This is a genomic window from Lactobacillus sp. MRS-253-APC-2B (assembly GCF_012843675.1).
GTDB classification, from domain to species: Bacteria; Bacillota; Bacilli; order Lactobacillales; family Lactobacillaceae; genus Limosilactobacillus; species Limosilactobacillus pulli.
Window position 1 is genome coordinate 1 of the sequence record NZ_JABAFO010000004.1, and the last position, 115,343, is coordinate 115,343.

Sequence of the window (115,343 nt, forward strand, 5' to 3'; positions counted from 1 at the left end):
ACGAACTTTTCGCTCAGTTGGTGATGGATATGCTTTAAGCAAGGCTTTCTGTTTTGTGGCTTTGGCAATCCGTCTTGCTTCATACATCTCATTCCACAAAGCAAGTCCTTGGTTAAAGCAGTAGCGGCGATAGTCGCACGCCTCATCCAAAGCCTGTCTCATAACCTTGTTAGGATGCAGCTCATAGACTCTCGTCTGGATTACCGTAGTAGGTTCTTCCGTTTCTTCTAGTTTCACTTCTTCTGCTTTCGCCGTCATTTGCTATCACCGCCTTTCAGATTAGGATCTTTCTCAATCTTGGTTTTGTATCTTCTCAAGCCGTATAAGCGGCAAGAGAAGACATGAATTATGCTTACTAGATCGTCAACCAGTTCTTTGTCGGGACTGGTCTTAGGGTTATTGACGACAACAATCTCGCTTCCATGGCGCTTGCAGAAATTAGCAAACCAATCAAAACCAAACCGCACAAAACGATCTTTGTATGTGACGTAAATTTTGTCAATCTTGCGGTCTTCAACGTCCTGCAGAAGCTGGTTCCACTACTAGTCTTTAGCTCTTGATTTTTTCGACCAGAGCAGTTGGCTGTAAAATCCTGACTTGCGAACCTGCACTGAGCAACCAGATCATGGCTCCTTGAATATTGGCCACGTGGGTTTCGATTATCACGCAATCCTCATCATCGGCCAGCTGCTTAAAGTCAAATGATTCTTGTTTTCTGGCATCATAGATTGGCTTAGTGAGATCAGATTCATGATAGACTTTGGCAGCATAGGGAAACTTATCCAAGGCCGGCTCGATGATGCGACGTGCACAACGAAAAACAATCTTTTCAACCGTACCATTTTGGCTGCCGAACATATTGGCCAGACTATTGATATTGGCACTGCGACTGGTTTCGATGGCATCAGGATCACAGTCAATTGGCTGGTTGGTCAAGCAGGCCTGCTGAATGCGATCATGCTCGTCAAACGGTTGGACGGTGATCTCCATTGGCGCTAGCCATTGCTTAATCTTGGTAAAATTCTTGCTGACGGCATCTGCCTTGACACTGGCTGCTGCTTCGATTTCGCTGCTAGTAACCGCACCTTCAGTTAAGAGTTTAATCAGCATAAAGCGTGCGGCTTTGCCCTTGGTATCGGCCATTGAAAACTCCCCCTTTGATAAAACAAAAATATTATACCAGATTCAAGGTTGGCTGGTGGTGGAACCGGTTTGAGTGAGATGAGATCAAATGAAAAACAGATTAATAATTAAATAAAAGCCTGCTTGCAGTCTGATCGGTAAAAATAATCTGCTTTAAGATGGACTGCAATCGCAAACATAGCGTACTAAACTTATTTTAATGAATTTTGTTAGGTAATTTTAATTTAAATTAGAAAATATATTGACATTCTAATTTAACTATCATAAACTAACACCATCAAATCTTGACACGAGCTAAAGCGGAAAGGAGTCGTTTTAAATGGAATCTCAATTCAATGTTCAATTTAATCATCAAACGGCTCTTAAATATCAAGCCCTGCTGATGCTGTCAATCAAGGACCCGATTATTATTCAGTACTGACTGAAAATAATTTGGCCCTTCTTTGACGTGAGGGCCTTAAAAAAGCTCTCATTCCAAACGAATGGGAGCTTTTGTTTTACCGTTCAGGATTTTGCAAGCTACGCGATATTAGATACATGAAAGAGGGAATCGACCATGATGTTTTCACAATGTGGACCACAACGTTTTATTTCAACCAATGACGCCTACGACTATCTGCCAACTTATTTTGAAGAAGGCGGCGTAAAAAAGGTACTGTTGCTGCATGGTGAAAAGTCATGGGCTGCTGCTAAGCCATATATGCCAGAAATGCCAGCCAGCGTTGAGATTGTCGATGTACCATTCAACGGCGAGTGTTCTTATGAAGAAATCGCCCGCGTTAAAGACATCGCAACGCAAAATCAAGTTGATATGGTAATCGGTCTGGGCGGTGGCAAGTGCCTGGATACCGTTAAGAGCGTTACTCAAGGTACTCATTTTAAGCTTGGGCTGATTCCAACTTTGGCCAGCAACTGTGCACCATGGTCGGCTTTAAGCGTGCACTATCATGAAAACGGCGAGCACATCAATCATGAGATCTATCAAGAAACGGCTGACCTCGTGCTGCTTAACCCACAGGTGATCGTGAACTCGCCAATCAACTACTTTGTTGCCGGCATTGGCGATACGCTGGCCAAGTACTATGAATCCGAAATGATTTTTGAAAATATGAAGCCCGAACAGTTCAACACACAGCTGACCATCTCGCGGGCCATGGCGCAAGCATGCCGCGATGACCTGCTGGAAAACTCTGAGCAGGCGATTGCCGACATGAAGAAGGGCGAGGTAACGCCAGTCTTTCGCAAGGTTGTTGAAACCGTGATTGTTACGTCTGGTCTGGTAGGTGGTTGGGGGGACTACTTTGCCCGTGCCACTGGTGCCCATTCAGTTCATGACGCTTTGACCGCGTTTTCAGAAACCAGCGATTCTTTGCATGGTGAACGGGTTGCCTATGGGATTTTGGTTCTATTGGCGCTTGAGAATCGCGAAGACGAACTGGCTGAACTCTTGCCGCTTTATCGCAGTATGGGTCTGCCGGTCAACTTGGAAGATTTGAATCTTGATGGTACCGATCAGGAAGTCGTTGCTCAGATTGCTCGTGACACTTCAGCAGAAGGCACGCAGATTCATTTCTTGCCAATCGATACGGGCGCTTCAGCCGTTGAAAAGGCCATTATTCGTGTCGAAGAAATTACGACAGGTGAAGCGGTTGCCTAATCAAATAAAATTTAAACAGCCTCGATCTTGGCATGATGCCGTAGCGAGGCTGTTTTTTTGATGGCTTATTTAAGATAGTCCATGGCGATCTGTTTATAAATATCGATCATTTTCAAATACAGATCTAGATCAATATATTCATCGATCTTGTGCGCCGTCGCATTCCCGGGACCAAACACCAAAACATCCATATCGCTATTGGCCTTGCTCATTTCAGAGGCATCCGTACCAAATGCAATACCACGGACGCTAAAGTCCCTCCCCAGCAGTTGGTCGGCAGCGTGTTGGGCAATATTGACGATCTCGGCATTGCGATCGGTGGTAACAGCCATCTTGTTGCCTAAAATCTCAAGTGAAAGCTGAGCATGATCCTGATCGTTGACATAATCGATAATGCGCTTTAAGTGAGCGATGATGTCATCATTGTCGGTTTCGGGGATGGTACGCAGTTTAACAAATAGTTCGGCGTGATCCGGCACGGCATTTAACTGCTCACCGCCATTAATTTTGGTAACGACCGGGACAGCTTTGCCCAACACTGGATTTTCATATTGGGTGACCAACTCATGAAAATATTGTTCTTGTTCTTGGTAAAAATGGATCAGGGGCGTAATGGCATTAAAGCCCAGGTCCGGTCGTGAGCTGTGGGCCGCCTTGCCAATCGAGTCAATACGATAGGTGATCGATCCTTTATGCGCATAGGCGATATCGGCGTTAGTTGGTTCAGCAAAAATCGCGGCCGTGATGTTGTCGACATAGCCGTCTTTGGCAAACTGCTGGGCACCTTGCATGTGATTGATCTTAGAGCTTTCTTCGGCAACGGTGCCTAAAAGTTCGAGCTTGCCGTTTAAGGTAACCCCCGCATCCTTTAGCTCAGCCAATGCAATCGCCATGGCCGCTAAGCCGCCTTTCATATCAGCCGTACCACGTCCATACATGCGGCCGTTTTCAATGTGAGCACTAAATGGTGGGAAATGCCACATGGCGGGATCTTCAGTTTTTACCACGTCTTGATGACCACAAAATGCGAGTACCTTGCCATTTTTACCCGTGCCAAGCTGGGCGTAAAAGTTACTGCGGCCTGGCATGACCGGCAACAGACGACAGCTGATATCATGCTGCTTCATAAACGACTGCAAAACGGTAGCAACGCGGTCCTCAAAACCGCCGGCAGTATCGATTTGAATCAGCTGGCTTAAAAAGTCGATGCGTGCCTGGTTATCCATAGAAATGACCCCTTTAAATCCATTTTAGAAACCATCTTAGCGCGCAATCAAGGTCCTGTCTAAAAAATTTTTAAAAAGCAAAAGGCAACGGCGCCAAGGCATTTCGGTTTATCGATTTCCCAAATTCCCATGGAAGCGTTGACAAAATGTGAAAGCGCATTTATTATACTAGGTGTATCGATAACCTAAAGCGTTTTCAAAAAGAGTTAAAGATAAGGGAGAGTTGAAAATGAACTATTTGATTGGCGTAGACGTCGGCACGACCAGCACCAAAGCAGTCCTGTTCGACGAAAAAGCACAAGTCATTGATTCATACAAAGAACTGTATCAGCTATATCGTGATGGCAATGGGATGGCCGAACAAAATCCGGATGATCTGGTGGCCGCCGTTGAAAAAGTGATTCATGACGCGACTGATCGGGCAGCGGCTTTGAATGGCAAAGTATTGGCAGTTTCATTTTCCAATGCCAACCAAAGCGTGATTCTACTGGACGAAAATCATCAACGGCTGACTCGGGCCATGACCTGGGCTGATACGCGGGCACGCGATATCGCTGTGCGTTTAAAGGCAACACCGGATGGAGCTAAAATCTATGCTCAGACTGGGACACCGATTCATCCAATGTCGCCATTGACCAAACTGATGTGGCTTAAGCAGACTGAACCAGAAAAGATTGCTGCTACAGCTTATGTCGCCGATATCAAGTCATACTTGTTCTGGAAGCTGTTTGGCACGTTTAAAGTCGACATCTCAACCGCCAGCTGCACGGGACTGTTCAACATGCACACACAAGACTGGGACGATGAGATCCTTAAACTTGCCGGTATTACGCGGACGCAGCTGCCAGAAATCGTGGATGGTACGACCCAAGCACGTGGTCTGACCCCTAAAGCAAAGCAGGCAACCGGGTTAACCGATGAGACGCCATTTGTTTACGGTGCTTTTGATGGAGCACTTTCCAATCTCGGTGTGGGGGCAACGCGGCAAGATACGGTTGCGATTACAATTGGTACTTCGGCAGCCGTGCGGGTTGCGACCGATCATCCAGTTGTCGATCCTGAACAGCGGTTGTTTTGCTACTCGATTGATCGACAGCGCTGGGTAGTTGGCGGACCACTGAACAACGGTGGCGATGTCTTTCAATGGGCAGCCAATCACTTGGTTGACAGCTCAGCGGCCAAAAGCGAGGACAAATCAGTCTATGATATTGCCAATGACGTAATTGCCAGCGTACCAGCGGGGGCTCACGGACTGTTGTTCCATCCATTTTTAGGTGGCGAACGCGCGCCACTGTGGGATGCCAACGCGCGCGGCAGCTTCTTTGGTCTGAATCCGCTACATACCCGAGCCGACATGCTGCGGGCGGTGATGGAAGGCATCTGCATGAACATTGCCACGGTCTATGACGCGGTTTGTGATCTGGTTGGCCGTCCAGCCAGCGTCACGGCAACAGGTGGTTTTGCCAGGTCTGAAGTTTGGAAACAGATGCTGGCTGATGTCTTAGACGTCGCAGTTAACATTCCTGAATCCTATGAATCGGGTTGCTTAGGTGCGATCACCATGGCGATGAAGAGTCTGGGCATGGTTGATGATCTGGATGCGGTGCAAGACTTCATTGGCAGCGTTGGCGCCTATCAGCCAGATACAGCCACGGTCCAGGTATATCAAAAGTATCTGCCATTGTTTAAACAGGTTGAAGGATTGCTCAAGCCGGCCTACTCAACGATTGCTCGGCTGCAGCAGGAAAATTAATCTCAAGGGGGAAGTATTATGCCACTGCTTATTGTCTTACTAGGGGTTTTGATTCTGATCTTTTTGATCGTTAAATTGAAGCTCAATACGTTCGTTTCACTGGTCGTTACCTCATTTATCATTGCACTGTGTCTGCAGATTCCGGTTGCCAAGATACCAACGGCAATTGAAACCGGGATCGGCGGTCAGCTGGGCCACTTAGCAATTATTTTCGGATTTGGTTCCATGCTAGGTCAGCTAGTCTCTGATGCTGGTGGTGGCTACCGAATCGCTACGACATTGATCAACAAGTTTGGTCGGCGCTGGATTCAAGTGGCCGTAATCCTGGCTTCGTTTATCATTGGGCTGGCTCTGTTCTTTGAAGTTGGTCTGGTTGTTGTCTTGCCAATCATCTTCATTATTGCCCGTGAACTGGACATGCCATTGATGTACCTGGGGATTCCAATGGCCGCTACGCTGAACGTCTGCCACGCCTTCTTGCCACCACACCCGGCACCCACGGCGATTACCGAAATGCTCGGTGCCAACCTTGGTCACGTGCTGCTTTTGGGGATCGTGGTTGCCATTCCAACGATCATTATCTCTGGTCCAGTCTTCAACTACTTCCTGCACAAGCTTTACCCATCTGTTTACCGCAAAGACGTTGATATCTCCGTCTTAGGCGAATACAAGGAATTTAATCTGGAAGAAACGCCTGGCTTTGGCATTTCCGTTTTGACGGCCATGATGCCAGTTATTCTGATTGCCGTTGCTACGATCTGCTCATTTGTCCTTCCCAAGACCAATCCAGTCAACGAATTTATTCAATTTGTCGGTGCTCCTGACGCTGCCATGCTGCTGTCATTGCTGTTTGCAGTCTGGACGATGGGGCTGGCTCGCAAGGCAAAGATGAGCGAAATCTCCAATTCAATGAGCACTTCCGTTAAGCAGATTGCCATGATGCTTTTGATCATCGGTGGTGGTGGTGCCTTTAAGGAAGTTCTGGTTGAAGGTGGCATTTCCAAGTACGTTTCAACGCTGTTCTCAGGTACCAATATCTCACCAATTCTGGCAGCCTGGCTGATTACGGCACTGCTGCGGGTATCGCTTGGTTCCTCAACCGTTTCCTCAATGACGGCAGCCGGCCTGATTGCACCAATGACGGCCCACATGTCACCAACGATGAGTGCCTTGATGGTTCTTTCGATCGGTGCCGGTTCAGTCTTTTGTGATCACGTCAACGATGCTGGTTTCTGGATGATCAAGGAATACTTCGGCCTTTCCTTAAAAGAAACGCTGCTTTCCTGGTCGACTTTGACTTCAGTACTTTCGGTTGCCGGCTTGGCCAGTGTTTGGGTACTGTCCTTGATTATCGCCTAGAAAATCTCCTTAGTTAAAGATTCACTCGTAAAAAGCATGCGCCGATTTTGGTCGCGTGCTTTTTTAATTGGTGCGTGGTTATGGTAAAATAAACGTTACTAAGCAAACAGTCTAAAAGGAAGAATATTATGTCACAGCATGTAACAATCAGCGATGTTGCCAAGGCAGCGGGGGTTTCGGTAACCACGGTATCGCGCTATTTGAATGGTCGCTATCAAAAAATGAGTGCGCAAACCAGAGAGCGGATCGATGCTACAATCAAAGAGCTTCACTATGTACCGGCAGCCTCGGCCAGACGACTGCGACAGACGCAGAGCCATCTGGTTGGCGTCTTGGTTGGGGATATTTCAAACCATTTCTCGTCGCTGCTCAGTAAGGGAATCTACGACGTCTTGCAACCAGCTGGCTATGACGTACTCCTGATGAACACCAACAACTCGCAGGAAATGGAGAAAAAAGCCTTAAACGATCTTTATCAGCAGCGTGTTGACGGCATCATCGTTCAGCCAAACTCACGCAGCTTTGCTCAATATCAATCAGTTCTGCGCAATCAGATTCCACTGGTGCTGGTTGACCGGGAAGTCGATGATCAGCCATTGACGGTGGGGAAGGTAACCAGTGCTAACTTTGATGCCAGCTATCGGTTGGGACGCAAGCTGGGATCGCGCGGGTATCAAAACGTAATCACCGTTAGTTCACGCTTTGCCGAGGCGTCCGGTCAGCATCCACGAATCAAGGGCTTTCAGCTGGCGGCTGCCGAAACTGGCTTGACCTACCGTAACATCGAAATCAAAGGGCATGATGATGATTGGCTGGCAAGGGAATTGACGCGCGTGATGGGACAGCTTAGCAGCAGAACGGTCGTCATTTCTTTGATGGGGCCGACTCTGTTTACATTGCTCAAGATCTTCAAGCATGAAAAAGTGACCTTCCCCAAAGATCTGGGCTTGATCAGCTTTGATGATTGGAGCTGGTCGCAATATGTTGGTGAGGATGGCATCTTCTTGCTGCGCCAGGATATGGAACTGATGGGCAATCTAGCGGCGCAAAAACTGCTAAACCAGATTGAGAGTCACTCTATGATCAGCGATACGTCGATTTTACCGGTAACCATTGATGAGCATGCCTCGATTTAAAAATATATAAGCAACGGCTGACCAGACTGGTTGGCTGTTTTTTAATTAAGCGGTAATATTTCTTGATAAATCCCTTAAAATATAAGAAAAGCTTTCTGATAGGGGATGATCAAATGGCACTGATCGAGGTTTCAAACAATACCAAGATTTATCAAACCGGCAGCAACAAGCTCTATGCCAATCGCGACATTAGCTTTTCCATTGAAAAAGGCGAGCTCGTGATTATTTTGGGGGCATCAGGGGCAGGCAAGTCAACCCTGCTCAACATTTTGGGCGGAATGGACACCAATACCAGCGGTTCGGTAATTGTGGCCGGCCACGACATTGCTCAATACGATCGGCGGCAGTTGACTACGTATCGACGCTTGAATGTAGGCTTTGTCTTCCAGTTTTACAACTTGATCCCTAATTTAACGGCCAAAGAAAACGTTGAGCTGGCCTCTGAAATCGTACCCGATGCTCTGGATGCCGCTGAAGCCTTGCGTGCGGTCGGCTTGGCTGAACATGTTGATAAATTTCCGGCTCAGCTGTCAGGTGGTGAACAGCAGCGAGTGGCGATTGCCCGGGCCGTAGCTAAAAATCCCAAGCTTTTACTCTGTGATGAGCCAACGGGAGCCTTAGACTACGAAACTGGCAAGCAGGTGCTTAAGATTTTACAGGATATGAGCAAAAAACATGGCTCAACGGTCATCATTGTGACGCATAATGCTGCATTGGCGCCAATTGGTAATCAAGTACTGCACATTCATGATGGTCGGTTGGTCAAACAAGAACGCAATGCGCATCCAGCTGATATCGCAACGATTGAATGGTAGGTGAGCGTCTTGAGCAAGCGGATTTTATGGAAAGATGCCTGGCAAGCCATTACGCGTTCATTTGGTCGCTTCGTGGCGATTTTTCTTTTGATGGCCGTCAGTGCACTGGCTTTGATTGGTCTTAAGATTACTGGACCAGACATGCGGCAGAGTGCCACCAGCTTTTTTGCCCAGCATCAGTTGGCTGATACCACCATCACTTCAAATTATGGCTTGGACAAACAGGATCAAAAAATCATTCGCCAGCAAAACGGCGTTAAAAAAGTTGATTTTGGCTATCTACAGGACAGTACGATCAAGCAGACCAATCAGACGCTGCGCATTTTTTCTAAAACCAATGGTATCTCAAGCTGGCAACTGGTCGGTGGTCATTTACCACGACACGATAATGAGATTACCATTAGCTATCTGTTAAAAGGCAGGTATCATCGTGGACAATGGATTACGCTTAAGCAGTCGGGATCTCTGAGTCATCGTCGGTTTAAGATTGTAGGCTTTGTGCGTTCCAGCGAGTATCTGGATCGCACCGACATTGGACAGGCGACCGTGGGAACCGGCCAGTTAAACGGGGTAGCCGTGGTAAAGGAATCAGCGTTTAAAACCGGTACTGCTTATACGATTGCGCGCATCACGTATCGTAGGACAGCAAAGATGAATCCTTATTCAACCAGCTACCGTGATGATGTTGAAACTAAGCAAAATCAGCTTAAAAAGGTTCTGGATCGGCATGGTAGGGTGAAATATCAATCAATGAAACAACAGCTTGCCTTGGCTGATCAACAGCTGCAAACGGCTAAAAATCAGCTCTCAGCCGCTCAACAAATGGGTTTGGCCACTGATGCCGATGCTGGACAGCTTGAGCAACAAACTACCGGATTGGCTCAAAAGCACCGCCAACTCAAGCAGCTTGGTCAGCCTTCATATACCGTTAATGACCGTACCAGCAATCCAGGCTATGCAATTTACCAATCCAATGCCGAACGAGTCGACATCTTGGCCAACGTTTTTCCGGTCCTGCTGTTTGCAATTGCGGCATTGGTTAGTCTGACGACGATGACACGGTTTGTTGAAGAAGAGCGTATCAAAATCGGGACCTTAAAGGCGCTTGGCTATTCCAACCTGGATACGGCCAAAAAATTTACGCTGTTCAGCCTTTTGTCCAGTTCACTGGGAGTCATTGTCGGCGCAGCAGGGGGCTTTTTCGTATTGCCCAAGATTATTTTTCAAGCTTATGCTGCCAACTCAACGCTCAGCAGCTTTTACGAGCAATTTTCCTGGCCATTGTTGCTGACGACCTGGCTGATTGCAATTCTTTGTACGACTGGGGCGGCACTGTGGGCATTGCATCGTGACTTAAAGGCTCAGCCGGCTGCCTTGCTATTACCCAAGCCGCCCAAGGGAGGTTCGCGGATTTTATTGGAACATTGGCACTGGCTTTGGAGTCAACTCAGCTTCAACTGCAAGGTCACGATGCGCAATCTGTTTCGATATAAGAGTCGCGCTTTGATGACGATCTTTGGCGTGGCAGGCTGTACTGGGCTGTTGGTGATGGGCTTTGGCATTCGCGACTCACTCAGTGGTATCAGCAATATTGAATACAGCCGCATCATCAAGTATGATCTGGTTGCTGTACAAAACAATGCCGCAGCTGCCCAATCAAAGCAGCGGCTGCAGACCGTTTTGAATGATAAGAACGTCAAGGGACATACCGGCGTCTATTATCAGCAGCTGACCAAAAAGGCGGGTGAAGACCATGCCGTTCAGCAGATCTCAATGATTGTGCCGCAAAATAAAAAGTCATTCAGTAGGTATTTTGCCATTAAGAATCGGCAGACGCAAAAGTCACTGCCGTTAAACGATCATGGCGTTGTCATCTCAGAAAAGCTGGCGCGGCTCTTAAACGCAAAAGTTGGCAGTACCATCAGACTCAAAGACGATGCTGGAAACTGGCACTCAATGAAGGTATCCGGCATCATGGAAATGTATATTGGTCATTATGTCGTCATGAGTCCACAAGCCTATCAGCATATCTTTGGTCAAAAATATCAAGTCAATGCCCAGCTGATTACGCTTAAAAAGACCAATGATCTGCAGCAAATATCGCGCCAATTGATCCAGACCGGGGCAGTTTTGGGAATCAATCAAAACGTCAATAACCAGCGGACAATCGACAATACCATGGGCAGTCTCAACCGTGTCATGATCATCTTAATTGGAATGGCGGCACTGCTGGCACTGGTGGTCATCTATAATCTTTCCAACATCAACGTTGAAGAGCGTATGCGCGAACTCTCGACGATCAAGGTGCTGGGTTTTTATGATCAAGAAGTTACGCTCTATATCTACCGAGAAACGGTGATTCTGTCATTAATCGGCATTTTATTTGGCTATCTGGTTGGTATTGGGCTGCATCGTTTCATTATCTTAAGTCTGCCGCCAGCCAACGCAATGTTTGACCCAACGATGACGCTGGCTAACTTTATTGCCTTGGCTTTGATTCCAGCAGTTATTACCGCGGGCGTGGCAATGATGATGCACCGTAAGATCAGAAACGTTGATATGCTGGATGCGTTAAGCTCGGTTGACTAGTAGTTGAACCGTAAAGTCTGTCTCATTTGAGATGGACTTTTTTAAATGACTAAATGAAAAAATCAATTTGCATTGAAGAGAAAATATCCGGATGCAGCCGTGATTTTAAATTTGCAAATCCATTTGACAGCCTTATTTAGCGAATCCAGCGTTTGATAAAAACATAAAAGTTAATGGTTTAGACCACAGATGATTAATAAATTGCACAATTATTAGAATATTATTAAACAATCGCCGTGCAGCTGTTATGATTGTCAGCACCAACTAAAAAAGGGGCTGATGAATTTGTTGAGTACATTGATTTTTGCTTTGATTCCAATTTTTGTAACGATTGGGCTTGGCTATCTGGCGGCCAGACGTGGGATTTTTAACGACCAGGACAGTAAAAAGTTCGTCAAGCTGGTTTTGACGTTCATGCTGCCACTGCACGTGTTTGGCGGTTTATGGGGGACCTCGCGCCAGATTCTGGTTGAAAATGTGCCTTTGATGGGCTGGTTGGTGCTTTCTATGACGGTCTGCTACCTGGTTATGATTCTGGTTTATCGATTTGGGTTTAAAAACTCGCGCCAACTGGTTACGCTGCGCGCCATGTCGATTGCCAATCCGTCCGTGCCGTTTATTGGTTCGGCTGTTTTGCCATTATTATTCAGTGCCAGCAATAGTGCCATTACGATTGGGATCTGCTCTTTAACGGTCAATATCATCATGCTGCCAATTGCTTTTGATTCATTGAGCAGTGATCATTCAGCGATTAAACGACTAACCGATACGTTTAAAAAGCCATTGGTGATTGCAGCTGTTTTGGGATTTTTGCTGACGCTGTGTGGATCTCAGATGCCAACTCAATTAACCAGTACGTTTGATTTGCTGGGTAAAGGAGCTGGTGGGGTGGCGATCTTTGCTGCCGGTATTGTTTTAGGGACGCGTCATCTGTCATTTGACAAAACGATTCTGACCACCGTGATGATGAAAAACATCGTCTTCCCGTTGGTTGTCTTGCTGATCATGATGGCTGCTGGCGTATCGCATGACCTTATTCGGTTGGTAGTGATTGCCCTGGCCATTCCAACCGCAACAATGCCATCGACTTTGGCCATCCAATTCAACGTTAACGAAAAAGAGCTGGCCTCAACCCAGTTCTGGAGCACGGCTTGTTCATTGATCACGCTGTCGGCATTTGTTTTGGCACTGGCTTAGCAAAAATTTACAAAAGAGAAACATGCATGTGATCTATTTCTTTACAATTATTGACTATGCTTAATCATGGAAACAGAAAAACACCTCGGCTTGATACGCTGACCAATCGGGATTTCATTCGTGTGATTCCTCGCCTATTTTGAGTCGCCTTAGGGGTCTGGCTGACTCAGATCATAAATTTCGATTGTTGATCATGCGTCAATTCGAAATCTGTTCGTTTTGCTGTTTCCAAGGCAAGTCAAGAAAGTTCCTAGAATTAGACAAAAACGTACCATATTCTTAACCTGAGCACGCATGCTTCTCCCAGCAGATGCGTGCTTTTATTTTTTAAATCGACCGATGAATACGTTTGTTTAAAAGACGATTTAAGCTGGTTGTGTATTGTTGATGAATCAGGGTCATGATAAGCTTGAGCCAAACCATCACAGTATATTTTAATGAAATCAAGGAAGGCGAAAGCATGGTTTGGGAAAATACACAAGGCGATCAGCTGGTGGCCAAGAATCGACACAATATTGCCAAAACGCAGTTAGTTCCTTATTTTAATCTGGTTGTGAAGTCAGCGCGAGGATCGATCGTAACCGATGTTGAAGGCAAGCGCTATATTGATCTATTGGCAACTGATTCGGCAATGAACGTTGGGCACAATCATCCCCGTGTGATTACAGCAATGAAAAGACAGATTGATGAGTTTATCAGCTACGATACAGGATACTTTACCAATCCCACCACGATCAGATTAGGTGAACGGCTGGCAAAACTAGCGCCCAATCCAGGTCATAATAAGGTTGCATTTGGCACGTCTGGATCTGATGCGACTGAAGCGATGATTAAATTTGCTCGCGCCTATACGCACCGTCAGTATATCGTTTCGTTTGAAGGTGCCTATCATGGAACGACGTATGGGTCGCTGAGTATGAGTGCCTGCAATGTGGATATGGCTCGCGGAATTGGCCCAATGCTGCCGGGGATCGTTCATGTACCGTTTCCCAATACCTACCATTGTCGACCTGGTGAAACTGAACATGAAACAGCGCAGCGTGCATTTGCTGACTTTAAGCGTCCGTTTGCCGAATTTTTACCGCCTGAAGAAACGGCTACCGTGATTTTGGAGCCGATTCAAGGGGATGCCGGCATTATTGTACCGCCGCGTGAGTATATGGAGGCAGTCGATCGATTTTGTCATCGCCATGGCATTCTGATTGGGGTCGATGAGGTCAATCAAGGATTGGGCAGAACGGGCAAACTATGGTCATATCAGCACTTTGGTCTGCATCCGGATCTGATTGCCACGGCCAAGTCCTTGGCATCAGGTCTGCCACTCAGCGCGGTGATTGGCTCAGCCACGATTATGGATGCACCTGGAACCTCAGCCTATTGCTTTACTGGTGGGGGCAACCCAGTCAATGCTGCGGCGGCTCTGGCGACGCTGGACGTTTTGCATGATGAGCATTTGATCGAAAAATCGGCCGTTGATGGCGAATATGCCAAAGAAAAATTCATACAGCTGGCGCAAAAACATCCATGCATCGGTGACGTACGCATGCTGGGACTCAATGGCGGCATTGAGATTGTTAAGAATCGCCAGACCAAAGAGCGTGACTCACTGACGGCGGCTAAGATCATCTATCATGCTTTTCAAAAAGGTCTGATCATGGCCAAGTTGGGAGGCAACGTTTTGCGTTTTCAGCCACCATTGACGATCTCACGCAATCTGATTGATGAGGCACTGCTGATATTGGACCAGGTAATCAAAGATGTTGAAGAAAATCAAGTTGAGCTGCCAGACGAATTACGGCACGATGGCTGGTAGAACTAACAAGGAGTGATTTTTTTGAGTGAACTGATAAAAATGAAAAATGGGCAGCTGCGGGTTCCGGATAATCCAGAAATTCCCTACCTGCAAGGTGACGGAATCGGTCCAGAGATCTGGCAGACTGCTCAGCCGGTCTTTGATGCGGCTGTTTTGCACGCCTACCATGGCCGGCGTGAGATTGAATGGCTGCCGTTGCTGGCTGGTGAACGAGCCTATGAGCTGACTGGAGAATGGCTGCCAGAAGAAACACTGGCAGAATTGAAAAGACATCTGGTTGCTATTAAGGGACCCACGACGACACCGGTTGGTCAAGGACACCGCTCGATTAACGTTGCCTTGCGTCAGACACTGGATTTGTATGCGTGCTGGCGACCTGTTCGCTATTTTAAAGGAGCCCCTTCACCGGTCAGACATCCGGAACGAGTGAACATCGATGTTTTTCGAGAGAATACCGAGGACATCTATGCGGGTATTGAGGCACCAGCTGGATCAGATATGGCCAAGGCATTGGAGAATCTGCTGCAAGAAACTGGTCAGCTGAGTCGCGTTCGTTTTCCAGCTACTTCGGCATTTGGCATTAAGCCGATTTCAAAAGAGGGCTCACAGCGTTTGGTTCAAGCTGCGGTTGAGTATGCCTTGAAGAATCATCGCCATACCTTAACACTGGTTCACAAGGGCAACATCATGAAAGAAACTGAAGGCGGCTTCAAGCGCTGGGGATATGAGCTGATCGAACAGAATTATGCTGAGCAGGCCTTTACGATGGCACAGTTTGCCAGGATCAAAAAAGAGCATGGTCAAAAGCTGGCTGAGCAATCATTGAATCAGGCTCGTAAACAAGGAATGCTGATCGTTAATGATGTCATCTGTGATAATTTCTTTCAACAGATCCTGCTTTTTCCTGAGCACTTTGAGGTTGTGGCTACGATGAACCTAAATGGTGACTATCTGTCAGACGCCCTGGCGGCTCAGGTTGGTGGTTTGGGAATTGCGCCAGGAAGCAATATCAACTACCAAACGGGGCATGCGATCTTTGAAGCCACGCATGGGACGGCACCGCAGTTGGCAGGTAAAAATCTGGCTAATCCAACCTCTCTGATTCTATCGGGAGCCATGATGATGGAGTATCTAGGTTGGCAGCAAGCCGCGGAGATAATTTTCAAGGCAGTTGGTCAGGCGATTGCCAATCAAAAGGCGACGCCAGATCTGGCACCATCAAAAACTGCGCTGTCAACCAGTGAATATGGTCGCTTATTGGTCGCTCTTATCAATTCTTAATCCAAATTCCAGTTGGTAAAAGCTGCGATAATTGAGGATCAAGAGAAGAACAGAAATTGTAAATGAGTGAAAACCCGAACAATGATTAGAGCATTTTCGATAAGTTTCTTGATAAAAATAAATAATTTTAAAAAATTAAAAAAACTGCGGATTATTTTATCTATTTTAAATTTGAAAATAAATTCGCAAATTTAAAAATGTGGTTGACATCAATCAAACAGAGGATTATTATAATAGTCGTAAATTAAAAGTTGATAAGAAACAAAGCATCCTTAACGGAAAAGATTCGCTTAAAACTGCAATCCTGTAGGCATTAAGGGTCCATCTTATCAGGTCTTAATTCTTCGTTAAAACTGCGCATAATCTTAACGATCGCGTACGAAAAAACGCCAGTGGCTTTTGGGTCACTGGCATTTTTGTTTGGTCGCAAATAGAGATGTGAGTACCGCTTTATTAAAGATTTAAAATATATTAAAAGAACTACTCAAAATTTAATAATTTTAAATTTGAAAATGAATTTACAAATTTAAAAATATGGTTGACATCAATCAAACAGAGGATTATTATAATAATCGTAAATTAAAAGTTGATAAGAAACAAAGCATCCTTAACGGAAAAGATTCGCTTAAAATTGCAATCCTGTAGGCATTAAGGGTCCATCTTATCAGGTCTTAATCTTCCACAAAAAACTGCGCATAATCTTTAACGATCGCGTACGAAAAAACGTCAGTGGCTTTTGGGTCACTGGCGCTTTTGTTTTTCATCAATATTTGAATGCAAAAAAATCCCCACCTTATAGATTGGGGATTTGATCAGTTATGCTTGATTAATAGCGAATCTCGTTGCGGGAACGGCCGCCATTGGCAATCGTGATGGCATCGTTGGAGGCGATTTGAACCATATTGCGAGCCGCCGTTTCGGTAAAGAAGGCAACGTGGGGAGTAATTACCACGTTTGGCATGGTCGCCAGTTCCTTGTAGTCGCTTGGAACGTCTTGTGCAGCAACGTTGGTTTGGCCAAAGAAGGTGGTTTCATCAGCCAGCGTATCCAGACCGGCCCCGGCAATCTCGCCATCCTTTAAGGCTTTAATCAATGCCGGCGTGTCAATCAAGGCACCACGCGCTACATTGATCAAGTAGGCGGTGTTCTTCATCTTTTTGAACTCTTTTTCACCAATCATACCGCGCGTACTTGGCAAAAGCGGTGTGTGCAGTGAGATGATGTCAGATTCCTTAAAGATGGTCTCACGATCAACATATTCGGCAAATGGCTCCAGAGCAGGATCGTAGGCAATATCGTTGACCAAAACGCGGGCACCCAAAGCTTTGTAGATCTGGGCGGTAGCTGTACCAATGTGACCAGCACCGATCAGGCCAACCGTGCAGTTGTAGATTTCATTACTGATGAGGGTTTCATTCCAGCTAAAGTCGTGATCTTGATTCATCCGGGCGTCAAAAATGCCGATCCGCCGCAGCAGGTACATTGCTTGGGCGACTCCCATTTCGGCAATGGCGCGTGGTGAGTAGCTGGCAACATTGGTAACGATCAGGTGGTTGGCTTTGGCGGCGTCTAAGTCAACCATGTCAACCCCAACCATGCGACAGCTGATCTGCTTGATACCGAAGCTGGCTAATTTTTCATAGACTTTGGCACTGCCCATTGAACCCGTCTGTAAAACGGTGATGGCATCAAAGTCTTTTGCCAGATCAACCGTATCATCGTTGAGTGGTTCTTCAATCATCTTGAGTTCAGTTTGTGTCTGTTCGGCCCATTTTTCAGCATAAGGCTTTTCATATGGGTGCGTACTGTACATTAGTACTTTCATTTTAGTAATTCCCTCCTGAAATTATCCATAAAACGACTAATATTATCATATCACGAGTTAAAGCGAATAATTAAAATGAATTGAAAAAGGTAATGAAAATAAGCGGTTTACGTGATTTGATTAACAAAAACATGAGGGAAATTAACAAACATCAAATTTTAATTGCCCGACCTAATTTTATTAAAATTAAGCCGATATTTACATAGTGATGAAGATGATTTATTTAATTTTGCAAAGAACCAATTTAAATGATTGACATTTTATAATGAGTAAATTAATATAATGGCAATTAAATTAGAAAATCATTAAAGAAATGGAGGCATTCATTATGGATTTAGTCGTTGTAAATTTCATGGAAGATAACCAAGCAGGTGTCAGCCGACTGATTAGCGAATTTCTGCATCGTCCCGTCACGGATCTGAATCAAGAAATCGTCAATTTAAGTGGGCAGACGATGGATCAACTGACGATGAGCCGTGGTGAAGCCGACCTCCGTCAAATCGAGCACGATGTCTTTGGTGCCAAGTTGGCTGAACATAACGTGGTACTGACTGCGCCAAGCCATGTCCTGACCCGTTTTGAAAATCTCAAGATGCTGCAGGAAACCGGTGCGTTTGTGGTCGTCTTAAAAGATCAAAAAGCTGCGGACAAACCGTTTGAAGCGATGCTGGAACAAAGCTTTGGGCATGATCGGATGATTGACGCGGCTAATCTTTCAACTAGAGAAGCTGTTCGACGTGTTGCTGCTTGTTGGAGTACTCAAAAGGCTGCCTAGCGAAATAACTCGATTTCTAAAAAAGACTGATCAGTAAAAAGCTGGTCAGTCTTTTTCTTTAGTATTCATCGTTATTGATTTCCAAGACTTCTGGGAAAAGCGAGAGCAGGTATTCGCGCGGCCCAATCTGGTAGTCAAACGTAACATGGATGGGGAAGATCTCTTCATGATCCTTAAGTTTCAAATGCAAGTGGCGTTGGTCAAGCCGTACTTTGATGCCCAGCTCCACGGCTTCACGCAACAAAGACTGCAGACTGGTAGAGCATTTGCCTTTCAGTGCTGCCAACGGCTCGGTATATTCAGCAATCCGTTTGCGATCGGCCATAGCGGTTGCTAAGCCAAATTCTAAAAGATCGCCTTGCGGACTGATGTGATCAAGTAATTGGCCACTTAGCGTCAATAGAGGATTTTCCAAACGTTGTTCAGCCAGTTTAAGACTCTTGGTGTATTTATCCGGCAAGGCTAGTTCGGAAGCAGTAGCGTGCATCTGCTCAAGCAGCGGGGTGGCCAACGTTTTGACCCAGGCAAACATTTCGGCGGGATGCTGCAAGGCGATTTGTTCATTGCGCTGGTCAGCAAGTCTTAATTGTTCAGAAAGTTTTTCAGGAAGCGGCTGCAACAGAGCATTGATTAAAAAGAGTTCCAAGAAATTCAATGCCGCTGGACTGACGCGGGCGGGGGAAAATGGATCCAGGTCAAACGAGCGGAATTCCAATCGTTCGGCACCATTTTTTCGCAGGTCGTCCAAACTGTCGCCACGTCCCTTTAAGCGAACGGGACCATAAAATTCATGCGGTGAGAAAAATTGATGGTGATCGATGCGTTCCTCTAGCTGAGCAAGCTGTTCTTCAAACGAGTCATACGTGATCGTTTCGTCTTTTTGATTGGCATAGCCATATGAGCTGCTGCGAAGGCTGCGGACGGGGAACAGCAGATCTTGCGGCAGATTGCTTGGCAGATTGCCAGCAACCGGACTGGCCCCAAAAAAGTAGGTAAACAGCCAGCGCCACAACACAAAACTCTGGGCCAGCTTGAAGTTTAAAGCATTCTTAAAGTCGGCCAACGTGGCGAAGTCCTCATTAAAACCATGGTCCCACAGTGATTGCACCAGGGTTTGGTTGATGCTGTAGTTGACGTGGACACCGGTAAAAATCTCACGGGCCGTCCCATATTTTTGCTGCAGATAGTCGTGGTATTCAGCCATCCAAAAACGGGTGTTGAATGAACCGGCAAAGTCTAGGTCATCTTTAGAAAAGACAGGCGCAATGCTTAGTGGCCAGATAATCTCGTCTGCTTGGAGATGATCAGTGACCAGCTGCTGGAGCATTTCAAGATTGGCTAGATTCTCATTGGTGCCCTGTGTTGGTGTTCCAGCGAGCTCCAGCATGTTGTCGGCAAAATCAGTTTTTAAATATGGATTATGTCGCCTTGACAAAAAATCGGCTGGGTAAGGGTAGCGGCTGATGCGACCGTCCTTTAGCAGGCGATGTTCTTCCAGCTCTAATCCCATGTAGTTTTTCGCTAACAGACTGCTTAGCTCGTTTTCGGCGATGATTTGACTTAACTTGCTCATAATGCTTCCCCCATATCAATAAATGGATGTTCGGAGATATTATAACGAAAAAACCGATTCTGTCTAATTATTTATTCATCATATTTTAAATAAATTGGTTGGCTGCGATGAACGACAAACTAAGCTGTCTTGCCATTACAGATCGTGACAGGCAACACGACGGATTTAACGTCTTGACCATTGATGCGCGCCTGCAGCAGCTGAACCGCCAGATCAGCCATTTCATCGATCGGTTGCTGAATCGTGGTCAGTCCCGGTAAAAGCAGGCGCGTAACGTTGCCGCCATCGTAGCCGACAATCTTTAGGTCTTCAGGGATTCGCTTACCGTATTCACTTGCCAGATTAATGATGGTGCTGGCATCCGTATCGTTAGCGGCAAAAATACCATCGACTTCGGGATGCTCTTCAAAGATGCGGCGGAAAACCCGTTCCTTATCAATGGTACTGATATTAAAGTCCAAATGGTAGGTAATAGCCGGCAGATTGTTTTTGGCCATCAGATGCTCATATGCTTCGCGTCGTTTTTGTGTTGGCGTGTCCAATCCAAGCGGGCCATTGGTGTGGATGATATGGCGACAGCCGTCATCCAATAGGCGCTGGGTAGCAAGCAGACCGCCCTGGTAGTTGTCTGAAGAAACCACTGGAATATTTTTGCCGACGACCTGATCAATGGCCACGACTGGCAGATCGGCATGCTGATAGCCGATCAGGCCACGATTTTGAGTTCCAACGATCAGACCATCGACTTGGTGCGTCAATAACTGTTGGAGATAGTTTTCTTCTTTAGCGGGGTCGTTTTGACTGTTGCCGATCAAAACCTTATAGCCATTGCGATAAAGCTGACGTTCCATTTCCGCTTCCAGCTGACTGAAAAAAGGATTGTCAACGGTAGGAAAAATCATGCCGACCAGATCCGTTCGCTGCTTATATAGCTGACGAGCGATGATATTGGGACGATAATCCAATTCATGCATCGCTTTTTGGACCTTGGCAATTGTTTTTTCGCTTAAGTAGCCGCGATGATTCAAGACGCGCGAGACAGTGGTCTTGGAAACGCCCGCCGCGGCAGCTACGTCTTCTAATTTAGGCCGATGATTGGTTTCCATATTAGGCATTCCTCCATTATTCGTAAAATCGCTTAATGTTCATGTTACACGTTTTCATGAATAAAAGCCATTCGCGAGCGGATATTTGCGATCGGCCAATTAAATAATTACTGACAACCGGTTGACAGTAGTAACGGTAAGCGTTAACATGATAAAGAACAAAAGGGTGAAAACGCTTAAAAATAACATTCAACAAGGATTCAGAGGTGACCATTTATGTTGTTGGGAAGCATTGAGGCTGGCGGGACAAAGTTTGTATGTGCAGTGGGGAACGAAGACTATCGCATCGTGGACAGTACCAAGTTTCCGACGACGACGCCCGCGAAAACCCTGCAAAAATGTATTGACTACTTTAAGCAATTTGATGATCTGCAGGCGATTTCGATTGCTTCGTTTGGCCCTATCGAGATTCGGCGCAATTCGCCAAAGTACGGCTATATTACCAACACGCCCAAATCAGGCTGGGCCAATACTGATTTTGTTGGGACGCTGAAAAAAGTCTTTAACGTACCAATTGCCTGGACGACTGACGTCAACGGATCAGCATATGGCGAATACGTCCTATCAACGCTTTTTAACCAGCGGCTGCGTTCTTTAGTCTACTTTACGATTGGAACCGGTGTTGGCGGCGGGGCAGTTGTGGATGGTCATTTTCTTGGCGATCTTGGACATCCAGAAATGGGGCACATTCGCGTCAAACGCCATCCTGATGATCTTGATTTTAAGGGCATCTGTCCGTTCCATGGCGACTGTCTGGAAGGTCTGGTCAGTGGGCCGACCTTTGAGGCACGAACTGGAAAAAAGGGTCAAGACGTGCCGCTTGATGACCATGTCTGGGACATTATGGCATATTACGTGGCGCAGGCTGCTCTTGATACGACTTTGATGATGCGGCCAGGTAAGATCATTTTTGGTGGTGGTGTGGTCAGTGAGCCATTCCTGGGAAAGGTGCGGGATCAATTCGCCAAGCTTTTGGATAATTACGTTGAAGTAGGCGATCTAAAGGACTACATCACGATGCCATTAGCAAAGAACAATGGCTCAGCGACGATTGGCAACTTTGCGCTGGCATTGAAGGCCATTCTTGAATAAATAAACATAACGTTTCGTAAAGATACTCCAGCAACCCTGAATGTTGGAGTATTTTTGTTTTTTCGAAAATCCAATAATGATATTATTACTCATTAGAAAGGTTGAAAAGGTTTAAAGGACGGAGGAAACGTTGAATGAAAAAAATAATTGTTCGTGCTGACGATCTAGGATACTCATGTGCCGTCAACTACGGAATCTATGAGGCAACGCATCGTGGCATCGTTAATAACGTCTCGCTGATGGTCAATCTACCATTCAGCGAGCATGGCTGGGAGCTGTTAAAAAACGAACCAGACACTGATGTTGGCCTCCATGTCGTAATCTGTGCGGGGAAACCGTTGAGCGATCCAAAACTGGTATCGAGTCTGGTGCAGGAAGATGGGAGCTTTAAGCGTTCGCAGGTCTATCACGATGCTTTTGAACAGGGAAAAGATATTGTTGATTACGAAGACGCGGTCAGAGAAGTCGAGGCTCAATACGAATGTTTCGTGGAAATGACCAAGCGTGAGCCGGACTATCTGGCAGGTCACACGGTACTAAGCCTTAATTTTATTCGAGCGCTGCGTGACGTGGCCAGTGAGCATCAGATTCCATATTTAAGCTTTGACGTTGAGCATGAGGTTGAATTTCAAGGCCAGAAACTGACGCCGTTTATGGAAGATTTCAGTTTGGACTATGATCCAGTGGCAACGCTGGCGCACGTGCTTTCGGCAGCTGATAAGCGTCCACATGTGATCCCTGAACTGATTTTGCACCCTGGTTTTTTGGATCAGTTTATTCTGCAGCATTCACATCTGGTCTATCCAAGAACGCTGGATGTTGAGATGGCAACCAGTGGTCAGGCAATCGAAATGATCGAGCGCCATGACGTGCAATTGGTACGTTATTCCGAGTTGGCAGACTCAGCCAAGCATGATTAGGCCAAAAATGATATTAAAAGGCCAGCAGGCAAATCAGCTTGCTGGCCTTTGTTATTTGAAATCAAAAAATCCCGACCCTAAAATCGGATCAAGATTGACTCAATTATCTAGAACTTGAATTCAGGGAACCAGATCCCGATTTCGCGAGTAGCACCTTCAACAGTGTCAGACGTGTGAATGACGTTACGTAAAACGCCATCAGGCCATTCGCGACCAAAGTCACCACGAATCGTTCCCCATTCGGCTTGCCCAGGGTTGGTAGCCCCAGCCATGTTGTGGATAGCCTCAACGACATTGGTTCCGGAAACCACCATACCAACGATTGGTCCTTCCATCATGTAGGTCAGGATTTCAGGCCAGAATGGCTTATCGGTCTTGTCGTAATAGTGACGCTCCAACTCGTCTTTAGTAGCATTGATCATCTTCAACGCTTCAATCCGGTAGCCTTTGCGTTCAATTCGCGTGATGATGTCGCCAATGTGACGCGTCTTGACGCCATCGGGTTTTACTAAAACCAAAGTGTATTCATCTTCGACCATGTTAGCGGCCTCCCTTTAACAATGTATGCTATTAGGATATCATATTGACTATTTTTGTCAAGAAATCGTTTTCAAAACAAATAATTGGCGATAATTCATAAAATGATGATAACTATTTGATATAAAGAACCCGATTTCATAAAGCCAAGCCTAAATCCTTGCAAAAAACAATGGAATCAGTAAAATTAAACCGACATAGTTAGTTAGAGAAGCTTAACCAATTCGGCAAATTGGTTATTAAATGATTAGATGATTGGTACAAGAGAGTTAAGATAAGGCGCTAGCGGCAGTATGATTGCCGACGTATTGAGGATCCGACGTTCAAAAGCAGAGCGTGGGATCCTTTTATTTTGTAGTTCAGTAAATCGTAAAAAACATTATCGCTAAATAATTTGCCAGCCTAAAAATCTGATTGGAGCTGATCAAATATTCATCATTAGCTTGGCATGCTTAACGGCTAACTGTTTGAATTCTTAAGCAGGAATGAGCAAGCAGCTGTTTTTTTGCAGATTTTTGGCAGAATTGATATGATCCGCAACCAATGTTATCAACTATAATAAAAGTAAACCATGCGGAAGGTGAGACTATGACAAATATATTGATGATGTCTGACGGCTGGGGGCTGTTTTGCCTTTTAGTCCTGGGATTATTTTTAATGCTGACGGTTGGCTTTATGTGGGGCGATTTTTGTCGGCGCATGCGTCGTCATCGTCTTGACGTACTGTCACAGCGCCATCCGATTTCTTGGCGGATTCTGCCTTTGGATTCACCCGAAGCGCTGCGGGGTCTGCGAATCTTCAATGGCTTTCATAAAACGCTTGAGTCGGCTAGCGAGTATCTGGCCCATAACAACCGCGATGCTGCTAAAGGGGTGATGGATCAGTACATGACGCCGCTGGAAGCAAAGGCCTTTTTGCAAGAATGCGAACAGCGTGTGTATGAAAGTCGGCGTGAATTGGATATGCAATTGGACCTGATTCGCTGTCGTGAGGTTAAGCTGGAAGGACAGCGGACGATTTTTGAGCTGACCACGCGCCAAAACGGTCATGAGCAGCGTCCTGATGGCAAGCCGGTCGCAGTTAGCTATGAACGAGTTGATACGTTCGTTTGGGATGAGACACATGAAAAAATGCTGCGAATCTGGCGTGGGGGAGCGACTGGTCAGGAGCTGGAAGTCTGGATTTCGCAATTCGTCTATCCATATGGCAAGTACTGGCGGAATATGCGCAATGCAGCGCTGGCTGTTGCCGTACTGCTGATCGTAGCAGCGTTTGCGATTGGCGTATGCTTTGGCAGCTGGCCGATCAAGAGCTGGGAGCCGATTGTCTGGGCGTGCATCATGCTTTACGTTGGCTTAGGCTTGCTGTTCTCGCCACTGATCAGCTCTGATCGTGATGCCGCAGCCGAAGAGTATGTACGTTACCTAAAACGATAGTAATAAATAACTATACAATTTGTTAGGTAATGTTAAATAAATAGATGATTGGTTTCGATTTGTCCTTAAATATCGTATAATTGTCAAAACTGGTAGTCAGTTGACAATGTCAAAAAAGAGGCTGGGAATTAACCCAACCTCTTAACTATTTTATGGATAATAATGCCTCAGCGCAGTAGCTGGCTGGCAGGTTAAATGCTGATAAATCAGTATTTGACCGACCTAGCCATCCTTGCGGAGGTTCGAAGACAAACTCCGAAAATCGGTCGCAAGCTGATTTTCGGAGTTTTTTCTCACTCTCTTTTTACTTGGTTTCATTTTCCTGTGCCAGACGATCAATCAGCTGCAGATCATCAGAAAAGAAGCGCTGATAAGCGATATAGCATGAGCAGACTGATCCCAGACTGGTTGCTGATAGTAGCATGAAAACAACCATAATCTGATATTTAATGGCATAGACTGGATCGACCCCAGCAAAAATCAGTCCTGACATCATCCCTGGCAGACTGACGATGCCATAAGTCTTGGCTGAGTCGATGGTTGGCTGCATACCGGTTTTGATACAGGCCCTAACGATATCGCCGCTGGCTTGAAATGCCGTTGCCCCTAAGGCAAGACGCTCCTCAACAGCTTGGTGCATGTCGTGAAACTTGGTCTTCATTTGGCGGTAGCAAAGCCCGATGGCAACCATTGAATTGGAGGCAATCATTCCAGAAATTGGCACAATCTGTGAAGGGATAAACTTAATGGCACCTGACCAGACTAGTCCACCCATGGTAACGCCGGTACTGATCAAAATTGCCAAAAACGAAGGCCAGAATAGATTGGGGATGCCACTGCCACGTCCAGCAGCGTTACGGGCAGCATTGAAAATAATGATTAAAACCATGGCGCCGGTAACCCAGACGTTATCCAGGGCAAAGATGTACTTTAGAATATAGCCGACAATCGTTAGCTGTACGATTGCCCGGACAACGCTGATGATCATGTCACGATTCAATCCCAGCTTTTGGCGATACGAGATAAGCAGGGCGATTAACACCAGTCCGGCTGCATAAAGCAGGCTGACGTTATTGACGTGAACGCTATTCATGAATTTGACCTCCCTTGATCGTAACGATTTTTTCAGCTTGTGCCAGTTCTTCTTGATCGTGCGTGATCGCCAGAATAGTTCCTTTTTGGCGATAATTATCAATTAATCGATGGACGATCTGCTTGTTTTCGGCATCCAAGCCAGTTGTTACCTCATCCAAAAGCAAGACGTCTGGTTCAAACATCAAATTGCGAATCAAGGCAATCCGCTGTTTTTCACCGCCAGACAGGCTGGCTATATTTTTTGAAAGGTAGTCGGCAGGCAGGTTGACCTGATCTAAAAGTGCGTGTTGCCTTTCTTGATCAGGTACTTGATTGCGAATCTGGAAAGGAAAATTCAAATTATCAGCAACCGTTTCGCCAAATAAGACCGGTTGCTGAAAACAATAGGAAACGTGGCGTCGATAATCCTGGGGTGGAATTAAAAAGGCATCGCGTTCGTTGTATAAGAGCTTGCCGCTGCTGGGCGTCAAAAGGCGAGCACAGATTTTAAGAATAGTACTTTTCCCTGCACCAGATGGTCCGGCCAAAGTGATGAAGGATCCCTTAGGAATGCTGAGATTAATATCCTTTAACAGTGTTTTTCCCCGGATGATCAGACTGATCTGATGCAGCGTTAAAACATCGGTCATTATAGTTCACCTCAACTGTTAATTAAGTATGGTTTCATTTTAACGGTTCGCACTTAGCCGCTCAATAAATTGAACCTGTAGGCGCTGTCAGTTTTCTGATATAATGAAAGACAAACGACAGATAAAGCTTTGGGGGAGAATCATGCGAAAAACAATCAATAAGAGTACCGGCGAAATGCCGATCAGTCTCAATCAAAAGCCTTTGGGACCATTGCAGGAGCTGGACCATGATCCTAGCGGCTATGATCATGTCTACGTGCGGGCATTTTCTGGTATCGAATTTGTTATTTTAATCAGCGTCATTATCTTATGCCTGTTTTATCGCTTTGGGCTGGCGCTGGCCGTATTGCTTGGTGGCTTGCTGTTTTATCAAAAGGTCGGCATTCGCGATCCCAAAACCGGTCAGTCATGGGTGGTTTCGCGTCGGCAGTGGCACCAGTACTGTCAATATAATGGCATCGACTGGAAAAGATGGCGTGAACAGAGCCAGGCTGCGTCGGTTGCCAAACATATTAAGCAACGTCAATCAGAGCAGCAATAGTGAGATGAGGTGTTAGAATGCTGCAGTCAATGAACGTAATGGTTTATGTTGATGATGTCGAAAAAGTAGCGGCCTTTTTTGAACAAGCTGCTGGGACACCACGGGCTGATGAAAAAACGCTGATTGATGGTTCAAAGACGATCACGGTCCCAATTCTGCCGGAAGCCAGCCTCCAGTTTTACAGTCGCGCCTTCATTCAAAAATACTCGCCAGAAGTGATGCTCAATTCGCCTTCTATCATGTTTTATGTTGATGATCTGGCCTCAGCCCATGCAAGGTTGCTGCAGATGGGGGCTACGGTCAATGAAATCGTTTTGGTCGGTAATCAGCAAACGTTTAATTTTGCTGATCCAGAAGGCAACTGGTATGCTGTCGCCGAAAAAAACGTCTAGTGGGCTGTCGAAAAATTGATGGCAGTTTTTCAGAAAGCGGACTTTGCTAGACAGAATTGATGGTCAGCAGATTTAATCAAGCAATGCAGTTTCATTTTTTAAAACAATTCATCCGTACAAATATTTATCCGCTGCGTTATAATTAAAGTACTAATTAATATAGGGGATGGAGACATGGGAAAAAATAAGCTGCCGCTGCAAAGCGAGGCTACAATGGAATATGATCGAGTATTTGAACGCTTGATACCAGTTGGGTAGTTCTTCTTTTTAATGCTGGCGATTGCATTTGCACTGTTCATGCAGTTTGCATTAGCCGCCGTACTGTTGGTGCTGGGATTATTATGTGGCATTCGCATTTCAATTCGCGATCCTAAGACAGGCAGATCATGGAGCGTACCGCGCCAAAATTGGCAGCATTATTGTGAATATAATCAAATCGGTCACAGTCTCAAACAACAAATGAATATATCGGCAATTGCTGCAGCGATTAAGCAGCGTCAAACACGTTAAGTAAAAAATCGCATCGACTAATAGCCGGTGCGATTTTATTTTATCCGTATCTATTTAATCAAGAATGCCTATGGGACTGCTTTTTGGGTGGCAGCAGCCAGCAGATCAGATTCATCACGACAATGATTGCTAATACGATAATCAGACCAATCCAAAATGCCTTGGCCGGGTGAAATGCACTTAACAGAATCGTCAGCATGATAATCACCTTCCTTAAAGCAGCTCGCCAAAGTGACGAATATAAGCTTTTTTAATACTGGTAGCCAGAATCATATAGCACAGCACGCATGGAATCAGATACCAGAAATAGCTGCCTGGTAAAGCAACAAATCCCAATGCCCGACCAATCGCAGTAAATGGAATCAAGGTAGCTAAGGCGATGCCGATCGTAGAGAGCAAAATCAGCTCAGCTGAGGCGCGACTCTGAATAAATGGAATCTTGGGTGTCCGAATCATATGGATAACCATGGTCTGACTCCACATCGATTCAACGAACCAGCCGGCCTGAAACATTCCCACGTATTTAAGCTGCATGGCTGCCAGAGCCGCACCGGTAAAGTGGGCGGGCAGATCGGTATATAAAATGCCATGTGAAACAAATAATGGACAAAAGACAAAGTACATAAACAGATAAGTCGTCAAGTCAAAGACAGAGCTGGTTGGTCCCATCCAGATCATGAAGCTGCCGATTGAAGAAGCATCCCATTCACGCGGTACTTTTAGATAGTCGGCATCAACATTGTCCCATGGGATCGCCGTGCAGCAGCAGATGAATGCTTTTCATCGGTAAGAATGGCAGGAGGGCTGCAGCAATTAAAACGGAGAAGATGTTCCCAAAGTTGGAAGAAGCAGTCATCTTGATGTATTTAATCATGTTGGCATACGTCTTGCGACCTTCTACGATTCCGCGTTCCAAAATCATCAAGTCTTTTTGCAGCAAGATGACATCAGCTGATTCCTTGGCCACGTCAACGGCATTGTCGACCGAGATACCAATATCGGCGGCTTTCATGGCTTCAGCGTCATTGATACCATCGCCCATGTAGGCAACAGTATGCCCCTTAGCACGTAAAGTAGAAACAATGCGCGACTTCTGATCGGGAGTCAGCTTGGCAAAAACCTGTGTTTGTTCAACTTGATCAGCCAGTTCTTGATCCGACATTTTGACTAAATCCTCGCCCAACAATAGGTGTGATACGGACATGCCGACTTCTTGACAGACCGTGGCCGTAACCTTGTCGTTGTCACCAGTTAGAATTTTGGTTGTTACGCCATGTTCCAAAAGGGCTTTTAAGGCACGACCCGTTGATTCCTTAGGTGGATCGAGAAAGGCCAGATAGCCCATCAGTACCATGTCTTTTTCATCCTTGGCGCTCAAGACGTCGACCGGTGCCGGATCAGTCTTTTGGGCCAGAATCAAAACACGAAAGCCCTTGTTGTTCAGTCGATCTACCATGTCCATGACTTGTTTTTGCAACGCTGGCGTCAGTGGCTGAATACCGGCTTTGGTTTCGGCATAGCTGCAGATAGAAAGCATTTCTTCAACCGCGCCTTTGGTTACCATCTGGCGCTTGCCATTGGGATCTTTGACAACGATGCTGAGTCGGCGCCGCTTAAAATCAAACGGAATCTCATCGACCTTAACGTAGTCATCTTCCAGATCCTGCAGCTCGGGATGTGATTCGGTATCCTCAGCCTTGGCGATGATGGCTTTGTCCATGACGTTTTTATAACCGGTTTGAAAATAGCTGTTTAAAAAAGCATGTCTTAAAATACGATCATCGGATTGACCATCGATATTCCAGTAACAGTCCAAAACGATCTTATCCTGCGTCAACGTCCCAGTTTTATCGGTACAAAGAATATCGGCAGCCCCGAAATCTTGAATCGAATTGAGATTCTTGACGATCGTCTTCTTTTGGCTCATGGCAATTGCGCCCTTGGCCAGGCAGGTGGTAACGATCATTGGCAGCATTTCCGGCGTTAGACCGACTGCTGTCGAGATCCCAAACAAGAAAGCCTCCAGCCAGTCATGCTTGGTTAGACCGTTGATGAAAAATACCAATGGCACCATGACCAGCATGAAACGAATCAGTACCCAGCTGACGGAATTAACGCCTTTGGTAAAGTTGGTTTCGATCTTTTCTTTAGAAACGGCGCCAGCCATTGAGCCAAACATGGTATTAGAGCCGACCTCAATTACCAGCCCAAGACCGCTGCCGGAAATGACATTGCTGCCCATCAAGGCGATATTTTCATAATCGGTAATCTGCGGTTTTTTCACCTCATCGGCCGCGCTTTTTTCTACGGGACGACTCTCGCCAGTCAGCTCAGATCGATTAACGAATAAGTCGGTATTTTCCAAGATTCTTAAATCAGCCGGAATCATGTTGCCCGCGGAAAGATGGACGATATCGCCAACCACGACGTCATTGAGATCGATGTCTTTTTCTTGACCATTGCGCGTTACGGTGCAGGTAGTCTTGATCATTGCCAAAAGCTTGGCCGTTGCATTGCCGCTGCGGTATTCCTGAACAAAGCGCAGTATACCGGAGATCATGATCATCGTAACGATAATAACGACCGTCGCACAGCTGAAGTTGGCCGGCTTGCTCCCAAATAATGAAAAATAGGGAAAGATCATGTCGGTAAACGTTGAGACAATGGCCAAAATCAAGAGAATGGCCGTAAATGGATTGACAAAGGCGCTGATCAGCCGCTTGCCGATTGACTGCTGCTTTTGCTGCTGGACTTTGTTGGCACCAAATTGCTTACGGCTTTGGGTTACCTGTGAGTCGCTCAAGCCTTGCCTACTGGTGTTGAAATGTTTTAAAAGCTCAGCTGCCGAGTGCGTGGCGGCGTAGTCAACGCGGACCTGGCGAGCTTTTTGTGCCGCAGCTTGCTGTTGGTCAGCTACAGTCTGCTGTTTTTGACTGCTCATCATTAAAACCCCCTTGTTTAATGAAGATCCTGCACATCCCATTTCGTCTTCATTTTAGCGCAATTTTAGCAAGCGGTTTCAATCGAAAATGAATAAATAGACAGTTATGCCAGATTGTATCGCTTTATTCATGACTGCTGGTTGCTAGATAATTTGATTTTGTCAATCATGATCAAAAAAGCACAGCTGATGAATTTATGGCAGCGCTATATTTGCCAGTATGGGTCTGGTAAAATTAAAGAAAATCTTAAGAAAGCAGGGGAAGTCAATGAAAAAGCAGCTGACTTGGCTGATGGGAGTCATGGCCTTGATGATCATGATTTTGATACCGATCCAGGGGCTTGCGGACGGTGATTTTAACATTAAGCAGTATCAGGTCAACGTCGATGTGCTAAAAAATGGGGATGTGGATCTGACGCAAAAGATCACCTATGAGTTTAATGGCGACTTTCATGGTGTATATTACAACCAGGATCTAAAAGGAATCGGCAAGGCTGATCAGATTGCGGCTGCCGTTGAGCAAAACGGCCATTTAACCAAGCTGCCAATCAGTCAATCGGGGCAAAATGATACTGTAAAAACCACCCAAACCAATGATTGGCTCAAGCTTAAGGTCTATCATCAAATTAGTGATGCGGAGGCTACGTTTATTTATCATTATCGACTGCATAACGTGATTACCAGCTATCAAGATACGGCCGAATTAAATTGGAAAATTATTGGCACCGGCTGGGATGAGCCACTGCACAACGTTTCAATTGTGATCCAGCTGCCCGGCAAAAACGTTGACTCGCTCAAGGCCTTTACGCATGGTCCGCTGAATGGCAAGACGGTAGTTTTAAAAAAGCAGGGTCGCGTCAGGATGACAGTTGACCGCGTTTCTGCGCATCAGTTTGTTGAAAGTCATCTATTGTTTGACAATGCCGTTGTCCCCAATAATACCAATCACGTAGATAAAAAGGTATTGGCTGCTAAGCTTAAAGAGGAACAAGAACTGGCGAAAAAAGCCAATGCCAAACGGGCGCAACAACGGCATCGCTTGCGAATCATCAAGCTTGGCTACAGTGCCGTAAGTATTTTGGGGATCTTGGCATATGGCTGGTGGTTTATCAAAAAGCAGCCAACAATGTCTAAACAGCGCCCCTTGGTTCATTCATTTGAGATTCCGCCTTATCCCGTCGAGCAGGCCTTTGCAATCGATAAAAATCAGCAGCCCAATGCCCGCGTACTCAGCGGTTATTTGATGCAGCTAGCGGGTGAGTACAAGATCGAGATTCAAAAAACAACAGCTGATGATTATCGTTTTACCGTTAAAAAACCAGCCGTCCTGGCAGAAAATTCACTGCTGTCGATGATGTTTGAAAAATGTGGCGATGGTCAAAGTTTTACGCTCAGTCAGCTTAAAAAATGGAGCAAAAAGCGCCAGCATGCCAAAAAACTTGCTCAAGCCTTTGATCAATGGGCTCAGGACAGTCTTGAACAAGCGCGCCAGACCGGTTATTACGATGAAAATGCAGATCACTTTAAGCAGCTCAATGTTTTCTTGCTGATTATGGTGGCATTGCTGATTTTTGGGATGATCTTTGTTGTCGATGGTTTGATATTAAAGATCGTAATCGGCGTGCTGTTTGTACTGACACTGGGATGGGGCGCATGGTACAGCCATCGTCTTTTGCCGTACACACCTAAAGGACAGCAGATGAAATACGATCTGGACTGTTTTATTTTGATGCTCAAAGACATTGGCGACTTCAAGCTTAAAGAAGTCGGCGACATTATCTTATGGGAGCAGATTTTGCCTTATGCAACGGCATTTGGACTGGCCAAAAAAGTCATCAATGAACTACGGCTATCGTTTACTGATGCTGAGCTCAATGACAGCATTTTAATCAGCTATCCGTGGATCTTTGCCAGCGATCCTTGGACGGGGACGTTTGAGAGTACTTTTGAAAAAGCTCTTGATCTCGGTAATTCGTCTTCAACATCTGGCGGCTCAGGTGGCTTTTCAGCCGGCAGTTCAGGTGGTTTTGGCGGTGGCTCGGGCGGTGGCGCCTTTTAAGCGATATACAATTGGATGCATCAAAAAAGGTCCGTTTCAAACCTGTGGATCAGATCAAGTAATGTGCGACCGATAATAATTTGAGCCAACGAAACGATCTAAAGGTGCTAAAATGTAGCCATCGTAAAGTGGATTGACTAAGGAAGAAGGAATCATTTTGAAAAAGATCGAAGGACACATCCATTTGATTCGTGCCATGGCCGGTTCAAAGGGGCAGGGACGCTTGAGTCCGCTGGGTAACGGCTATGGCATCTGGGATGACGGCGAGATCATTCATTTGTTGCCAAAAGGTTGGGGCGATGATGATTTTTTGGCAGAGAAGTACCTACCGATCATGGATGCTGAAAATATTGAAAAAGCCGTTTTATTGCAGGGAACCCTGAATGGCTATCAAAACTACTATACGTATCAGGTCGTCAAAAAATATCCGGATCGCTTTATCGGTGCCTTTGCCGTTGATCCATACGTTGATCGGGCCATGGCAATCGTCAAGCGTCACGTTGAGCAGCTGGGTTTTCGTGCCATTAAGTTTGAAATCAGCCAAGGTGGCGGGCTGCATGGCTTCCATACGCCGTTTCGACTGGATGAGGATGCCAAAGTCAGCCAGATCATGCATTACCTGGCTGATTATCCCGGATTTGTCGTGACGGTAGACTATGGGGATTATACGCAGACCAGTTATCAGCCAGAGGCCATCGTAAACTTGGCGCAGCGTTATCCAACAATGGATTTTGTAGTCTGCCATCTATCATTTCCCAACGCTGATCACCTAGCTCGCCTTGACAACGTGCTGCAACAGTTTGCGCCGTTTGAAAATATTTATCTGGATATTTCGGCGATCCAGGATATTGATGGAGAAGGGACCCATGATTTTCCATATCCCCGCTGTCAAAAAACGGTTGCGCTGGCCAAGAAGATTGTGGGCGCCCAGCGCTTGATCTGGGGAACCGATTCGCCGTGGTCGGCTACATTCAATACCTATCATCAGCTGGCGACCTGGTTGGAGCATACCGATTTGTTTACGCCTGATGAATTGGCAGACGTCATGTACAATAATGCCAACCGCGTTTACTTTAAACCAGCCAACGTAGCCGCCGCTAAAGCTGCGGAAGATCCAGTCGTTGCTCGATTTAAAGAATCACACTAAAATAAAAACGCGTTATCAGGCTGTTAAGCTGATGGCGCGTTTCTTTTAGTTATGGATAATAAGCAGATTGCTGATTTTTGATTGTCAATTATTTAGTCAATGCTCTGGCTGATTGACGTTCCACTGCGGCTTTTGGCCATTCAGTACCCGCACGACTTCGCTGGCGGCGTCTACAGCCATGCGATCCATACATTCCTTAGTATTGCCAGCAAAATGCGGCGTCAATAAGACATTTGGCGTGCTCAGCCAAGGATCGTCTTTAGGTAGGGGTTCATCGTCAAAAACATCCACGGCGGCCGCAGCAATTGAGCCGGTCTTAAGAGCAGTTTGCATTGCTTCTTGATCAACCAGGGCAGCGCGCCCAAAATTAAGCAGGACGGCCGAATTTTTCATCATGTCGAATTCACGCTTGCCAACGCTTCTGGTGGTTTCAGGCGTTACCAGCATGTTCAATGAAATAATGTCGGCTTCTTTAAAGACGGTGTCACGATCGACCATCTCGGCATTGCCATCGGAACGATTTGATGGCGTATAGGCAATGATTTTCATATCAAATGCACTGGCCTTTTTGGCAATCATACGACCGATTCGTCCATAGCCGATGATGCCAAGTGTCTTGCCAGCTAAATCAAAGCCTGGGTGCGCAAACGTCCAGCCCCAGTCACCTTGACGCATATGTTCAGTAGCCGGCACTAGATTTTTAGAAATTGCCATCATGGCTGCTAGCGTGGTTTCGGCGACCGTTGAGGCATTGGCGTTTTTGGCAATGGTGACCCAGACGCCCTGCTTAGCCCAAAATTCAGTGTCAACGTTGTCATAGCCAACGCCATGACGAGCAATCACCTTTAGCTTAGGCAGCTGCTTGGCCAGACGGTTGGGAAATGGCTCAGTCATCAAGATGATGCCGTCTGCATCGGCTGCTTCTTTAGCCAAGACATCGGCACGCTGGCTCTTGGTTTCGATTAATTCAAAGCCGCGGCTGGTCAGATAATCCTTGCCAGCTTGCGACATAATGCTTGGTACGGCAACTTTCATAGTTTTTCACTCTTTTCGTGGTTTTAGGGCAATTGACGACCGTAAAAGACGATCAATGCTTGCGTAAATCTTAAGTAAGATCAAGTAAAAAGTCAATTGGTGGATTTTAGACAAACGGGTCGTTTAATAGCGAAAAACTTGGAAAAATTTACGTAAATGATACCAAAAAATGAGTGAACCTTTACAAAACATTGTTAATCTAAATAACGTTGAGAAAGCTTTTAGCGGTCTTAAAATCCATTCAGGTTCTCTCTAAACTGCAAAGTCTCGCCTTGGTCAGCGGGACTTTTTTAGTATCGATAATACAAAATCGTCGCTGTTTGGGCTGCAGCGGCGATTTTTTGATAGAGACATGGATTTATAGTGCAAGTGGCATGGCACTGTCTAATGCCATCACCGCATCATAAATTTTATCGCGATCGGATTTAGTGTAAGAGTGATTTTTCAGCTTTTCATCGACTAATTGGCGAAACAGCTTGGCTTGTTCTAAAAACTTTACGTACTGAGCGGCGTTTTCAACCTCACTGGTATGATACATAAATTCATTCATCGTATTGACGTTGCGCTGAAAAGCATCCAGATGAGCCCAGAGCCGTTCCTTAACGCCGGTTGACTTCATGGCATCAACGAACAGCCGCTGCACGTTGACGGCTTCTTGATAGGCCAAGCGCATGTAGTCGCGAATATAGTTTTCAGTCATGATCTGCCTCCGATAGATGATCTTATTTTTTATGATAGCAGTTTTTGGCGAATAATGGTCTAAATCGGATGGAAAAATGATTCAATTAGGCTCAAGATAGCTGCATTACAAGGTGAGCTTACGTTTGAACGTCAATTTGAATAGATTTTATCCGAGATATTTGCCGTCAACTATGTCAAGCCTGGCAGATTTCAGTTAAAATTGGTATATGTATATTTATTTTTAGTAAAAGGTCGGATCGGTTTGATGTATCAGAAAAGATATGTAGATAAAGCAATCTTAATGGCACTGCAAGATCTGGGAGGTTCAGCCAGTCGCGAGATGATTCGCAAAACGATTGCTGAAAATCAGTATGACGGGCTGCGCTATGAGGATGTTTACGCAGGTAAAGATGAGCATCGCCATACACCGTTTATGGAGGATTTTACCGCTGCAATTCAAGACCTGTATGAGTTTGGGTATATTGAGCAGCCCCGAGTCGGTGAAGATATCGTCACAACGGATCTGGGTAGACGTCAAAATCTGGCTGACTATGAAGCTAAGCATGATTTGAAACGGCATCCTCATCAGCAGCCGAAACAAATAACGATTACGCGAGCTTCTGAGGCACAGGACCTGCGAAACGCGGATTGGAAAGCGGATCTGCTTAAGTGTTTGATGCAATTTAGTCCAGCCAAGTTTGAAAGCTTTTCGCGACTGCTGATTTCTAAGATGGGCGTCAAACTGGATAAAGAGCGCGGCATCAAGCTAACTGGCGATCATGGTATTGACGGATTTGGCTATTTCATGGCGGATGATTTTCGTACCAGCCGTGTCGCTATCCAATGTAAACGCTATGGCAAACAGCCGGTTTCAGAACCAGAAATCGATAAGTTCAAAGGCGTGATGGCAAGTTTTAACGCGGATTACGGCATCTTTATCACGACCAGTCATTTTACCGCTCAGGCCGAGTTCAAAGCTTATCAAGGCAGTAATACGGTTACCTTGATTGATGGACAGCAGCTGGCAGAATTGGTCGAAAAATACCAACTGCATATTAAGCCGGTTAAGACATACGTACTTGACGATTACTATTATCAATTCAAATAAAAAAGGCACCTCATCGCTGAGACGCCTTGAAAAAATGATCCTTGCAGCCGGTTTAAACGCCGCCGTTAAAATCAGTCAACAAGAAAATTGAATAATAAAACTTGCTGACGCCTTGATTATAGCATTGCAAAAACAGTCTGGCTAAATCAGCTGCAATAAAAAGAATCGAGGGAATGAGTATGGGATTATTTTCTAGTCATAATCAACCAAAAATGAATCCTGATCAATGGTACTTCCCATATGGTCAAGATCTGCAGATGGAATCAGGATCCAATGCGTCTTTGGAAATGTTTCGCGACCAACCATTGGATTCATTGGCTCGCGAGATATGTCAAAACTCGCTTGATGCAGCAGCCGGCCAGGAGCCGGTAAAAGTTGCATTTCAATATTTCGATCTGCCTACTGAACAGCTGCCAAACGTTAAGCAACTACGTGACGATATCCTGCCAGCCGCGCAAAAAGAGTGGACTCAAGAGAAAAAGACGCAACAGATGCTTAAACGGATGGCAGAAACACTGAGTCAGCCAACGATTCCGGTATTAAAAATCAGTGACTACCAAACGACGGGGCTGTTGAATAAAAACTGGCAATCGCTGATTGAACAGGCGGGGTCGTCAATCAAAAAAGACGATTCTTCGGCTGGTTCATTTGGAATCGGTAAGGGAGCACCATTTGCCGTCAGTGATCTGCGAATGGTTGGCTATAACTCATTGGCAGCTGATGGGCATCGTTCAATCTGTGTGATGAAATTCGTTTCCTATAAGCTGCGGGAGGCCAAACAAAATATTACTCAGGGTACGGGTTATTTTGGCGCGTGCGGTAAACAGCCTTTTGATACCGATCTGCCATTTGATCAAAAACACCCTCGTCAAGAAACCGGTACGGACATCTACGTTCTTGGCTTTAACCGCAGTCTGCTGAGTGACTGGCAGACACAGATCAAGCGTTCGATCGTCGACAACTTCTTATTCTCGCTCTATAAGAATCGGCTGGTGGTTGAAGTTGATGGCGAAACGATTGACTATCCGGCTGCTAAGATGATTCTGGATGATCTGCAGCAAGATAAACGACTGGCTAAGAAGTATCGAGATGCCTTCTGTTATTTAAATGTTTTGGAAGATCCCGACCACTGTGAGTTTTCGCTTCAAGGATTGACAGACTACGGGGTACCGGATGGCGATGCGGTGCTGCTGACTTCGAACTGCTCGCAGGCTAACAATCGTCGAGTCTTGATGACGCGTGAAGTTGGGATGAAAATATATGAACAGAATCGAATCAGTTCCACGCTTCAATTTTCAGGTATATTTTGGGCCAATGGCGAAAAAATCAATCAGCTGTTGAAGGAATTGGAAAATCCTAATCACGACAAATGGTCCGAAAAGCGAGCCGCGGATCCAAAGAAAATGGGTAAGTTTTTAAGAAGTATTCGTCGTTTTATCAGTACCACGATTAAAAATCAATATGAGCAAAAGATCGAAGAACAGGTTGATGCGTTTGGTGTCAGCAGCTTTTTGCCGGATGATCTAAATGCTTTTAAAGGTGCCAAGGCGCAGCTGAAACAAAAAGGCAGCAATCGTCCCAAAGTTAAACTAGAAGCCCAGCCACAGACAAGCGATCAAAGTCCAGTGCGGGCCAGCGAGACTGAGTTTAGTGATGATCTGGATGAATTTGGTGCTACTGGCGTTCAGGATGGTGAAACCAGCGGCTCAGGATATGATGGCGGTGAAGGAGGCGGCATTGGCGGTTCAAACGATACCGCATTTGGCAATCGGCCCGGCAGTCATGCTCCTGATAAAGACAATGATCAGTATGCTAAAATCAATGTAAAACGGCAGCTGATCGGCAATGTTACCTATCGCTGTATTGAAGCAGACTATCATCAAGGTCGCTATAATCTGCTGATTAATCCTGGCCAGTCACTTGACCAGGTACGGATTGGGATCAATGTGGTGGGCGATTCAGGCAATAAAGACATTGTACGTGTAAAAGCCGCCACCTTAGCAGATGGCACACCGCTAGGAACCAGCTTTAACAGTGTTTATCTTGATCAGCTGGCAAAAGGGCAGTGGCACCGGATTGAAATGATTTTGAATCGGAATTCGCGCTTGAAACTGGAGGTGGAAGTCTATGCGCATTGTGAATAGCATCTATCCTTACCCAGTCTTGTCAATCAACGATCCAGACTACCAGGCTGATTCAAGCTTTATCGTGCACTACCGTCTTGAGGATGCAACACCTTTTAAAAATGCAGTCTTATATGCGGATTTTGAGCTGCATGATCAGGTGCTGAATGAGCAGATTGAACTGGATAAAGCCGGTTTTTATCTGCATATTGAAAATTCACGTGCGGCTTTTCGGCGGCTGATTCCGGTTGAGCCTGGCAAAACACAGATTGCATTTGAGATTGATCCGCGTTATTTGCGTCAAAAAGTGGAAATTACCGGATTTTTATTGGCTAAGGATACAATCATCGGCTTGCGGAATGCCAGCGTAAATCCTGATTTGTACGGGCCGGGCTATGTTTTTCCGGATTTGGAGCCGGGCGACCCATTGGCGGTATCATTTACGATCAACTTGGACGTATCTGATATTGACAGTTTCCAAAACATCTCTTCAATCATGAAGGTAACCTCGCATAAAGATAAAGAAATGAAAGTCAATAATGACGGGGATGTCGTTTATATCTATCTGCCAGAAAAGATCTACCAACAGTATGTTCGGGATCAGGATCTTCCCAATACCTCGCTGAGTATCGTGATTATGCCGGCATTGCTGCAGCTGCTGAACTTTATGGCCCAGCCGGGAGCTGAGGAATTGTCTGACAAGCGCTGGTATCAGGTGATTGAAAAAAAGATGCAGGCTAATGATTTTGAAGTCGAGGATCTGTACAAAGATCCCAGTCTATCGCTAAAAGTTGCGCAGGTGCTACTCGAAATGCCGTTGGATCGTGCGTTTGACGAAATAGAAAGGTTGACGACGGATGAAGACTAAGCTGCGAATGTGTACGAACGAATTTTTAGAAGCATTCAAACGCGATTTTGATGAAAAATACCTAGACCTTTATCGCAATTTTGATCGAGCAGCAATTCAAAAGCTGTTTGAAAATGATGAAGTATACGAGATCAACCATGAATTTGAATACCAGTTGTTAAAGCCAGGCGACGAGGTCCATAATACCATTGCCGTCTATAGTGCGCTGAATTGGCTGACGCCGGTTCAGGCCACCCAGGAAGAAATGTGGTTTACGATGCTTAACACGGTCTACCTTGATTACTTATTGGCCAGTCTTAAGCAGGTGGCCAATCATCAAAATTTTGATCAGCACATCAAAAATTATCTATTCTTTTATGGCAGTACCATTCGGGCGCAGCTTACACAACGACTTTCAAAATACTGGTGGGTAGGCAAGCGACTGTATGATGAGCAGAATGTGGATACTGATCCTTACTGGCTGATTCGTTTCTTTTGCGAGTTGGATATATCAGGCAAGGCAATTAGTTTCTTTGCCAGCAAGTTGACTAACAATCAAGATATCGCGTTGGGAATCGTGGAAGGCATCTATGCCCGACGCGATAGGGTAAAAAACGTTAAGGAGACCTATTCCTATATCAATAAGCACTTTAACATGATCGGCGGTGTCAAGGTGTTGGACATCATGACGCGTGCTCAAGTCAAGCAGGAGACGATGGACTTTATTGATTACTTCACTGCTAACCCTCACACTCTGCCGGCCAAGAATCGCCATATCCTAATTTAAGCTTTTTTGGTCTGTGATAACAGAGAGACATCGATACTGGAACCAGTAAACAGTCCAGTTTATGCTGCTGACAAATAAAACCCGTTGCCAAGCATTTTGCTTAGCAACGGGTTTTTGATTAGCGTGCCTTGGCCAGGCTTTGGCAAACCGTGGTCGTTTCTTTTTCAACCAGCGGCAGAATATCCATGGCCATGCAGTCGTCAATATGCAGCTTGACTTGGTAGTCGCGGTCGTTAGGGAAGAAAGCATGATCTTGAACGTAGACGATCGCGCTTTGTACGGAATCCAAATGCCGCCGCTCGATTACTTCCGACAGTTCAACTGCCAGACGTTCGATCATTTTTTGATTATGGTGATATTTGAAAAAGCTGCGCAAAGTCACGTTTCATGCCTCCTAAAATTTATTAAAGCGAAAGAAGCTTTTTTCGATTACTCACGAGATAGTATTTTATCTGAATAGATCTAAAAATCAAGCCTTTTAACACGAAAAAATTATTATATTTTGATGGGAAATCGAACTGTTGAAAAGCCTTGTTAAATCAAGGATTCTTTGACTTTCAAAGCAAATTTTAAAAATTAAATTGGGGATTTGAAGTCATTAGGTAAAATGTTATACTAGTTTTATTGATGAAAACGCTTTATTGGATATGGAAAGGCAGGAAAATTTATGACGAAAAAAATCATCCTTGATTGCGATCCTGGTCATGATGATGCTTTGGCAATGATGCTGGCGGTGGCCTCGCCTAAAATTGAGCTGCTGGCCGTTACTACCTCAGCTGGCAATCAAACGCCTGATAAGACACTCAATAACGCCATGCGGATGCTTAAGCTGTTAGGTCGAGAAGACATTCCGATTGCTGGCGGGAATCGGACGCCGTTGGTCAAGCCACTGGAAACTGCCGGTGAGGTGCATGGTGAAAGCGGTCTGGACGGCTATCCGCTGCCTGAGCCGGATTTTCAGCCAGTTGATCTAACTGCAATTGAATTGATTGCCAAAACGCTTAATGAAAGTTCAATGCCGGTGACACTGGTAGTCACGGGTCCAATGACCAACGCGGCGCTTTTTTTGCGAGTGTATCCTGAGTTGGCCAAGGCAAAGATTGATCAGATCGTCTACATGGGTGGAGCCATGGGGCTTGGAAACTGGCAGCCCAGCGTAGAATTCAACATTTTTGTTGATCCTGAGGCGGCCAAGATTGTCATGAATTTCGGGATTCCATTGGTGATGGCACCATTAAACGTTACGCACCAGGCACAGATTCTAAAACCAGAAATCGAGGCATTAAAACAGATTAAGAATCCGGTTGGCCAGGCATTTTATGGGCTGCTGAGCTTTTTTGAGCGCTATCATGAAAATCCGAAGTGGGGCTTTCAAGGCGCGCCGCTGCATGATCCTTGCACGATTGCCTGGTTGATTGAACCAGAAATGTTCCAAACCGAAAAAATGAACGTTGACGTTGAAACGACCGGTGAACTGACGCGCGGCGAAACGGTCTGCGACTACTATCAGCTGACCAGCAAACCGCAAAATACCGAGGTTATGCTGGGCATCAATCGACAGCGTTTTATTGAAATGATTATGGAAGCATTGCATAGTTTTGACTAATTAATAAAACTGACATCGGTTTTTGCCAATGTCAGTTTTATTTTTGGTTTTTTGGTTGACAACTTATTTTTAGTAAGTTATCATACAATTACTAACTTTTTCAAAGGAGAAATTGGCAATGGCAAATTTTAATTCACTGACCAACCATCTGTGTTGCAGCGGACCGCGCTTAGGCTGTCCGCTCTTTGTCGTTGCTCAGTTAATCGACTGAATGCGACTGGACCAGCATTTGCGCAGCCAGGAAAATCCCGACTGCGCTTTTTTAATAGACTGGTAGCAACATTTTTAAAATAATGACTCAAGGAGGAATAATATGTGGCATACGATTCAAGGTTCGCTGCCAGAACTATTGGCAGCTGGCTTTAAATATACGATTCCGTTGGCACTGGTGTCGTTTTTCTTTGGCTTGATCATCGCACTGCTGGTGGCATTGATTCGTCTATCCAGGCAAAAAGGCGCGTTTAAGATTCTCAAAGGGATCGCAGTCTTCTATGTCTGGCTGTTTCGCTCGACGCCTTTATTGGTGCAGTTGTTCATTGTTTTCTTCGGCTTGCCGCACCTGGTCATTCCAGGAGCCTTTCCAGATGGTATCCAGCTCAAGCCATTCACGGCCGGCGTAATTACGTTTTCGCTTAATACTGGTGCCTACGCATCTGAAACGATTCGGGCAGCGATTGCCTCCGTTCCCCAGGGTCAATGGGAGGCAGCGGAATCAATCGGCATGACACGCGTGCAGGTACTGTGGCGCATCATCTTGCCACAGGCATTACGGGTTGCCTTACCGCCACTGGCCAACTCGTTTATCAGTCTGGTTAAGGATACGTCGTTGGCTGCTTCAATCACGATTGCCGAAATGTTTTCCGTGGCGCAGCAGATTACGGCCGAAAACTATGAGCCACTTTTGATGTACATCATTGTGGCCCTGATCTATGCACTGTTTACGACCGTACTGTCTCAACTACAGGCCTGGATGGAAAAAACGCTGGCCAAAACGACCCCAGATCAATAGGAGGCATGTATGAAAATTGAAAAGATCAACAAGTGGTTTGGCGACAAGCATGTTTTAAAAGACATTGATCTGGAATTTCCGGCTGGACAGACAACGGTTTTGGTTGGCCCTTCTGGATCAGGCAAGTCAACGATTCTGCGCTCGCTGAATTTACTAGAGCAGCCTAACAGCGGAACCTATGATTTTGACGAGCTGCATCTTGATTTTGAAAGAAATGTCAGTCGCAAGCAAAAACTGGCGCTGCGGCAAAAAACGGGAATGGTCTTTCAAGACTACAATCTATTTCCGCACTTGACGGTTCTACAAAATATAACGGAAGGTCCTAGACAAGTATTAAAGCTGCCTAAAGAAACAGCTGAGCAGACAGCCATGGAATTATTGGCAAAAGTCGGCCTTAAAGATTTTGCCAATGCCTATCCAGCACAGCTCTCTGGCGGTCAGGCCCAGCGAGTCGCAATCGCTCGTGCCTTGGCAATGAAGCCGGCCTACGTTTTGTTGGATGAGCCAACCTCAGCACTTGACCCGGAACTGGAGCTGGAGGTTTTGCGGGTCTTGCTTAAGCTGGCACAAGAGAATCAGTCGCTGATCATCGTAACGCATAATATGGTCTTTGCCAGACGCGTTGCCGATAAGATTGTTTTTGTTGAAGATGGCACGATTAAATACGACGGTGATCCAGCAGGCTTTTTTGCGCCGAATAATCCAGATGAGCGGATCCGCCACTTTATTGCGGCGATGACGATGGAAGAATTGGAAGAATAACAAAAAGAAAGAGTAGGGATTTAATATGAAAATTTTGAAAAAGATTGCCTTAATGGCAGCTACTTTGGTATTCGGAACTGCAGTTGGAGCAACGATTGGCCATGCTGATTCAGTAAAATCAGAATTAAAAACGCCTGATACGCTGACGATTGGTCTGGAAGGTACCTATGCGCCGTTTTCATATCGTAAGGACGGCAAGCTGCAAGGATTTGAAGTAGAGATTGGCAAAGCCGTTGCCAAAGAAATGGGCTTAAAGGCCAAGTTCGTGCCAACCAAGTGGGATTCTTTGATTGCCGGTTTGGGGGCCAAGAAGTTTGACGTTGTAATGAACAACATTGCGCAAACGCCAGAACGTCAAAAGAAGTACCTTTTCTCGGATCCATATATCTCATCGCATTTTGTACTGATTGTAAAAAAAGACAGCTCACTTAAAAACCTCAAGTCAATCAAGGGCCACAAAATGGCTGCCGGGGTCGGTACCAACAACGCTACACTGGTTAAAAAGTTTGGCGGGACTACGGTTGACAGCAGCGACTTTACCAGCAGTCTGGATATGGTTAAACAAGGTCGTGTTGATGGAATGATCAACAGTCGTGAAGCTTGGTACGTCTACGCTAAAAAGCACAGCACCAAGGGATTGAAGATGATTGATGTGTCTGATGAGGCTAAGCCGGTTAAGGTTTCAGCCATGTTCAATAAGAAGTCAACGGCACTGCAGAAGCAATATAATAAGGCCTTAGAAAAGCTGCAAAAGGATGGCACGGTCAAGAAGCTTTCGCAAAAGTACTTTGGTGCTGACATTACCAAATAAACAACGCAAAAAGCATGATCTGGAATGTTCCGGGTCATGCTTTTTAGTTGGCAAATACTTTGAATGCCATCATAATTTAGACAGGACCGTTTAAAAATATCAATATTATGCGGATTTGAATTGGTTTAATCAAGCATAGATACATAGTAATAACAAATTCTTGTTAAGTCTATCACTAAGGATGTGGTATATTAAGTTACTGGATGAGCAAGATTTAAGGAGTGAATTTATGGGAGAACTAGCTTTTCTAACGGCTGAGCGTGTGGGACTGATTGTTCTGCTGGCCTTCATCCTGGTCAATATACGTCCCTTCCGCAAATTGCTGTTGGAATCGACACCCGCCGATCGCTTCAAGCTGACCTTGATCTTTTCGGCGTTTGCAATTATCTCAAACATGCTGGGTATCCAAATTGATCCCAATAATCATATTATGCGCGAAACCATTCTCTGGCACGTGATTCCAGGTTACTCAGTGGTCAACGTCCGTATTCTGGCGGTTACAGTCGCCGGTATCGTTGGTGGGCCAAGCGTTGGCGGCATCACGGGTCTGGTTGCGGGTGCGCACCGGACGATGATGGAAGGCTGGGCAAGTGATGCATGGTTTTACATTATCAGCTCGACTCTGATCGGGGTTTTGTCAGGGATGCTTTATCGCAAGGATCGGCGGCATTTTGTCGTGATGCCGCCTTGGCAAGGTTTCTTGATCAGTTTAATAATGGAGTCAATTCAGATGGTGTTTGTTGGTTTGTTTAGTCCAACACACTTGAAGCTGGTTAGTTTTATCGCCTTGCCAATGATCGTGATCAGCTCTGTTGGGACGGCATTTTTCTTGATGATCTTATCACTTTATTTTCGTCAAGAAGTCGACACGCGGGCTGTTCAGACACGTTCGGTGATGAAACTGGCCGTTAGAACCTTACCGGCATTTCGTCACGGTTTGCAGCCAGAGTCGGCCAAACAAGTGGCTAGATTAATTTTGGCATATACTGATTTTGATGCGGTCGGTATCGGCAACGGTGAAAAAACGCTCGCCTTTGCAGGAGCCGGCAGCGACCATCATCGCCAAGACATGCCGAAAGATAACGTACCGAATTTCGTTAAGCGAGCTTTACGAGAAAAACAGACGCAGCTGGTTTATAATACCGCTCAGATCGGCTGTCAAAATTTGCGCTGCCCATTACAGGCAGGAATGGCGATTCCGATGATGCTTGGTGGTCGAGTCTTAGGTGTTTTGACCTTGTACTTTACGGAAAACTGGAAATTAACGCCGGTTGAGATTCAAACCGGTGAGGGCCTGGGTGAAATTTTGGCCACTCAGATCGTTTTGGGCGAAAAAGAGCGCCAAGCCGGTTTGCTTAGGGATGCCGAGCTTAAATCATTACAAGCTCAGATCAGTCCACACTTTTTTTTCAATTCGATCAATACGATTATTGCAATTTCTCGGTTTGATAGTGAAAAGGCGCGCTTTTTGCTGCGTGAGCTGAGTACGTTTTTCCGCTCCAATCTGTTGGGTGCCAATCAGTCCAAAATTCCGCTCAAGCAAGAAGAAGCTCATGTTAAGGCCTATTTAAACCTGGAACAGACGCGCTTTCCCGATAAGTATGACGTGGAATTCTTTAGCAGCGTTGATGATCAGGTATTGGTACCGCCATTTGCAATTCAAGTACTGGTTGAAAATGCAATTCACCATGCATTCGGCAACCGCAAGACCGGTAACATCATCAATATTTGGATTACCAGGTCAGGCAGATATCTAGAGATTCGGGTGACCGATAATGGTGAGGGTATCGATCCTAACGTGATTGATAAGCTGGGTAAAGAAAAAATTAATTCCAAGCACGGCAGCGGTACGGCCTTGCAGAACCTAAACGCGCGGCTAAAAGGTCTGTATGGCGATAGTGCCAAAGTGCAGATCATTACCGGAAAAACGGGTACTTCAATCTCGCTTTTGATCCCTTATGCACAAACTGAACAAAAACCCAATCTGAAAGGAGTGGCGACCGATGAAAGTACTGATTGTTGACGATGAGCCGTTAGCCAGAAATGAACTGCATTATTTATTGAAGGAAAATGTGCTGATCAATGAGATTGACGAGGCCAATGGGGTAATGATGGCAGATCAAAAGGTCAATGCCAATCAGCCTGATCTGGTATTTTTGGATATCAAGCTGGATGACGGCAATGGGATGGCGCTGGCTAGACGTTGGAAAAAGCTGCCGCAGCCGCCAGCAATCGTTTTTGCAACCGCCTATGACAATTATGCGGTCGATGCCTTTAATGAGGCTGCCGTTGACTATATTCTCAAGCCGTTTGACCCCGAGCGCATCAACGAGGCCGTTGCCCGGGTTGCCAAGATTCGAGGAATCGCCGACCAAGCAGAAAATGTTGCTGAACAGGCAGCCTGGCAAAATCCAAGACTGTCGATCACGATTGATGACAAAACAATGGTGATCCAAAAACGTGACATCATGTACATCGAAACCCAGGGAGGCTATACGCATCTGCATCTTAGAAACGACAAGCTGTTGATCAGCCGCCAGACCTTGACGAGTATCGCCCAATTGCTGAATCCAAGGCATTTTATGCGGATACACCGGGGATTTATCGTCAATTTGGATGAAATTGATGAGATGCAGCCAAGTTTTAATCACACCTACGAATTAACGTTAAAAGACGGCAGCAAAATTCCAGTCAGTAGGTCATATGTGGCTAAAACCAAGAAGGCAATCGGACTGCAGTAACTCGAATTGTCTAATATTTGCACAAGCATTGAATGTTAAGATAATGCATTCAGTGCTTTTTATTTTGTCAAAAAAGAATCCTCAGGGCATCTCAGCGGCTGATAAAGGCATTTCACGGTGAAATTGGGTCAATCAATGTGAAATTTAACACAAAATCACCAAAGTTAACTACAATACATTGTGTAATCGATATCAAAGGTGGCCATCTTAAATAAGATTAACTGCAATTATTTTTTATGATATTTTCGGATTGATTTGAGGGAAGGAAAAGTAACATGGATAAGAAAGCAAAGCAGACTGCGACCAAGCAAGAAGAAAAAAAGGCCGCACCAATTTTGGTTCAAATGGGTATCTTTGGTACCATCCTGTTTGTGTCACAATTCATTTCGGATCTGTTTCCAGCCAGCTTCGTAGTACCAACGCCACTGATTGGGATGGTATTGCTCTACATTCTGTTGGCAGCTCATATCGTTAAACTGGAGCAGGTTGAAAAATTTGGTGACTTTATGATCAGCTTGATCGCATTCCTGTTCGTTCCATCTGGCGTTCAGCTGGCAGGCAGTCTGGGTCTGATGAGAAAAGAAGGTCTGCAAGACATCTGCGTGATCATCATCTCAACGATCATTTTGCTGGTCGTAATTGCTTACGTTGGTAACTTCTTCGTTAAGCTGCATGGACGCTTGAGTAAGAAATCAGATGCGCCAGTAAAAAACGCCTCACAAAAATTAGCTCACTAAACGCTATAAAATAGGAAAGGAAATGTTTTAAGCATGTTCACTCAATCACTAATGCTACCATATACTGGTATCTTTATTTCGCTTGTTGGCTATCTGCTGGGAATGTGGCTGTTTAAGATCAGTCATGGGTTCTTCTTGTTCACGCCGCTTTTGGTCGGCATGGTCTTTGGGATTGCGGTTTTGGCAATCTGGGCCAAGGGAATCGGTTCTACGACGGCTGCCGTTTACACGAAGTACTACCTGCCGGGTGGGAATATCATCTTCTGGTTCTTAAATCCTGCTACGGTGGCATTTGCCATTCCACTTTACCGGCGTAACGATATCTTTAAGAAGTACTGGCTCGATATCGTTTTGACGCTGTTTGTCGGTGGCTTCATCTCACTGTTTGGGATTCAAATGGTTTCCAAGCTGTTTGGTCTGTCACGAGTTTCAACGGCTGCAATGATGCCACAAGCTGCTACGACCGCCGTTGCCATGCCAATTGCTAAAGGTGTCGGTGGTGATCCTGCCATCACGGCCATGGCATGTATCATCAACGCCGTTATCATTTACGCTTTGGCCAACTTCTTAATCAAGGTCTTCCGCCTTAACAAGACGTCACGGGTCGGCAATGGTCTGGCACTGGGTTCAGCCGGTCACGCGGTTGGTACTGCCAAGGCTTTGCAACTGGGTTCGATTGAAGGTGCCATGGCTTCAGTTGCCGTCGTTGTCGTATCACTGGCAATGGACATCTTAGTGCCACTGTATGTCAACCTGTTCATGAAATAAGCAAAGGAGAATCACATTATGTCTTATCGACAACAAAAAGTCGTGCTGATTGGTGATGGCGCAGTCGGCTCTGCCTACGCGTTTGCCATGGTTCAACAAGGACTGGCTGAAGAGTTTGCCATTATCAACCACACCAAGAGCAAGGGTGAGGGTGACACGCTTGACCTTGAGGATGCCACGGTCTTTACATCGCCAAAAAAGGTTGAGTCAGCGGACTACTCGGTCTGCCGCGATGCTGATCTGGTTGTAATCTGTGCTGGGGCTGCCCAAAAACCTGGCGAAACCCGGCTGCAATTGATCAACAAGAACCTTAAGATCATGGCTGATGTTACGCAAAACGTGGTTAAGTCCGGCTTTAACGGCATCTTTTTAGTAGCTGCCAACCCAGTCGACATTCTGACCTATGCCGTCCAAAAGATCTCAGGATTCCCAACCAGTCGGGTTATCAGCTCCGGTACGCTGCTGGACACGGCACGGCTGCGGGTAGCATTGGCTAAGGAATTTAACGTCAGCCCAGCTGATGTATCCGCCAATGTTTTGGGCGAACATGGTGATTCTGAATTTGCGGCCTATTCTTCAGCCTCAATCGGTGGCAAGAATCTGCTTAAGATTGCCGAAGAGCAAAATATCTCTATTGAGCGGCTATTGGAAATCGAAAATGAAACTCGTCACAAAGCCTACGAAATTATCAATCGCAAAGGTGCAACCTACTATGGCGTTGCCACCGCTTTGATGCGGATTACCAAAGCTATCTTGCGCAATGAAAATGCGGTCTTACCAGTTGGTGCCTATGTCAATGGCGAATATGGCGTCCATGATCTTTACCTGGGTACGCCAGCCGTAATCAATGCGCATGGGGTTGAACAGGTGATTGACGTCCAATTGAATGAACGTGAGCAAAAAGCAATGGCTCATTCTGCTGCAGTCCTGCGTGAAGCTGTCGATCGCGGCATGAACGAAACCGGTCTGAACAAGGAGATCGTCTCGTTGGTAGCTGATGCATAATGTTTCACGAATTAATGAGCATTATTGCATAATGTTTCACAAAATCAACGAGGAAAACGTTTCCAGAAATGGAGAAAGTTTCCCTCGTTTTTTTCGAAAAAAGACTTGATTTTTAAATAAAATGGTTTAAAACTATATTTGTAAGCGTTTCATTGTTTATTAAAGGAGGTTGTTCTAGATGAAAAAGTTGGATTTTGAGGAATTGAAACACAATCCCGAAATCAAGCCGCTTCAAGTTCTGGACGAGGATGGCAAAGTTGTCAATTCTAATTTGATGCCTGACCTGAGTGATGATGAATTGGTTGAATTGTTTGAGCAAATGGTTTGGTCACGAGTTTTAGGCGACCGGACCATGAAGCTTTGTCGGCAAGGTCGGCTGGGCTTCTTTGCCCCAACTGCCGGTGAGGAAGCCAGTCAAATGGGCTCCAACTTTGCGATGAGCAAGGATGACTTTCTGCTGGGCGGCTATCGTGACGTGCCACAATTGGTTAAGCACGGTCTGCCAATGTGGAAAGGCTTCTTGTGGAGCAAGGGACATGTCAACGGCAACAAATACCCCGAAGAATTAAACGCGGTTCCACCTCAGATCATTATCGGTGCTCAATATGCGCAAACAGCTGGGGTTGCGCTCGGAATCAAGAAGAAGGGTGAAAAGAACGTTGCCTACACCTACACTGGTGATGGTGGTACTTCACAGGGTGACTTTTATGAAGGCGTCAACTTTGCCAGTGCCTTTAAAGCACCAGCCCTGTTCTTCGTACAAAACAATCTGTATGCTATTTCAGTTCCAAGAAAGGCGCAGACGGCGGCCCCAACCTTGGCACAAAAAGCCGTTGCCTGTGGGATTCCTGGACTGCAGGTTGATGGGATGGACGCCTTGGCAGTCTACAGCGTTGCCAAGCAGGCTCGTGACTGGATCACGGCCGGTAATGGTCCAGTGCTGATTGAAACGCTGTGCTACCGTTACGGACCACACACCACGGCCGGTGACGTACCTCGTCGTTACCGTTCTGAAGAAGAAGAAGATGTCTGGCTGAAGAAGGACCCACTGATTCGGATGCGTAAGTTCCTAGAGAGCAAGGGCCTTTGGGATGAAGACAAGGAAAAGGCTTGTGTTGAAGCAGCCAACAAAGAAGTCGATGACGCAATGCAGGAAGTTGAATCACAACCAACGCAGACCGTTACCGAACTGATGCAAAACGAATATGTGGTTACACCACCAGCTATTCAAAAAGAGTTGGATGCATATCAAGCAAAGGAGGCTAAGTAATCATGGCTAAGATGACAATGATCAAAGCAATTACAGCTGCCATGGACGAAGAGCTTGCTCATGACGATAAGGTAATGATCTTTGGTGAAGACGTTGGTAAAAACGGTGGGGTCTTTCGGGCAACTGATGGCCTGCAAGAAAAATTCGGTGAAGATCGAGTATTTGACACGCCACTGGCTGAATCAGGCATTATCGGCTTGGCCAATGGGATGGCGCTGAAAGGATTCCGTCCGGTACCTGAACTGCAGTTTATGGGCTTTATCTATGAAGCCTTTGATGAACTGGCCGGTCAAATGGCACGTTACCGCTTCCGGATGGGTGGCTCGCGCAAATTCCCAATTACGGTGCGTGCTCCGTTTGGTGGCGGTGTTCACACGCCAGAACTGCACTCGGACAGCTTTGAGGGCCTGCTGACTCAAGTTCCTGGCCTGCGCGTGGTTGCGCCAAGTGGTCCATATGATGCCAAGGGACTTTTGATCTCTGCTATTCGCTCCGACGATCCGGTCTTCTACTGTGAACACATGAAACTGTACCGTTCCATCAAGGAAGAAGTGCCTGATGAAGCCTACACCATTCCTTTGGACAAAGCGGCCGTCAAGCGTGAAGGCACTGATGTATCGATTATTACGTACGGCTACATGGTTCAAGAAAGTCTGGCTGCTGCTGAAGAACTGGCAAAAGACGGTATCAATGCGGAAGTCGTTGATCTACGGACGTTGGCACCGCTTGACGAAGACACGATTTTGGCATCCGTTAAGAAGACGGGTCGCGTTGTTTTAGTTCAAGAAGCCCAAAAACAAGCCGGCGTTGGTGGTCAAGTCGCCTCATTGATTGGTGAGAAGGGTGTTTTATACCTGGATGCGCCAATTGCACGGGTAGCTGCTCCTGACACGCCATACCCATTCAGTGATGCCGAAGAAGTATGGTTGCCTAACAAGCAAGATATCGTTGACAAAGTTAAGGAAACTGTCAACTTTTAATCGCGAGGTGGAAGATCAATGAGCAAATATGAATTCAAAATGCCAGAACTTGGTGAAGGGATGGCAGAAGGCACGATTGGTGAATGGCATGTTAAGGTTGGCGACACCATTCAAAAAGACGCCGATATGGTTGAAATCGAGAATGACAAGTCAACCTCTGAAATTCCATCACCAGTTGACGGCAAGGTAACTAAGATCAATTTTGAAAAGGGCGACGATGTTACCGTTGGCCAAGTCTTGATCGAATTTGAAGTTGCTGAAGGGCAAGGCAATGTTGATGGCAGTGCCGAAGCGAAAAACGACGCCAGTGATGCGTCAGAGGAAAGTTCCGCCCCTGAGACCAGTGCTGCTCCTGCTGCATCAAATCCTGCCCCAGCTGCTCCGGCTGGCGGTGCTGAAATCTATCAGTTCAAGATGCCAGAACTGGGCGAAGGGATGGCAGAAGGTACGATTGGCGAATGGCACGTCAAGGTCGGCGATACGATTGCCAAGGATGCTGACATGGTTGAAATTGAAAACGACAAATCAACTTCAGAAATTCCTTCTCCAGTTGACGGTACGGTTACTAAGATCAACTTTGAAAAGGGCGATGACGTCAAGGTTGGCCAAGTTCTGGTTGAACTGCAGGTTGCAGCCGGTCAAGGCAACGTTGAAGGCGACACGGCGCCTGCTCCTGCACAAGAACCTGTTCCGGCTCCTGCTAAAGCCGCTCCAGTTGCTACCGCTCCAGTTCCAGCAGCTGCAGACCATTCACTGCCAGTACTGGCAATGCCAGCCGTACGTCGTTATGCTCGTGAAAAGGGTGCTGACTTGACCAAGATTGCTGGTACCGGTCACCATGGCCAGATTCTTAAGGCGGACGTTGATGCCTTCTTGGCTGGTGGTGCCAAAGCTGCTCCAGCTGCTAGTGTTGCACCTGCCGCAGCCGCTGCTTCTGAAACGCCAAAGGCTAAACCAGCCGTTGCAGTTTCCGTAGAACAGCCGGCACTGCCTAAGGCTACGCCAGCATGGCCAGAGCATGAAGAAAAGATGACGCCGGTACGTCGTGCTACGGCTAAGGCCATGATTCGCTCCGTACAACAAGCCCCAATGATCACGGTCTTTGAAGACGTTGTAGTTGACAAGCTCTGGGATCACCGCAAGAAGTACAAGGAACTGGCTAAGGACCATGGTGTTCATCTGACGTTCATGGCTTACATGACCAAGGCACTGGCGGTTATCTTAAAGGAATTCCCAATCTTTAACTCTATGGTTGACATGGCTGATGAAAAGATCGTCTACCGTGACTACATCAACGTTGGGATTGCTACCGACACTGATCGCGGCCTGTTCGTACCAAACATCAAGCATGCTGATTCCATGAGCCTGTTTGACATTGCCAAGCAGATTTCTGCTAATACGGCAAAGGCCAAGGACGGCAAGCTGTCGGGTGACGACATGAGCCATACCAGCATGTCCATTACCAATATCGGCTCAATCGGCGGTGGCTTCTTTACCCCAATTGTTAACTGGCCAGAAGTAGCCATCCTGGGTATGGGCAAGATCGTTCAGGAACCGGTTGTTGAAGATGGCGAAATCAAGGTTGCTCGGGTTCTAAAGCTTTCGTTGACCTGCGACCACCGAGTAATTGATGGTGGGACGGCGCAACGGGCTATGAACCGTCTGCACGAGCTGTTGAGCGACCCAGAACTGCTTTTAATGGAAGGATGATCACGAATGGTTGTTGGAGATTTCCCAATTGATTTGGATACCATTGTCGTTGGTGCGGGCCCTGGCGGCTATGTGGCTGCCGTTCACGCTGCCGAAATGGGACAAAAGGTTGCAGTTGTCGAAAGTACCTATCTTGGCGGCGTCTGCTTAAACGTCGGTTGTATTCCATCAAAGGCTTTGATTCAAGTCGGTCATAACTATCAAACGGCCAAGAACTCAGCTGATCAAGGTATTGAGGTTACTGATGCCAAACTTGACTTTGAAAAGGTTCAAGCGTTTAAAAACAGTGTCGTTAAGCGGATGACCAATGGGGTTGGCTTCCTGTTTAAGGAGCACAAGATTGACGTGATCTGGGGCTCAGCTTATTTGAAGAACGACCACAGCCTGCGTGTTATCAATGATCAGCATGGTCAGACCTACACGTTCAAGCACTTAATTTTGGCGATGGGCAGTCATCCAATCGAGATTCCAGGCTTTAAGTTTGAGGGCCGCGTATTGGATTCCACGGGCGCTCTGGCCTTAAAGGAAGTACCAAAGGATCTGGTCATCATCGGTGGTGGCTACATCGGCAGTGAGCTGGCCAATGCCTTTGCCAACTTTGGCGCTCACGTAACGATTCTGGAAGGTACCAAGTCGATTCTGGGCAACTATGAGCCTGATCTGGTCAAGGTTGCTTTAAAGGACTTCAAGGCCAAGGGGATTGACGTAATTACCAATGCGATGGCCAAGAAGGCAGAACAGACTGAAAATGGTGTCAAGGTTACCTATGCTGTGGGCGATGAAGAACACACGCTGGATGCCGATTACGTCGTTGTCTCAGTTGGTCGTCGTCCCAACACCAAGGAAATGGGACTGGAACAAGCCGGGATCAAGCTTGATAAGCGTGGCTTGATTGAAGTTGATGCCCAGGGTCAGACCAGCGTTAAGAACATTTACGCAATCGGTGATATCGTGGCTGGAGCTGCCTTGGCACATAAAGCCAGCTACGAAGGCAAAGTAGCAGCTGAGGCGATCGCTGGTAAGCCAACAACCGTCGACTATCACGCAATGCCGGCTGTCTGCTACCTGGACAATGAGATTGCTACCACGGGACTGACCGAGGCACAAGCCAAGGAAAAGGGCCTGGACGTCAAAACCGCCAAGTTCCCATTCATGGCTAATGGCCGAGCCGTATCCATGAAGGCAACGGAAGGCTTTGTTCGGCTGGTATTCATGAAGGATACGCATGTCATGGTCGGTGCTCAGATCGTGGGGCCGGATGCTTCTGATCTGATCAGCGAGCTGACCTTGGCAATCGAATCAGGAAATGAGATTGATGACATTGCATTGACGATTCATCCGCACCCAACACTGTCAGAAACGCTGATGGATGCTGCAGATGTGGGTCTTGGAATGCCAACCAATATTTAAATTGGATGAAGGGAACAGTGGTGTCGAATGCAATATTTAGCAATGCCTAGTGAGGATATCCGTCGCAATCTGGCAACCGAGCAGTATCTGATGAACAGCGACAAGCTGAAGCTGCCATTCATGCTGTTTTATATCGAAAAGCCTTGCATTATCGTGGGACGCAATCAAAACACGATGGAAGAAATTAATGCCGAGTACTGTCGTGAACATAACATTACGATTACACGGCGTCTGTCGGGTGGCGGCGCGATGTATCAGGATCTGGGCAATATGTGCTTTAGCTTTGTCGTTCCTGCCGATGAGATTCGATTCGGCGACTTTAAGGACCTGGTTAAGCCGATTGTTGATGCACTGCATGACATGGGCGCAACTGGGGCTGAAACTACTGGTCGCAACGATATCGTGATTGATGGCAAGAAGTTCTCCGGCAATGCCATGTATACCCGTAATGGCCGCACCTTCTCGCATGGGACGTTGATGTATGACGTTGATACCAGCGCGGTTGCTTCTGCATTGCACGTCCCAAAAGATAAAATTGAGTCAAAAGGCATTAAATCAGTTCGGGCGCGCGTTACCAACGTTAAGCCATATTTGAAACCCGAATTCCAGAATCTGACGACGCAGCAGTTTAGAGATGAATTAATCAAACGTATCTGGCATGTCGATTCGATCGAGGAGGCCAAGCAGTTTGAATATCAGCTGACGCCTGAAGATGAAGCGGCGATTTCTGAATTGGAAAAACGCTATTATGACAATTGGGACTGGGTATATGGCAAGTCACCAAAGTTCTCAGTCAAAAAACGTCAGCATTTCGATGGCGGAACCATTGATGCTCGTTTCCTAGTTGAAGACGGCAAGATTAATGATGTTAAGATCTATGGCGACTTCTTTGGCACTGGTGACGTAAAAGACGTTCAAGATGCCTTAAAGGGTCAGCCATATGATCAGGAGGCCATGCAGCAGGCATTGGCAAAACTTGATCTGCAACGCTACTTTGTGGGGATTGATCCCAAAGACGTTGTCGATCTGCTGACCAAGCAGCATTAAAATTTCCAGCACCCAAACGACTGCTTCTCAACAGCTTTGAACGATAATTTAGCAGTCCTTGGTCAGCAGGTAGGGACCGGCGTGTTATAGCGTCGGCCCTTTTTTATGAAGAAAGGAGGCCAGCAAATGGGATGGCAGATTGCTTACAGCCGCTTACCACATGACTTCAGTGGGCTGCCTTTTAAAATGAAAAAACTGACGCAATTAATCAAGATTACACCCCAGGTCAGCGGCGGTGGATTGCGCTTGCAGCTACATAACCACTTTGGAGATGAGCCACTGGTTTTTGATCGACTTGAAGTCAGCGACAATGAAAAAATGCAAGGTGCCAAAATGATTACACGTGGCGGTCAAACACGAATCGTCATCGCCAGTCATGGTACGGCGCAAACCGATACCTTGCCGTTTCAGGTTACTGCTGGCCAGCCGCTTTATTTTAGGATGTGTGCAACGTGTAACCAGTCATATGTTGATTTTAGCTGTGTTTATGATGAGACGTTTTATAATGCCATCAATAGCAATTCGACAACGGCAACGCCTCGTCTCCCGCATAACTGGCAGGCACGCAAAGGCTGGTTTTGCATAAGCTGCCTAGAGGTCTGGACAGCTGAAAAAATGCCAATTATTGAGCTGACGGGTGATTCATTGGCCGAAACGGGGATGATTGAGACCGGACTGATTAAGCAGCTTTTAGGACAGGGCGTGGTAGTCAATACGGGAATCTCCGGCAATCGGCTGCTGCATGATGCTCCGCAAGACGGTCCGCTTTATCAAACGTTTGGTCAGGCCCTGGAAAAAAGAGCCAAGGAAATAGCCTATCAAGGTTCGCATCCAGTCATTGCCATGATTGGCAGTAATGATCTGGTATTGCCGTTAATTGACGCAGAGTCGACGCATGAGCTGATCACGCCCGCTGAGTATTTGGCGGGCGTCAAGCACTTGAAAGAAATTTTTGATGCGCAACATTGTCCATTGATTATGACCACGATTCCGCCATTCAATCCACGCGTCGCCAAGGAGCAAAATAGAATTCTGCAAGACGCGCAGGCTAAACGGTTGTTAATCAATCAAGAGTTGCGAAAATTTGACTGGGTGGCTGATCTGGATCCAGTACTGCTTGATCATCATGGTGGCTTAAAAGCGGAATATGATTTTGGTGATCATCTGCACTTTAATGCGGCTGGTGGGATGGTGGTTGCAAGCAAGATTCTGGAAAAACTAATGCCACAAAGCAAGCAGTCGGGATAAGTATAAATGGCGCCATATCAAGCTTTTACGCTTGATATGACGCCATTTTAGTTGTTTTTCAGTGGCTGCCATATTAGCAGTCATTGGTTTGGAAAGTAAGATTTCAGTATCAATTGCCAGTTGATCGGCATTGATATATGACTACGCTAAGTCAGCACAGCACCAAGGCTAAGGCATCGCCCGTGATAATTGTAAAGAACATAGATGATCAGCATCGCGATTGTATTCGCAATACTGATATTTGATTATCATTCCTCGGTTTCTGATGTATTCAGATAGTTTAAAGACATTTTATTTAAATCTGTCTATCTGATTTTAAATTACTCATTAATGATATGCAATCACAACTGTATAAATCAGATTTGAAAAAGCGATTACCTACTTTTCTTAAAAAGCAATGTATAGTAGGTAAAATAAAATGTATTGTGAAGTGCAAGACAAAATCCGGACAAACTTTTAAAATTAAGCTGCCAGTTGTTCATTCCGATATTCAACCGAACTCAGACCATCTGTTTTAAAAAAATACGAATCTTATTGAAGAAGTTGATATATCCGTTTACCAGGCGCTTGAATTCCTCAATGTTGCGAGTGAGCGGACGTCCATTAAGCAGTTCAGTCTTTAGGAGATGGAAGAAGCTTTCTACAGGAGCGTTGTCGAGGCAGTTAGCCTTTCGCGACATACTCTGGATAAAATGATGATCAGCTAGTTTTTGGGTACAGTAAGCAACTGGTAATGCCACCCTTGATCGGAATGAATGATAGGATGGGCATTATCAGGCAAATTCAGTACTGAATCTGTGCTTACCTTGTTGAGAGACGATTTTACCGCGCAGTCGATAGTCGCGAATCCAATCGCTAACCCGTCGAGGATCGATGTTGTGTTGTCTGCTTAGTTCACTGATACTGATTTCATCTTTTCGAGTAAGATACTCATTAATGATTTCTCGTTTCAATTCCGGACTGTATCTATTCATAAAATGACCCCTTATAATCATTAAACTTCTTGTCCGGAAATTATAGGTCACTTCAGCATGAGCCTGTTGCCAAACTGGACTGACAGATTCGATCGCTTCGTTTATTATCCAGTTGGTTTAATGCCACTTGTCACTTGCTAACTTTCTAATTATTACTACAAGGCAAAAGCAGGCTTTGATGGATTTAATTATAACCACGCTATCTTAAGTTTGAAGCGGCCCCTTAGTTGTTATCCGCCTTACTGATTCTCGTTCTATTATGATTTAAACTTCAGCCGGCATCTCAATCTGCAGGTCATCAGCGATTTCTCGCATCTGCTCGATCGTCTTGGCATCAATGTCAACGCCGCGCTTTTGATTTTCAGCCAGGTTCTTGTATTCGCGGTCGCCTGGTACCCAAATCGTCTTGCCTGGAACATGGTTAAGATGACGAATTCGGTCAAGCATGCTGGTAGCATTGGCCTTAAGCGTTTCAACGTCACCAAAGAAGGCTGGATCAAAAGCAAAGACAAACTGGCTAAAGTCGTGCTTGCCCGTGTTGGTATCAGCTGAAATGGAACCTTGGGCTAAAATACCGGTTAGAATCTCAACGACGATGGAGTTGCCCATGCCCTTGTAGTTGGAGTTGACCTCACTGCCGCCCAGTGTCAAGAGACCGCCGCCTTTTTGCTCTTCTTCAAAGGCCGCGGTTGCCAAGATGCTTTCAGCTTCTTTAGGATCCTTGACGACTTGACGATTTTTATCAACGACCCAGTTGCCTGGCAGCTCAATACCTTTTTTGTCTGCCAGCTGAATCTTGCCGCCAGCAACTACGGATGTAGCTCCATCAAAAACAAATGGATGTGGCGAGGCGGGGAAGCCGAAAGCAAAGGCGTTCGATCCTAGGAATGCTTCAGTGGCATTGGTTGGCACTACCAATGGCCGCGTGTTGGTCAAAGCAATTCCGGAAAGGCCAGCATCCAGTGCTTTACGAACGTAGTAGCCGGCAATTCCAAAGTGGTTGGAGTTGCGTACGACCCCAATACCGACTCCAATCTGCTTGGCTTTTTCAATTACTTTGTCCATAGCCAGGCTGGCTGCCAGATGCCCCATATTTTGATTGGCATCAACTAAAACGGCGCCAGGCAGTTCTTTTAAAATTTTGGCGTGGTTTTGTGGAACGATGATGCCATCATTGATCATACTGCGGTACCAGTAGAGTCGTTGGATCCCGTGTGAGGAGATTCCCCGCAGATCAGCATCAACCAGCGTATCAGCAATTAAGGCGCCATCCTCTTTTCTAAAGCCTAATTTATCAAAAACGGTTTGAATGTATTTACGTTCATCTTCAGCATTGATTCGCATTGTTATTTCATCCTTTCATAATAAAAAACGCCCCTGAGTTGAAAGCTCAAGGGCGTTTTAATGCGCTGTACCACCTTGGTTCGTCATTGAAAATCAATGACCTCCACGACTGATAACGGTGGTCAACCGGGAACGTAGCTTGCACCCGCTCCATTTAACAATGAGTTCATTTCGCCATATTTGCCAATGCGTGCTTGCACCAGATCACGCTCGCTAAAATTAGAAAAGACGGCTACTACTCTCACTAACTTTTCATTATTTTGATTAAGATCATTTTAGAAACAGATTGTTAATTTGTCAACCGGATCTGCTGAATAATTTTAAGTATTGCTGAGAGATGGGACGCATAAAAAGTAATACATCGGAATGTGCAAACGCTTGCTCAAAAACTGAAAGGGTTTTATAATAGAGCTAATCAAAATTCTGGAGGCACTAAAATGCAAAAATTTTCCGTACGACATCCTTTACTAGCTGGCTATATCGTAACCTTGATTACTGTTATGGTATTTTTAGCGCTGCGCAGTGTCGTTGGAACTGATCTGTTAAACCTGTTGGGGATGATCGCACTGGTCGGCCTGGCGTTTTATTGGAATACGATGAACTCATACGCCAAGCTGGCCTGTGAAAAATACGATCTGCATTTTAACCTTGGTCAAAAAGAGCGGCATAATCCCCACTGGCCGCTGTACTTTAATACGGTCCTGTTTGCCGTAGCTGCTGTAACGATTCTGTTTTTAAATATTTCGTTTTATGGTGCGCGGATCATCGGGGTCGTAATGGCCATTATTGCCGTTAATGCCTTTATTCCATTGCCAACGCGTAAACTAGCACAAAATCATGAAATCAGAGAACTGGTCAATCAACTGAACGCCAAACGTAAGGCAGAATTTTACGGTACGACCAAGGATCAGCAGACTATGCGGACGATTTCCAAGCTGGCTAAGTCTGAAAAATAGCAAGTTAAGATAATTGACTTAAAACGTCATCGGGTAATAATCCTGATGGCGTTTTCTTATTTTATTAGCCAACCAGCTTAACATAACAGTACAAATTTACCTTAACCAAAATCCCTAAACAAAAAACAAACAAATATCACGATCAAAAAAATTGTCAATAGAAAACCCCAACCGGATTTAATCCGATCAGGGCATCTCATACAGATGGTTACTTCAGCTCCAGAACCTCAGCAATCAGTTTTTCCATTTCATCAGGTACAACCAATGATTCCTTGCGTGGCTGATGATCAAACAGTTCCTTGACTCCAGCCGTTAATTCACCGCCCACCAGGTCATGCAGCTGTTTGATGGCAGGCATGCCTTGCTGGTCAGTATCGCGACCAGTCAGCGCATGGTAGACGGTTTCTGGGAACTTGTAGGGGCTGGCCGTTGAAACAATGATCATTGGCGTCTGATCACCAGTTTCTTTTTGATAGCTGCGCGCTACAAATGAGCCAACCGCAGTGTGCGGATCAATCAGATAGCCGCTGGTTTCATAGACATATTTGATTTCGCCCGCAACCTGAGTCTGCGTTGCAAAACCAGCTGCAAACGCTTGATCCAGCTTTTCTTTAGCAGAAGAAGCGACCTGGTAAAAGCCATCGTTTTGCAGTTGTTCCATCAAATTCTTAACGGCTGGCGCATCTTCATCATAAACATCAAACAAGAGTCGTTCCAGGTTGCTAGAAACCAGAATGTCCATGGCTGGTGCAGAGGTCAGGTGGAACTCCCGGCGCCGGTCGTATTTACCAGTTGTGAAGAAATCCGTCAAGACTTTGTTTTCATTTGAAGCACAGATCAGCTTATTGACAGGTAAGCCAAGCTTTTTAGCATACCAGCCGGCTAGAATATCACCGAAGTTCCCAGTTGGCACGGTGAAGTTGATTGCATCACCAAGTTTAATCTGGCCTTGTTCAACTAGCTGACCATAAGCGGCAAAGTAGTAGACAATCTGTGGGATCAGCCGGCCAATGTTCATTGAGTTGGCGGAAGAAAACTGGTAGCCATTGTCAATCAAGCGCTGGTTAAAGGCATGGTCGTTAAAGATATGCTTAACCTCAGTTTGGGCATCGTCAAAATTACCTTTAACGGCAACAGCAGTCAGATTTTGACCTGGTTGGCTGAGCATCTGCTTAAGCTGAACGGGGCTGACACCACCATCAGGATAAAAAACAATGACCTGGGTGCCATCAACATTGGAAAAGCCGCGCATTGAAGCCGTTCCAGTGTCACCAGACGTTGCAGTTAGGATTACGATATCACGATTAACCCCATTGAGCTTAACGGCCTTAGTCATTAATTGGGGCAGCATCTGCAGGGCAATATCCTTGAAGGCCAGGGTTGGACCATGATAAAGCTCCAGATAGTTAAAGCCGGCTTTTTCACGACTCAATGGCGCGATTGAATCGTCATCCCATTGACTGGCATAGGCCTTGGTTGTACCATCAGCCAGCTGGTCTTCAGGATAGTCATCAAAAAACCATTGCAGGATCGTCTTTGCCAGTTGCTGATAGGGCAGCTGGATTAATTTCTCCAAATCGTACGCTGGTTTGGGAAAGTCAACCGGAACGTACAATCCGCCATCTGGGGCCAGTCCTTGAACAACGGCGTCACTTGATTTTAATGCATCTTTAACATTACCACGCGTACTGCGATAGTTCATTGTGATCCTCCATTCTTAATACGGTAGTGGTTTGGTAGAATTCTTTTAAATATTGTAGCCTATGGATAGTCCATGTTACAATCATAAATATGAAGATTTAATTAAAAACTACAGAGAATGGAGTAGCGCTATGGAAACTGTCAAACTGGGAATACTGGGGCTGGGTACGGTCGGCTCTGGTGTTTTAGAAATGATTGAAAACAACGAGAGTAAGATTCGCAATATTATTGGTCGTGAACTATCAGTTAAAACAGTTGTGGTTCGTCATCCAGAAAAGCACCAAAATGCAGCTGCTGACATCAAACTAACAACTGAATTTGAAGAAGTGCTTAATGATAATGAGATTCAAATCGTCGTTGAGCTGATTGGGGGAATTCATCCTGCCAAAGAATATATCGAGCGTCTGTTAAAGGCACATAAAAGCGTTGTAACTGCAAACAAAGACTTGATTGCTTCATACGGTCCGGAACTAGCCGCTCTAGCTTACGAGAATCACTGTGACTTGATGTATGAAGCCAGTGTAGCTGGGGGGATTCCAATCCTGCGTACGATCGTCAACAGCTTTGCAGCCGACAACATTCTAGAGGTTAAAGGGATCGTTAATGGTACGACCAACTATATTTTGACCCAGATGAACCAAAAGCACTGGACATATGATGAGGCACTAAAGAAGGCGCAAGAGCTTGGTTTTGCTGAAGCAGATCCGACCAATGACGTCACTGGTAAAGACGCGGCCTACAAGATGATCATCTTGAGCTACTTTGCTTTTGGGACGCAGCTTAAGATTGATGACTTTAAGACTGAAGGAATCGACACTTTAAATGCTTTTGATGTCAGTCAAGCTGAATCGCTCGGCTATGTTATCAAGCTGGTCGGTTCAGCCAAGGTTATCAATGGTGGTGTTTTTGTTGATGTTGCGCCAACCTTGGTGCCGGAAGATCATCCATTGGCAACGATCAACAATGAGTTCAATGCCGTTATGGTTACCGGTAAGGCCGTTGGGGACACGCTGTTTTATGGGCCAGGTGCTGGTGGACTGCCAACTGCCAACAGTGTTTTGAGTGATATTACTTCAGAAGTCAAGAATCTGATCATGGGCACCAGCGGTCATGCGTTCAATACTTATCAAAATGAGTATGTACCGGCAGATCCGGACGATGTTTCCTACCCATACTATCTTTCGCTCACGATGCCGGATGTTTCTGGTCAGATGCTTAAATTTACTAAGATCATGGCGGATGTTAAAGCCAGCTTCAGTCAGATCGTACAGTCGCCAATCAAAGATGAAGGGATTGCTCATGTTGCCGTCATTACGCATGAGCTGTCGCAAAGTCAATTGACTGAGCTTAAACATCAGCTGCATAATGCCGACTCGATTAAGCTGAATGCGGCTTACAAGGTTTTGGAAAACTAGGGGGAATGATTATGCAGATTAAAGTGCCAGCTTCCAGTGCCAATCTGGGTCCAGGATTTGATTCAATCGGCATGGCAGTGTCACTTTATTTAACGCTGGATGTGTTGGAACCAAGCGATAAGTGGGTGATTGATCATGATTTTAAAGATCTGCCGCATGATGAATCCAATATGATCATTGATACTGCCTTAAAAATCAAACCGGATCTGACACCGCATCACTTGAAAATGCAGTCGGCAATTCCAGTTGCTCATGGTTTGGGCAGCAGTTCCAGTGCTATCGTAGCCGGAATTGAATTAGCCAATACGCTTGGTCAGCTGCAAATGAGTAATGATGAAAAAGTAGCAATTGCCTGTGAGATTGAAGGGCATCCAGATAACGTAGCACCAGCAATTTTGGGGGGATTGGTGATTGGTACCAATGTCAATGGCCATTTTGACGCCATTAAAGCGCCATTACTGCCTTACGCGCTGGCAGTCTACATTCCTTCGTATAATCTAAAAACCGCCGATGCTCGAGCCGTACTGCCAGACAGCATGACGCTCAAACAGGCAACGCATGGCAGCGCGATTGCTAACGTCTTGGTAGCCGGACTGTTTGCCAATCGCTATGATCTGGTTGGTGAATTGATGGAGGCCGACGAGTTTCATGAGCAGCCGCGCGCCAAACTGGTACCGGAGCTAGCCAAGATTCGCGAAATTGGACACGAAGCTGGGGCGCTGGCAACCTATTTAAGCGGTGCTGGACCAACTGTTATGACGATTATTGACAAACAAGGAATTCCACGATTTAAGCAGCTGCTCTTACAGGCAGGCCTTAGTGATCCATTATTGGAAATCGAACCTGATACGGAAGGTGTTCAGGTAATTGATTAGTTAAAAATGAGAATTGAACTATCATTTTTTGTGCAAAAAAGCTAAAACATCAGGGGATTAAAAATAATTAATCTTTTTTATAATTAAAGGTTGACGAGATAAGATTAGAGTGTTTTAATGTTAGCAACCAATTATTGAAAGGGGAAGCAATTATGGAACTTCAATGCCAAAATCGACAAGCGTTTTATTTCGACTTTGCTTATTATGCTTTCGTTTAGCGTTCGTGCTGCTCAAGCACGAACGCAAGACGTTCAGCGCTTGAGCAGAGTCGCATTTTGGCGCGTCTTTGCCGGGCATCTCTAAATCCAGCAAAGACGAAGTTCACTTCTTCTTTAAATAACCAACCTTAAGTACATCCCTTCATAAAAGTATTGTGCAGAAGGTCAGCTGGATTGATGAGGCAGGCGTCTCGAAACTGGCTGACTTTTTTAATACCTAACTAAGGGGGATTACTTATGGACATTGCAAAAAATCAAGTCGATACAGTGGCTAAACAACGACTTTCCGTTAGCCTATACCTTAACTACCTGATTCATGGAATGGGGATGATCATTTTAGCCCAAAACATGAATAGCTTAGGAGCTGCTTGGCATCAGCCAATTAAAATCGTTTCCTTCGTAATTTCAGGAATCGGCATTGGACGCTTGATCTCATACTTGATAACTGGGTTTCTGTCGGATAAGATCAGTCGTAAGTTTTTCGTTGAGGTAGGGATGTTTTGTTACGCGGCGTTTGCCCTTGGCATGCCGCTTACCAAAAACATTGGTCTGGCTTACGCCTTTGCGATTCTGGCAGGGGTTGCCAATTCATCATTGGATGCCGGTACTTACACGACTTTCGTGGAAATGAACGGCGGCAACGGAGCCTACACGATTTTAATCAAGGCCTTCGTTTCCGTTGGTGAATTCATCTTGCCAATTCTGGTTACGATTCTGGCTAATCAAGGAATGTGGTTTGGCTGGAGTTTCATGGTGATGGTTGTTATGTTGGCAATCAACTTCTGCTTGATTCTGCCACTCAAGTTCCCAGCCGCTAATCAGGCCAGTGGTGACGCCGTTAATGAGCAGGACCCAGAAATCAAAGGGGTCGCTAAAAAAGTCATGACCGGCGCGTTGGTTGTCTACGGCTACTCATCGATGGCTTTGATGATCTGGTTTACGCAGTGGATCACGATGTTTGCGCAACAAACGCTGCACATGTCAAATGGTGCTGCTCACTTCTTACTTTCACTATACAGTATCGGTTCAATTACCGGCGTCTTGGTGCTGTTTGCCTTACTGGGACACAATGTCAAGGAATCGCATCTGCTATTGGTCGTTAATATGATTGCCTTGGTATCATTGCTGGTGATCATGCAAAGCGAACAGTCGCTTTTGATGCAGATTGCTTCATTTACTTTTGGACTTAGCGCCGCTAGCGGGATTATGCAGACTGGCCTGACGATTTTTATGAAACTTTACCCAACCCACCGTGGTATGATTACCGGTGTCTTCTACTTCTTTGGCAGCATTGCTTCATTCACGGTGCCAATTATTACTGGGATGCTTTCCGATATTAACATGGCAGCTGTTATGGCTGGGGATCTGGTAATGGCTGGAATTGGAATTTTAGTTGCTGCAATTGTGATGGCTGCTGAAAAGAAAGGATAACCAATGGAAAATCCACAATTAAACGCACTGCGCGATCAGATCAATGCCGTTGACGAAAAGCTGGTGCAATTGCTTGAGCAGCGTTTCGCCATTGTTAAAGAAGTCGGGGTAGTCAAGCAGGCTGCCAAGCTGCCAATAAGAGACGAGAAACGAGAACAGGCGGTTTTGGACTGGCTAAAAGCAAAAGTCGATGATGAAGCGTTGCAGCCGGCAATACAAGCCATTTTCCAAACGATTATGGACGAAGCTAAAAAGCTGGAGTAATGATGCTGAATACGGAACGGGAAAATTAGAAAAGAGGAACATTTATGAACTACTTGACTGCCGGTGAATCGCATGGACCACAGCTGACCGGAATCTTAGAAGGTATCCCAGCAGGCCTGCACTTGGATGTGGAGCAAATCAACCAGGCGCTGGCTGCTCGCCAGGGAGGCTATGGACGCGGCAACCGCCAAAAAATTGAACATGATACGGTTGAAATTGTTGGTGGCGTCCGTCATGGCGTAACATTGGGCTCACCAATTGCATTGACAGTCAAAAACCGCGATCATGCACATTGGTCGGAAATCATGAATCCAACATCACCAGCTACGCCAGAAAATACCGTACGCAAGGTGAACCATCCACGACCTGGGCACGCGGATCTGGTTGGCGGCATGAAGTACCGGCATCGTGACCTGCGCAACGTCCTAGAACGTTCATCAGCTCGGGAGACGGCGATGCGCGTGGCCGTTGGTAACATCTGTGAACAGTTGCTGGCCGCATTGGATATTTCGATTATTGGCTATGTACAGCAGGTTGGCTTTATCGATGCTCGCGGCAAACAACCTGATAACGTCAAGGCAATTGAAATGCTGATTGCCCAAAATGACTTAAGAATCATTGACAACACCAAAGTTGAGGCGATTCATCAATTGATTGACCAAACCAAGCGCAATGGCGACACGTTAGGCGGGATTATCCGCGTGGTTGCGGAAAACGTACCTGCTGGCTTAGGCAGTCACGTCAGTTGGGACACCAAATTAGATGGCAAGCTGGCAGCTGCAGTAATGGGAGTCAATGCCATGAAGGGAGTCTCGATTGGTGACGGATTTGAAAATGCAGTCCGGCTGGGCAGTCAGGTAATGGATGAAATCAGTTGGAATCAAGAAACCGGCTACTCACGTTTGAGTAATCACTTGGGCGGTTTTGAAGGCGGGATGACCAATGGCATGCCAATTATCATCAACGCGGCCATGAAGCCAATTCCAACTTTATACAAACCACTGCAGACAGTTGACGTAACCAATCATGAACCAGTTAAGGCCAATGTTGAGCGTTCTGATACGACCGCGATCGTGCCGGCATCTTTGGTCGTTGAAAATGTCGTTGCCATCGAGCTGGCCAAGGCAATTGCGGATGCGTTTGAAGCTTCCAGCCTGGAACGTCTGCAGGCTGAAGTGGCCGCTTGGCGTCAGGAAATGCGCGAATACTAAAGGAGGAAACGTCATGAAAGAACTTGCCACGGCCCCACACGGGCTTCATGGATCATTGACGGTACCTGGCGATAAAAGTATTTCACATCGCGCGGTCATGCTGGGAGCAATCAGTAAGGGAGAAACGGTAATTCATCATTTTTTGGATGGCGATGATTGTCTGTCGACTTTAAAGGCTTTTAATGATATGGGCGTTAAAAGCGAACGTGATGGGGGGACCGTTGTTATTCACGGCAATGGAATCGATGCACTAAACAAGCCGGCACAGCCTCTGGATATGGGGAATTCTGGCACGACTACGCGCTTGTTGATGGGGATTTTAGCAGGCCGTGACTTTGAGACGCGACTTTTTGGAGATGCCTCATTGCAAAAACGCCCGATGAAACGGGTCAGTGAGCCATTAAGCCATTTTGGGGCCCAGGTTGAGCTAACGGACAACGGGACGCTGCCGGCAGTGATTTATGGTCAAAAGCTGCATGGTACCGACTGCCAAATGCAAGTGGCCAGCGCGCAGGTCAAAAGCGCATTGATTTTTGCCGCATTACAGGCCGATACGCCATCAACGATTATTGAAAAACTGCCAACCAGAAATCATACCGAAATCATGCTACGGCAATTTGGCGCCGAAATTGAAACGGAAGCTGATCAAAAAACGATTCATGTTATGCCACAGCCGGAGTTGACAGGGCAAACGGTCGAGGTGCCAGGTGACGTTTCTTCGGCTGCCTTTTTCTTGACAGCCGGGGCAATCGTTCCTGATTCAAAGATTAAGTTGGAACGGGTGAATCTAAATCCAACTCGAACTGGAATTATCGATGTGTTGCAGAAAATGGGCGCTGACCTACAGATCGAAGCACTACCAACTAAGGGCGAGCCATTGGGCAATATTACGATTGCCACAAGTCAGCTTAAGCCGATTCAAATCGAGGCTGAAGATATTCCGGCAGTGATCGATGAATTGCCGCTAGTCGCGCTGTTGGCTGCTTGTGCTGATGGAACCAGTTCGATTCGTGGAGCTGAAGAGCTGCGGGTAAAAGAAACGGATCGAATTCAAACCGTAGTTGCTGAGCTGCGTAAATTAGGCGTTCAAGTTGAAGAGCTCGCAGACGGTATGATCATTGAGGGAAGAAATGAATGGGCAATTAACAACGATCAGCTTGATAGCTATGGTGATCATCGCATTGGTATGATGGACGCGATTGCGGCATTAAAGGCTCCCCAACCGCTGCGGCTCGCGCATGCGGATGCGGTCAGTGTTTCATACCCTAAGTTTTTCCAAGATCTGCAAAAGCTTTTAGGAGGCGGTCTGGCATGACGACGGTGTTTGTCAAAGGATTGGGTTTAATCGGCAGCACGCTGATTCGGGCAATTCGCCAAAAACATCCTCAATATCGTATCGTGGGCAGCGATATCTCCACGGCAACGCTGGATTTTGCCATTGAGCAGGGATTGATTGATGATGCGGGGACCAATCTATACCAAGCTGATCAGGCTGATTTTATTATTCTTGCCGGGCCCGTATCGGCAATTGTCAAAGACCTGCATGACTTAGCGCAATTGGAACTAAAGCCGGGAGTGATCATTACCGATGTCGGCAGTACCAAGCAGACAATTATTGATGCTGCTCAGCCGCTGATTGAGCGTGGTGATGTCTTTATCGGGGGGCATCCAATGGCTGGATCGCATGAATCAGGCATTCAAGCTGGGCGAATCGATCTTTTCAAAGACGCTTACTACTTTTTGATTCCAACCAGCGGCTCAAGAGGAATTGCCGAACTCAAAGATCTTTTAAGCGGGCTGAACGTCAATTGGTACTTGATTCATGCGCGTCAGCACGATAAAATCGTTGCCCAACTCAGTCATGTTCCACACGTGATTGCGACAGCTTTGGTTGCCCAATCGGCAGCCACTTTTAAAGATCATCCTGAACTTTTGACTTTGGCCGCGGGTGGATTTAAGTCAACGACCAGAATTGCCAAATCGGATCCGACAATGTGGAGCGCGATCATGCACAACAACCGCGAGCTGATCGTTCATCAGCTTGACGAATGCCTAAATGAACTGCAGTTACTACGCCAGGCAATTGCTGACGATGACCAAGAAAAGCTCTTTGCCATCTTTTCAAAAGCCAAGGCCGATCGTGAACGAATCGATCATTAGGAGGAAGCAAGATGGAACTGATTTTGATAGGATTTATGGGGAGTGGCAAAACTACGGTCAGTCGAATGCTGGGCAAGATGTTGAATGCTCCCGTTACTGATTTGGATGATGAAATCGTTCGTCGTACTGGTATGACGATTCCTGATATTTTTGCCCAAAATGGCGAGGAATACTTTCGTCAATTAGAACATGATACACTAGCTGACATTATCAAATCTGATCAGGGCATTTTGGCAACTGGCGGCGGCACGCCAATGCGTCCTGACAATCTGACCATACTTAAAGACACGTCGACGCCGGTAGTGCTTTTGAAGGCTAGCGCGACTGAAACGCTGCGACGGATTGGCGGTGACAGTGGCCGGCCATTGGCTAAGTCTTTAGACGAAAAAGGGATTGCCAATCTGCAAGCCCAGCGTCAGGTTAATTACGACGCCTGTGCCGATTTGACAATCAAAACGGATGGGTTGAGTCCAGCGGCGATTGCTGAAGAGATTGTTAGTTTTTTGAACTTGCCGATATCAGCAAACTAAGTCAGCACGTCAAAGTTGTTTTGTGAAAACTCCTTGCTTCAAGAATGGAGCGAGGAGTTTTAACATTTTTGCGAACGTCTGTTTGACAAAAATGTTTGGATGCGTTAAGATACTGTTTGAAGCTTTGGTGAATTCTCTTGATGCCGCAAAATGCTAAAAGCATCGGCAGATAATTCTTGAATTTACAAATTTGCGGAGTGCCGGTCTAAACGCTGTTATTGGCAATGCTCCCAGCAGTGAGGTTCGATTCCTCACCTCCGCGATTGCCAAGCTCAATTGTTTGGCAGGGGCAAGCTAGCCCTCAGTGGTTAAGGAATCTCATGTCAGCAGGCATGGGATTTTTAAAACCAGCTTCAATAAACCGCTTACAAAGGCTTGCTAAAGTGATATCCTTTAGTTGACCTAATTCAGAGGGGGGATCTAACTTATGAAGAAAAAAGACATCCGTAAACGACTGGAAGCTCGTTTTGAAGAATTGAAGGACGACTCCTATGACTCTTACCAGGCAATGCATAAATTAACCAATGACCTGGGCGAGAAAATCGGTCAAGACAACCTTGATTTCTTTGCCCGTCATGTCAAGGGCGGTCTGACTAAAAAGAAGATGACGAATCTGATTTATGCTGCCGCGCACCAAAAGTCATTGGAAGAAGCCGTTAAATTAGATCCGGCTGCCAAGCTAGCCTATCGCATCATCAAATTGCGCCAAGCTAAGGGATGGACCCGCGAAACTTTAAGTCATGCAGCCGGTGTCCCATTGGCTGAACTTAATGCTTTGGAAGATGCCAAGGCTGAAACCGTCAGCTTGGTTGATCTGCAAAAGCTTAGCAATACACTGGGTGGTAAGATCAAGCTGTCGTTTAAGCCTAAGCCAGAAAAAGAATAGCTTAACTGAGCAAAATAAAAAAAGAGATCAATTATTTCGTTGATCTCTTTTTTTATAGTCAGTTGAAAATCATGCAGTCTTATCAATGCTTACAATTTAATCAGTAGTTGTAGATTCGGTCATTTCTTCATCAATCAACGACCCTGGTTTGAGTACGAAGGCGTAGACTAATAATGAAATAAATACCGCGCCGGATACATACCAGAAGAAAGCAGATTCGAGGTGAATGGAACGAAGCCATAAAGCAATATAGTTAACGGTACCACCAAACAGGGCGACGGTAAGTCCATAAGGCATGCCCACGCCCAATGCCCGAATCTCAGATGGGAAAAGCTCAGCCTTGACAATGGCGTTGATCGATGTATAACCAGAAACAATGACGATCCCAATAATCATCAATAATAGTGCTTCCCAAGCAGTTGACGCGCCAGCCAGCAGCGTAAATAGTGGAACCGTGCACAGCGTACCGCCAATCCCAAAGAAAATCAGTAATGGCTTGCGGCCAATCCGATCTGACAGGTGACCAAATAAAGGCTGCAGTATAACCATGACCAGCAATGCCAAGAAGTTGATCATAGCCGCTGTTTTTTTGGAAAGGCCGGTCGTGTTGATCATAAACTGTTGCAGATAGGTCGTGTAGGTATAGAAACTGATCGTGCCACCAAGCGTCATCCCGACGACCGTCAGCACTTGTTTTGGATAGTGAGCTAAGAGTCGCAGCGTGCCAGCTTGACGATTGTTACGGTTGCTGTTCTTAAACTGATCGGATTCTTCCATTGAAAGCCGCAGCCATAATACAACCATGGCACCAGCCGCGCCAATGGCAAATGGAATTCGCCAGCCAAACGCGTACAGCTGTTGGCTAGTATAGACAGCTTGCAGAACAATCTGTACGAGCAATGCGCTCAATTGACCACCAATCAGCGTGACGTATTGAAAAGATGAGTAAAAGCCGCGCCGATTCGGGGATGCCATTTCTGACATATAGGTTGCCGAAGTGCCATACTCGCCGCCAAGCGACAGACCTTGGATCAGACGGGTGGCAATCAAAATAATCGGCGACCAGATGCCAATCTGTGCGTAGGTTGGTACCAAAGCGATAATCAATGAACCCGCTGCCATGATCGAAACGGAAAGTGTCAATGCAGCTCGACGTCCCCTGCGATCTGCAAAACGGCCCATCACGAATGATCCTAGCGGCCGCATGAAAAAGCCAATTGCAAAAACACCAGCAGTTGCCAAAAGTTCCGCTGTTTGGTTATTGGCTGGGAAAAAGGCCCCTGAGAAATAAATGGCGAACGAGGCATAGACATACCAGTCAAACCATTCAATCATATTGCCCAAAGATCCTTTTAAAATGTTGCTGGCAATCTGGCGTTCACTGCGTTGCTCCGTTGGAATAGTTGCTTGCATATAAATTACCTCGCTTTCAAATTGATTTTTAAGATTGGGCATAGCTTAACGCATTAAAAAGCATAAGTTAATAGTCTTAAACCAATAACAATGATAATTAAGCATTTAGCGAACCAGAATGATCAATTGCTCGTAATGGCAACGCTTGCAGCTGATGATTTTGAAGTAGTAGAATTTAAGAATTTTGAGTACCTGCAAAGAATAAAACGTCTTGACCAAGCCAGGCAGCCTAGTCAAGACGTTTTTGGAAATTGATTATAAGTTAAGGCATTATGGATAGCTAACACCTTGCTTAATCTTATCTTTGAGCATCAAAATATTTTTTTCAATTTGGTTGATGACTTTGATAAACTCTTCATCGGCTTGGCCAGTTGGATCGTTTAGTCCCCAATCGACCCGCCATTTAGCCGGCAAATAGGGACATTTTACACCACAACCCATGGTAACGATACCGTCAACCGTTGGCAGTGCGTCAAGCGTCTTGTTATATTGTCTTGATGCTTCCATATCAATGCCATAGATTTTTTTCATCAAGCGGATGGCATCTGGATTGATTTGATCTTTAATCTGTGTACCTGCCGAATAACTTTCAAAAATATCCCCGGCAAGTTTTTTTCCTAGCGCCTCGGCAATCTGACTGCGACAAGCATTATGCGTGCAAATAAACGCGATTTTAGGTTTAGTCAATGGAACATCCTCATTTTCGTTTTTGTTTAATTTTAATAAGGTGCTTCGTTTTTGACAACCAGCTGTGAGATTTTTGGAATATTTCGCTATGCTTTTTTGCTAAATCTACCAATGTAACCCCTACCATATTAATTCGGTAAATGTTATGCTTGTGTTGTAAAAAGGAAGTATCAAATACAGAGAGGGGTTTAACGTCTATGAAAGACCAATTTTATCGTCAAACCACCTTGCAGGTTTTGGAACGACTTAAGGCAACGCCACAAGGGCTGCTGACAACTGAGGCCATGGAGCGGCTGCAGAAAAATGGTCCCAATGAATTGCCGCAAGGAAAAAAGGTTACGCTTTGGCAAAGAATCATCGCTCAGTTTAAAGATCTGATGATTTTGATTTTAATTGTTGCGGCAATTGTCGCAGCTTTTGCTGGTGAACTTTCGGATACGATTATTATTTTGCTAGTTGTGGTTTTAAATGCTGCATTTGGAGTCTTTCAGGAAACTAAGGCCGAGAATGCCATTGATGCGCTGCAAAAAATGAGCACACCAACCACTCGCGTCAGACGAGATGGCCAGATTGCCCAGCTTTCCAGCAAGGAGCTGGTCGTTGGCGACGTGATTCTTTTGGAAGCCGGTGACATTATTCCCGCTGACGTTCGCTTCTTAAAGACGCAAAACGTCAAAGTCGAAGAAGCAGCGCTGACTGGTGAATCAGTTGCCGTAACCAAAGATGAGGCGGTAATTGATGCTGAATCGGCTGCTCTAGGGGATCAGCATAACATGGGCTTTATGAATACCAGTATGACGGCGGGCACAGCCGAGGCAGTCGTAGTTGCTACTGGTAAGGATACCGAAGTTGGCAAGATCGCCCAGATGCTGAACAGTGCCGAACAGACTGTAACGCCATTGCAGCGCAACATTACCCATCTCAGCAAAATTCTTAGTGTGCTGGTTTTGGCAATCGCCGTCATTATTTTCGCGCTGGGAATGCTGACTAAGCGCGAGTCGCCGCTGGATATGCTGCTGACCGCCATCTCACTGGCCGTTGCAGCAATTCCGGAAGGGCTGCCAGCCATCGTTACCATTACGCTGGCTTTAGGGACCCAAGCGATGGCTAAACGGCACGCGCTGATTCGTAAGCTGCAGGCCGTTGAAACGCTGGGAGCTACTGAAATCATTGCTTCCGATAAAACTGGAACCCTGACCAAAAATCAGATGACGATCGAACAGCTGATGCTGAACGGTCAAGTTACGGCTGCACCTGATTTTAAAGTTGACGCTGACTCGCCGTTGACCAAGGCAATGATTCTGGCTAATGATGCTGAGCGGGGCAGTCAAAAAGAATTATTGGGCGATCCGACCGAAACGGCGCTGTGGCAATTTTATATCGATAAAGGGCTTGATATCGATGAGTTTAGGCAGCGCTATCCACGCCTTAATTCATGGCCATTCGATTCGGAACGTAAATTGATGTCAGTAGCCGTTAATGATAAGCAGCCGACGCTCTACCTAAAAGGGGCGGTCGATGAACTGCTGACACGGGCAAATCGCATTTTGGATGGCGAACAGGTGCGAGAACTGACCAATGACGATCGTGAACGCATTCTTAAAACCAATCACCATTTAGCTAAGCAGGCATTGCGGGTGCTTGGCTATGCATACCGGCCACTGACTGAAAAAGAATGTCAAAGTACTGATCCGGCGTTGGTTGAACAATCACTGATCTTTATTGGGCTGTCAGGGATGATTGATCCACCGCGTCCTGAAGTCAAGGCTGCCATTCAAGAGGCTAAGGAAGCTGGAATTCGGCCATTAATGATTACTGGTGATCATAAGACAACGGCACGGGCAATTGCTGAACGTCTGGGAATCATTGAGCCTGGTGATGAAACCGGTGCGATTACTGGTCAGGAACTTAACGCGCTCAGTGATCAGGAATTAAAGGATCAGGTAGCACAGTACTCGGTTTATGCACGAGTTGCGCCTGAGCATAAGGTTCGGATTGTCAAAGCTTGGCAGTCGCATGACAAGGTCGTTGCCATGACTGGTGATGGCGTGAATGACGCCCCGGCTCTAAAGACTGCTGATATCGGCGTTGGTATGGGAATTACCGGGACCGAGGTTTCTAAAAACGCGGCTGACGTCGTATTAGCTGATGATAATTTTGCTACGATCATTGCCGCGGTCAAGGAAGGGCGCAAAGTCTTTGCCAATATTCAAAAAGCGATCCAGTATCTGCTTTCAGCCAACCTTGGCGAAGTCTTGACGCTTTTAATCATGACGATCATGAACTGGTCAATTCTGGCACCGGTGCAAATTTTATGGATCAATCTGGTAACTGATACATTCCCTGCTATTGCGTTAGGGGTTGAACCTGCTGAAGGCGATGTTATGAAACATCAGCCGCGGGGCAATCAAGGCAGCTTCTTGGCTCATGGCGTCGGCTTTAATATTATCTACCAAGGAATCTTGGAAGGGTTGCTGACACTGGGCGTTTATGCATTAGGCATTTTATACCCAGTTCATCAAGGAGCCGCGCTGATTCATGCCGATGCACTGACGATGGCATACATTACCTTAGGATTGATTCAGTTGCTGCACGCCTGCAACTGTAAGTCGTTGCAAGGAACGATCTTTAAGACGGGGGAATTTAAGAATCGCTACTTTAACTGGGCAATCCTAAGTTCAACGCTGCTTTTAGCCGGCACGATTTTCATTCCAACTTTAAATCCGATTTTCCATACCACGGAATTAGATCTTGCTCAATGGGGTATCGTAATTGGAGCTGGCCTTTTGATGGTTTTGATTGTTGAAATCGTTAAGGCAATTCAGCGTCATCAAAAAAATTAAACGTAAAAAAGTCTCAAGCTCTGATTAAATTCAGAACTTGAGGCTTTTATTGGTTTGTCAGTCGTTTTTAACGATCAACGTGCTGCCATTTAGCTGTTTTATCTTCATTGTTGACAATGCGCTTCATGTTAAATAAGCAGCGCATCAGCGAGATCCAGTCAACGATATTGATCACGTATAGAATCAGGTAGGCTAGTGGCGCGACCATCATCAGTCGGATCCGTTCCCAGAATTTAAGCTCTTCTGGTATGAATGTTGCCATTGCAAAGAGATAGTAGAGGCCCAAAATCGCGAAGATCGTTGAGAAATCGGCAAAGTGATGAATAATACCGATAATCCAAAGCAGCAGCAGTGGTTCAATCAGCATTAAGAATTCTTCAAAGAAAACTTTTGGCAGTTTCCAAAAGGCGAGTGAGAAAGTGTACTTGGCATCACGATTAAAAATTACGCGACGATGCTTGAACAAAGCCTTAAAACGACCTTGTTTCCATCGGTAGCGCTGTTTAAGCAGCTGAGAAAAGCGGCTGACTGGCGGCGTATAGGCGATAACGTCATCGGCATAGCCAAATTGCCGATTGCTGTTGCCAAAATGAGCGATCATCTTCATCGTAAAATCGATGTCTTCAGTGATCGAATCAGTGTCATAGCCACCGACTTCCAGCATGGCTGACTTGCGAAAAGTTGAGCCAACACCGCCAATGATATACTCGATTCCCAAAAGCTCCTCAGATCCCTTTAGCCGATAACCAAGCAGGTATTCGACTTTTTGGACGTATTCCAATAGATTATGGGGATGCGTAATACGAACGTTCGCACTGGCTCCCAATAGTCTGGGATCATCAAAACGCAGGGCCATGTTTGTCAGCGCGGTTGGTGTTAAATATGAGTCGGCATCAAGTACCATGATCAGATCACCAGTCGCAAATTTTTTTAAGGCATGATTGATTGCAACCGACTTGCCTTGATTATGTTGATGGATGACACGCAGCTGAGGATGCTGTCTGGCTAATCGATCCAAAATCATCCCTGTCTTATCACTGGAGCCATCATCAACCGCGATCACCTCAAAATTAGGGTAAGTCTGCTTTAAGACAGACTCAACGCCCCGACGAATAAACTTTTCTTCGTTAAACGCGGGAATTATCACAGAGAAACGGTGATCAGCTGGCTTTTGGCTGATCTGCTGTCGATCAAGGCTGTTGATCTGATGCAGATTTGATACAATCAAGCCAATTAAGATGCGGCCGACTGCCAAAATACTGAGCGCAAATATCGTAATGGCAATGATCAATGCCGGGCTGAATTTCATGATGATCCTCCTTTTTTAAAGATTAAGAGGATCGCTTCTTGATCTCAACCACAATCAGCGTTATGGCCAGGATCGTCATCAAAATACCAATGGCAGCGGCAAAAATCGTGCTCACGGTATTACCTGTCTGTGGTAAAACGGCGGCTAATGGAGTAGCCATCAAACCTTTAGATAAGTTAGAGTACATAGATTAAACCTCCTTGTCATTGCTGTTTCGACTATGACTAAAGTATAGCGAGAATGTTTGAACTATTTTTGAACTAAAACTTAAATATGTCTTAATAGTGATCTAAATCACATTATGGATTAAAAAATTAAATTGACAAATTCGGCATTTATTGGAAACTACTGATTGATATTTGTTGAATAAAGATGTCTTTGCACAAGCGAGCGCTTTTACGATATTTCATAGATAAACTTAAAAAAACGTATAGATTAGTATACAGAATAAATATTTTAACTTCGCAGTCCTTAGCATTATACTAAAAGTAAGTAAGATGAAAGGGGCTGACTATTTTGAGCAAAAGTATCGTATTTTATTTTTCGGCTACCAATACAACCAAGCAGCGCGCGGAAAAAGTTGCACAAAAGCTTGGGGCGGATTTATTTGAGATTCACGCTGCAAAGCCATATTCAGTAGCCGATCTGGACTGGCATGATCCCCAATCACGCACGTCAATTGAACAGCATCAGCATGCCAGCCGTGTTGCGATTAAAGATGACCTGCCTGACATTAGCAGTTATGATACGGTCTTGATTGGCTTTCCAATCTGGTGGGGGATTCCACCGCGTCTGATTGCCGACCTGATTGATCATCTACCGCTTGATGGCAAGCAACTGGCTGGTTTCGCAACTTCCGGCAGTTCTGGTTTTGATCGCGCGCAAAGCTATCTGGAACGAACCGTTAAGGAAAATAATGCTGCCGTTCAAGTTTTGCCAGGAGCCGTTTTAAACAATGACGCGCAGATGGATGCCTGGTTAAAGCAGCTTAATCTCAATTGATTGGTTCTCTTAAAATGGTGCTGAGCCACTCTTTAATAAGAGTCTGGTCCGGCATCTTTTTTTGGTCATTTTTGAGCAGATTGATTGCTTTTTGATATTCACTTATTTATAGTAAGCAGAAACATCAATTATTTTGAATTGGCGAAAGGATGATCGACAATGGAAAAATTTAAAAACGTGGTAATTGGCTTTGGCAAGGCTGGTAAGACGCTGGCTAAGTTCTTGGCGCAGCATGATGAAGAAGTGCTGCTGATTGAGCGCTCGAATCAGATGTATGGTGGGACCTGCATCAACGTTGGCTGCTTGCCGTCTAAAAATATGATTATCAATGGCCAGCGTCATCTTGAGTTTGCTGACGCGGTTGCCAAACGAGGAACGATGACCAAGCAGCTGCGGAACAAAAACTATCACATGGTTGCGGATGAGCCGTTGGCAACGGTATGGAATGGCCAGGCCAGTTTTGTCGGCAACCATGAGCTAAAAGTCGCCATGGCTGATGGTACTACGCGACAAGTTGCTGCCGAGCGCGTCTTTGTCAATACTGGTGCCACGCCGGTCTGGCCAAAAGTTCCGGGACTGATTCCCAGCGAGCGCATCGTCAGTTCTAAAGAAGCCATGGAACTTGCCAAAAAGCCGGCACGCTTGGCAATTATTGGCGGTGGCTATATTGGTCTGGAATTTGCCGAAATGTTTAATTCATATGGCAGCGAGGTAACTATTCTTGATCATCATGCTCAGCTTTTGGGTCGCGAAGATGCAGATGTCGCGGCAGAGGTAACGAACGACCTTGCCAATCTCGGCATCAAGATTGAGCTGAATGCTGAGTTAACCAGCGCGACAGATAACAGGCAGCAGGTCTTATTAACCTATCAACAAGCTGGCCAAAAACGGCAGGCCGAGTTTGATGCCGTGCTAGTAGCTGCTGGGCGACGTCCTAACATCGATGGACTGGGACTAGAAAATACCGACATTGCTCTGACCAAGCGCGATGCCATTCAAGTTGATGAGCGGCTTCGGACTACGGTACCCAACGTCTGGGCTTTAGGTGACGTCAATGGTGGGCCAATGTTTACTTATATTTCGCTTGACGATTTCCGGATTGTTAAAGACCAGCTGTTTGGTGAAGGTAAGCGAACGACTGCCGATCGTAACGTCGTGCCGACCGCATCGTTTTTGACGCCGCCATTGGCAAACGTAGGGATCAACGAGCGACAGGCTCAAGCTGCCGGTAAGGACTATCTGGTCTTCAAACTGCCGGTCAAGGCCATCCCTAAGGCGCGCGTGTTAGAGGACCAGCGGGGAATCTACAAGGCAATCGTTGAGCGCGACACGCATCGGATTCTGGGCGCGACGCTTTATGCTGCTGAATCCCATGAAACGATCAATCTGATTGCGCTAGCGATGAAGGCGGGGCTACCATATGAAACGTTGCGCGACATGATCTTTACGCATCCTACCATGTCTGAGGCGCTGAACGATCTTTTCAAGGCTCCAGTAAAATAAGCAGGATAATTTTTTGACGATCAGCCCGCGCAAATGGCCGAACTTTGCTACAATAAAAGAAAAAAGCGAGGTTGATGTCATGCCGACTAAAGACGAATATATTGAAAAGCTCAACCTGACGCCACATCCAGAAGGTGGTTGGTATCGTCAAGTTTATCATAGTGCCAAGACGCGTTATGATGAAACATCCCTGGCCAGCCGTTACGAGTACACTTCAATCTATTTTATTCTGGACGGGGGCTCGCCATCGCATCTGCACCGGCTGCTTCATGATGAATTATGGTATTTCCATGATGGCTCATCAATTGTCGTTCACTGCTTTTATCCAGATGGCACTTATGAAACCGTACGCCTAGGCCGCGATATTGAACACGGCGAACAGCTGCAGTTTCGGGTACCAGCGGGAACGATTTTTGGTTCTGAGGTCTTGGACGATTCGTCGTTTGGGCTGGTCAGTTGTGCCGTAGCACCGGGCTTTGACTATCACGACTTTGAATTGTTTACTCAAGACCAGCTGTTGGCTAAGTATCCGAAGCAAGCTGAGGTAATCAAACGGGTGGCGTACCAAAAACTACCAACTGAATAGTACCAAACAGCGCCGTAGCAAGTTTGCTGCGGCACTATTTGGTTTCGAGGCCAGCCACTGACAACTGGAATCTTATGAAAAAGCACTATAATTAGATTAAAAACACTCAGCAGTTTTTGGACTGACTGAGTGTTTTTTTATATATCGAATAGGTTGGTGCTGTTTGCAGCATGCGCGCAGTAAAACGATTGGAAAAATCAAGCTGTCAATCAGCGTTGGTAGTTTTGCTGCAAGAACTGATCCATCGGCATGGGCTCATGACCAGTGATGTGTTGGAAATCATCAGTGACGGCATTCATCAACCCCATTGCAGCAGCATGATACATTGATGCCAGTTCATCACCATCGCCTTCAGCACGATAGATGTCGGCAAACTTCTGCAAAGAGACTGGGGCATAGCCAATCTCCTGGCTCGTCGCCTCTGTCATGATGCGACTGAGTTCAACCATATTATAATTCTGCTTTTGCGTCAGCAGATAGACTTGCCGGTGATCACGCAGATAAGGCTTGAAGGCGATATTGGCAATTGCTTCGGCACTGTCATTGCGAGTGATAAAACTCATGGCTTGATCGCCTACTGGATAGATTATGTTTTTCCGTTCGATTAATTCTGGCAAGTAGGGTACCAGTGGATCGGCATATAATGAGTTTTTGACGACCGCGTAGTTCAGTTTGGTCCCAGCGAGCCGAGCGGGCAGGTAGGCATAATATCCCGCCATCTGGAAAGGATTATTGGGCTGGTCGGCAATGAAACTGACATCAACCAGATTTTTAACGCCCGCCTTCTGCATTGCTTTTAGCGCGTTTTCAAATTCCAGCACGCGGTTGGCAACGTCATAGGTGATGCTTGGAATATAGATCAAGACGTCGGTATCGGCAAATGCTTTGGTCATTGAATCAACATCATAGTAATCGCTTTTTACGACTTCATAGCCTTGATCCAAAAAGTTCTGGGCCTTGCTAGGCGTATGGACAGCCAGGCGAATCTCCCTAACGTCAACTAAACGACTCATTTGTTCAACTACTTTGCGGCCTAGATGTCCAGTAGCTCCGGTAATGGTATATTTCATGATTGATCTTCCTTTTCTGCTTGTTTAACCAAAATCGTATCAATAACGTCTTGAAGCGTAACCTGCTGCAGCTTAGCTTTGGCGGCTGTTTCGGCATGACGATAATAATCTTCTAGTGTTGGTTGAATATTGCCGCCTACGATACATTGTGGATTGGTATTGTGATCAATGGTAAAAAGCGGCGTTTCTCCCTCGGTTGCTAGGTAGACATCCAAAAGCGTGATTTTTTTAGGGTCCACCAGCAGCTCGGGGTCGGGGGTGCCATGCTGAGTTTTGATGAGTCCAGCTTCCTTAAGGGATGCCATTAAACGGCGAACGACCACCGGCGAAGTTTCCAGCGAACTGGCGATATTAGTACTGGAAAGCTTGATTTTTCCTTGATAGATGCAGATAAAAGCCAAGATATGAATGCTGTCACTGAATCGAGTGGAAACCTTCAAATAATCATCTCCCGTTGTAACTATATTAGTCATATCTAATATAGCTGATTCAACTTGAGAAAGCAATAAAAATAAGCAGTGCGTTCCGAATTGTGCCCACAAATAACTTAGATTAGAACTTATTGATTTACAAAGCTTCCAAGATCGAGTAGAATGCAAAAAGAAACTTTAATGGTTACATCAAATGAAGATGGTGATTAGATTGATTAAATACGAAGCGATCGGCATGCAATACGGCCAAGATGTTATCTTGAAAAACATTAACTTAACGATCAACGATGGTGAGCTGTTCGTCTTAGTTGGTCCTAGCGGCAGCGGCAAAACCACGCTGCTTAGAATGATCAACCGGCTGACAGCGCCGACTACTGGCAATGTCTATTTGAATGAAAAACGCGTCAAAGACTATGACTTGCGCGAGCTGCGTCTGCATATGGGGTACGTATTACAGAGCAGCAGTCTGTTTCCTAATCTAACGGTTGGCGAAAACATTGCCATTCAGCTTGAGCAGCAGGGCGTCAATAAAAAAGATCGGCGCAAACGTTCGATGGAGCTGCTTGATCAAGTTGGCCTACCAGCTAGTGATTTTATCGATCGGCATCCCGATGAGCTTTCGGGTGGTCAGCAGCAGCGCGTAGCCATCGCCCGCTCAATGGCCACGCAGCCCCAGCTTATCTTAATGGATGAATCGTTCAGCGCGCTTGATCCGGTTTTACGTACTCAACAGCAAGATTTGTTGTTAAAGCTGCATCGTCAGTCAAAGACAACTGTTGTTTTTGTTACCCATGACATGCAAGAGGCACTGCGGTTGGGCGATCGGATTGCCGTGATCAATGATGGTCAACTGCAGCAGGTTGGCACGCCAAATGAGATTTTGGAACGGCCAGCCAATCGGTTTGTCGGTACCTTTTTTGCAACGGCGCGGCCAAGATTGGGCACCATGACCGCGCTCTTATCGTCCAAACTAGTGCAAAAAACACCAGCTGCTGATCAATCTGCCGTCGTCACTACGGTAGCTGAACTGGCAAGTCTTACGCCTGACACGGCTGGCTGGCTTTGCTTTCAATACCAGGGGCAGGGTTTTAGAATTCAGACAACTGATCTGCTGCATTATTTAGGGCAAAGAGAGGATCGATAAGATGACTGAATTGCTTAATACGATCGCAACGCAAAAAAGTCAGATTGAGCAGGCACTGTGGGAACATCTTTCGTTATCGTTTTGGGCGCTGGTGATTGCCATGCTGATTGCGATTCCATTGGCAGTGTTGCTGAAAAACAGTCGACATGCCGGCGAGATTGTTTTGCAGCTGGCCGGAGTGATGCAGACGATTCCTAGTTTGGCACTATTGGGACTGTTGATTCCGCTAGTTGGGATCGGCAGCGTGCCAGCTTTGATTGCCCTGGTCGTTTACGGCATTATGCCGATCTATCAAAATACCTATTCTGGCCTGCGCAGCGTTGACCCAAATCTCGAAGAAGCCGCGACGGCATTTGGCCTTTCGCGCTGGAAAAAGCTGACGCGACTTGAATTGCCCATGGCGCTGCCCGTGATCTTATCCGGAATTCGCATCTCCTTAGTCATGATTATCGGGACGGCAACCCTCGCCGCTTTAATTGGTGCCGGTGGGCTAGGGACCTACATTATGCTGGGAATCAATCAAAACAACAACGCCTACCTGATTATTGGAGCAGGGCTTTCGGCAATGTTGGCGCTTTTGATGTCGGCACTGCTAAAATATGTCGGTGCTTCCCAAAAACATCTCAAGCAGGGAATCATCGTGGCCGTGCTTGCTTTGGTTGGGTTTGGCGGTTGGCGAGCCTGGAGCAGCACTCAAAGCGAATCAGAGCCAATCGTGATTGCCGGTAAACTAGGGAGCGAACCTAATATTTTAATCCACATGTACAAAGATCTGATTGTAAATGACGATCCGCATGCCAAGGTCGAGTTAAAGGCTAACTTTGGCGGTACCAGCTTTTTATTCCGTGCGCTGCGCAATGATCAGATCGATATCTATCCTGAGTTTACCGGAACCGTTTTACAGTCGCTGGTTCATGACCAACGAGCGACGCCACGTGATCCGGTTAAGACATACCAACGGGCGCGACGTCTGTTGAAGCAGGAATACAACCTGACGTATCTGAAGCCGATGAAGTATCAAAATGGCTACGACCTGGCTGTCAGCGCTGATTTTGCCAAGGAACATCAGCTTACCAAGCTCAGCGATTTGACTAAAATCAACGATCAGATCACAGCCGGCTTTGATCCAGACTTTGCCAATCAAAAAGACGGCTATCTAGGTCTAAAAACGGCGTATAACCTAGACTTCAAACAGGTAAAGACGATGGAGCCCGCGCTGCGTTACCAGGCAATTGCTGCTGGTCGTGTCAATCTGGTCGATGGCTATACGACAGATCCGCAAGTGCGACAGTATCATCTCAAGGTGCTTAAAGATGATCAGCATTTCTTCCCACCTTATCAAGGAGCACCTTTGATGAAGGCCTCGTTTGCCAAAAAGCATCCCCAGGTCGTTAAAAGTCTGAACAAGTTGGCTGGCAAGATCAGCGAAAAAGACATGCAGGAAATGAACTATCAAGTAACGGTTCAGCATCGAAAAGCCAGTCAGGTTGCTCATGAATATCTAGTCAAGCATCATTTAATTAAAGGCAACAACTAAATCTTATCGTTACCCAGGATCTCCAAAAGCCAACCTGCAGCTCGCGGAGATCTTTTTAGTTGCTTAAAATTACTGCTAGTTAAGATATTTTATTTTGTTATGTGATATTTTATTTTGTTATATAATGAACGCAAAGTAAGTGGAATTGAAAGCGTTTTTGTTTATTTGGAGCTTGTACTCATTGATTTAGCAATGTTTTTGAAGTGTTATTGATCAACTCAATTCCACCTAGCTTAACCATTTAGAAGATATATTGGGGTGATTCGGATGGTATCAAAAAACAACGTTCAAGAACGACAAAGAAAAGACAGCGACCAAAAGCCGCACTACGCAATTAAAAAACTAACGATTGGCGTTGTTTCGGTATTGGTCGGCACGACTTTTGCTGCTTATAACAGTCAGGTCAGCGCGGATACGACCGCCAGCCCGGCCAACTTAACCGCGCAGACGAATGATGTCACGCCGACCGGCAACTCGCTAACCGCGGGAACCGCCACGGCTGGTGATGATAATGCAAGCGCTGCAGCTAGTCCCGCTAGTCAATCAACCGCGACTGCTTCAAATAGCAGTGGGGCATCAGCTGGTGAAAGTCAATCCGGTACACCAACGTCTCAGACAACCAGTAGCACAACACCGGTAAGCACCGTTCCAACGGCGGATTCAGCTGCCAGTGGTAACACCACGACGGAAAGCGCGGTGAGCCGCCAACTGACGATTTCGGTTTCTTATGAAGGAGCAGCTAATAATCCGCTACAAGAAACGCGCCAACTGACTTTTAATGGCATCCAGCACCAGACAATCAACGATGGTACCACAACGACTACTTATACATGGCAGCAGAACCATGCCAGCATCCAAACCACGACACCAGTAGTTGAAGGATATGTAGCTGATGCATCAGCCGTGGATCAAGAAGTCAGTTTGGATGAGCAGGGAAATCTGGTCGTTGAGGTTAATGGCCAGAAGCATCTTTTGTCTGCTTTGAATCCAAGTTTTAACACCGATGTCAAATATCAAAAGGTTGGCAAGGTAATTCCAGTTGCTGAAGATGGTACGGTGATCCAAACCGATGCCAATGGTGCCTATGTCGACTCGCAAGCTTATCAAAATGACGCAGCGGACGCGACCAAAGTAACCTATACCGTGCCCACGATTGCTGGTTATATAACGATGCAAGCCAGCGATGAAGGTATCCATACGCCAAACAGCGCGACTGATGACACTAAGATTTATTACGTGCCATTAAAATCGACTAAAACCGTTACCAGAACGATTACATATTCCGGCGCGGGGACGCATACCCCAGCTAATGCTACATATTCAATCGTCTTTACGCAGACCAACGCGCGTGACGAGCAAACTGGCGGCCTGACCAGAACCTGGGATAAGGAGCGTGATTCGTGGCCGAGCGTAATCGTGCCAGCAATTGACGGCTATACGCCAAACGTCACGGAAATTGCGGCTGACGACAATGTCACTTATCAGACTGCTGATCAAAATATCAGTGTTATCTATTCACCGAATCAGCAAAACGGCCAAGTTGATTTTATTGATTGCGATGATCAAAATCAGACCATCAAAACAGTCGCTATCAGCGGTGTTTCTGAAGGACAGATTGATTTTACGACGGCCGCGACCGCGCTGAGCGATTTAGAACAGGCGGGGTACGCGCTGGCTACGATCAATGACTGGGTTGATGCCGATGGAACCTTTAAGACAGCTGAATTTGATACGGATGACAATACTACTCAAACCTTCAAAGTTTACCTGGTTCATCAGCAGGCGACCACGACGACTGACAAAACGATTACCCGGAAGATCACGTATACCGGTGCTAAAGACAATCCGGAATCAGTTTCCCAAACGGCCGTCTTTACAGAGACAATTGTTAAGGATCTGCAAAACGGCAAAACGCTGCAAGACACCTGGAAACTGAAGAACAATGGGTTTACCGCGGTTGATACACCGACAATAAAGGGCTACACGCCAAATCTCAAAACCGTCGCCGCTGAAGATGACAGCAGTATTTCGCATACCGATAGTGACCAGACAATTGAAGTGGTCTATACGCCAGACGATCAAAAAGCCACGGTCGCGTTTTACGTTGACCAGCAAAATGTCTACTCCTTGCCACTGCTAGGCAAGACTGATCAAAAAATTGATCTGACCGCGGCACAGACGATGCTGAATAATTTTGAACAAGCCGGCTATACAGTCTTGGATGGTGACCTCAACGCGGACTATACATATGATGATGAAGACGATCAAGATCAAACGATTACGGTTAAGCTGCAGCAGCCAACTACTTCTAAGACCGTTCATTTGACGGTTAACTATAGCGGCGCGGGGGATGCTACCCCAGCAGCTGCTGAACGTGATGTCGTCTTTATTGGCACGATCAGCTATGACCCAGCAACCAGTACGACCAAAACTGACTGGGTCCCGCAGACGACTGATGCAGCGGTAATTGCCACGCCGGTCGTTGATGGCTTGATTGCCAGCCAAGCTCAGATAACTGCTTCACCTGATCATGAAAATCAGACGGCAACCGTTAGCTATGCCAAGATCGGCGTCCTGCAAGCCGTTGACGAAGCTGGCAACGTATTAGCAACGATAAATTATCAAAACGATCCCAATGATGCCACTAAGGTCGGACAAACTGCTTTGCCGGCAGTCAGCGGCTACGTGCCAAAAGATGGGCAGCAGTTTATTACGCCGACTGATGCCATCCGTGATATCCAGGTCGTTTACCTGCCAATCAAGGCCCAGTTTACCCAAACCATTACTTTTACCGGGGCGGGTGCAAAGACGCCGACACCTCAAACCCAAACGATTGCATTAACCGACAGCCAAACCAGCGGCACGTTTACTTTTGTGGTTCCTAAACTGGCCGGCTACGACGTTCAGATTACCGGCGCCACTCAAACCGTGGATCAAAGCAATAATATCCTCGTTACCGGGGCAACGGTAGCTGCTGATAGTTCTAATCCAGCGTCGATTACCGTTACCTACACGCCTCGGCAGCAAACAGGCGAAGTCTTGTTTGTCGATGACACTGATCAGGGAAAGCAGTTAGTCAAGGCTGAATTGACTGGCATTACCGATCAGTCAATCGATTTTAGCCAAGCCGCCGACCAACTGGCAGCCTATCTGAAAGCTGGCTATGCCTTGGCTGCGACTGGCAATGACTGTCTGGATGAAAACGGCAGCTTCAAAGCGGCAGTATATGGTGAAAACAATAATTTCACCGTGCATTTGATTCATCAAACAGCGGTGATCAATTCGGCTGCTGACGCGCAAAAGCTGGTCTTGCCAAGCGGAGTCAGCTTAAGTGCTGCGGATCAGCAGGCACTGTTAAGCGAAAACAGCTATCTGGATACCACTACCGCCAGCCGCGTCGTTAAATATGCTTTTAGCAGCAATGATGCAACGAGCCAAGTGCCAACCGCGACCGACCAAACGCAAACCGTAACGTTTAACCGGACCAACAGCTATACGGTGGATCTGGCAACGGGAGCGGTAACTAAAAACAATGGTGATTGGCAGATTGCTGCCACGCCAGCCAGTGATGGCAGCGCGCGGTTGGATGCGATCACGCCATTAACGTTTGCCGGCTGGTATCTGGCAATCAGTGCCGTCACTGACTCGCTTGATGCCGCGGCGACGGCTGATGACATCTTAAAAGCCCACGCGGTTAAGCCTGGGCAGACGCAGACCCTAACTCTGACCTATCAGAAACTGGCCGCAGCCACCATTTCAATTTTGGATGAAGGCATCAATTCTGGTCAGTCTGACAAGGCAAGCCTGCTAAACACCTATACTGTCAAAGGACAGCAGGGAGCAGATATTGACTGTGATCAGGTTACGGAAATCGTCAGCGTCACGACCAAGGATCCCGATGGCAAGGAAAATACCGTGACTGCCGAATCCGCCGCAAACGCCAACGCGCAGCTGAATGCCTATCTAAAGGCTGGCTATCAGCTGGATCAGTCACTGGCTGCCATTCAAGATGATAATGGCACTACCACCTATACGTTTAAGAATGGGGCGGTGGTCACCGAAAAAGACGGGGTCTACTCGTTTGCCAATCAATATGACGCTGATGACGCGACCGTCCAAAATTATCAAGTCTACTTAGTTCACGGCACGACGACCGCCACTAAAAACAAGACAATTACACGGACAATCTACCTGCATAACGTGGATCAGACCACTACGAAAACGGTGCAGAGCTGTGCCTTAACGGAGACGATCATAACCGACAACGTAACTGGCGATACCGTCAGCGACACCTGGAATAGCGGCGCCTGGGAAGCATTTGAGATTCCAGCTGTTGACGGCTATGTTGCCAGTGAAAACGATCTTGCACAAACCTCTGTCTATAACACGACCTCTGATCAGGTTGTCAACGTAATCTACGTGCCAAATTCAGCAACGGCAACCATTAAGATTATTGATGACGATGCCGGCAATGCTGAATTAAACGAATATCAGGTGTCGGGGACAACGGCTGGGCAGGTCAACTTTAACCAGGCGATCACGCAGCTGAAAAAATACTTAACCGGCAACTATACCTTCAATACGGCCAATAAGAACAACTCTGCCAAGTTTACGATTGCCTATCGCAATGGCAAGTTAGACAGTCTGTCGGCGGCTGATATTTATGGTGCGACTGCCCAGGAATATGAGATTCATCTGCAGCATCAGAAGTCAATCAGCAAAGAATATGCCGACATGACGCGGACTATTAATCTGGAACTGCCAAGCGGAACCAAGATCGTGACTCAAACAGTACAAATCTCGCGAGCAGCCACGACTGATCTGGTAACGGGCAGCCGAAGCTATGGTGATTGGACAATCACGGCAGCCTGGCCGGAGTACGCCGTTCCTGCTGTACCTGGCTATCAAGCAAGCCGGGACGTAATCGTCAGCGAGACGGTAACCAATACCACTCCTGATAAGAGCATTAACGTAGTCTACACGCCAATCGTGCAGCATGCTAACATCACGATTATTGACGATACGCAAAATACAACGCTGGCCCAAGCTGACCTGACGGGGACGTATGGTCAAGCAGTTGATTTTGACAAGCCAGCAATCTCATTGGACAATGTCAGCCCGAATGGTAAGCTGCAAGAGTTTATCAAAAACGGCTATGTTTTGGCCAGTCAAGACAATGTTGCCAGCGATAATCAGCATTTTGCCACGACAGTCTATGGCTTAGAACCGTTAAGTATTACCGTTCATTTAAAAGAGGGCACGCAGGCAACTGAAGAAACTAAAAAGCTGACGCGGACCATTAACTATATTGTGAATGGCAACGTGTTTAAGACCGTTTCGCAGTCAGCAGTTTTAATGCGGACCAAAACCGTTAATCTGGTCACTGGCGCCACGACTTATAGCAAGTGGACGACTGGTCAGTGGGATAAGGCTGTTTCGCCCACCCATGAAACGGATCCAACACACATCCCAGATGGCTACTATCCTGATAAAGAAATTGTTTCCGAACAAACTGTTTTGCACGCGACAGGAAATCAGATCGTTTTGGTATACTACAGCCGGCCAAGCGACTATCGCAGCGCGATGATCAACATTATCGATGAAGAAGATGATGGCAAAGTTACGCTTTGGACTCAGGAAACGGCTGGGAAAACCGGTGATCCAGTTGATTTTACGTCTGCTAATGCGGCCTTATCTGACTATCTAAACCAGGGCTTTGTGGCCGATTCAAATCGTTCGCTTGAACACCAGGCAGTCAATGATGATTTAAAGACGTTTGCGCAGCGAACCTTTGCCAATGACAGTACTCAAAACGTCTTTACGGTTTATTTAAAACATGGCACCCAAAATCTAGGGGATGAAAAGCGCGAAGTAACGCGAACGATCAACTATGTCTTTCCTGATGGCACGACGCGTACCTATGTCCAGGCCGTTGATTTCAAGCGGACGGTTACTGAAGATTTGGTTGATGAGCGAAACATTTATGGCGACTGGACTTTTGATAGCGCTCAGACGACACTGAGTACCACGGCCAACGGAAAGACGACTGACAGTAAGCTAAGCAACGTTAACCAAGTAGCTGCTTTTGGCAAGCTCGATACCGCACAGGTGGCAAAAGATGCCAAGCAAGACATCACTGGTTACGTGCCAAGTCAAGCAGTCGTTGATGAGCTGACCGGGATTACGGAACAGACTGCCAGTCAGGTTGTTAATATAACGTTTAGTCCGAAAGTCGAATCAGCAGTGATCGGGATGATTGATACGACGGTTGCTGCTGATCCTAAGACCGGCACGAATGATTTTGACTTTCAATCGATTTATACCAACACGGCGAGCGGTTATTTTGGCAAGTCGATTAATGTCGACCTGGTCAACCAGTACTTAAATCAATTCCTCAATCAAAATGGCTATCGCCTAGGGGTGGATACGCAGACCGGCACTGCCAAGCTCATCAATGACACTACGACTGACAACGCGGATCGCAGTCAAACTGAAACCCTGACCTATACTTATACTGCCGGCAACACCACGGCTGGTCAGATTACGGAAACGATCACGACTGAACCTGCGACCGTTGACAATGACGGCAATACCATAACCGTTAAGCACTATCATTTCGTCATGGACAGCGCAGCGTCTGATGTCACGGCAACAACGACCACGACGGCAGCTGGAAATTCCAGCACTGTCTACCAGCTTGATGTCAAACCTTTTCTTGATTCCATGCAGACATTGGTAGTTCCAATGCTGCACTATCGGACAACCGCTAATTACTCAACCAGCAATCCACCCGCCGGAACGTATAAAGATGTGGTTCGAACGATTATCTATCATTTGCCAGATGGCACGACGGAAACGAAAACCCAGATTGTGCGCTTTACGCGTTCCATCACGACGGATCATGTAACAGGGATGCAGACCGCCAGCAGCTGGTCAACCGGTAATGCCAACTATGCCTGGATTGAAACTCAGTTGCCTGATAAAACCACGACGCAGAGCGAGGTTACACGCAGCTCGATTTGGAGCAGTCAATCGACCCCAATCGTCAAAGGCTATACGCCAACGACGCCAACGCAAAAAGTAGTAGCTGTTACTGCCGCTACCCCTGATTCAGTGATTGAAATCAGCTATCAGGCCGACAAGCAGGCAGCCACGATTCAGATTATTGATTCTACTACCGGTGATGTTTTGAGCAATTACAACGTTCATGGCGTTACTAATGAAGCAATCAATTTTTATGATGCCAATGCTCAGTTGAATTACTATCTGACCCATGGCTATCTGTTGGCCAACGATACTGCTGATCATCACAATAACGATGTTCAGATAAGCGATGGTCAAACCAGTTTCAAAGCGGTCAATTATGATAATGAAGATGCTCAGGATCAAGCGTTCAAGGTTTACCTGATTCATGATGAAGCCAAAACAGACCAGGCAGTTGATCCCAACCTAACCTCAATTACAGACACCAGCGGCAAGCAGATTGATTACGTTGATAACGTGAAGAGCAATCCGAAAGTTACCAATCCGGCCAGCTACGTCCAGACGGTTACTTCGAAACGCACTGCCAAATTCGTCTTTGACGGCGACTCGACAACCAAGCCAAACATCAGCGACTGCGTTCAGACGGTTACCTGGACGCGAACGGTTAGCTATACCATCGACCTGGTAACGGGGAAAGAAACGCCGACTTATGGAGAATGGAAGTTTGTTGCCAGCACTCCAAGTGGCAAGCAGGTTCGGACAGCGGTTAATGGCGGCCAAGCTGAAACAACTGCTACGATGGTCACCGCTGATGAGCAAGAAGCCGGCTATGTTGCGGCCGTCAGTGGTAGTTTCGCGGGTTGGTATCAAGTCAACTCTGATTCGGCAACTGGCAAACAAACCCTCCCGGCATTAGCTAACGGGCAAGGATTGAATCAAACGGTCATTTTAGAATACAAAGAATACGCCAAGGCCAGGATTCAAATTATCGATGCCAACCCAACGGAAAATCAAGGCACGCTTTATGATGAAACAAAAGCTGATGGGCAATACAAGCAGGGGACATCGATTGACTTTGCAAAGGCCAACTCCACACTGGCTGAACTGCTTAGTCACGGTTATGTCTTTGATCATGCCAGCACGAATGGCAACGGGACAGCAGTTGGCACCGCTGATGGTTTTGCAGCTGATACCTATGACGCCAAAGACAATGAGGATCAGAATTTTATCATCTATCTGCGGCATGATACGGCCCAGACATCAACACAGCTGACGAACGATTCGCGCTTAACGGCCGCATCTGGGCGTACGGCTTATTTGGATAGCGCATTGAAAAACACTACGCTGACCAACGTCAACAGCTATCAAGAAAGCGCCACGTCAACCAGAACCGTAACTTTTGCGTTCACTAGCAATACCGCCTTGCCGTCAGCAATCGCCAAAGTAAACGGCCAAAAGGTGACGCAGGTCGTGACCTATACGCGCCCAATCAGTTATAAGATTGATCTGGTTACAGGAACCGCGACTCGTGATTATCAAACCTGGCAAATAGATCCAAAAGTCATGGGAACCACCAGCCAAGGGACGACGACCACGATTGACCAGAATGGCCAGACGACTTTAAGCGCGGCCACTAACTTTAATGACGATATTTTCCCAACGGTTAGTGGTCAGATTGACGGCTGGTATCTGGCCAGCGGGGATGCCAGCGCGGCTCAGGCTCCATCGCCACGGACTGATCAAGCTGGGGCAAATGTCGCTTCTTCAATCACGTTGACTTTTAAAAAGCTGCAGAATGCCTACATCAAGATCGTGGATGAAGATGCCAATAACATTTTGCTTTATGATGAAGAAAATACCAAAGATGCCAATGCGGCTAACGTGGCTCAAAAGCAAGACACGGCAATCGACTTCAAGACCGCGCAAGACAAGCTGAATGATCTCTTAAAGAGCGGCTACGTTGTCGATACGGAGAAGACATCAGCGCTGACTGGAAGCACGTTCACGGCCACGAACTTTGATAGTGACGATACCGGAGACCAAATGATCACGGTCTACCTTAAACATGGGACAGCGATAATTGGCGTTAATACCGATACCAAGACCAGTCAAGCAACCATTGGCGAAAAAATTAATCCTGATTCTGACAATACGGTTGTCTGGCCAGATGCCGTTAGCTATGAAAATTTGACGCGCCAGGCCACCCAGACTATCGAATATCTGTATCAAGGCGGCGGCCAAGCACATGAAAGCAATGTGCAGACGGCGGTGTTGACGCGAACGGTAACAATTGACAAGGTCACGGGCAAGGTTATTAAGTACTCGAACTTTACCACTCATAAATTTGCTGACGTTATCTCGCCAACCATTGATTATTACAGTTATGTGAACTTTAAGGATAGGGTCGTGGCCGGTCAGACTGCCTCAGCAACGTTTGATGAAAAAGGTAATGAGACCGATAGTAACTTGGATGTTACATATCAAGTCAAATACAAAACAAACGGTACTTGGAAAAAGATTAATGAGCCGGTTTATGATCAAGATGGTCAAGTTAGCTACCGGACGGATGCAACTGGGACCAGTTATCTTACCGAAGATGATGATGCCAGCACCGTAACGGCTACGGTACCAACCTACCAAGGCTATACCGCGGTGTTTGAAACCAATCAGGACAGTAAGACCGATCAGACGCTAATCCCCAACAAGCAAACCAGCATTCAGAATCAGGTTATCAAACTACAAAATGATCGAGCCGGTCAAGATTCGACGGTTACCTACACGCCGGATCGACAGCTGATCGTCTACCAAATCTATGACCAGACGTTGGGTAAAAATATTTCTGTAGCTAAGGAAGATCAACTGAATAACGATGCAACGACTGGGCGTTTGGCCGTGGGAGTCAGTGACGCCAGTGCAGCATCTCAAACAACAGCTGATAAATACCAAGCTTTAAAGGATGACTTGGTTAAACGTGGCTACAAGCTGGTTCCCGCTGATTCCTTGCCAGCCTTCTTTGATCATGACGATGATAATAATCAAACCGTGACAATTAAGGTTGTTCATGACTACGCGGAGTTTAAGGATGCGCAAACCGCGCTAAATGCAGAAAATAACGGAACAGTTACTGATACAGATAATCAGCAGGCCGTTTACTTGTGGAAAAATAGCGACTATAGCAAGCGAAGTTATACTGACACCACCACGGCTACGCGAACGATCAATTTTGAGTTTAAGGGTAATGCCCAAAGCAAGCCTCAGGTAGGTGAGGTTGATCAGACTGTGACCTACACGCGGCCAATTGTTTACACGATCGACTTGGTGGACGGTACCATAACGCGCGACCACGCAGCATGGAAATTTGCCAGTGCCAAAACTGGACCAACGAAAATAACCATGGACAGCGATGGCAAGATCACGACTGAAGGTGCCAACGATAACCTGGGAAACGCAACAATGCCAGCAGTAACTGGTAGTTTTGCCGGCTGGTACCTAAGTTCGACATTGAACGCTGACGATGCCTTCTTGCAGCCGGACACGTCAAAGGAAGGTCAAGCTGCCAACCAGTCAACAACCGTAATGCTAACGTATCTGCATTATCAGAAAGCAACGATTCAAATCATTGATGATGATCAAAACGATAAGCAGACTTTGGTCAATGGTTATCTGACGACTGGTGATGGCAATCTTTACATGCAGGTTGATCTGGAAGGGCAGCAAGGTGCTGAGATTGACTTTACTGCTGCCAATGCATTGCTTGAAAAATTGCTGGAGGCAGGATATCAATATGAAGCTGGCATGGATAAATTTGCTCAAGCCAATTTTGACAACGATGACACTGTTGATCAGAACTTTGTCGTTAAGCTGATTCACGAAAGCATTACGCTTGATGGTAAGAATCAGGATCAACTGCCAACAGTCGGTAATGAGATGTCTCCGGGCTCGCCTTCTCAGGCAACCTGGCCAAAAGACGTCAGCTCCAGTAATCTAACCCGCCAAGCCGTGCGCAGTATCATCTATCAATATGCCGATGGATCCAGTGCCGATAACGAACAGGTTAAAGACGTTCATAATCAAGCCGTATTAACGCGGACGGTAACCATCGATAAAGTTACTGGAAAAGTGTTAAAAACTGGCGAATTCAGTACGCATGTTTTTGAAGACAAGCAGAATCCGGTGATTGCCGGTTATCACACTAAAAAACCAAGTACTGCGGGCTTTACTGCCAAAGCAGAAAATAATCTGAAAAATGAAACTACGGTTTACTACTATGCAAATGGCAAATATCTTGATCAAAGAAATGGTCAGCAGACGGCCTATACAACTGGTAAAGATAACGCGGCTATATCCGGAACAATTTCAGTTGATCCGGGATACACGGCTCATATTGAACAAAAGCAGGGAACGATTGATGTACCAAATAGCGGTACGGAGCTGATTACCTACACGTTTACTCCAGATGATCCGGCAACTGATACCACGGTTACCTATACCGCCAATCCACAAACCGCGATTGTACAGATCATTGACGATGACGTGGATCCGAAGACACCATTATGGACTTCAGCACCGGATGATCTAAATGGTTATACTGATATGCTAATTAACTTTAGCAGCAGTCAAAAACAGTTAGACTACTACCTGAGTCATGGCTACCAGCTTGCCGCTAATGGCAATGACGACCTTAATGACAAGCGATTTAAGTCTGCCGTCTATGACAATGTCGATGATATTGAGCAAACATTTGTTGCACATCTGGTTCATGGCAAACGAACCTTTAACTTTGGTGATTCACAGCCAACCGGTAAGATGTATTCTGATGAAAAGAGTCCAGTTTGGCCAACAATGACTTTGAGTGAAGATGCTACTCAAACCATTAAATACGCCGGCGCAGGAACTGATACGCCGGGCAATAAGACGCAGACCGCCAAAGATGCCTTTACGCGGACCGCTACGGTTGATTTGGTTACTGGTAAAGTTGAATATTCTGCCTTTAGCGGTAACAATGTGAAGTTTAATCCCGAAACCACTGATGTCTTGCCTGGTTACCACGTTGCCGAAAACGCTAAGACAGTTGATGGATTAACGGCAACGGCTGAAAAGCCAAATCGTGATACCACCGTAACCTATCTGCCAAATGGATCATTGCGGTTCACGGATCAAAGCCAGACGCTGAGTTCCGCGCAGCTGCAAAGCATTCAGTACACTACTGATGCCAAGGACCCAAGCAGAGTTACGGTAACGATTCCGCTTTATTCAGGCTACACGGCCAAAATTGGCGATCAAATTATCACGAGCACTAACAATCAGCGGGAAATGACCGCGACAACCGGTGCCGGCTCTGATATGGAAGTTGTCTACACGGCTGATGCTCAAAAAGCTCAAGTACAGATCTTTGACGATGACGTGGACTCGAAGACACCATTATGGACTTCGGCATCGGATGATCTAAATGGTTATACTGATGCGCTAATTGACTTTAGCAGCAGTCAAAAACAGTTAGACTACTATCTGAGTCATGGCTACCAGCTTGCCGCTAATGGCAATAACGACCTTGATGGCAAGCGATTTAAGACTGCTTATTATGACAATGTCGATGATGCTGAGCAAACATTTGTCGCACATCTGGTTCATGGCAAACGAACCTTTAACTTTGGTGATTCACAGCCAACCGGTAAGATGTATTCTGATGAAAAGAGTCCAGTTTGGCCAACAATGACTTTGAGTGAAGATGCTACTCAGACCGTTAAATATACCGGGGCAGGAAATGATACGCCGGGTAATAAGACGCAGACCGCCAAAGATGCCTTTATGCGGACCGCCACGGTGGATTTGGTTACTGGTAAAGTTGAATATTCTGCCTTTAGCGGTAACAATGTGACGTTTAATCCCGAAACCACTGATGCCGTACCTGGTTACCACGTTGCTGAAAGTAATAAGACAGCTGGTGGTTTTATGGCAACGGCTGAAAAGCCAAATCGTGATACCACCGTAACCTATCTGCCAAATGGATCATTGCGGTTCACGGATCAAAGTCAGACGCTGAGTTCCGCGCAGCTGCAAAGCATTCAGTACACTACTGATGCCAACGACCCAAGCAGAGTTACGGTAACGATTCCGCTTTATTCAGGCTACACGGCCAAAATTGGCGATCAAATCATCACAAGCACCAACAATCAGCGGGAAATGACCGCAACAACCGGTGCCGGCTCTGATATGGAAGTTGTCTACACGGCTGATGCTCAAAAGGCACAAGTGCAGATCTTCGACGATGACGCTAAAGATTCCGCATTACCGATTTGGCAAACCGAGCTGTCAGGCACGACTGCTGGAAACATTGAATTTGTTGCTGGCAATGATCAGCTAAAATACTACCTGAGTCATGGCTACCAACTTGCCGCTAATGGCAATGACGACCTTGATGGTACGCAATTTAAGACTGCTTATTATGACAATGTTGATGATGTTGAGCAAACGTTTGTCGTTCATCTCGCTCACCGCTTGGAGACGGTTGGCGTAACCGACTCATACCAAGCTGGTCAAAAGATCTATGCTGACACGGACGTTACTTGGCCAGCATTAACGTTAACCAAAAATGCCAGCCAGACGATTCATTACCAGGGAATCGATGGGCAAAATCCTGCTGACCATGTTGATCAAGCAGCTGCTGTCTTTAAGCGGACGGCGACGATTGATTTAGCAACTGGTACGGTAGTGTCATATTCCGAATTCACTGGTCAGAAAATCTTTGAAAAGGACGTTTTGACTCCGGCTATGCCTGGTTATCATGTTGCCGAAAATGATCGGCTGGCTGGTGGGTTAACGGCCAATCCCAATGATCCAAACCCTGAGATGACGGTAACCTATCTGCCAAATGGGTCATTGCGGTTCACGGATCAAAGTCAGACGTTGAGTTCCGCGCAGCTGCAAAGCATTCAGTACACTACTGATGCCAACGACCCAAGCAGAGTTACGGTAACGATTCCGCTTTATTCAGGCTATACGGCCAAAATTGGCGATCAAATTATCACGAGTGCTAACAATCAGCGGGAAATGACCGCGACAACCGGTGCCGGCTCTGATATGGAAGTTGTCTACACGGCTGATGCTCAAAAGGCACAAGTGCAGATCTTCGACGATGATGCTAAGGATTCCGCATTACCGATTTGGCAAACCGAGCTGTCAGGCACGACTGCTGGAAACATTGAATTTGTTGCTGGCAATGATCAGCTAAAATACTACCTGAGTCATGGCTACCAGCTTGCCGCTAATGGCAATGACGACCTTAATGACAAGCGATTTAAGTCTGCCGTCTATGACAATGTCGATGATGTTGAGCAAACATTTGTTGCGCATCTGGTTCATGGCAAACGAACCTTTAACTTTGGTGATTCACAGCCAACCGGTAAGATGTATTCCGATGAAAAGAGTCCAGTTTGGCCAACAATGACTTTGAGTGAAGATGCTGCTCAAACCATTAAATACGCCGGCGCAGGAACTGATACGCCGGGCAATAAGATGCAGACCGCCAAAGATGCCTTTACGCGGACCGCTACGGTTGATTTGGTTACTGGTAAAGTTGAATATTCTGCCTTTAGCGGTAACAATGTGAAGTTTAATCCCGAAACCACTGATGTCTTGCCTGGTTACCACGTTGCCGAAAACGCTAAGACAGTTGATGGATTAACGGCAACGGCTGAAAAGCCAAATCGTGATACCACCGTAACCTATCTACCAAATGGATCATTACGGTTTACGGATCAAAGCCAGACGCTGAGTTCCGCACAGCTGCAAAGCATTCAGTACACTACTGATGCCAACGACCCAAGCGGAGTTACGGTAACGATTCCGCTTTATTCAGGCTACACAGCTAAAATTGACGATCAAATCATCACGAGCGCCAATAATAAACGGGAAATGACCGCAGCTACCGGTGCCGGCTCTGATATGGAAGTTGTCTACACGGCTGATGCTCAAAAAGCACAAGTGCAGATCTTCGACGATGATGCTAAGGATTCCGCATTACCGATTTGGCAAACTGAGCTGTCAGGCACAACTGCTGGAAAGATTGAATTTACTGCTGGCAATGATCAGCTAAAATACTACCTGAATCATGGCTACCAGCTTGCCGCTAATGGCAATGACGACCTTAATGACAAGCGATTTAAGTCTGCCGTCTATGACAATGTCGATGGTGTTGAGCAAACGTTTGTCGTTCATCTGATTCATGGCAAACGAACCTTTAACTTTGGTGATTCACAGCCAACCGGTAAGATGTATTCCGACGTTGAAAACAGTCCAGTTTGGCCAACAATGACTTTGAGTGAAGATGCTACTCAAACCATTAAATACGCCGGCGCAGGAACTGATACGCCGGGCAATAAGACGCAGACCGCCAAAGATGCCTTTACACGGACCGCTACGGTTGATTTGGTTACTGGTAAAGTTGAATATTCTGCCTTTAGCGGTAACAATGTGACGTTCAATCCCGAAACCACTGATGCCATACCTGGTTACCACGTTGCTGAAAGTAATAAGACAGCTGGTGGTTTTATGGCAACGGCTGAAAAGCCAAATCGTGATACCACCGTAACCTATCTGCCAAATGGTTCATTGCGGTTCACGGATCAAAGCCAGACGCTGAGTTCCGCACAGCTGCAAAGTATTCAGTACACTACTGATGCCAACGACCCAAGCAGAGTTACGGTAACAATTCCGCTTTATTCAGGCTATACGGCCAAAATTGGCGATCAAATTATCACGAGCGCTAACAATCAACTGGAAATGACCGCAACAACCGGTGCCGGCTCTAATATGGAAGTTGTCTACACGGCTGATGCTCAAGAGGCGCAAATACAGATTTTCGATGATGACGCTAAGGATTCCGCATTACCAATTTGGCAAACTGAGCTGTCAGGCACGACTGCTGGAAAGATTGAATTTACTGCTGGCAATAATCAGCTAAAATACTACCTGAATCATGGCTACCAGCTTGCCGCCAATGGCAATGACGACCTTGATGACACGCGATTTAAGACTGCTTATTATGACAATGTCGATGATGTTGACCAAACGTTTGTCGTTCATCTGGTTCATGGCAAACGAACCTTTAACTTTGGTGATTCACAGCCAACCGGTAAGATATATTCCGACGTTGAAAACAGTCCAGTTTGGCCAACAATGACTTTGAGTGAAGATGCTACTCAAACCATTAAATACGCCGGCGCAGGAACTGATACGCCGGGCAATAAGACGCAGACCGCCAAAGATGCCTTTACGCGGACCGCTACGGTTGATTTGGTTACTGGTAAAGTTGAATATTCTGCCTTTAGCGGTAACAATGTGACGTTCAATCCCGAAACCACTGATGCCGTGCCTGGTTATCACGTTGCCGAAAACGCTAAGACAGTTGATGGATTAACGGCAACAGCTGAAAAGCCAAATCGTGATACCACAGTAACCTATCTACCAAATGGGTCATTGCGGTTCACGGATCAAAGCCAGACGCTGAGTTCCGCACAGCTGCAAAGTATTCAGTACACTACTGATGCCAAGGACCCAAGCAGAGTTACGGTAACGATTCCGCTTTATTCAGGCTATACGGCCAAAATTGGCGATCAAATTATCACGAGCACTAACAATCAGCGGGAAATGACCGCGACAACCGGTGCCGGCTCTGATATGGAAGTTGTCTACACGGCTGATGCTCAAAAGGCTCAAGTACAGATCTTTGACGATGACGTGGACTCGAAGACACCATTATGGACTTCGGCATCGGATGATCTAAATGGTTATACTGATGCGCTAATTGACTTTAGCAGCAGTCAAAAACAGTTAGACTACTACCTAAATCATGGTTATCAGCTTGCCGCTAATGGCAATGACGACCTTGATGGTACGCAGTTTAAGACTGCTTATTATGACAATGTTGATGATGTTGAGCAAACGTTTGTCGTTCATCTGGTTCACCGTTTAAAGACGGTTGGCGTAACCGACTCATACCAAGCCGGTCAAAAGATCTATGCTGATACGGACATTACCTGGCCAGAATTAACGTTAACCAAAAATGCCAGCCAGACGATTCATTACCAGGGAATCAATGGGCAAAATCCCGCTGACCATGTTGATCAAGTGGCTGACGTCTTTACGCGAACGGCAACGCTTGATCTGGTAACCGGCACAGTAACTTCATATTCTGAATTTACCGGCCAGCAAACCTTTGAAAAGAACGTTGCGACCCCGGTTGTACCTGGCTATCACGTTGATGAAAAGGATCAGTTGGCTGGTGGGTTAACGGCTACCCCTGATGATCCAACCCCTGAGACCACAGTAACCTATCTACCAAACGGCTTTTTGAAGGCTTTGGATGCCTCGGGTCAGGCAATGAAGGGCTTTGTTCCAGTTCAATACACGACTGATCAGACTAATCCAAGCCAGGTCACAGTCATCATTCCAACTTTTGCTGGCTATACGGCCACAATTAATGGAGCTGCCGTTGATCAAGGAATCCAGTATCAGATTGTTAATGCTGATCGGGATACGGAAGTCGTTTATACTGCCAATCCACAAAAGCTGACGGTGGAATTTATCGATCAGACTGATCATCGCGATCTCGCTAAGGTTGACCTGACCGGTAAAACAGAGCAGGCCGTTGACTTTAGCGAAGCAGCGAAGAAACTGTCGGCTTATTTGACTAAGTATGTACTTAGCGACAATAATCCAGGTCTTGACCAAGGAAAGTTTAAAGCTGTCGCCTATGATGCGATTGATACCCAAGATCAGATTATCAAAGTCTATCTTGAGCATGGTCATGAGCAAGTCAACGAAACCAAATACATTTCCGAAAATATCACCTATGTCTACCAAAATGCCGATCAGCAAATTACTTTTGGTAACGATAAACAAACTGAACAGGCAGTTAGAACCGGTATTCGTGATTTAGTAACCGATCAGATCGTCTGGTCAGACAAGATTGAACCAATCATCTTTAATTCGGTTGATTCGCCATTGCTTATCGGCTATCAAGCTCAGATCAAGCAGGTGCCAGTTACTAATGTTACGGTTACCAACGATAATTGGGCCGCCGACTTGGACCAAAATATCAAGGTGGTTTACGAACCAATCGCGCAGACGGCCATTGTCTCGTTTGTCGATCAGGATGACTTAAAGCAGACTTTCCCAACCATTACGATTAACGGATTGTCTGATCAGCTAATTGATTTCAAAGCTGTCCAGGCACAGTTGCAAAACTATTTGACAGCTGGTTACGTCTTGGCTTCTGATACAGATTTAGCTGACGCGAAATTTGATCGGACTGATGATCCTCAATTCTTTACGATCTATTTAAAGCATGGTCAACAGCCTGATCAGCGGACCAAGCAGGTTACTGAAACGATCAAGTATGTTTATGCCGACCAGACTCAAGCCGCCTTACCAGTTGTCGAAACGATCACGGCAACCCAGTCTGGCATTAAGGATCTGGTTACTCAGCAGACTGACTGGAACGGTAAAATCACGTTCTCGGCTGATTTTACCGCGGTAACCTCACCACTAATCGAAGGCTACACACCAGATCAGGCCGTCATTGAACCGAGTCATCCCGACGATCCTGATTGGAATCAGCTGGATATCATTAAAATCGTAACCTATGCTGCTGACCCGCAGAAATTGACCTTTACTATATTTGATCGGACGGCCAATACAAACCTGTCCATGCCAAATGACCTGCTGACCTCAATTGGCATCAGTGATCACGTTTTGGCAACCGGAACCAGTGATGCCAAACTTGATCAGGCAGCCGTGGCTCGCTATCAGCAACTGATCAAGACCGTGACTGAATATTTCGCGGCACAAGCATACGGTGACGTTCAGTCTGAGCAACTGCCCGCGATGTTTGATCATGATGACATGACTGATCAGAACGTGGTCATTTCTTTGGCCCACGAAACAGGAACGGTCAGTCACATGGTTGATCAACAAAAACCAACTGACGATCAAGGCCATCAGCTGCCAGACTCGCTTGATCCGCTTCTCTACAAGGAAGAAAGCTTCTGGGACTACCCGACGTCAACGCGAAAGATCAGCTACAATTTCCAAACCAACGATGCCACTAACGTACCCCAAGTACAGCAGGCGGTCCAAACCGTTACGTACCGGCGAACCGTCAGCTACACAGTTGATCTGGTTACTGGCCAGCTTGTCGGCGAGCCAATCTATGGTGAGCCAGCCTACTATGCCAGCTCAACGACCGCGGTTTTTGCCAAGCAGGATTATGATTCAGATGCGGTTCAGACCAGCGGCGCCAATGACTCGCTTGGCACCAACCAAATTCCTGGCGTTACGGGTGAATTTAACGGTTGGTATGAAGAACTCGCTGATAATAACGGTACTGAAACGGTCCTCTTTGACGGCAGTCGCTGGTATGTGGAAGTCGCTGGTCAAAAACAGTTCGTGCCAGCTAACCAGCTCGGCAAGATCGTCTTTAAGCGTTATCAAAAAGCGCGGACCGAAATCATTGATGATGATGATAATGGCAAGCAGCTTTTTATCGAAGACTTGATCGGCAAACAGCAGGCAGCGGTTGATTTTCAAACGGCCGCGGCTAAGCTGGATGAGCTGCTTAGTGATGGCTATCAGCTTGCCAACCAAGCAGCTGCAGCGCCAGTTTCATCAAAACTGTTGCAGCGCTTTGGATTGATGCTTTTTGCCAGTTTGCGGGTTAAGACGTCCAGCATGGGACAAAAAGCATTTGGCAGTGCCGCGTATGACACGGATGATACCAACGTTCAAGTATTTACGGTGCATGTCACGCATCAAAAAGAAACTCGGCAGGAAGCAAAGACGATTACCAGAACCATCAATTACCATCAGCCAGACGGGACCGTGATCACGGTTACTCAACCGGCAACGATTACGCGCACCGTTTTGTTTGACAAGGTAACCAAACAAGCCACGCCAACTACGGCTTGGACCATGACTGCACATGCGGAGCAGGCAACGCCAAAAATTAACGGTTATACGCCGGATAAGACTAAAGTAGACGTTGCATCGGTTGATGGCACCTCGCAAAATTCCAGTGTCGATGTGGTTTACTACCGCGACAAGCAAAAGGCGATCATTGATTTTGTTGATGATGATCGTGGACAAACATTATCAACTGTAACCGTGGATGGCAAACTGAATGATTCGATTGACTTCAGCCTGGCCAACCAAGCCCTCGAAAGCTATCGCAACCACGGCTATCAATTGGCTTTCAGCGGTAATGATGACTTAAATGACGCTCAGACGGTCTTTAAAGCTGCTAAGTATCATGCAGTAAATGGGGTTCAAAACTATGTCGTTCACCTAACGCATGTTTGGCAAGATGCTACGGAAGACAAAACCATCATTCGTACAATCAACTACCATCTGCCTGACGGTACCTTGAAGACGATTACCCAACCAGCCACAATCAACCGTTCTGTAAAGATCGACAAAGCGGTTGGTACCAAAATTTGCGGAAAGTGGTCACAAGCTTCTTGGCCAGCGATTGAAGTGCCTAGTCTAGCCGGATATTCACCGAGTCAAGCCGCAATTGTTGCTGAAACGGTTGATGGGGCGACTGCTGATAAGACTGTGGATGTCTTCTACCAAGGCCATGAACAGGCTGCCAGCGTACGGATTATTGATCTGACGACTGGCAAGCCGTTAACTGAAGAAAAGCTGCATGGCTTATCCGGTGAACCGCTTGATTTTGCCAAGATTAACGCTGAATTAACTGCTTATCTGAGCGCCGGCTATACTTTAGCGTCAAATAATCAAGCTATTGACGATCTCGCGATGAAATCAGCTGATTTTGACAGCGATGATCAATCAGACCAAGTATTTGTCGTTTATTTGACGCATCGAATCAATGAAGTGCCAGAAACTCAAACCGTTACACGCGTTATTAAATATCGTCAGCCAGATGGGAGCGTTAAGACGGTTCAAGAAACCCAGCTCAGCAAGCGGCTCTTACGGATTGACGCGGTAACTGGGCAGAAAGTTGCAAGCGGCGACTGGACCCCAATCAGTTGGCCTGAGATTGTGCCGCCGATTTTTAAGGGCTACACAGCCACGGTCAGCCAGAATATCCCGCAAAATGACGGTACGGTGCTGGTTGAGGTTAGTTATCAAGCAGAACTAAATGATGATCATAACCATGAACAAGATGATCACAATCAGGATGCTGATAAACACGACAGTCAAACCATTCACCAGCTTGATCAGTCTGACTCGCACTCTGTTGATTCGGCAGCAGTCAGTCCAAGTATCCCACGCACGGATAAACCGGCTGGGATGGCAAACAAGCCAACTGGTAAGCAAACAGACCACTCAAACAACCAGCGCCTGGTGCAAACAGGTAATCAAGGTACTGGCAAACAAACCGTCTTAGGGGGCCTGCTGCTTGGCTTGGCAGGGATGTTGAGCGGCTTAGGACTTAAAAGAAAGAAACGAGGGGATAAATAAATAATTTCACTATCAAAAGCGACCATTCTCCATCCAAGGAAATGGTCGCTTTTTTGTTTTGAAATAACTTTACATAATATAGATAAGGTAATGTTTTATGACGAAGAACTGGCTGATATCATCAAGAGCATAATTGATCGCAAATGATTGTCTTAACTAGATTAGATTTCATGCCAACGAAAAGCCTTCTTGCAGCAGGTTGCCTTGATTAAGAATTTCAATCTTGTGATTACTGAAAAATAAGAAATAGAGCGGTAAAGCTATCCATTTAGAACTCTAAGGCCACGAATTGCCAATAAGAAACTTTGAAAGATATATCTTAAATCAGACCAATTCCCATATATCAAGCGAGAAAATCGACCTTAGTGAAGCAGATTTGATGATTAAAGGTTTGGTTGAAAACGCTTGAATGATACATTAATGTTAAAATAATTAAAGAAAACCGTTACGTAGTTTGAAAAAGATGAAATTTTAGTTATAATAAACCAAATTTATTTAATCGACGCTGGGAGGCGAGTTAATGTTTAGCAAAATTGGACAGATTATATTTGACAATGAGGCCGTTTTAGAGGCATCCGACTTTAAAATGGGTTTGGAAATCGAAATGCAGCGCGTCGATGAGACTGGCCATCTAAGTTAGGAACCATATCCGGACACGATTGGCGATGAAAAGGTCAACCCTTGGATTACCAATGATTTTTTGGAGACCATGTCAGAGATCGTAACGCCTGCTACTGATAACGCTACTGATGCCATTCATTATCTATACAGCATCAATACCGTCTTACGGACCGCGCTGTCACCGGGAGAATTGCTCTGGCCATTATCGATGCCACCGATTCTGCCTAAGGATCGTTCCAAGATTCAAATCGCGCACGCTGGTCCCAAAAAAGAGGCCTACTTTAAAGAATGGCTTAAGCACCATAGCATTTCAGAAGGGGCTCCATCGGGCGCGCATATCAACATGAGTATTAATAATGATCTGGTCGAGTTAGTTTATAAGCAGCTGCCGCAACGTTTTGAAAACAAAGTGGCCGCGCAAAACTATCTTTATCAGATTATCGTCCAGGGTTTCATGCGCTATCGTTGGTTTTTGACCTATTTGTTTGGCGCCAGCCCGATTGCTGAAGCCAATTTTTTCGAAAATGGTGAACAGCCGCTGAAACGACCAGTTCGCAGTATTCGCCAGAGTCAAAAATATGGTTTTGAAAACAAGTTTCCCGGTGACTACTCTTCAGTTCAAAACTATGCCAAAAAAGTTATGGATGCCGTTAAAAGCGGCAAACTGCAGTCATCGGCCGAGTTTCATGGTCAGGTTCGTTTTAAAGGTGACAATGACCTGAACAAAATGGTTAAAGAGGGCGTCAACTACATTGAACTGCGCATGCTCGATCTGGATCCGACCAGTTCTGTTGGTATTCGTACCGGGACGCTACGCTTTATTCGGCTGTTGGCAGGCTACTTTATCATGAGCCCTTCGCTAAAAGAGAGTGAGGCGGGGCGGGTGATTGCCAGAGCCGATGAGATGAACGAGCATGTTGCTTTGGAAAGTCCCACTTCGCAATGTGAATACGCGCCAACTGCTAAAGCCTTTATTCGTCATCTGCAGCTGTTTGTCAACCAGATTCAAGCAGGTCCTGAATATCAAGAAATTTTGGATGATCTGGAATATCGGATCAACCATCCTGAAACCACGCCAAGCGGTCAATTAGTTGAAAAGATTAAAAATGATTCATTGGTTGACTACGCACTGCATCAGGCCCGCAAATACCAAGATGGCGCCATTCAAGCCCTGCGTCCATTCCGCGGCTTTGAGGAAAACAATGGCAACATCAGTGCTGATGAGCTAGCCAAGGAACTCTTTGAAGGAACTTGGCGTCTAAATAAGTCATAAATAAAGATAAAGGCGGTTTGGAAATCATGTGATCTTCAAACCGACTTTTTTTATATCTTTTTAAATTGTTGTTCATTGAATCCAGTCACTGCGCATGGTTGAAAAACAGGATAAATCGTCAATAAGCGTTCGATCAAGACTGAACTTGAGTGGTAAAAAATTAATCAGGAAGTCAGCAAGCCATGCTAAAATAAAGCGCGAAGAAACGGATTAGGAGGGATGAGATGACCCCAATTGAGCAACAAGTATGGGACGCGTTAACCGCTGTAATTGACCCTGAGCTTAGCGTCAGCATCGTTGACCTTGGCTTGATATATGAAGTTGAGGTTGATGACCAAGGCTGCTGCAGTATCAAGATGAGTTTAACGACACCTGGCTGTCCCTTAAGCAGTTTTTTACAAAATGACATCGAAAGGGCCGCTAAAAAAGTGCCAGCCATTCGTGATGCTCGCGTTCAGCTGGTCTGGTATCCAGTCTGGAGCATTGCCAGAATGTCATCGAAAGCACGCCGTCAGTTAGGGATTGGAGGAAGCCTGCATGACCAGCAAAACCGTTGATTTTAGCCAGCCAGTATATGATCTTGCCCAACAGGATCCTGATTTTGTCGCTATTATGGTCGAAGCCGGCTTTGATAAAATCAAAATTCCAGGGATGCTTGACACTGTTGGCCGTTTCGTCAATATCAATCGGGGCTGTCTAGCGATGAATATTGATAAGCACCTTGTAATCGACACTTTTAAACGACATGGGTATGAGGTGATTAACCATGACTGAACAGCATAATCTCCATCAGCGTCAGCAGCAGCTGGTTAAGATTCTGACTTTTTTAAGCAATGGTGGCGACTTTAAGCAGGCCCAACAATTGTTTGATCAAGAATTTGCCAACGTTGACGTAGCTGAGATTACGGCAGCTGAAAGACAGCTGATCGCCAATGGTTTGGATCCGCGTGAGATTCAAAAATTATGCAACGTACATGTGGCACTGTTTAAGGATGCCATCACGCCAGGCAAACCGAATGCTGCTTTTGAAACTCCTGGGCATCCTGTCTACACGCTGAAACTGGAAAACAAGATTATTGAGTCCTTGATCAACGACGAGTTGCTGCCTTGTCTTAAAAAGTGGCAGCAAGACGGCAGTGACAATGATTATCTCCAACGAATGCGGCATGCTCTAAAAGATCTGCTGACCATCGACCGGCATTATGCCAGAAAAGAAAATACCTTGTTTCCATTAATGGATAAATATGGCATTACGGCACCGCCTAAGGTTATGTGGGGCGTTGATGACGGCATTCGCGGATATATTAAAAAGGCCAACCAGCTGGTCAATCAGCAGCCACTGCCTGATAAATACGCCATTGAGGCCGCCGTAGAACAAGCCGCTCAGGAAGTATTGGCCATGATCGTTAAAGAAGAAGACATCATGCTGCCCATGTTGGCTGAGGTTGCCACACCTGCTGACTGGGCCCGTGTCAGAGAAGATGAGGACGCAATCGGCTATACGCTGATCTCAACGCCAATCAATTGGCAGCCGACCAAGCAGGAACTTGCTGACGCGGCAAACAAGCCCACCGACTCCACACTGGGTCAGCAGTTTAATGAAATCGCCAAACAACTGGCTACCACTGACGCGCAAGTCAATCGAACCACTCAGCCAAGTGAGCAGGGGACTTCAACAATGACGCTGCCCGTTGATCCGCAAGCCAGAATTGACCTGGCAACTGGGCAGCTGAGTCCAGAAGAATTGATCGCGATCTTTAAACTGCTCCCGGTTGATCTGACCTTTGTCGACGCGGCTGATCAAGTACGCTGGTATTCAGATATTCCCGATCGCATCTTTCCCCGCGCTAAAAGCGTAATCGGACGGTCCGTCTATAATTGTCATCCTCCTAAGGCACAGCCTAAGGTAAAAAAGATTTTAACCAGTTTTCATGCAGGAATCAGTGATCGAGAAGAATTCTGGTTCAACCTGCATGGCGAGCGTTTCATTCATCTGCAATACATTGCCGTTCGCCGTGAAGATGGCACCTATTTGGGATGTCTAGAGATTGGCCAGGATGCCACCTACCTGCGCAGCCTCAAAGATGAAAAACGCCGCTAGGATCTAGTCGACAGCTAAGCCAGAAAACACAGCTATAGAATATCTTTTAAATATTTTACATAATATATAAAAGGTAAAAATAAAAGCGAATCCTGCTCACAATCCCATTATTTTACGGGCATTGAGATTAGGGTTCGCTTTTTTTAGTACTTAGAAAAGGCTTGCCGAATCTTGGCGATATCTTTAGTCTGGGTCAGACAAAGCATCAGCAGAATTCTGGCTTTATAAGAGGTGAGGGTGTTGACCCCAATGAAGTGATCGTTCGGGTCAAAAATCGGTTCGTCAAAAACGATTGAATTTGATACCCGTGAGCTGCGCACGACGACCACGCCCTGTTCAGCCAACGCGTCCAGTTTCTGGCGCCAGGCTTGAGAATAGTTGCCGCTCCCGGTTCCAATTACTACCAATCCATCGCAGTCTTGTCCCAGTCGTTCTAAAATCTCAGCCGGGGCCCCAGCGTAATAGACTGCCACGCCAACCTTAGGTAATGCTGAATATTCAAGCTGCGAAAACTTGGAGTGAATCGTGTGTTTTGATACCGGCCGACTGGTAATAAAGACCTCGGCGTCACGCATGTATCCCAACGCGGCATGATCGTTCAGACTGCTGAAGGCATCGATTTTATAGTTGTTGATCTTGGCAATATCGCGCGCCGAGTAGATCGTACTGGAAAACAGGCAGACCACGCCGCAGTCATAGGTCTGATCATCTGCTGCCAGCGCAACGGCTTGGTAGATGTTGAAAGGACCATCAGCACTGGTAGCAGTTGCCGGCCGCATTGCTCCCGTCAAAACGACTGGCTTGGCAGTATTGACCGTTAAGTTTAGAAAATAGGCGGTTTCTTCAATCGTATCGGTACCGTGTGTAACCACGATGCCATCTACATCATCACGAGCGGCCTGCTGATTGATGGCCTCACGCAACTGCAGCCATTTTTGCTCGTTCATTTCATTGGAATCAACGCTCATTAAAGAAATCATTTCAATGTTGGCCAATTTTCTCAGTTGGGGCACGCTCTTTAAGATATCAGCCACCGCTACCGTTCCTGCCCGATATTCAGTAGTCCGGCCAGCTTCACCACTGCCGGCAATCGTACCACCAGTTGCAATAATCATGATATTCTTCAAAATCTCACATCCTTGAATTGATTGATGGTTTTAATGATACAAGAAAGGCGTGAAAATTAAAAGTCTTTAATTTTTACATAATATTATAGACGTTAATTATTTTGCATTAACCAGCTGTAACTCCTTAAATCTGCCTGATGAACAGCTAAAAATCAACAAGCCGATTTTTCAAAATAATCATATAACAGTCTTACGTGTTTTTCTGTCAATCAAAAACCTTGATTTAACGGCATTTATGGCGGTTTTGTGTAAGATTCTTTTATCAAAAGTGTCTTACAATTATCGTTTTAACACTAAAAATCAGCCCAAAACAGGGTAAATGCAGAATTCGGCTCTCAGACGCACTGAAATTAATCTGCGTGGGTAGTTGGTCATTTGAATGCGGCTGAGTGGCGATTATCGGATGAGCGTTTCGCGAGTCCTTTGGCTAACTGTCTTAAACGCGTCCAAGCAAGAATAAGTTGCAAATTTGTAATTTTGGGAGACCAACTTTAATTGCTAACAGATGGCTACAATCCGACTGCAGGATTTTAAGGAATGGTGAGGTAGCCATCTTCACGTCTAAATTATGTACCTGCTGAATAAAATAGGTATCTCGGCGAAATATTACGTTCTATATATTATGTAAAGTTACTAATAATAAAAATTCTGCCTAGCCATGGCCAGACAGAAGCTTACTTAATTAACTTTGTGGAGCTTGGTTTGCCTGCTCGCTGATTTCCCTTAGCGCTGCTTTTTGTTCTTTCTGATCAACGTGCGTATAGAGGTCGGTAGCTGAGGTGCCTTTTTGTCCTAATTGCTGAGAGACCAAAACCTGATCCTTGGTTACGTCATACAGCTCTGAAGCCAAAGTGTGGCGCAGTTTATGCGGGGTCAAGGGATGGCCGAATGCGGTTGAATATTTTTTAACCATTCGTTCAATGGCATTGGCCGTGATTCGCCGCGTTTTTCCTTGGTAAACCGTCAAAAAGAAGGCTTGATCCTTTTTGGTGGCCCCATAGCGCTGAGCTCGCAGATCACGGTAATCTTGAACATATTTGACTGCCCATGGAGCAATCGGCACACTGTCTTTTTGACCACCTTTGCGCGTGACATCAAGCATCTGCTGTTGCCAGTTGATATCATTGACATTGACGTTGGCCGTTTCTGAAACGCGGATTCCGGTTCCCAAAATCAAGGCTACGATGGCGATATCGCGTTCCTTGTTACGTCGATAGGCCGGCAGCGAACGCTTGTCACAAATCTGTGGGTAGCGGTTTTCGATAAAATCAATGAAGTCAAACTTCATCTGACCACGATACATATGCGCGGCCAAAGCGTGAGCACGATAGTTCAAGGTTTTGGTATCATTGAGTGAACTGATTTTTAACATTACGTTGCGCTCAAAGTAAGGCTCCCCATCATTGTTATCAGCCGTCACCGTCAAAAACTTAAACAGACTGCGTAAGGCATTGATGGAGCGGTTGATCGAAGTAGGGGAGTTGACACGTCCTTGCGCATTGGTGGTGTGACGTAGATGATCAATGTAGAGCATGATATCATCACGACGCAAGTGTTCCAAAACCGTGGTGGGAATTTCTTGGTTAGACTTGGCGTCAACCAGGCCGCTGGCACGCAGCCAGTCCATGAATCGGCGAATCTCAGTCAGATACTGATAAGTCGTCGTAATGGCATGATTGGTTCCAAGGCGGTATTCATTAACGTAATCTGGGAGCCGCGACAGTTCCTCATCGATCAGTTTCAAATACTTATCGGCTTCCATTTGTTTCCTCTTTTCTATTTGTTTCTACTATATATAGTATCAGATTTGCCAGAAAGATTCTTGCTAACTTTTGAGCATGGTTTGACATAAAATACGGAAATCGGTAAAGTAAATATTGAGATTGGTTTGACCACCAACTTGTTTGATAAGGGAGTAATCTAAGATGGAGAATAAACATTTAAAACAATCAGTCTTAACGGCAGGGGTGATCGCTGGCGCGGCTGTTTTTGGCGGTGGCTGGCAGGAGGCTCATGCCGACACCGTCAACAATTCAACTGCGCAAATTATGACGGCTAATCCGAATACTACGGTTTCAACCACCGATGCGCAATGTGCCGTTGCCAGCGCGCAGGCCGCCGTTTCTCAAGCTCAGCAAAGAGTCAATTCAGCTTCTGCCGCCGTGGTCTCGGCTTCAGCAGCTGTTAATTCGGCTTCAGCAGTTCAAAACAGCGCGGCCAGTGCAGCTAATGCCGCGCAGAGCAATTATGCTATTGCCAGTGCGGCAGCTCAATCACAAATGCCGTCCAGTGCTGAACAGGCAGCCACTTTAAACGGCAGTACGATTGACATCAAAAATGCCAATTTAAGCATGTTTGACAATTCATCATCTGATGCGTCAGCCAATGTTAAGAATCAGATTGGCGAGGACAACGTTACCGAAAACTGGCATTTCAATCAAGCAACGCAGAAATACGAAATGGATCCTAGTCTCAAGGATGCCTTAACCGTTGTACCAACACTGGATGATGAAAGCATGACGCTTGATCCAACCAAACTTACGCTGGCTCAGCAAAGCGAGATCAACAATTATGTGGCCGCTTTGATCAATCAGATTCGGGCTAAATTTGGGCTGACTGCTTGGATTTACAACGATATGACGCTGGCCCAGGCATTAGCGATCGTTAATTACGCCTATAATGATCCAAAATGGAATACCAATATAACTCGTGATCATAATCGTGAAATGGTATTTAACACCGTCAATTATGAATACGGTGAGGGAATTGACTCCGTAAAGGCTGATTGGGAAAATATTGGTCTGATGAGTGCTAATGAAAAACAACCTGATGTTATCAGCCGAATCGTTAAGACCATGGGCGATTTAAAGCGGGCTACCACGGTCTCAATTTGGGACATGCTGTTTAACGATGCCCATTCGCAAAACAGTCATGCCAGAATGCTGCTGAGCTCCAACACTGAATACGTTGGCGTCGCAATGGACAACTATGGAGTCTTACATATCTACGGACTGATTCCATCGGCACTGC

The 115,343-nt window shown here is 46.1% G+C and carries 84 protein-coding genes and 3 pseudogenes (1 of these 87 running past the window's edge); 59 read left to right on the forward strand and 28 right to left on the reverse strand.

Annotated features, from left to right (window positions below; translation table 11 throughout):
- The 3 genes from HF864_RS03215 to HF864_RS03225 form a co-directional block, all read right to left on the reverse strand.
- Window positions 1-258 (reverse strand): helix-turn-helix domain-containing protein (locus HF864_RS03215; RefSeq protein ID WP_169461677.1); only part of this gene is annotated, 258 nt, incomplete at its 3' end.
- A complete protein-coding gene (locus tag HF864_RS03220; RefSeq protein WP_346774608.1) occupies window positions 255-527 on the reverse strand; it encodes a recombinase family protein in 273 nt (90 codons plus the stop codon). The genes HF864_RS03220 and HF864_RS03215, both read right to left, overlap by 4 nt.
- 22 nt (window positions 528-549) lie before the next feature.
- Window positions 550-1,143 carry a WYL domain-containing protein gene (locus HF864_RS03225; RefSeq protein WP_169461678.1) on the reverse strand — a complete coding sequence of 198 codons (594 nt, stop codon included), beginning with the start codon at window positions 1,141-1,143 and terminating at the stop codon, window positions 550-552.
- Between the two features lie 556 nt (window positions 1,144-1,699).
- Between HF864_RS03225 and HF864_RS03230 the strand changes: the two genes are divergently transcribed.
- Window positions 1,700-2,800 carry an iron-containing alcohol dehydrogenase family protein gene (locus tag HF864_RS03230; RefSeq protein WP_169461679.1) on the forward strand — a complete coding sequence of 367 codons (1,101 nt, stop codon included), beginning with the start codon at window positions 1,700-1,702 and terminating at the stop codon, window positions 2,798-2,800.
- A 65-nt stretch (window positions 2,801-2,865) separates the two neighbouring features.
- Here HF864_RS03230 and HF864_RS03235 read toward each other — a convergent pair whose 3' ends face one another.
- Window positions 2,866-4,026, reverse strand: coding sequence for an ArgE/DapE family deacylase (locus tag HF864_RS03235; protein WP_169461680.1), 1,161 nt, complete (start codon window positions 4,024-4,026; stop codon window positions 2,866-2,868).
- A 229-nt stretch (window positions 4,027-4,255) separates the two neighbouring features.
- On the opposite strand from HF864_RS03235, the gene HF864_RS03240 reads away from it, so the two are divergent.
- The 8 genes from HF864_RS03240 (at window position 4,256) to icd (ending at window position 15,969) form a co-directional block, all read left to right on the forward strand.
- A complete protein-coding gene (locus tag HF864_RS03240) occupies window positions 4,256-5,779 on the forward strand; it encodes a gluconokinase (RefSeq protein ID WP_169461681.1) in 1,524 nt (507 codons plus the stop codon).
- Window positions 5,780-5,797: 18 nt separating this feature from the next.
- Entirely contained in the window at window positions 5,798-7,138 is a 1,341-nt protein-coding gene (locus HF864_RS03245; RefSeq protein ID WP_169461682.1) for a gluconate:H+ symporter, read from the forward strand.
- A 128-nt stretch (window positions 7,139-7,266) separates the two neighbouring features.
- Window positions 7,267-8,274: a LacI family DNA-binding transcriptional regulator gene (locus HF864_RS03250; protein WP_169461683.1), complete on the forward strand. Its 1,008-nt coding sequence runs from the start codon at window positions 7,267-7,269 to the stop codon at window positions 8,272-8,274.
- A gap of 113 nt (window positions 8,275-8,387) precedes the next feature.
- On the forward strand, window positions 8,388-9,089 hold the full coding sequence (locus HF864_RS03255; protein ID WP_169461684.1) for an ABC transporter ATP-binding protein: 702 nt from the start codon (window positions 8,388-8,390) through the stop codon (window positions 9,087-9,089).
- A 9-nt stretch (window positions 9,090-9,098) separates the two neighbouring features.
- Window positions 9,099-11,678, forward strand: coding sequence for an ABC transporter permease (locus HF864_RS03260; protein WP_169461685.1), 2,580 nt, complete (start codon window positions 9,099-9,101; stop codon window positions 11,676-11,678).
- Window positions 11,679-11,957: 279 nt separating this feature from the next.
- Window positions 11,958-12,875, forward strand: coding sequence for an AEC family transporter (locus HF864_RS03265; protein WP_346774606.1), 918 nt, complete (start codon window positions 11,958-11,960; stop codon window positions 12,873-12,875).
- Window positions 12,876-13,335: 460 nt separating this feature from the next.
- Entirely contained in the window at window positions 13,336-14,688 is a 1,353-nt protein-coding gene (locus HF864_RS03270) for an aspartate aminotransferase family protein (RefSeq protein WP_169461687.1), read from the forward strand.
- Window positions 14,689-14,709: 21 nt separating this feature from the next.
- Window positions 14,710-15,969, forward strand: a complete 1,260-nt coding sequence (gene icd, locus HF864_RS03275) for an NADP-dependent isocitrate dehydrogenase (RefSeq protein ID WP_240936863.1) — start codon at window positions 14,710-14,712, stop codon at window positions 15,967-15,969.
- A gap of 826 nt (window positions 15,970-16,795) precedes the next feature.
- On the opposite strand, the gene HF864_RS03280 is transcribed toward icd, so the two are convergent.
- Window positions 16,796-17,794: a D-2-hydroxyacid dehydrogenase gene (locus HF864_RS03280; RefSeq protein WP_169461688.1), complete on the reverse strand. Its 999-nt coding sequence runs from the start codon at window positions 17,792-17,794 to the stop codon at window positions 16,796-16,798.
- Window positions 17,795-18,122: 328 nt separating this feature from the next.
- On the opposite strand from HF864_RS03280, the gene HF864_RS03285 reads away from it, so the two are divergent.
- The gene (locus HF864_RS03285) at window positions 18,123-18,569 is read left to right on the forward strand and encodes a shikimate kinase (protein WP_169461689.1); all 447 of its coding nucleotides are present in this window, start codon (window positions 18,123-18,125) and stop codon (window positions 18,567-18,569) included.
- A gap of 58 nt (window positions 18,570-18,627) precedes the next feature.
- Here the strand turns inward: HF864_RS03285 and HF864_RS03290 are convergent, their stop codons facing one another.
- Together HF864_RS03290 and HF864_RS03295 are read right to left on the reverse strand one after the other, a co-directional pair.
- A complete protein-coding gene (locus HF864_RS03290) occupies window positions 18,628-20,142 on the reverse strand; it encodes a glutamate--cysteine ligase (protein WP_169461690.1) in 1,515 nt (504 codons plus the stop codon).
- 119 nt (window positions 20,143-20,261) lie between these two features.
- Complete coding sequence (locus HF864_RS03295) at window positions 20,262-21,248, reverse strand: LacI family DNA-binding transcriptional regulator (RefSeq protein ID WP_169461691.1); 987 nt, start codon at window positions 21,246-21,248, stop codon at window positions 20,262-20,264.
- 216 nt (window positions 21,249-21,464) lie between these two features.
- On the opposite strand from HF864_RS03295, the gene scrK reads away from it, so the two are divergent.
- Together scrK and HF864_RS03305 are read left to right on the forward strand one after the other, a co-directional pair.
- Window positions 21,465-22,340 (forward strand): fructokinase ScrK, encoded by an 876-nt coding sequence (gene scrK, locus HF864_RS03300; RefSeq protein ID WP_169461692.1) that lies wholly within the window; start codon window positions 21,465-21,467, stop codon window positions 22,338-22,340.
- Between the two features lie 134 nt (window positions 22,341-22,474).
- Window positions 22,475-23,260 carry a ChbG/HpnK family deacetylase gene (locus HF864_RS03305; RefSeq protein ID WP_169461693.1) on the forward strand — a complete coding sequence of 262 codons (786 nt, stop codon included), beginning with the start codon at window positions 22,475-22,477 and terminating at the stop codon, window positions 23,258-23,260.
- Window positions 23,261-23,367: 107 nt separating this feature from the next.
- On the opposite strand, the gene ndk is transcribed toward HF864_RS03305, so the two are convergent.
- The gene (gene ndk, locus HF864_RS03310) at window positions 23,368-23,799 is read right to left on the reverse strand and encodes a nucleoside-diphosphate kinase (protein WP_169461694.1); all 432 of its coding nucleotides are present in this window, start codon (window positions 23,797-23,799) and stop codon (window positions 23,368-23,370) included.
- 586 nt (window positions 23,800-24,385) lie between these two features.
- On the opposite strand from ndk, the gene HF864_RS03315 reads away from it, so the two are divergent.
- The gene (locus HF864_RS03315) at window positions 24,386-25,234 is read left to right on the forward strand and encodes a hypothetical protein (protein ID WP_169461695.1); all 849 of its coding nucleotides are present in this window, start codon (window positions 24,386-24,388) and stop codon (window positions 25,232-25,234) included.
- 304 nt (window positions 25,235-25,538) lie between these two features.
- Here HF864_RS03315 and fetB read toward each other — a convergent pair whose 3' ends face one another.
- Together fetB and HF864_RS03325 are read right to left on the reverse strand one after the other, a co-directional pair.
- A complete protein-coding gene (gene fetB / locus HF864_RS03320; protein WP_169461696.1) occupies window positions 25,539-26,327 on the reverse strand; it encodes an iron export ABC transporter permease subunit FetB in 789 nt (262 codons plus the stop codon).
- A complete protein-coding gene (locus HF864_RS03325) occupies window positions 26,320-26,958 on the reverse strand; it encodes an ATP-binding cassette domain-containing protein (protein WP_169461697.1) in 639 nt (212 codons plus the stop codon). The genes fetB and HF864_RS03325 overlap by 8 nt, the downstream gene beginning before the upstream one ends.
- A 142-nt stretch (window positions 26,959-27,100) precedes the next feature.
- Between HF864_RS03325 and HF864_RS03330 the strand changes: the two genes are divergently transcribed.
- The 3 genes from HF864_RS03330 to HF864_RS03340 all read left to right on the forward strand — a co-directional run bounded on the left by HF864_RS03330 (window position 27,101) and on the right by HF864_RS03340 (window position 28,401).
- Window positions 27,101-27,499 (forward strand): hypothetical protein, encoded by a 399-nt coding sequence (locus tag HF864_RS03330; protein WP_169461698.1) that lies wholly within the window; start codon window positions 27,101-27,103, stop codon window positions 27,497-27,499.
- A 17-nt stretch (window positions 27,500-27,516) separates the two neighbouring features.
- Complete coding sequence (locus tag HF864_RS03335) at window positions 27,517-27,891, forward strand: VOC family protein (RefSeq protein ID WP_169461699.1); 375 nt, start codon at window positions 27,517-27,519, stop codon at window positions 27,889-27,891.
- 270 nt (window positions 27,892-28,161) lie between these two features.
- Window positions 28,162-28,401, forward strand: a complete 240-nt coding sequence (locus HF864_RS03340; protein WP_169461700.1) for a hypothetical protein — start codon at window positions 28,162-28,164, stop codon at window positions 28,399-28,401.
- Between the two features lie 58 nt (window positions 28,402-28,459).
- Here HF864_RS03340 and HF864_RS03345 read toward each other — a convergent pair whose 3' ends face one another.
- Both HF864_RS03345 and mgtA read right to left on the reverse strand, forming a co-directional pair.
- Entirely contained in the window at window positions 28,460-28,600 is a 141-nt protein-coding gene (locus HF864_RS03345; protein ID WP_169461701.1) for a hypothetical protein, read from the reverse strand.
- Window positions 28,601-28,614: 14 nt separating this feature from the next.
- Window positions 28,615-31,345 (reverse strand): annotated as a pseudogene (mgtA, locus tag HF864_RS03350) (magnesium-translocating P-type ATPase).
- A 265-nt stretch (window positions 31,346-31,610) separates the two neighbouring features.
- Between mgtA and HF864_RS03355 the strand changes: the two are divergent.
- Both HF864_RS03355 and HF864_RS03360 read left to right on the forward strand, forming a co-directional pair.
- Window positions 31,611-33,401, forward strand: coding sequence for a DUF2207 domain-containing protein (locus HF864_RS03355; RefSeq protein WP_169461702.1), 1,791 nt, complete (start codon window positions 31,611-31,613; stop codon window positions 33,399-33,401).
- Window positions 33,402-33,558: 157 nt separating this feature from the next.
- Window positions 33,559-34,548 carry an amidohydrolase family protein gene (locus HF864_RS03360; RefSeq protein WP_169461703.1) on the forward strand — a complete coding sequence of 330 codons (990 nt, stop codon included), beginning with the start codon at window positions 33,559-33,561 and terminating at the stop codon, window positions 34,546-34,548.
- Window positions 34,549-34,644: 96 nt separating this feature from the next.
- Here HF864_RS03360 and HF864_RS03365 read toward each other — a convergent pair whose 3' ends face one another.
- Together HF864_RS03365 and HF864_RS03370 are read right to left on the reverse strand one after the other, a co-directional pair.
- Entirely contained in the window at window positions 34,645-35,583 is a 939-nt protein-coding gene (locus HF864_RS03365; protein ID WP_169461704.1) for a phosphoglycerate dehydrogenase, read from the reverse strand.
- Window positions 35,584-35,941: 358 nt separating this feature from the next.
- Window positions 35,942-36,283, reverse strand: a complete 342-nt coding sequence (locus tag HF864_RS03370) for a hypothetical protein (protein WP_169461705.1) — start codon at window positions 36,281-36,283, stop codon at window positions 35,942-35,944.
- A gap of 282 nt (window positions 36,284-36,565) precedes the next feature.
- Here HF864_RS03370 and HF864_RS03375 point away from each other — a divergent pair, with 282 nt between their 5' ends.
- From HF864_RS03375 to HF864_RS03390, 4 genes are all read left to right on the forward strand, one after another.
- Window positions 36,566-37,372, forward strand: a complete 807-nt coding sequence (locus tag HF864_RS03375) for a restriction endonuclease (protein ID WP_240936864.1) — start codon at window positions 36,566-36,568, stop codon at window positions 37,370-37,372.
- A gap of 179 nt (window positions 37,373-37,551) precedes the next feature.
- Window positions 37,552-39,516, forward strand: coding sequence for a hypothetical protein (locus HF864_RS03380; protein WP_169461706.1), 1,965 nt, complete (start codon window positions 37,552-37,554; stop codon window positions 39,514-39,516).
- Entirely contained in the window at window positions 39,500-40,363 is an 864-nt protein-coding gene (locus tag HF864_RS03385; RefSeq protein ID WP_169461707.1) for a hypothetical protein, read from the forward strand. The genes HF864_RS03380 and HF864_RS03385 overlap by 17 nt, the downstream gene beginning before the upstream one ends.
- On the forward strand, window positions 40,353-41,129 hold the full coding sequence (locus tag HF864_RS03390) for a DUF6339 family protein (RefSeq protein WP_240936865.1): 777 nt from the start codon (window positions 40,353-40,355) through the stop codon (window positions 41,127-41,129). Before HF864_RS03385 ends, HF864_RS03390 begins: the two co-directional genes overlap by 11 nt.
- Window positions 41,130-41,247: 118 nt before the next feature.
- Here HF864_RS03390 and HF864_RS03395 read toward each other — a convergent pair whose 3' ends face one another.
- The gene (locus tag HF864_RS03395) at window positions 41,248-41,511 is read right to left on the reverse strand and encodes a hypothetical protein (RefSeq protein ID WP_169461708.1); all 264 of its coding nucleotides are present in this window, start codon (window positions 41,509-41,511) and stop codon (window positions 41,248-41,250) included.
- A gap of 285 nt (window positions 41,512-41,796) precedes the next feature.
- On the opposite strand from HF864_RS03395, the gene rihA reads away from it, so the two are divergent.
- The 15 genes from rihA (at window position 41,797) to HF864_RS03470 (ending at window position 58,233) form a co-directional block, all read left to right on the forward strand.
- Window positions 41,797-42,735 (forward strand): pyrimidine-specific ribonucleoside hydrolase RihA, encoded by a 939-nt coding sequence (gene rihA / locus HF864_RS03400; protein ID WP_169461709.1) that lies wholly within the window; start codon window positions 41,797-41,799, stop codon window positions 42,733-42,735.
- 313 nt (window positions 42,736-43,048) lie between these two features.
- A complete protein-coding gene (locus HF864_RS03405; protein ID WP_006499827.1) occupies window positions 43,049-43,744 on the forward strand; it encodes an amino acid ABC transporter permease in 696 nt (231 codons plus the stop codon).
- Between the two features lie 9 nt (window positions 43,745-43,753).
- Window positions 43,754-44,506, forward strand: a complete 753-nt coding sequence (locus HF864_RS03410) for an amino acid ABC transporter ATP-binding protein (protein ID WP_006499826.1) — start codon at window positions 43,754-43,756, stop codon at window positions 44,504-44,506.
- A 25-nt stretch (window positions 44,507-44,531) separates the two neighbouring features.
- On the forward strand, window positions 44,532-45,317 hold the full coding sequence (locus HF864_RS03415; RefSeq protein ID WP_006499825.1) for a transporter substrate-binding domain-containing protein: 786 nt from the start codon (window positions 44,532-44,534) through the stop codon (window positions 45,315-45,317).
- 229 nt (window positions 45,318-45,546) lie between these two features.
- On the forward strand, window positions 45,547-47,340 hold the full coding sequence (locus tag HF864_RS03420) for a LytS/YhcK type 5TM receptor domain-containing protein (RefSeq protein WP_169461710.1): 1,794 nt from the start codon (window positions 45,547-45,549) through the stop codon (window positions 47,338-47,340).
- Entirely contained in the window at window positions 47,321-48,058 is a 738-nt protein-coding gene (locus HF864_RS03425; RefSeq protein ID WP_169461711.1) for a LytTR family DNA-binding domain-containing protein, read from the forward strand. The genes HF864_RS03420 and HF864_RS03425 overlap by 20 nt, the downstream gene beginning before the upstream one ends.
- Before the next feature lie 275 nt (window positions 48,059-48,333).
- Window positions 48,334-48,795 carry a CidA/LrgA family protein gene (locus tag HF864_RS03430; protein WP_006499822.1) on the forward strand — a complete coding sequence of 154 codons (462 nt, stop codon included), beginning with the start codon at window positions 48,334-48,336 and terminating at the stop codon, window positions 48,793-48,795.
- 33 nt (window positions 48,796-48,828) lie between these two features.
- Complete coding sequence (locus tag HF864_RS03435; RefSeq protein ID WP_039945692.1) at window positions 48,829-49,563, forward strand: LrgB family protein; 735 nt, start codon at window positions 48,829-48,831, stop codon at window positions 49,561-49,563.
- An 18-nt stretch (window positions 49,564-49,581) separates the two neighbouring features.
- A complete protein-coding gene (locus tag HF864_RS03440) occupies window positions 49,582-50,568 on the forward strand; it encodes an L-lactate dehydrogenase (RefSeq protein ID WP_169461712.1) in 987 nt (328 codons plus the stop codon).
- A 178-nt stretch (window positions 50,569-50,746) separates the two neighbouring features.
- Window positions 50,747-51,838: a pyruvate dehydrogenase (acetyl-transferring) E1 component subunit alpha gene (gene pdhA, locus HF864_RS03445; RefSeq protein WP_169461713.1), complete on the forward strand. Its 1,092-nt coding sequence runs from the start codon at window positions 50,747-50,749 to the stop codon at window positions 51,836-51,838.
- Between the two features lie 2 nt (window positions 51,839-51,840).
- The gene (locus tag HF864_RS03450) at window positions 51,841-52,818 is read left to right on the forward strand and encodes an alpha-ketoacid dehydrogenase subunit beta (RefSeq protein ID WP_169461714.1); all 978 of its coding nucleotides are present in this window, start codon (window positions 51,841-51,843) and stop codon (window positions 52,816-52,818) included.
- Between the two features lie 18 nt (window positions 52,819-52,836).
- Window positions 52,837-54,528, forward strand: a complete 1,692-nt coding sequence (locus HF864_RS03455) for a 2-oxo acid dehydrogenase subunit E2 (RefSeq protein ID WP_169461715.1) — start codon at window positions 52,837-52,839, stop codon at window positions 54,526-54,528.
- A gap of 6 nt (window positions 54,529-54,534) precedes the next feature.
- Entirely contained in the window at window positions 54,535-55,938 is a 1,404-nt protein-coding gene (gene lpdA, locus HF864_RS03460) for a dihydrolipoyl dehydrogenase (protein ID WP_056968198.1), read from the forward strand.
- Between the two features lie 27 nt (window positions 55,939-55,965).
- Entirely contained in the window at window positions 55,966-56,985 is a 1,020-nt protein-coding gene (locus HF864_RS03465; protein WP_169461716.1) for a lipoate--protein ligase, read from the forward strand.
- Between the two features lie 126 nt (window positions 56,986-57,111).
- Entirely contained in the window at window positions 57,112-58,233 is a 1,122-nt protein-coding gene (locus HF864_RS03470) for a GDSL-type esterase/lipase family protein (RefSeq protein ID WP_169461717.1), read from the forward strand.
- A 500-nt stretch (window positions 58,234-58,733) separates the two neighbouring features.
- Here HF864_RS03470 and HF864_RS09445 read toward each other — a convergent pair whose 3' ends face one another.
- The 4 genes and pseudogenes from HF864_RS09445 to HF864_RS03485 all read right to left on the reverse strand — a co-directional run bounded on the left by HF864_RS09445 (window position 58,734) and on the right by HF864_RS03485 (window position 60,551).
- Complete coding sequence (locus HF864_RS09445) at window positions 58,734-58,844, reverse strand: hypothetical protein (RefSeq protein ID WP_240936868.1); 111 nt, start codon at window positions 58,842-58,844, stop codon at window positions 58,734-58,736.
- Window positions 58,845-58,990, reverse strand: a pseudogene (locus tag HF864_RS09450) (transposase); the annotation flags it as partial.
- A gap of 16 nt (window positions 58,991-59,006) precedes the next feature.
- On the reverse strand, window positions 59,007-59,207 hold the full coding sequence (locus HF864_RS03480; RefSeq protein WP_039945688.1) for a transposase: 201 nt from the start codon (window positions 59,205-59,207) through the stop codon (window positions 59,007-59,009).
- A gap of 264 nt (window positions 59,208-59,471) precedes the next feature.
- Window positions 59,472-60,551, reverse strand: a complete 1,080-nt coding sequence (locus HF864_RS03485; protein ID WP_169461719.1) for an Ldh family oxidoreductase — start codon at window positions 60,549-60,551, stop codon at window positions 59,472-59,474.
- Window positions 60,552-60,988: 437 nt separating this feature from the next.
- On the opposite strand from HF864_RS03485, the gene HF864_RS03490 reads away from it, so the two are divergent.
- Window positions 60,989-61,507 carry a hypothetical protein gene (locus HF864_RS03490; RefSeq protein ID WP_169461720.1) on the forward strand — a complete coding sequence of 173 codons (519 nt, stop codon included), beginning with the start codon at window positions 60,989-60,991 and terminating at the stop codon, window positions 61,505-61,507.
- 208 nt (window positions 61,508-61,715) lie between these two features.
- On the opposite strand, the gene thrC is transcribed toward HF864_RS03490, so the two are convergent.
- On the reverse strand, window positions 61,716-63,209 hold the full coding sequence (gene thrC / locus HF864_RS03495) for a threonine synthase (protein WP_169461721.1): 1,494 nt from the start codon (window positions 63,207-63,209) through the stop codon (window positions 61,716-61,718).
- A gap of 130 nt (window positions 63,210-63,339) precedes the next feature.
- On the opposite strand from thrC, the gene HF864_RS03500 reads away from it, so the two are divergent.
- From HF864_RS03500 to HF864_RS03540, 9 genes are all read left to right on the forward strand, one after another.
- Window positions 63,340-64,623 (forward strand): homoserine dehydrogenase, encoded by a 1,284-nt coding sequence (locus HF864_RS03500; RefSeq protein WP_169461722.1) that lies wholly within the window; start codon window positions 63,340-63,342, stop codon window positions 64,621-64,623.
- A gap of 11 nt (window positions 64,624-64,634) precedes the next feature.
- A complete protein-coding gene (gene thrB / locus HF864_RS03505; RefSeq protein WP_169461723.1) occupies window positions 64,635-65,498 on the forward strand; it encodes a homoserine kinase in 864 nt (287 codons plus the stop codon).
- A 455-nt stretch (window positions 65,499-65,953) separates the two neighbouring features.
- The gene (locus HF864_RS03510; RefSeq protein WP_169461724.1) at window positions 65,954-67,147 is read left to right on the forward strand and encodes an MFS transporter; all 1,194 of its coding nucleotides are present in this window, start codon (window positions 65,954-65,956) and stop codon (window positions 67,145-67,147) included.
- Between the two features lie 3 nt (window positions 67,148-67,150).
- Window positions 67,151-67,411, forward strand: a complete 261-nt coding sequence (locus tag HF864_RS03515; protein WP_169461725.1) for a chorismate mutase — start codon at window positions 67,151-67,153, stop codon at window positions 67,409-67,411.
- A gap of 44 nt (window positions 67,412-67,455) precedes the next feature.
- Window positions 67,456-68,622 carry a chorismate synthase gene (gene aroC, locus HF864_RS03520; protein ID WP_169461726.1) on the forward strand — a complete coding sequence of 389 codons (1,167 nt, stop codon included), beginning with the start codon at window positions 67,456-67,458 and terminating at the stop codon, window positions 68,620-68,622.
- 13 nt (window positions 68,623-68,635) lie between these two features.
- Window positions 68,636-69,937, forward strand: coding sequence for a 3-phosphoshikimate 1-carboxyvinyltransferase (gene aroA / locus HF864_RS03525; RefSeq protein WP_169461727.1), 1,302 nt, complete (start codon window positions 68,636-68,638; stop codon window positions 69,935-69,937).
- A complete protein-coding gene (locus tag HF864_RS03530; RefSeq protein ID WP_169461728.1) occupies window positions 69,934-70,782 on the forward strand; it encodes a prephenate dehydrogenase in 849 nt (282 codons plus the stop codon). Before aroA ends, HF864_RS03530 begins: the two co-directional genes overlap by 4 nt.
- A gap of 11 nt (window positions 70,783-70,793) precedes the next feature.
- Window positions 70,794-71,312 carry a shikimate kinase gene (locus HF864_RS03535; RefSeq protein WP_169461729.1) on the forward strand — a complete coding sequence of 173 codons (519 nt, stop codon included), beginning with the start codon at window positions 70,794-70,796 and terminating at the stop codon, window positions 71,310-71,312.
- A gap of 427 nt (window positions 71,313-71,739) precedes the next feature.
- The gene (locus HF864_RS03540) at window positions 71,740-72,198 is read left to right on the forward strand and encodes a helix-turn-helix transcriptional regulator (protein WP_169461730.1); all 459 of its coding nucleotides are present in this window, start codon (window positions 71,740-71,742) and stop codon (window positions 72,196-72,198) included.
- A 96-nt stretch (window positions 72,199-72,294) separates the two neighbouring features.
- On the opposite strand, the gene HF864_RS03545 is transcribed toward HF864_RS03540, so the two are convergent.
- Together HF864_RS03545 and HF864_RS03550 are read right to left on the reverse strand one after the other, a co-directional pair.
- Window positions 72,295-73,611, reverse strand: a complete 1,317-nt coding sequence (locus HF864_RS03545) for an MFS transporter (RefSeq protein ID WP_169461731.1) — start codon at window positions 73,609-73,611, stop codon at window positions 72,295-72,297.
- A gap of 270 nt (window positions 73,612-73,881) precedes the next feature.
- On the reverse strand, window positions 73,882-74,298 hold the full coding sequence (locus tag HF864_RS03550) for an arsenate reductase ArsC (protein ID WP_169461732.1): 417 nt from the start codon (window positions 74,296-74,298) through the stop codon (window positions 73,882-73,884).
- A 197-nt stretch (window positions 74,299-74,495) separates the two neighbouring features.
- On the opposite strand from HF864_RS03550, the gene HF864_RS03555 reads away from it, so the two are divergent.
- Window positions 74,496-77,141 carry a cation-translocating P-type ATPase gene (locus tag HF864_RS03555; RefSeq protein ID WP_169461733.1) on the forward strand — a complete coding sequence of 882 codons (2,646 nt, stop codon included), beginning with the start codon at window positions 74,496-74,498 and terminating at the stop codon, window positions 77,139-77,141.
- Between the two features lie 67 nt (window positions 77,142-77,208).
- On the opposite strand, the gene HF864_RS03560 is transcribed toward HF864_RS03555, so the two are convergent.
- Both HF864_RS03560 and HF864_RS03565 read right to left on the reverse strand, forming a co-directional pair.
- On the reverse strand, window positions 77,209-78,450 hold the full coding sequence (locus HF864_RS03560) for a glycosyltransferase (RefSeq protein ID WP_169461734.1): 1,242 nt from the start codon (window positions 78,448-78,450) through the stop codon (window positions 77,209-77,211).
- A 22-nt stretch (window positions 78,451-78,472) separates the two neighbouring features.
- Window positions 78,473-78,637, reverse strand: a complete 165-nt coding sequence (locus tag HF864_RS03565) for an LPXTG cell wall anchor domain-containing protein (RefSeq protein ID WP_080890476.1) — start codon at window positions 78,635-78,637, stop codon at window positions 78,473-78,475.
- Between the two features lie 329 nt (window positions 78,638-78,966).
- On the opposite strand from HF864_RS03565, the gene HF864_RS03570 reads away from it, so the two are divergent.
- From HF864_RS03570 to HF864_RS03580, 3 genes are all read left to right on the forward strand, one after another.
- On the forward strand, window positions 78,967-79,452 hold the full coding sequence (locus HF864_RS03570) for a flavodoxin (RefSeq protein WP_169461735.1): 486 nt from the start codon (window positions 78,967-78,969) through the stop codon (window positions 79,450-79,452).
- Between the two features lie 159 nt (window positions 79,453-79,611).
- Window positions 79,612-80,955, forward strand: a complete 1,344-nt coding sequence (locus HF864_RS03575) for an FAD-dependent oxidoreductase (RefSeq protein WP_169461736.1) — start codon at window positions 79,612-79,614, stop codon at window positions 80,953-80,955.
- Window positions 80,956-81,034: 79 nt separating this feature from the next.
- Window positions 81,035-81,541, forward strand: coding sequence for a cupin domain-containing protein (locus tag HF864_RS03580; protein WP_169461737.1), 507 nt, complete (start codon window positions 81,035-81,037; stop codon window positions 81,539-81,541).
- A gap of 209 nt (window positions 81,542-81,750) precedes the next feature.
- Here the strand turns inward: HF864_RS03580 and HF864_RS03585 are convergent, their stop codons facing one another.
- Window positions 81,751-82,611 (reverse strand): NAD(P)H-binding protein, encoded by an 861-nt coding sequence (locus tag HF864_RS03585; RefSeq protein ID WP_169461738.1) that lies wholly within the window; start codon window positions 82,609-82,611, stop codon window positions 81,751-81,753.
- Window positions 82,608-83,051, reverse strand: a complete 444-nt coding sequence (locus HF864_RS03590; RefSeq protein ID WP_169461739.1) for an Rrf2 family transcriptional regulator — start codon at window positions 83,049-83,051, stop codon at window positions 82,608-82,610. The genes HF864_RS03585 and HF864_RS03590 overlap by 4 nt, the downstream gene beginning before the upstream one ends.
- Before the next feature lie 202 nt (window positions 83,052-83,253).
- Between HF864_RS03590 and HF864_RS03595 the strand changes: the two genes are divergently transcribed.
- The 7 genes and pseudogenes from HF864_RS03595 to HF864_RS03625 all read left to right on the forward strand — a co-directional run bounded on the left by HF864_RS03595 (window position 83,254) and on the right by HF864_RS03625 (window position 111,186).
- A complete protein-coding gene (locus HF864_RS03595) occupies window positions 83,254-84,186 on the forward strand; it encodes an ABC transporter ATP-binding protein (RefSeq protein WP_169461740.1) in 933 nt (310 codons plus the stop codon).
- 1 nt (window position 84,187) lies between these two features.
- A complete protein-coding gene (locus tag HF864_RS03600; RefSeq protein WP_169461741.1) occupies window positions 84,188-85,723 on the forward strand; it encodes an ABC transporter permease/substrate-binding protein in 1,536 nt (511 codons plus the stop codon).
- Between the two features lie 267 nt (window positions 85,724-85,990).
- Complete coding sequence (locus HF864_RS03605) at window positions 85,991-107,191, forward strand: YSIRK-type signal peptide-containing protein (RefSeq protein ID WP_169461742.1); 21,201 nt, start codon at window positions 85,991-85,993, stop codon at window positions 107,189-107,191.
- 520 nt (window positions 107,192-107,711) lie between these two features.
- A pseudogene (locus tag HF864_RS03610) lies at window positions 107,712-109,085 on the forward strand (glutamate--cysteine ligase).
- 224 nt (window positions 109,086-109,309) lie between these two features.
- Window positions 109,310-109,642 carry a metal-sulfur cluster assembly factor gene (locus HF864_RS03615; RefSeq protein ID WP_169461743.1) on the forward strand — a complete coding sequence of 111 codons (333 nt, stop codon included), beginning with the start codon at window positions 109,310-109,312 and terminating at the stop codon, window positions 109,640-109,642.
- The gene (locus HF864_RS03620; RefSeq protein WP_169461744.1) at window positions 109,623-109,859 is read left to right on the forward strand and encodes a DUF1858 domain-containing protein; all 237 of its coding nucleotides are present in this window, start codon (window positions 109,623-109,625) and stop codon (window positions 109,857-109,859) included. Before HF864_RS03615 ends, HF864_RS03620 begins: the two co-directional genes overlap by 20 nt.
- Window positions 109,852-111,186 (forward strand): DUF438 domain-containing protein, encoded by a 1,335-nt coding sequence (locus HF864_RS03625; protein WP_169461745.1) that lies wholly within the window; start codon window positions 109,852-109,854, stop codon window positions 111,184-111,186. Before HF864_RS03620 ends, HF864_RS03625 begins: the two co-directional genes overlap by 8 nt.
- Window positions 111,187-111,329: 143 nt before the next feature.
- On the opposite strand, the gene HF864_RS03630 is transcribed toward HF864_RS03625, so the two are convergent.
- Window positions 111,330-112,313: an asparaginase gene (locus HF864_RS03630; RefSeq protein ID WP_169461746.1), complete on the reverse strand. Its 984-nt coding sequence runs from the start codon at window positions 112,311-112,313 to the stop codon at window positions 111,330-111,332.
- Between the two features lie 682 nt (window positions 112,314-112,995).
- Window positions 112,996-114,075 carry a tyrosine recombinase XerS gene (xerS, locus tag HF864_RS03635; RefSeq protein WP_169461747.1) on the reverse strand — a complete coding sequence of 360 codons (1,080 nt, stop codon included), beginning with the start codon at window positions 114,073-114,075 and terminating at the stop codon, window positions 112,996-112,998.
- Between the two features lie 163 nt (window positions 114,076-114,238).
- On the opposite strand from xerS, the gene HF864_RS03640 reads away from it, so the two are divergent.
- A protein-coding gene (locus HF864_RS03640) for an SEC10/PgrA surface exclusion domain-containing protein (RefSeq protein WP_169461767.1) crosses the window boundary here: on the forward strand, window positions 114,239-115,343 show its 5' portion. Its footprint extends 491 nt past the window's final position; 1,105 of the gene's 1,596 nt are visible here — the first part of the coding sequence; it begins with the start codon at window positions 114,239-114,241; its stop codon lies off the right edge, out of view.

Bases quoted from the DNA above. Each gene is read 5' to 3' on its own strand.
- HF864_RS03600 (WP_169461741.1), top strand. From the start codon at position 84,188: ATGACTGAATTGCTTAATACGATCGCAACGCAAAAAAGTCAGATTGAG.
- HF864_RS03305 (WP_169461693.1), top strand. From the start codon at position 22,475: ATGAAAAAAATAATTGTTCGTGCTGACGATCTAGGATACTCATGTGCC.
- HF864_RS03245 (WP_169461682.1), top strand. From the start codon at position 5,798: ATGCCACTGCTTATTGTCTTACTAGGGGTTTTGATTCTGATCTTTTTG.
- HF864_RS03480 (WP_039945688.1), bottom strand. From the start codon at position 59,207: ATGAATAGATACAGTCCGGAATTGAAACGAGAAATCATTAATGAGTAT.
- lpdA (WP_056968198.1), top strand. From the start codon at position 54,535: ATGGTTGTTGGAGATTTCCCAATTGATTTGGATACCATTGTCGTTGGT.
- HF864_RS03440 (WP_169461712.1), top strand. From the start codon at position 49,582: ATGTCTTATCGACAACAAAAAGTCGTGCTGATTGGTGATGGCGCAGTC.
- HF864_RS03500 (WP_169461722.1), top strand. From the start codon at position 63,340: ATGGAAACTGTCAAACTGGGAATACTGGGGCTGGGTACGGTCGGCTCT.
- HF864_RS03515 (WP_169461725.1), top strand. From the start codon at position 67,151: ATGGAAAATCCACAATTAAACGCACTGCGCGATCAGATCAATGCCGTT.
- HF864_RS03315 (WP_169461695.1), top strand. From the start codon at position 24,386: ATGACAAATATATTGATGATGTCTGACGGCTGGGGGCTGTTTTGCCTT.
- HF864_RS03485 (WP_169461719.1), bottom strand. From the start codon at position 60,551: ATGCGAATCAATGCTGAAGATGAACGTAAATACATTCAAACCGTTTTT.
- aroC (WP_169461726.1), top strand. From the start codon at position 67,456: ATGAACTACTTGACTGCCGGTGAATCGCATGGACCACAGCTGACCGGA.
- HF864_RS03285 (WP_169461689.1), top strand. From the start codon at position 18,123: ATGGATTTAGTCGTTGTAAATTTCATGGAAGATAACCAAGCAGGTGTC.
- xerS (WP_169461747.1), bottom strand. From the start codon at position 114,075: ATGGAAGCCGATAAGTATTTGAAACTGATCGATGAGGAACTGTCGCGG.
- HF864_RS03290 (WP_169461690.1), bottom strand. From the start codon at position 20,142: ATGAGCAAGTTAAGTCAAATCATCGCCGAAAACGAGCTAAGCAGTCTG.
- pdhA (WP_169461713.1), top strand. From the start codon at position 50,747: ATGAAAAAGTTGGATTTTGAGGAATTGAAACACAATCCCGAAATCAAG.
- ndk (WP_169461694.1), bottom strand. From the start codon at position 23,799: ATGGTCGAAGATGAATACACTTTGGTTTTAGTAAAACCCGATGGCGTC.
- HF864_RS03555 (WP_169461733.1), top strand. From the start codon at position 74,496: ATGAAAGACCAATTTTATCGTCAAACCACCTTGCAGGTTTTGGAACGA.
- HF864_RS03545 (WP_169461731.1), bottom strand. From the start codon at position 73,611: ATGCAAGCAACTATTCCAACGGAGCAACGCAGTGAACGCCAGATTGCC.
- HF864_RS03490 (WP_169461720.1), top strand. From the start codon at position 60,989: ATGCAAAAATTTTCCGTACGACATCCTTTACTAGCTGGCTATATCGTA.
- HF864_RS03280 (WP_169461688.1), bottom strand. From the start codon at position 17,794: ATGAAAGTACTAATGTACAGTACGCACCCATATGAAAAGCCTTATGCT.
- HF864_RS03565 (WP_080890476.1), bottom strand. From the start codon at position 78,637: ATGTACTCTAACTTATCTAAAGGTTTGATGGCTACTCCATTAGCCGCC.
- HF864_RS03390 (WP_240936865.1), top strand. From the start codon at position 40,353: ATGAAGACTAAGCTGCGAATGTGTACGAACGAATTTTTAGAAGCATTC.
- thrC (WP_169461721.1), bottom strand. From the start codon at position 63,209: ATGAACTATCGCAGTACGCGTGGTAATGTTAAAGATGCATTAAAATCA.
- HF864_RS03375 (WP_240936864.1), top strand. From the start codon at position 36,566: ATGGCACTGCAAGATCTGGGAGGTTCAGCCAGTCGCGAGATGATTCGC.
- HF864_RS03295 (WP_169461691.1), bottom strand. From the start codon at position 21,248: ATGGAAACCAATCATCGGCCTAAATTAGAAGACGTAGCTGCCGCGGCG.
- HF864_RS03255 (WP_169461684.1), top strand. From the start codon at position 8,388: ATGGCACTGATCGAGGTTTCAAACAATACCAAGATTTATCAAACCGGC.
- HF864_RS03435 (WP_039945692.1), top strand. From the start codon at position 48,829: ATGTTCACTCAATCACTAATGCTACCATATACTGGTATCTTTATTTCG.
- HF864_RS03580 (WP_169461737.1), top strand. From the start codon at position 81,035: ATGCCGACTAAAGACGAATATATTGAAAAGCTCAACCTGACGCCACAT.
- HF864_RS03585 (WP_169461738.1), bottom strand. From the start codon at position 82,611: ATGAAATATACCATTACCGGAGCTACTGGACATCTAGGCCGCAAAGTA.
- HF864_RS03380 (WP_169461706.1), top strand. From the start codon at position 37,552: ATGGGATTATTTTCTAGTCATAATCAACCAAAAATGAATCCTGATCAA.
- HF864_RS03430 (WP_006499822.1), top strand. From the start codon at position 48,334: ATGGATAAGAAAGCAAAGCAGACTGCGACCAAGCAAGAAGAAAAAAAG.
- HF864_RS03345 (WP_169461701.1), bottom strand. From the start codon at position 28,600: ATGCTGACGATTCTGTTAAGTGCATTTCACCCGGCCAAGGCATTTTGG.
- HF864_RS03620 (WP_169461744.1), top strand. From the start codon at position 109,623: ATGACCAGCAAAACCGTTGATTTTAGCCAGCCAGTATATGATCTTGCC.
- HF864_RS03355 (WP_169461702.1), top strand. From the start codon at position 31,611: ATGAAAAAGCAGCTGACTTGGCTGATGGGAGTCATGGCCTTGATGATC.
- HF864_RS03470 (WP_169461717.1), top strand. From the start codon at position 57,112: ATGGGATGGCAGATTGCTTACAGCCGCTTACCACATGACTTCAGTGGG.
- HF864_RS03510 (WP_169461724.1), top strand. From the start codon at position 65,954: ATGGACATTGCAAAAAATCAAGTCGATACAGTGGCTAAACAACGACTT.
- HF864_RS03540 (WP_169461730.1), top strand. From the start codon at position 71,740: ATGAAGAAAAAAGACATCCGTAAACGACTGGAAGCTCGTTTTGAAGAA.
- HF864_RS03465 (WP_169461716.1), top strand. From the start codon at position 55,966: ATGCAATATTTAGCAATGCCTAGTGAGGATATCCGTCGCAATCTGGCA.
- HF864_RS03420 (WP_169461710.1), top strand. From the start codon at position 45,547: ATGGGAGAACTAGCTTTTCTAACGGCTGAGCGTGTGGGACTGATTGTT.
- HF864_RS03270 (WP_169461687.1), top strand. From the start codon at position 13,336: ATGGTTTGGGAAAATACACAAGGCGATCAGCTGGTGGCCAAGAATCGA.
- HF864_RS03405 (WP_006499827.1), top strand. From the start codon at position 43,049: ATGTGGCATACGATTCAAGGTTCGCTGCCAGAACTATTGGCAGCTGGC.
- HF864_RS03340 (WP_169461700.1), top strand. From the start codon at position 28,162: ATGCTGGCGATTGCATTTGCACTGTTCATGCAGTTTGCATTAGCCGCC.
- HF864_RS03625 (WP_169461745.1), top strand. From the start codon at position 109,852: ATGACTGAACAGCATAATCTCCATCAGCGTCAGCAGCAGCTGGTTAAG.
- HF864_RS03330 (WP_169461698.1), top strand. From the start codon at position 27,101: ATGCGAAAAACAATCAATAAGAGTACCGGCGAAATGCCGATCAGTCTC.
- rihA (WP_169461709.1), top strand. From the start codon at position 41,797: ATGACGAAAAAAATCATCCTTGATTGCGATCCTGGTCATGATGATGCT.
- HF864_RS03235 (WP_169461680.1), bottom strand. From the start codon at position 4,026: ATGGATAACCAGGCACGCATCGACTTTTTAAGCCAGCTGATTCAAATC.
- HF864_RS03530 (WP_169461728.1), top strand. From the start codon at position 69,934: ATGACGACGGTGTTTGTCAAAGGATTGGGTTTAATCGGCAGCACGCTG.
- thrB (WP_169461723.1), top strand. From the start codon at position 64,635: ATGCAGATTAAAGTGCCAGCTTCCAGTGCCAATCTGGGTCCAGGATTT.
- HF864_RS03230 (WP_169461679.1), top strand. From the start codon at position 1,700: ATGATGTTTTCACAATGTGGACCACAACGTTTTATTTCAACCAATGAC.
- HF864_RS03535 (WP_169461729.1), top strand. From the start codon at position 70,794: ATGGAACTGATTTTGATAGGATTTATGGGGAGTGGCAAAACTACGGTC.
- HF864_RS03365 (WP_169461704.1), bottom strand. From the start codon at position 35,583: ATGAAAGTTGCCGTACCAAGCATTATGTCGCAAGCTGGCAAGGATTAT.
- HF864_RS03425 (WP_169461711.1), top strand. From the start codon at position 47,321: ATGAAAGTACTGATTGTTGACGATGAGCCGTTAGCCAGAAATGAACTG.
- HF864_RS03265 (WP_346774606.1), top strand. From the start codon at position 11,958: ATGAATTTGTTGAGTACATTGATTTTTGCTTTGATTCCAATTTTTGTA.
- HF864_RS03575 (WP_169461736.1), top strand. From the start codon at position 79,612: ATGGAAAAATTTAAAAACGTGGTAATTGGCTTTGGCAAGGCTGGTAAG.
- aroA (WP_169461727.1), top strand. From the start codon at position 68,636: ATGAAAGAACTTGCCACGGCCCCACACGGGCTTCATGGATCATTGACG.
- HF864_RS03615 (WP_169461743.1), top strand. From the start codon at position 109,310: ATGACCCCAATTGAGCAACAAGTATGGGACGCGTTAACCGCTGTAATT.
- HF864_RS03605 (WP_169461742.1), top strand. From the start codon at position 85,991: ATGGTATCAAAAAACAACGTTCAAGAACGACAAAGAAAAGACAGCGAC.
- HF864_RS03225 (WP_169461678.1), bottom strand. From the start codon at position 1,143: ATGGCCGATACCAAGGGCAAAGCCGCACGCTTTATGCTGATTAAACTC.
- fetB (WP_169461696.1), bottom strand. From the start codon at position 26,327: ATGAATAGCGTTCACGTCAATAACGTCAGCCTGCTTTATGCAGCCGGA.
- HF864_RS03370 (WP_169461705.1), bottom strand. From the start codon at position 36,283: ATGACTGAAAACTATATTCGCGACTACATGCGCTTGGCCTATCAAGAA.
- scrK (WP_169461692.1), top strand. From the start codon at position 21,465: ATGTTGTTGGGAAGCATTGAGGCTGGCGGGACAAAGTTTGTATGTGCA.
- HF864_RS03335 (WP_169461699.1), top strand. From the start codon at position 27,517: ATGCTGCAGTCAATGAACGTAATGGTTTATGTTGATGATGTCGAAAAA.
- HF864_RS03415 (WP_006499825.1), top strand. From the start codon at position 44,532: ATGAAAATTTTGAAAAAGATTGCCTTAATGGCAGCTACTTTGGTATTC.
- HF864_RS03250 (WP_169461683.1), top strand. From the start codon at position 7,267: ATGTCACAGCATGTAACAATCAGCGATGTTGCCAAGGCAGCGGGGGTT.
- HF864_RS03560 (WP_169461734.1), bottom strand. From the start codon at position 78,450: ATGAAATTCAGCCCGGCATTGATCATTGCCATTACGATATTTGCGCTC.
- HF864_RS03325 (WP_169461697.1), bottom strand. From the start codon at position 26,958: ATGACCGATGTTTTAACGCTGCATCAGATCAGTCTGATCATCCGGGGA.
- HF864_RS03455 (WP_169461715.1), top strand. From the start codon at position 52,837: ATGAGCAAATATGAATTCAAAATGCCAGAACTTGGTGAAGGGATGGCA.
- HF864_RS03385 (WP_169461707.1), top strand. From the start codon at position 39,500: ATGCGCATTGTGAATAGCATCTATCCTTACCCAGTCTTGTCAATCAAC.
- HF864_RS03410 (WP_006499826.1), top strand. From the start codon at position 43,754: ATGAAAATTGAAAAGATCAACAAGTGGTTTGGCGACAAGCATGTTTTA.
- HF864_RS03240 (WP_169461681.1), top strand. From the start codon at position 4,256: ATGAACTATTTGATTGGCGTAGACGTCGGCACGACCAGCACCAAAGCA.
- HF864_RS03450 (WP_169461714.1), top strand. From the start codon at position 51,841: ATGGCTAAGATGACAATGATCAAAGCAATTACAGCTGCCATGGACGAA.